Origin of the sequence: Streptomyces odontotermitis (genome assembly GCF_050510915.1) — a bacterium.
Classification (GTDB): domain Bacteria; phylum Actinomycetota; class Actinomycetes; order Streptomycetales; family Streptomycetaceae; genus Streptomyces.
In genome coordinates this window covers 1-109855 of the sequence record NZ_JBNJLS010000024.1, presented here as the reverse complement: position 1 = coordinate 109855, position 109855 = coordinate 1, and the positions used below count along the sequence as shown (strand labels likewise).

At 72.2% G+C, this 109855-nt stretch carries 108 protein-coding genes, 4 pseudogenes and 1 riboswitch (1 of these 113 cut by a window edge); of the genes and pseudogenes, 49 read left to right on the top strand and 63 right to left on the bottom strand.

What is annotated here, in order from left to right; all coding sequences use genetic code 11:
- Positions 1 to 72, top strand: a pseudogene (locus ACQB60_RS39670) (EamA family transporter); its annotated part reaches 285 nt to the left of the window's first position; the annotation flags it as partial.
- Positions 73 to 594: 522 nt separating this feature from the next.
- Here the strand turns inward: ACQB60_RS39670 and ACQB60_RS39665 are convergent.
- The gene (locus ACQB60_RS39665; RefSeq protein WP_496930948.1) at positions 595 to 1467 is read right to left on the bottom strand and encodes an alpha/beta fold hydrolase; all 873 of its coding nucleotides are present in this window, start codon (positions 1465 to 1467) and stop codon (positions 595 to 597) included.
- 99 nt (positions 1468 to 1566) lie between these two features.
- Complete coding sequence (locus ACQB60_RS39660) at positions 1567 to 2226, bottom strand: NADPH-dependent F420 reductase (protein ID WP_496930947.1); 660 nt, start codon at positions 2224 to 2226, stop codon at positions 1567 to 1569.
- A gap of 169 nt (positions 2227 to 2395) precedes the next feature.
- Between ACQB60_RS39660 and ACQB60_RS39655 the strand changes: the two genes are divergently transcribed.
- Complete coding sequence (locus ACQB60_RS39655) at positions 2396 to 3232, top strand: RNA polymerase sigma-70 factor (protein WP_496930986.1); 837 nt, start codon at positions 2396 to 2398, stop codon at positions 3230 to 3232.
- Positions 3233 to 3499: 267 nt separating this feature from the next.
- The gene (locus ACQB60_RS39650) at positions 3500 to 4261 is read left to right on the top strand and encodes a GntR family transcriptional regulator (RefSeq protein ID WP_496930946.1); all 762 of its coding nucleotides are present in this window, start codon (positions 3500 to 3502) and stop codon (positions 4259 to 4261) included.
- 75 nt (positions 4262 to 4336) lie between these two features.
- On the opposite strand, the gene ACQB60_RS39645 is transcribed toward ACQB60_RS39650, so the two are convergent.
- The 3 genes from ACQB60_RS39645 to ACQB60_RS39635 form a co-directional block, all read right to left on the bottom strand.
- Positions 4337 to 5494: an ROK family transcriptional regulator gene (locus ACQB60_RS39645; RefSeq protein ID WP_496930945.1), complete on the bottom strand. Its 1158-nt coding sequence runs from the start codon at positions 5492 to 5494 to the stop codon at positions 4337 to 4339.
- An 85-nt stretch (positions 5495 to 5579) separates the two neighbouring features.
- Positions 5580 to 6245 (bottom strand): response regulator transcription factor, encoded by a 666-nt coding sequence (locus tag ACQB60_RS39640; protein ID WP_496930944.1) that lies wholly within the window; start codon positions 6243 to 6245, stop codon positions 5580 to 5582.
- 88 nt (positions 6246 to 6333) lie between these two features.
- Positions 6334 to 7569 carry a sensor histidine kinase gene (locus ACQB60_RS39635; RefSeq protein WP_496930943.1) on the bottom strand — a complete coding sequence of 412 codons (1236 nt, stop codon included), beginning with the start codon at positions 7567 to 7569 and terminating at the stop codon, positions 6334 to 6336.
- Between the two features lie 108 nt (positions 7570 to 7677).
- On the opposite strand from ACQB60_RS39635, the gene ACQB60_RS39630 reads away from it, so the two are divergent.
- From ACQB60_RS39630 to ACQB60_RS39620, 3 genes are all read left to right on the top strand, one after another.
- On the top strand, positions 7678 to 8619 hold the full coding sequence (locus tag ACQB60_RS39630; protein WP_496930942.1) for an ATP-binding cassette domain-containing protein: 942 nt from the start codon (positions 7678 to 7680) through the stop codon (positions 8617 to 8619).
- Positions 8616 to 9353, top strand: a complete 738-nt coding sequence (locus tag ACQB60_RS39625; protein ID WP_496930941.1) for an ABC transporter permease — start codon at positions 8616 to 8618, stop codon at positions 9351 to 9353. Before ACQB60_RS39630 ends, ACQB60_RS39625 begins: the two co-directional genes overlap by 4 nt.
- 96 nt (positions 9354 to 9449) lie before the next feature.
- Complete coding sequence (locus ACQB60_RS39620; RefSeq protein WP_496930940.1) at positions 9450 to 9890, top strand: hypothetical protein; 441 nt, start codon at positions 9450 to 9452, stop codon at positions 9888 to 9890.
- A 29-nt stretch (positions 9891 to 9919) separates the two neighbouring features.
- On the opposite strand, the gene ACQB60_RS39615 is transcribed toward ACQB60_RS39620, so the two are convergent.
- From ACQB60_RS39615 to ACQB60_RS39585, 7 genes are all read right to left on the bottom strand, one after another.
- Positions 9920 to 11761, bottom strand: coding sequence for a WD40 repeat domain-containing protein (locus tag ACQB60_RS39615; protein WP_496930939.1), 1842 nt, complete (start codon positions 11759 to 11761; stop codon positions 9920 to 9922).
- 92 nt (positions 11762 to 11853) lie between these two features.
- Positions 11854 to 12942, bottom strand: a complete 1089-nt coding sequence (locus tag ACQB60_RS39610) for an enoyl-CoA hydratase/isomerase family protein (protein WP_496930938.1) — start codon at positions 12940 to 12942, stop codon at positions 11854 to 11856.
- 25 nt (positions 12943 to 12967) lie between these two features.
- Positions 12968 to 13969 (bottom strand): methylmalonyl Co-A mutase-associated GTPase MeaB, encoded by a 1002-nt coding sequence (meaB, locus tag ACQB60_RS39605; RefSeq protein WP_496930937.1) that lies wholly within the window; start codon positions 13967 to 13969, stop codon positions 12968 to 12970.
- Positions 13970 to 13998: 29 nt separating this feature from the next.
- Complete coding sequence (scpA, locus tag ACQB60_RS39600) at positions 13999 to 16212, bottom strand: methylmalonyl-CoA mutase (protein ID WP_496930936.1); 2214 nt, start codon at positions 16210 to 16212, stop codon at positions 13999 to 14001.
- A complete protein-coding gene (mutA, locus tag ACQB60_RS39595; RefSeq protein WP_496930935.1) occupies positions 16209 to 18062 on the bottom strand; it encodes a methylmalonyl-CoA mutase small subunit in 1854 nt (617 codons plus the stop codon). The genes scpA and mutA overlap by 4 nt, the downstream gene beginning before the upstream one ends.
- Positions 18063 to 18223: 161 nt before the next feature.
- On the bottom strand, positions 18224 to 18859 hold the full coding sequence (locus ACQB60_RS39590; RefSeq protein ID WP_496930934.1) for a response regulator transcription factor: 636 nt from the start codon (positions 18857 to 18859) through the stop codon (positions 18224 to 18226).
- Positions 18856 to 20001, bottom strand: a complete 1146-nt coding sequence (locus ACQB60_RS39585) for a sensor histidine kinase (RefSeq protein WP_496930933.1) — start codon at positions 19999 to 20001, stop codon at positions 18856 to 18858. Before ACQB60_RS39585 ends, ACQB60_RS39590 begins: the two co-directional genes overlap by 4 nt.
- Before the next feature lie 212 nt (positions 20002 to 20213).
- Between ACQB60_RS39585 and ACQB60_RS39580 the strand changes: the two genes are divergently transcribed.
- Positions 20214 to 20813: a DedA family protein gene (locus tag ACQB60_RS39580; protein ID WP_496930985.1), complete on the top strand. Its 600-nt coding sequence runs from the start codon at positions 20214 to 20216 to the stop codon at positions 20811 to 20813.
- Here the strand turns inward: ACQB60_RS39580 and purB are convergent.
- On the bottom strand, positions 20810 to 22252 hold the full coding sequence (gene purB / locus ACQB60_RS39575; RefSeq protein ID WP_496930932.1) for an adenylosuccinate lyase: 1443 nt from the start codon (positions 22250 to 22252) through the stop codon (positions 20810 to 20812). The two genes, ACQB60_RS39580 and purB, sit on opposite strands and share 4 nt — an antisense overlap.
- Before the next feature lie 79 nt (positions 22253 to 22331).
- Complete coding sequence (locus ACQB60_RS39570; protein WP_496930931.1) at positions 22332 to 23123, bottom strand: SGNH/GDSL hydrolase family protein; 792 nt, start codon at positions 23121 to 23123, stop codon at positions 22332 to 22334.
- A 125-nt stretch (positions 23124 to 23248) separates the two neighbouring features.
- Here ACQB60_RS39570 and ACQB60_RS39565 point away from each other — a divergent pair, with 125 nt between their 5' ends.
- Positions 23249 to 23494, top strand: coding sequence for a holin (locus ACQB60_RS39565; protein ID WP_496930930.1), 246 nt, complete (start codon positions 23249 to 23251; stop codon positions 23492 to 23494).
- 46 nt (positions 23495 to 23540) lie between these two features.
- Here the strand turns inward: ACQB60_RS39565 and ACQB60_RS39560 are convergent, their stop codons facing one another.
- The 6 genes from ACQB60_RS39560 to ACQB60_RS39535 all read right to left on the bottom strand — a co-directional run bounded on the left by ACQB60_RS39560 (position 23541) and on the right by ACQB60_RS39535 (position 30939).
- The gene (locus tag ACQB60_RS39560; RefSeq protein ID WP_496930929.1) at positions 23541 to 24554 is read right to left on the bottom strand and encodes a hemolysin family protein; all 1014 of its coding nucleotides are present in this window, start codon (positions 24552 to 24554) and stop codon (positions 23541 to 23543) included.
- Positions 24551 to 25897, bottom strand: a complete 1347-nt coding sequence (locus ACQB60_RS39555) for a hemolysin family protein (protein WP_496930928.1) — start codon at positions 25895 to 25897, stop codon at positions 24551 to 24553. The genes ACQB60_RS39560 and ACQB60_RS39555 overlap by 4 nt, the downstream gene beginning before the upstream one ends.
- A gap of 179 nt (positions 25898 to 26076) precedes the next feature.
- Positions 26077 to 26505 (bottom strand): GNAT family N-acetyltransferase, encoded by a 429-nt coding sequence (locus ACQB60_RS39550; protein WP_496930927.1) that lies wholly within the window; start codon positions 26503 to 26505, stop codon positions 26077 to 26079.
- A gap of 74 nt (positions 26506 to 26579) precedes the next feature.
- Positions 26580 to 27479 (bottom strand): TIGR03621 family F420-dependent LLM class oxidoreductase, encoded by a 900-nt coding sequence (locus ACQB60_RS39545; protein ID WP_496930926.1) that lies wholly within the window; start codon positions 27477 to 27479, stop codon positions 26580 to 26582.
- 50 nt (positions 27480 to 27529) lie between these two features.
- Positions 27530 to 30097, bottom strand: a complete 2568-nt coding sequence (locus ACQB60_RS39540; RefSeq protein WP_496930925.1) for an ABC transporter permease — start codon at positions 30095 to 30097, stop codon at positions 27530 to 27532.
- 14 nt (positions 30098 to 30111) lie between these two features.
- Positions 30112 to 30939 carry an ABC transporter ATP-binding protein gene (locus ACQB60_RS39535; RefSeq protein ID WP_496930924.1) on the bottom strand — a complete coding sequence of 276 codons (828 nt, stop codon included), beginning with the start codon at positions 30937 to 30939 and terminating at the stop codon, positions 30112 to 30114.
- A gap of 222 nt (positions 30940 to 31161) precedes the next feature.
- Between ACQB60_RS39535 and ACQB60_RS39530 the strand changes: the two genes are divergently transcribed.
- The 3 genes from ACQB60_RS39530 to ACQB60_RS39520 all read left to right on the top strand — a co-directional run bounded on the left by ACQB60_RS39530 (position 31162) and on the right by ACQB60_RS39520 (position 32289).
- Positions 31162 to 31389 (top strand): antitoxin, encoded by a 228-nt coding sequence (locus ACQB60_RS39530; RefSeq protein WP_384847756.1) that lies wholly within the window; start codon positions 31162 to 31164, stop codon positions 31387 to 31389.
- 37 nt (positions 31390 to 31426) lie between these two features.
- Complete coding sequence (locus ACQB60_RS39525) at positions 31427 to 31765, top strand: fic family toxin-antitoxin system, toxin component (RefSeq protein ID WP_384847753.1); 339 nt, start codon at positions 31427 to 31429, stop codon at positions 31763 to 31765.
- A 149-nt stretch (positions 31766 to 31914) separates the two neighbouring features.
- Positions 31915 to 32289, top strand: a complete 375-nt coding sequence (locus ACQB60_RS39520) for a VOC family protein (RefSeq protein ID WP_496930923.1) — start codon at positions 31915 to 31917, stop codon at positions 32287 to 32289.
- On the opposite strand, the gene ACQB60_RS39515 is transcribed toward ACQB60_RS39520, so the two are convergent.
- From ACQB60_RS39515 to bioB, 4 genes are all read right to left on the bottom strand, one after another.
- Positions 32261 to 32926, bottom strand: coding sequence for a class I SAM-dependent methyltransferase (locus ACQB60_RS39515; RefSeq protein ID WP_496930922.1), 666 nt, complete (start codon positions 32924 to 32926; stop codon positions 32261 to 32263). The genes ACQB60_RS39520 and ACQB60_RS39515 overlap by 29 nt on opposite strands.
- Positions 32927 to 33216: 290 nt before the next feature.
- Complete coding sequence (gene bioD, locus ACQB60_RS39510) at positions 33217 to 33936, bottom strand: dethiobiotin synthase (protein WP_496930921.1); 720 nt, start codon at positions 33934 to 33936, stop codon at positions 33217 to 33219.
- A 1-nt stretch (position 33937) separates the two neighbouring features.
- The gene (locus ACQB60_RS39505; RefSeq protein ID WP_496930920.1) at positions 33938 to 35257 is read right to left on the bottom strand and encodes an adenosylmethionine--8-amino-7-oxononanoate transaminase; all 1320 of its coding nucleotides are present in this window, start codon (positions 35255 to 35257) and stop codon (positions 33938 to 33940) included.
- Positions 35250 to 36443 (bottom strand): biotin synthase BioB, encoded by a 1194-nt coding sequence (gene bioB, locus ACQB60_RS39500; RefSeq protein WP_496930919.1) that lies wholly within the window; start codon positions 36441 to 36443, stop codon positions 35250 to 35252. Before bioB ends, ACQB60_RS39505 begins: the two co-directional genes overlap by 8 nt.
- A 225-nt stretch (positions 36444 to 36668) precedes the next feature.
- On the opposite strand from bioB, the gene ACQB60_RS39495 reads away from it, so the two are divergent.
- Positions 36669 to 37820 (top strand): 8-amino-7-oxononanoate synthase, encoded by a 1152-nt coding sequence (locus ACQB60_RS39495; RefSeq protein ID WP_496930984.1) that lies wholly within the window; start codon positions 36669 to 36671, stop codon positions 37818 to 37820.
- 66 nt (positions 37821 to 37886) lie between these two features.
- Here ACQB60_RS39495 and ACQB60_RS39490 read toward each other — a convergent pair whose 3' ends face one another.
- On the bottom strand, positions 37887 to 38111 hold the full coding sequence (locus ACQB60_RS39490; RefSeq protein ID WP_496930918.1) for a DUF397 domain-containing protein: 225 nt from the start codon (positions 38109 to 38111) through the stop codon (positions 37887 to 37889).
- A gap of 9 nt (positions 38112 to 38120) precedes the next feature.
- The gene (locus tag ACQB60_RS39485) at positions 38121 to 38981 is read right to left on the bottom strand and encodes a helix-turn-helix domain-containing protein (protein ID WP_496930917.1); all 861 of its coding nucleotides are present in this window, start codon (positions 38979 to 38981) and stop codon (positions 38121 to 38123) included.
- Positions 38982 to 39274: 293 nt separating this feature from the next.
- On the opposite strand from ACQB60_RS39485, the gene ACQB60_RS39480 reads away from it, so the two are divergent.
- The gene (locus ACQB60_RS39480) at positions 39275 to 39709 is read left to right on the top strand and encodes an ATP-binding protein (protein ID WP_496930916.1); all 435 of its coding nucleotides are present in this window, start codon (positions 39275 to 39277) and stop codon (positions 39707 to 39709) included.
- Positions 39710 to 39740: 31 nt separating this feature from the next.
- On the opposite strand, the gene ACQB60_RS39475 is transcribed toward ACQB60_RS39480, so the two are convergent.
- On the bottom strand, positions 39741 to 40646 hold the full coding sequence (locus ACQB60_RS39475; RefSeq protein WP_496930915.1) for a LysR family transcriptional regulator: 906 nt from the start codon (positions 40644 to 40646) through the stop codon (positions 39741 to 39743).
- 99 nt (positions 40647 to 40745) lie between these two features.
- Here ACQB60_RS39475 and ACQB60_RS39470 point away from each other — a divergent pair, with 99 nt between their 5' ends.
- Positions 40746 to 41381, top strand: coding sequence for a LysE family translocator (locus ACQB60_RS39470; protein ID WP_496930914.1), 636 nt, complete (start codon positions 40746 to 40748; stop codon positions 41379 to 41381).
- On the opposite strand, the gene ACQB60_RS39465 is transcribed toward ACQB60_RS39470, so the two are convergent.
- The 4 genes from ACQB60_RS39465 to ACQB60_RS39450 form a co-directional block, all read right to left on the bottom strand.
- Entirely contained in the window at positions 41320 to 41892 is a 573-nt protein-coding gene (locus tag ACQB60_RS39465) for a DUF6328 family protein (protein WP_496930913.1), read from the bottom strand. The genes ACQB60_RS39470 and ACQB60_RS39465 overlap by 62 nt on opposite strands.
- Positions 41893 to 41993: 101 nt before the next feature.
- On the bottom strand, positions 41994 to 42464 hold the full coding sequence (locus tag ACQB60_RS39460; protein ID WP_496930912.1) for a C40 family peptidase: 471 nt from the start codon (positions 42462 to 42464) through the stop codon (positions 41994 to 41996).
- A 3-nt stretch (positions 42465 to 42467) separates the two neighbouring features.
- A riboswitch (cyclic di-AMP (ydaO/yuaA leader) is annotated at positions 42468 to 42635 on the bottom strand.
- 382 nt (positions 42636 to 43017) lie between these two features.
- Positions 43018 to 43323 carry a hypothetical protein gene (locus ACQB60_RS39455; protein WP_496930911.1) on the bottom strand — a complete coding sequence of 102 codons (306 nt, stop codon included), beginning with the start codon at positions 43321 to 43323 and terminating at the stop codon, positions 43018 to 43020.
- A 7-nt stretch (positions 43324 to 43330) separates the two neighbouring features.
- Positions 43331 to 43978 (bottom strand): ATP-dependent Clp protease proteolytic subunit, encoded by a 648-nt coding sequence (locus ACQB60_RS39450; protein ID WP_496930910.1) that lies wholly within the window; start codon positions 43976 to 43978, stop codon positions 43331 to 43333.
- 69 nt (positions 43979 to 44047) lie between these two features.
- Here ACQB60_RS39450 and ACQB60_RS39445 point away from each other — a divergent pair, with 69 nt between their 5' ends.
- The gene (locus ACQB60_RS39445) at positions 44048 to 44335 is read left to right on the top strand and encodes a type II toxin-antitoxin system Phd/YefM family antitoxin (protein WP_496930909.1); all 288 of its coding nucleotides are present in this window, start codon (positions 44048 to 44050) and stop codon (positions 44333 to 44335) included.
- Between the two features lie 141 nt (positions 44336 to 44476).
- Here the strand turns inward: ACQB60_RS39445 and ACQB60_RS39440 are convergent, their stop codons facing one another.
- Entirely contained in the window at positions 44477 to 45493 is a 1017-nt protein-coding gene (locus ACQB60_RS39440; RefSeq protein ID WP_496930908.1) for an ABC transporter permease, read from the bottom strand.
- 178 nt (positions 45494 to 45671) lie between these two features.
- Between ACQB60_RS39440 and ACQB60_RS39435 the strand changes: the two genes are divergently transcribed.
- The 7 genes from ACQB60_RS39435 (at position 45672) to ACQB60_RS39405 (ending at position 51402) form a co-directional block, all read left to right on the top strand.
- Complete coding sequence (locus tag ACQB60_RS39435; RefSeq protein ID WP_496930907.1) at positions 45672 to 46295, top strand: TetR/AcrR family transcriptional regulator; 624 nt, start codon at positions 45672 to 45674, stop codon at positions 46293 to 46295.
- A 265-nt stretch (positions 46296 to 46560) separates the two neighbouring features.
- Positions 46561 to 46863: an urease subunit gamma gene (locus tag ACQB60_RS39430; RefSeq protein ID WP_384847564.1), complete on the top strand. Its 303-nt coding sequence runs from the start codon at positions 46561 to 46563 to the stop codon at positions 46861 to 46863.
- A gap of 14 nt (positions 46864 to 46877) precedes the next feature.
- Positions 46878 to 47285, top strand: coding sequence for an urease subunit beta (locus ACQB60_RS39425; protein WP_496930906.1), 408 nt, complete (start codon positions 46878 to 46880; stop codon positions 47283 to 47285).
- Positions 47278 to 48999, top strand: coding sequence for an urease subunit alpha (locus tag ACQB60_RS39420; protein WP_496930905.1), 1722 nt, complete (start codon positions 47278 to 47280; stop codon positions 48997 to 48999). The genes ACQB60_RS39425 and ACQB60_RS39420 overlap by 8 nt, the downstream gene beginning before the upstream one ends.
- Positions 49000 to 49024: 25 nt before the next feature.
- Entirely contained in the window at positions 49025 to 49699 is a 675-nt protein-coding gene (locus ACQB60_RS39415; RefSeq protein WP_496930904.1) for an urease accessory protein UreF, read from the top strand.
- A gap of 123 nt (positions 49700 to 49822) precedes the next feature.
- A complete protein-coding gene (ureG, locus tag ACQB60_RS39410) occupies positions 49823 to 50521 on the top strand; it encodes an urease accessory protein UreG (RefSeq protein WP_496930903.1) in 699 nt (232 codons plus the stop codon).
- 68 nt (positions 50522 to 50589) lie between these two features.
- Positions 50590 to 51402, top strand: a complete 813-nt coding sequence (locus ACQB60_RS39405; protein WP_496930902.1) for an urease accessory protein UreD — start codon at positions 50590 to 50592, stop codon at positions 51400 to 51402.
- A gap of 110 nt (positions 51403 to 51512) precedes the next feature.
- Here ACQB60_RS39405 and ACQB60_RS39400 read toward each other — a convergent pair whose 3' ends face one another.
- Positions 51513 to 51701, bottom strand: coding sequence for a hypothetical protein (locus tag ACQB60_RS39400; RefSeq protein WP_496930983.1), 189 nt, complete (start codon positions 51699 to 51701; stop codon positions 51513 to 51515).
- Positions 51702 to 51914: 213 nt separating this feature from the next.
- On the opposite strand from ACQB60_RS39400, the gene ACQB60_RS39395 reads away from it, so the two are divergent.
- Both ACQB60_RS39395 and ACQB60_RS39390 read left to right on the top strand, forming a co-directional pair.
- On the top strand, positions 51915 to 52808 hold the full coding sequence (locus ACQB60_RS39395; RefSeq protein WP_496930901.1) for a nuclease-related domain-containing protein: 894 nt from the start codon (positions 51915 to 51917) through the stop codon (positions 52806 to 52808).
- A gap of 392 nt (positions 52809 to 53200) precedes the next feature.
- Entirely contained in the window at positions 53201 to 54718 is a 1518-nt protein-coding gene (locus ACQB60_RS39390) for an alpha/beta hydrolase (RefSeq protein ID WP_496930982.1), read from the top strand.
- Between the two features lie 81 nt (positions 54719 to 54799).
- Here ACQB60_RS39390 and ACQB60_RS39385 read toward each other — a convergent pair whose 3' ends face one another.
- From ACQB60_RS39385 to ACQB60_RS39370, 4 genes are read right to left on the bottom strand one after another with little or no spacing between them, the layout of a single operon-like run.
- Positions 54800 to 55327, bottom strand: a complete 528-nt coding sequence (locus ACQB60_RS39385) for a YbaK/EbsC family protein (protein WP_496930900.1) — start codon at positions 55325 to 55327, stop codon at positions 54800 to 54802.
- Between the two features lie 35 nt (positions 55328 to 55362).
- Positions 55363 to 56097, bottom strand: a complete 735-nt coding sequence (locus ACQB60_RS39380; protein WP_496930899.1) for a lysophospholipid acyltransferase family protein — start codon at positions 56095 to 56097, stop codon at positions 55363 to 55365.
- A 51-nt stretch (positions 56098 to 56148) separates the two neighbouring features.
- Complete coding sequence (locus tag ACQB60_RS39375) at positions 56149 to 57051, bottom strand: cytochrome c oxidase assembly protein (RefSeq protein ID WP_496930898.1); 903 nt, start codon at positions 57049 to 57051, stop codon at positions 56149 to 56151.
- On the bottom strand, positions 57048 to 57560 hold the full coding sequence (locus ACQB60_RS39370) for a DUF2243 domain-containing protein (protein ID WP_496930897.1): 513 nt from the start codon (positions 57558 to 57560) through the stop codon (positions 57048 to 57050). The genes ACQB60_RS39375 and ACQB60_RS39370 overlap by 4 nt, the downstream gene beginning before the upstream one ends.
- A 101-nt stretch (positions 57561 to 57661) precedes the next feature.
- Between ACQB60_RS39370 and ACQB60_RS39365 the strand changes: the two genes are divergently transcribed.
- Entirely contained in the window at positions 57662 to 58231 is a 570-nt protein-coding gene (locus ACQB60_RS39365) for an SSI family serine proteinase inhibitor (RefSeq protein ID WP_496930896.1), read from the top strand.
- An 83-nt stretch (positions 58232 to 58314) separates the two neighbouring features.
- Here the strand turns inward: ACQB60_RS39365 and ACQB60_RS39360 are convergent, their stop codons facing one another.
- The 5 genes from ACQB60_RS39360 to ACQB60_RS39340 all read right to left on the bottom strand — a co-directional run bounded on the left by ACQB60_RS39360 (position 58315) and on the right by ACQB60_RS39340 (position 62978).
- The gene (locus ACQB60_RS39360) at positions 58315 to 58476 is read right to left on the bottom strand and encodes a hypothetical protein (RefSeq protein WP_384847603.1); all 162 of its coding nucleotides are present in this window, start codon (positions 58474 to 58476) and stop codon (positions 58315 to 58317) included.
- Positions 58477 to 58652: 176 nt separating this feature from the next.
- On the bottom strand, positions 58653 to 59621 hold the full coding sequence (locus ACQB60_RS39355; protein WP_496930895.1) for a cytochrome c oxidase assembly protein: 969 nt from the start codon (positions 59619 to 59621) through the stop codon (positions 58653 to 58655).
- Between the two features lie 136 nt (positions 59622 to 59757).
- Positions 59758 to 60783 carry a 6-phosphofructokinase gene (locus ACQB60_RS39350; RefSeq protein ID WP_496930894.1) on the bottom strand — a complete coding sequence of 342 codons (1026 nt, stop codon included), beginning with the start codon at positions 60781 to 60783 and terminating at the stop codon, positions 59758 to 59760.
- Positions 60784 to 60984: 201 nt separating this feature from the next.
- Positions 60985 to 61716 (bottom strand): type 1 glutamine amidotransferase, encoded by a 732-nt coding sequence (locus tag ACQB60_RS39345; RefSeq protein ID WP_496930893.1) that lies wholly within the window; start codon positions 61714 to 61716, stop codon positions 60985 to 60987.
- A gap of 23 nt (positions 61717 to 61739) precedes the next feature.
- On the bottom strand, positions 61740 to 62978 hold the full coding sequence (locus ACQB60_RS39340) for a MurT ligase domain-containing protein (RefSeq protein WP_496930892.1): 1239 nt from the start codon (positions 62976 to 62978) through the stop codon (positions 61740 to 61742).
- Positions 62979 to 63118: 140 nt separating this feature from the next.
- Between ACQB60_RS39340 and def the strand changes: the two genes are divergently transcribed.
- Entirely contained in the window at positions 63119 to 63658 is a 540-nt protein-coding gene (gene def / locus ACQB60_RS39335) for a peptide deformylase (protein WP_496930891.1), read from the top strand.
- A gap of 19 nt (positions 63659 to 63677) precedes the next feature.
- Here the strand turns inward: def and ACQB60_RS39330 are convergent, their stop codons facing one another.
- On the bottom strand, positions 63678 to 64322 hold the full coding sequence (locus ACQB60_RS39330) for a TetR/AcrR family transcriptional regulator (protein ID WP_496930890.1): 645 nt from the start codon (positions 64320 to 64322) through the stop codon (positions 63678 to 63680).
- Positions 64323 to 64493: 171 nt separating this feature from the next.
- Between ACQB60_RS39330 and ACQB60_RS39325 the strand changes: the two genes are divergently transcribed.
- From ACQB60_RS39325 to ACQB60_RS39310, 4 genes are all read left to right on the top strand, one after another.
- Positions 64494 to 65723 carry an acyl-CoA dehydrogenase family protein gene (locus ACQB60_RS39325; RefSeq protein ID WP_496930889.1) on the top strand — a complete coding sequence of 410 codons (1230 nt, stop codon included), beginning with the start codon at positions 64494 to 64496 and terminating at the stop codon, positions 65721 to 65723.
- A gap of 76 nt (positions 65724 to 65799) precedes the next feature.
- Positions 65800 to 66261: a MarR family winged helix-turn-helix transcriptional regulator gene (locus ACQB60_RS39320; protein WP_496930888.1), complete on the top strand. Its 462-nt coding sequence runs from the start codon at positions 65800 to 65802 to the stop codon at positions 66259 to 66261.
- Positions 66258 to 67694, top strand: coding sequence for an MFS transporter (locus ACQB60_RS39315; protein WP_496930887.1), 1437 nt, complete (start codon positions 66258 to 66260; stop codon positions 67692 to 67694). Before ACQB60_RS39320 ends, ACQB60_RS39315 begins: the two co-directional genes overlap by 4 nt.
- A 49-nt stretch (positions 67695 to 67743) precedes the next feature.
- On the top strand, positions 67744 to 68301 hold the full coding sequence (locus tag ACQB60_RS39310) for a hydrolase (RefSeq protein WP_496930886.1): 558 nt from the start codon (positions 67744 to 67746) through the stop codon (positions 68299 to 68301).
- A 21-nt stretch (positions 68302 to 68322) separates the two neighbouring features.
- On the opposite strand, the gene ACQB60_RS39305 is transcribed toward ACQB60_RS39310, so the two are convergent.
- Together ACQB60_RS39305 and fabG are read right to left on the bottom strand one after the other, a co-directional pair.
- Positions 68323 to 69111, bottom strand: a complete 789-nt coding sequence (locus ACQB60_RS39305; RefSeq protein WP_496930885.1) for a GNAT family N-acetyltransferase — start codon at positions 69109 to 69111, stop codon at positions 68323 to 68325.
- Between the two features lie 74 nt (positions 69112 to 69185).
- Positions 69186 to 69890: a 3-oxoacyl-ACP reductase FabG gene (gene fabG / locus ACQB60_RS39300; protein ID WP_496930884.1), complete on the bottom strand. Its 705-nt coding sequence runs from the start codon at positions 69888 to 69890 to the stop codon at positions 69186 to 69188.
- A 278-nt stretch (positions 69891 to 70168) separates the two neighbouring features.
- On the opposite strand from fabG, the gene ACQB60_RS39295 reads away from it, so the two are divergent.
- Both ACQB60_RS39295 and ACQB60_RS39290 read left to right on the top strand, forming a co-directional pair.
- Positions 70169 to 70996 carry an MmyB family transcriptional regulator gene (locus tag ACQB60_RS39295; protein WP_496930883.1) on the top strand — a complete coding sequence of 276 codons (828 nt, stop codon included), beginning with the start codon at positions 70169 to 70171 and terminating at the stop codon, positions 70994 to 70996.
- Between the two features lie 80 nt (positions 70997 to 71076).
- A complete protein-coding gene (locus tag ACQB60_RS39290) occupies positions 71077 to 72093 on the top strand; it encodes an MBL fold metallo-hydrolase (RefSeq protein ID WP_496930882.1) in 1017 nt (338 codons plus the stop codon).
- A 19-nt stretch (positions 72094 to 72112) separates the two neighbouring features.
- On the opposite strand, the gene ACQB60_RS39285 is transcribed toward ACQB60_RS39290, so the two are convergent.
- Together ACQB60_RS39285 and ACQB60_RS39280 are read right to left on the bottom strand one after the other, a co-directional pair.
- Positions 72113 to 73153 carry a PhlD gene (locus ACQB60_RS39285; RefSeq protein ID WP_496930881.1) on the bottom strand — a complete coding sequence of 347 codons (1041 nt, stop codon included), beginning with the start codon at positions 73151 to 73153 and terminating at the stop codon, positions 72113 to 72115.
- A gap of 114 nt (positions 73154 to 73267) precedes the next feature.
- A complete protein-coding gene (locus ACQB60_RS39280) occupies positions 73268 to 74086 on the bottom strand; it encodes an MmyB family transcriptional regulator (protein WP_496930880.1) in 819 nt (272 codons plus the stop codon).
- 983 nt (positions 74087 to 75069) lie between these two features.
- On the opposite strand from ACQB60_RS39280, the gene ACQB60_RS39275 reads away from it, so the two are divergent.
- The 4 genes from ACQB60_RS39275 to asnB all read left to right on the top strand — a co-directional run bounded on the left by ACQB60_RS39275 (position 75070) and on the right by asnB (position 79494).
- Positions 75070 to 76548 (top strand): MFS transporter, encoded by a 1479-nt coding sequence (locus ACQB60_RS39275; protein WP_496930879.1) that lies wholly within the window; start codon positions 75070 to 75072, stop codon positions 76546 to 76548.
- Positions 76549 to 76553: 5 nt separating this feature from the next.
- Positions 76554 to 77150, top strand: coding sequence for a TetR/AcrR family transcriptional regulator (locus ACQB60_RS39270; protein WP_496930878.1), 597 nt, complete (start codon positions 76554 to 76556; stop codon positions 77148 to 77150).
- A 31-nt stretch (positions 77151 to 77181) separates the two neighbouring features.
- Entirely contained in the window at positions 77182 to 77400 is a 219-nt protein-coding gene (locus ACQB60_RS39265; protein ID WP_496930877.1) for a hypothetical protein, read from the top strand.
- A gap of 252 nt (positions 77401 to 77652) precedes the next feature.
- A complete protein-coding gene (gene asnB, locus ACQB60_RS39260) occupies positions 77653 to 79494 on the top strand; it encodes an asparagine synthase (glutamine-hydrolyzing) (RefSeq protein WP_496930876.1) in 1842 nt (613 codons plus the stop codon).
- Here asnB and ACQB60_RS39255 read toward each other — a convergent pair.
- Positions 79467 to 79721, bottom strand: a complete 255-nt coding sequence (locus tag ACQB60_RS39255) for a hypothetical protein (protein WP_496930875.1) — start codon at positions 79719 to 79721, stop codon at positions 79467 to 79469. The genes asnB and ACQB60_RS39255 overlap by 28 nt on opposite strands.
- 388 nt (positions 79722 to 80109) lie before the next feature.
- Here ACQB60_RS39255 and ACQB60_RS39250 point away from each other — a divergent pair, with 388 nt between their 5' ends.
- Together ACQB60_RS39250 and ACQB60_RS39245 are read left to right on the top strand one after the other, a co-directional pair.
- Positions 80110 to 80880 (top strand): ABC transporter ATP-binding protein, encoded by a 771-nt coding sequence (locus ACQB60_RS39250; RefSeq protein ID WP_496930874.1) that lies wholly within the window; start codon positions 80110 to 80112, stop codon positions 80878 to 80880.
- A gap of 3 nt (positions 80881 to 80883) precedes the next feature.
- A complete protein-coding gene (locus ACQB60_RS39245; RefSeq protein ID WP_496930873.1) occupies positions 80884 to 82221 on the top strand; it encodes an ABC transporter permease in 1338 nt (445 codons plus the stop codon).
- A gap of 170 nt (positions 82222 to 82391) precedes the next feature.
- Here ACQB60_RS39245 and ACQB60_RS39240 read toward each other — a convergent pair whose 3' ends face one another.
- Positions 82392 to 83150, bottom strand: coding sequence for a sulfite exporter TauE/SafE family protein (locus tag ACQB60_RS39240; RefSeq protein ID WP_496930872.1), 759 nt, complete (start codon positions 83148 to 83150; stop codon positions 82392 to 82394).
- Between the two features lie 190 nt (positions 83151 to 83340).
- Between ACQB60_RS39240 and ACQB60_RS39235 the strand changes: the two genes are divergently transcribed.
- Entirely contained in the window at positions 83341 to 84321 is a 981-nt protein-coding gene (locus tag ACQB60_RS39235; RefSeq protein ID WP_496930871.1) for a LysR family transcriptional regulator, read from the top strand.
- Here the strand turns inward: ACQB60_RS39235 and ACQB60_RS39230 are convergent.
- The 3 genes and pseudogenes from ACQB60_RS39230 to ACQB60_RS39220 all read right to left on the bottom strand — a co-directional run.
- Positions 84266 to 84828 (bottom strand): annotated as a pseudogene (locus tag ACQB60_RS39230) (RNA polymerase sigma factor); the annotation flags it as partial. The gene ACQB60_RS39235 and the pseudogene ACQB60_RS39230 sit on opposite strands and share 56 nt — an antisense overlap.
- The gene (locus tag ACQB60_RS39225; protein WP_496930870.1) at positions 84822 to 85241 is read right to left on the bottom strand and encodes a YciI family protein; all 420 of its coding nucleotides are present in this window, start codon (positions 85239 to 85241) and stop codon (positions 84822 to 84824) included. The gene ACQB60_RS39225 and the pseudogene ACQB60_RS39230, both read right to left, overlap by 7 nt.
- Positions 85242 to 85373: 132 nt before the next feature.
- Positions 85374 to 86153, bottom strand: a complete 780-nt coding sequence (locus ACQB60_RS39220) for an IclR family transcriptional regulator (RefSeq protein WP_496930869.1) — start codon at positions 86151 to 86153, stop codon at positions 85374 to 85376.
- 177 nt (positions 86154 to 86330) lie between these two features.
- On the opposite strand from ACQB60_RS39220, the gene ACQB60_RS39215 reads away from it, so the two are divergent.
- Positions 86331 to 86891 (top strand): GNAT family N-acetyltransferase, encoded by a 561-nt coding sequence (locus ACQB60_RS39215; protein ID WP_496930868.1) that lies wholly within the window; start codon positions 86331 to 86333, stop codon positions 86889 to 86891.
- A gap of 31 nt (positions 86892 to 86922) precedes the next feature.
- On the opposite strand, the gene ACQB60_RS39210 is transcribed toward ACQB60_RS39215, so the two are convergent.
- The gene (locus ACQB60_RS39210) at positions 86923 to 87909 is read right to left on the bottom strand and encodes an alpha/beta fold hydrolase (protein ID WP_496930867.1); all 987 of its coding nucleotides are present in this window, start codon (positions 87907 to 87909) and stop codon (positions 86923 to 86925) included.
- 242 nt (positions 87910 to 88151) lie between these two features.
- Positions 88152 to 89051 (bottom strand): TIGR03619 family F420-dependent LLM class oxidoreductase, encoded by a 900-nt coding sequence (locus tag ACQB60_RS39205; protein WP_496930866.1) that lies wholly within the window; start codon positions 89049 to 89051, stop codon positions 88152 to 88154.
- A 243-nt stretch (positions 89052 to 89294) separates the two neighbouring features.
- Between ACQB60_RS39205 and ACQB60_RS39200 the strand changes: the two genes are divergently transcribed.
- On the top strand, positions 89295 to 90656 hold the full coding sequence (locus ACQB60_RS39200) for an ROK family transcriptional regulator (RefSeq protein WP_496930865.1): 1362 nt from the start codon (positions 89295 to 89297) through the stop codon (positions 90654 to 90656).
- A gap of 19 nt (positions 90657 to 90675) precedes the next feature.
- Here the strand turns inward: ACQB60_RS39200 and ACQB60_RS39195 are convergent, their stop codons facing one another.
- Both ACQB60_RS39195 and ACQB60_RS39190 read right to left on the bottom strand, forming a co-directional pair.
- Entirely contained in the window at positions 90676 to 91734 is a 1059-nt protein-coding gene (locus tag ACQB60_RS39195) for a LacI family DNA-binding transcriptional regulator (RefSeq protein ID WP_496930864.1), read from the bottom strand.
- Between the two features lie 78 nt (positions 91735 to 91812).
- Complete coding sequence (locus tag ACQB60_RS39190; RefSeq protein ID WP_496930863.1) at positions 91813 to 92385, bottom strand: putative Ig domain-containing protein; 573 nt, start codon at positions 92383 to 92385, stop codon at positions 91813 to 91815.
- 62 nt (positions 92386 to 92447) lie between these two features.
- Between ACQB60_RS39190 and ACQB60_RS39185 the strand changes: the two are divergent.
- The 3 genes and pseudogenes from ACQB60_RS39185 to ACQB60_RS39175 all read left to right on the top strand — a co-directional run.
- Positions 92448 to 92639: pseudogene (locus tag ACQB60_RS39185) on the top strand (helix-turn-helix domain-containing protein); the annotation flags it as partial.
- 9 nt (positions 92640 to 92648) lie between these two features.
- On the top strand, positions 92649 to 93269 hold the full coding sequence (locus ACQB60_RS39180) for an L-threonylcarbamoyladenylate synthase (protein WP_496930862.1): 621 nt from the start codon (positions 92649 to 92651) through the stop codon (positions 93267 to 93269).
- A 91-nt stretch (positions 93270 to 93360) separates the two neighbouring features.
- On the top strand, positions 93361 to 93942 hold the full coding sequence (locus ACQB60_RS39175) for a dihydrofolate reductase family protein (RefSeq protein WP_496930861.1): 582 nt from the start codon (positions 93361 to 93363) through the stop codon (positions 93940 to 93942).
- A 208-nt stretch (positions 93943 to 94150) separates the two neighbouring features.
- On the opposite strand, the gene ACQB60_RS39170 is transcribed toward ACQB60_RS39175, so the two are convergent.
- From ACQB60_RS39170 to ACQB60_RS39155, 4 genes are all read right to left on the bottom strand, one after another.
- Entirely contained in the window at positions 94151 to 97222 is a 3072-nt protein-coding gene (locus ACQB60_RS39170) for an AfsR/SARP family transcriptional regulator (protein WP_496930860.1), read from the bottom strand.
- A gap of 209 nt (positions 97223 to 97431) precedes the next feature.
- Positions 97432 to 98193 (bottom strand): uracil-DNA glycosylase, encoded by a 762-nt coding sequence (locus tag ACQB60_RS39165; RefSeq protein ID WP_496930859.1) that lies wholly within the window; start codon positions 98191 to 98193, stop codon positions 97432 to 97434.
- A 65-nt stretch (positions 98194 to 98258) separates the two neighbouring features.
- Entirely contained in the window at positions 98259 to 98918 is a 660-nt protein-coding gene (locus ACQB60_RS39160) for an ABC transporter ATP-binding protein (protein WP_496930981.1), read from the bottom strand.
- 70 nt (positions 98919 to 98988) lie between these two features.
- A complete protein-coding gene (locus tag ACQB60_RS39155; protein ID WP_496930858.1) occupies positions 98989 to 100425 on the bottom strand; it encodes an ABC transporter permease in 1437 nt (478 codons plus the stop codon).
- Between the two features lie 217 nt (positions 100426 to 100642).
- Between ACQB60_RS39155 and ACQB60_RS39150 the strand changes: the two genes are divergently transcribed.
- Positions 100643 to 101305, top strand: coding sequence for a response regulator transcription factor (locus tag ACQB60_RS39150; protein ID WP_496930857.1), 663 nt, complete (start codon positions 100643 to 100645; stop codon positions 101303 to 101305).
- The gene (locus tag ACQB60_RS39145; protein WP_496930856.1) at positions 101302 to 102594 is read left to right on the top strand and encodes a sensor histidine kinase; all 1293 of its coding nucleotides are present in this window, start codon (positions 101302 to 101304) and stop codon (positions 102592 to 102594) included. The genes ACQB60_RS39150 and ACQB60_RS39145 overlap by 4 nt, the downstream gene beginning before the upstream one ends.
- An 88-nt stretch (positions 102595 to 102682) precedes the next feature.
- On the opposite strand, the gene ACQB60_RS39140 is transcribed toward ACQB60_RS39145, so the two are convergent.
- Positions 102683 to 104071 carry an alkaline phosphatase gene (locus tag ACQB60_RS39140; protein WP_496930855.1) on the bottom strand — a complete coding sequence of 463 codons (1389 nt, stop codon included), beginning with the start codon at positions 104069 to 104071 and terminating at the stop codon, positions 102683 to 102685.
- 581 nt (positions 104072 to 104652) lie between these two features.
- Between ACQB60_RS39140 and ACQB60_RS39135 the strand changes: the two genes are divergently transcribed.
- Both ACQB60_RS39135 and ACQB60_RS39130 read left to right on the top strand, forming a co-directional pair.
- On the top strand, positions 104653 to 105936 hold the full coding sequence (locus ACQB60_RS39135; protein WP_496930980.1) for an ATP-grasp domain-containing protein: 1284 nt from the start codon (positions 104653 to 104655) through the stop codon (positions 105934 to 105936).
- A 50-nt stretch (positions 105937 to 105986) separates the two neighbouring features.
- Positions 105987 to 108023, top strand: coding sequence for a CocE/NonD family hydrolase (locus ACQB60_RS39130; RefSeq protein ID WP_496930854.1), 2037 nt, complete (start codon positions 105987 to 105989; stop codon positions 108021 to 108023).
- 267 nt (positions 108024 to 108290) lie between these two features.
- On the opposite strand, the gene ACQB60_RS39125 is transcribed toward ACQB60_RS39130, so the two are convergent.
- Positions 108291 to 108515, bottom strand: coding sequence for a hypothetical protein (locus tag ACQB60_RS39125; RefSeq protein ID WP_496930853.1), 225 nt, complete (start codon positions 108513 to 108515; stop codon positions 108291 to 108293).
- Between the two features lie 250 nt (positions 108516 to 108765).
- Positions 108766 to 109013, bottom strand: a pseudogene (locus ACQB60_RS39120) (NAD(P)-dependent dehydrogenase); the annotation flags it as partial.
- 230 nt (positions 109014 to 109243) lie between these two features.
- Here ACQB60_RS39120 and ACQB60_RS39115 point away from each other — a divergent pair.
- Entirely contained in the window at positions 109244 to 109804 is a 561-nt protein-coding gene (locus ACQB60_RS39115) for a hemerythrin domain-containing protein (RefSeq protein ID WP_496930852.1), read from the top strand.
- The last annotated feature ends 51 nt before the right edge of the window (positions 109805 to 109855 follow it).

The window sequence follows — 109855 nt, the reverse complement described above, 5'->3', positions numbered from 1 at the left end:
CCCGCCGTACCGGGTGTCTTCGTAGGATGCGCCCCCGTCGTCGTGGCCGTTGTCATGCCTCTCCTTGAGGGCCGGAAGCCGCGCCCCGCCGTGCTGTCGGGGGCGCTGCTCGTCGCCGCGGGGGCCTTCACCGTGCAGGGGTGGGGGCGCACCGACGGGCCCGGAATCGCCTTCTCCTTGTGCGCACTCGCCGGAGAGGTGGGCTTCGCGGTGCTCGCGGTGCCGGTGCTGCGGCCGCTCGGACCGAAGCTGCTGTCGGCGGCGGTGTGCGGGATCGCGGCCGTGGAGTCCGCCGTCGTCGGCCTGGTGGCGGACGGGCGGGGCGTGCTGCGGGTGCCGGACGGGGTGGAGGCGGGGGCGCTGCTGTGGCAGGCGGCGGTGGTCACCGTCGTCGGGTTCGTCTGCTGGTACAGCGGCATGCGGCGGATCGGGGCCGAGCGCGCGACGCTCTTCTCCGGCCTCATCCCGGTGGCCGCCGCCTGCACCGCGCCGCTGGTCGGCACGGGCGGCTACGGGCTGCCCCAGGCGGTCGGCAGCGGGCTGGTCGGCGCCGGTGTCGCCTGGGGCTCGGGGGTGCTGCGCGTACGGCGGTCGTCAGGCGCTGGTGTCGAGGATGACGCGGGCGACGGTCGCCGGATCGTCGTGCATGGGGACGTGCCCGCAGCCGGGCAGCCGCACCAGACGCGCGTCCGGAATCACGTGCTTGGCCCTGATGCCCTGGCGGCGCAGCAGGAGCCGGTCCCTGGTGCCCCAGGCGACGGTCACCGGGAGCCCGTTCACGGCGTCACGGAACAGGTCCTCGCGTCCCGCGGCGAGGGTCTGCCCGAAGCCCGTGGCGTCGCGCAGCGCGAGCGTCTCGGCGACGACCGCCTCCGGTGAACGGCGCCCGGGGTGGGCGTAGATGGCGCTGGTGAGCATGGTGCGCCCGGCCACCGAGCGGGACAGGCGCTCGATGAGGGGCAGCGGCAGCACCTTGGCGCCGCGACGCAGCGCGAGGAGCATCGTGAACGCGTACCGCCGCTCCGCCTCCGACCAGAACCCGGCGGGGGAGAGGGCGGTGACGGAGCGCACGAGCTTGTCCCGGCCCATGCCGAGGGCGAGCACCCCACCCAGCGAATTGCCCGCCACATGCGGCCGTTCAACCCCCAGGGCCTGGCACAGGGCGCCCAGGACGGGCAGCACGCTCTCCGGGTCGTACGCGAGTCCGTCCGGCAGCCCGGGCGACTCCCCGAAGCCGGGCAGGTCCACCGCGATGACGTCCCGCTCGGCCGCGAGGATGTCGAACACCGGGTCCCATGCCTGCCGGTGGTGTCCGATGCCGTGCAGGAGCAGCAGCGGCTCGCCGGTGCCCGCGCGCCGGTACCTGATGGTCACCGTGCGCGGGCCCGCGGCCGACTCGACGTCGAAGGACACCTCTGACACCTGGGAGGCCGGGGCCCCGGCCATCTCTGTCACCGTTGCGGCCATGTCGCTGCTCCTGTCCCCGCCGCCGGACGACGGTGTCTTAGACGCCTTGTCAGCAACAATTACCGCTCGGTAGCCTCCAGTTCAAGAGGTTCGGTGCTTTCAGGAAGAGGCCCGCTGGATCTGCCAGTTGAACTTCGCGTCTCCGTACTTGCGGAACAGCGTCAGCCACAGCGGCATCATCAGCTCCACGGCGCGCGCCGACTCGATCCCGCCGAGGTCGATGACGCGCTCCGCGGGCCAGCCGAAGTCGCCGAGCAGCTCCACCGCCTCCCGCTTCGCCGCCGCGTCGTCGCCGCACACGAAGACCTGGTGCTCACCGGGGACGAGCGCCGGGTCCGTCATCACCGACGCGTTGAGGGTGTTGAGCGTCTTCACCACCCGCGCCTCGGGGAACGCCCGCTGCAGCTGCGCGCCCACGCTGTCCTGCCCCTCCGGCACGACGAGGCGCGCGTCTCCGTCCGCCATCTCCAGGGGGTTGGACACATCGATGACCAGCTTGCCCGCGAGCCGCTCGGCGCCCGCCGCCTCCAGGGCCGCCCGCGCCACCTGCCCGCCGACCGCCTCGATCACGGCGTCCCCGAACTCCGCGGCCTCCGCGAAGGTGCCCGTGCTCGCCCGCGGGCCCGTCTCCCGCGCCCACTCCAGGGCCGCCGGGTTGTCCTTGCCGCGCGAGCCCATCATCACCTCGTGACCCAACTCCACGAGTTTTGCGCCGAGTTGGCGCCCCACCATGCCCGTACCCAGAACCGCGTACCGCACTGGATCCTCCCCAGGGTGCCGCCGACCCTCGGCGGCCACCGCGTCATTGTGCTCCGTACCGCACTCAATTCACCTGGACAGGGCGCGAACCGTCGGCTGGGATGGAGGGGTGACCACACAACCGGCGGCCGATGTGACCGACGTCTTCGAAGAGCACCGTTCCGTCCTGATGGGCGTCGCCTACCGCATGCTCGGCCGCGTGGCCGACGCGGAGGACGTCGTCCAGGAAGCCTGGCTGCGCTGGTCGGCCGCCGACCGCGAGCAGGTCCGCGAGCCGCGCGCCTACCTGGTGCGGGTCACCACCCGGCTGGCCATCGACCGGCTGCGGCACGTGCAGTCGCGCCGCGAGTCGTACGTGGGCCCGTGGCTGCCCGAGCCGCTCGTCACCGACTTCGACCAGACCGTCCCGGACACCGCCGAGCGGGCCGTGCTCGCCGACTCGGTCTCGCTCGCCGTCCTCGTCGTCCTGGAGTCGCTCTCGCCGCTGGAGCGCGCCGTGTTCGTGCTGCGCGAAGCCTTCGGGTTCCCCTTCGCGGAGATCGCCCAGACGCTCGACCGCAGCGAGGCGGCGGTGCGCCAGCTCGCCGGGCGGGCCCGCAAGCACGTCGACGAGCGCCGCCCGCGCTACGAGGTCGACCCGGCCCAGCGCCGCGACCTCACCGAGCGGTTCCTCGCCGCCGCGGTCGAAGGGGATCTGACCGGCCTGCTCTCGCTGCTCGCCCCCGACGTGCACCTGGTCGGCGACAGCGGCGGCAAGGCCAAGGCGCCGCTGCGGGTCATCGAGTCCGCCGACAAGGTGGGCCGCTTCATCGCGGGAGCCACCGCGAAGGGTCTGGCCGACGGCGAGATCGAGGCGCGTTTCGTCGAGTTCAACGGAGCCGAGTCGGTGCTCCTCCTGGTCGACGGCAAGCCCGACGCCGTCCTCCAGCTCGACGTCGCCGACGGGCGGATCCAGCGGGTCTACATCGTTCGCAATCCGGACAAGCTGCTCTCCCTCGCCTCCTAGTCGAGACCCCACTGAAGCCCCCGCCCCTCGGGTCGGGGGCTTCTTCATGTGCCCGCAGGGTTTCGGACACCCAGGCCACGCGCGTATGGCCGCGCACCAACAGTCCATGAATGCTCTGTGGCGCCGGTCCTGTGCGCGCTGTGACGGAATCAGGATTGGTCTTGACCAAGGGGGGGTGCGGCCCTATGGTCGCAGGGATAGTGCAGGAACCTTTAATAAACAAGGGCGCTAAAACGCCGTCGGCGCACGGTGATTGCGGAGGACAGGGTGGGGACCACGCAGTTGGAAACGGTGCCGGAACCGAAGTACTGGCACCTCAAGACCGTGCTCAGTGAGGCACTCGACTCCGAGTTCGCCGTGGGGGAGATCCTTCCGAACGAGCGTGATCTCGCGGCCAGGTTCGGCGTGGCCCGCGCCACGCTCCGCCAGGCCCTGGAGCAGCTGGAGCTGGAGGGCCGGCTGCAGCGCCGCCGCGGCGTCGGCACCACCGTCGCCCCGCCGCGCATGGGCGTCGCCGTCGAGTCCGACCGCGGCTCCTGGCCCGGAGCGGCCGGGGAAGCCTGGCAGGCCGTCGACTGCGAGCTGACCGCCGCGCCCGCCGAGGTGGCCCGCGTCCTGGAGCTCCCGGCCGACGAGCCGGTGCACACGATCCGCCGCAACCGCGTGTCGAACGGCCAGCCGGTCGCCGCCGAGCTCGTCTACGTCCCGGCGGCCTCCGTCCCCGAACTCACCGCGATCGACGCCCCGTCCGGACCGGCACGCGCGCGTGCCGTGCTGCGCGAGCTCGACCGGCTCAGCCTCGAAGGACAGGACCGCGCCGTCGAGTTGGGCTCGGCCCGCGCGGACGACGCGAAGTCGCTCGACCGGCTCCCCGGCGCCCCCGTCCTCGTCGTGACGACCCGCTTCTTCGCCGCGGGCCGCACCGCCGCGGTCTCGGTGGCGACGTACCGCGCCGACACCTGCCGCCTCACCTTCGGCGACGCGGGCGGCGTGGAGATCCACCACGGGCCGGGCCGGCAGGCTTCCTGAGCCCCTTCTCGTACGGAGCTTCCTGAGCCCCTTCTCGTACGGAACGGGAAGGAACGGGAACCGGACGGCTCGGCGTCAGCGCCGAGCCGTCACCGTGCCCTCCACGGCGAACAGCTCTTCCTCGACGTGGTCGAGCGCCAGGCGCAGCGCGCCCGTCGAGATCGCCGCCTCGCCGAGCGCCGAGAGCGCCACCCGGGGCGGGCGCAGACAGTAGCGGGCCAGCTCACGGTGGAGCGGCTCAAGCACGCCGTCCAGACCCGCAGCCCAGCCGCCCACGACCACCAGCTCGGGGTCGAGCGCCAGGACGAGCGCCGCCACGTCGTGCACCAGGCGCTGGATGAAGCGGTCCACGGCCTTGCGGGCCTGCTCGTCGCCCTCGCGCGCGTGCGCGAAGACCTCCGCCACGGCCTGCTCGTCGAGCGGGTGCAGCGGCTCGTCCGTGGTGGACAGGAGCGTCTCCGGAGTGACGTCGCGCCCCAGCAGGTGCAGCGCGCCGATCTCGCCCGCCGCGCCCCCGTACCCCCGGTGCAGCCGCCCGCCGATCAGCGAGCCCGCCCCGGGGCTGAGGCCCGCGAGGACGAACACCACGTCGTCGGACTCGGTGGCCGCGCCCTTCCAGTGCTCGGCGACGGCCGCCGTGTTGGCGTCGTTCTCCACCAGGACCGGGCACTTGAAGGACCGGCGCAGGCGCTCGCCCAGCTGCAGGCCCGTCCACTCCGGCAGGGCCGTGCCGAGGCGCACGGTGCCGTCGGCCTCGACGATGCCGGGGCTGCCGACGCCGACGGCCCGCAGCGAGCTGCGGGCGACGCCCGCACGGCGCAGCAGGTCCGCGACGACCGTGCGCAGCCGCTCCAGACGCTCATCGGCGGGCGCCGCCTCGTCGACGTCCTTCGCGGCCGTGCCGAGCTCCCGCCCGTCCAGGTCCGACAGGACGGCGGCCACCCGGTGCGGGCCGATCTCCAGGCCGAGCAGATGCCCGGCCTCCGCCCGGAAGCGGAACTTCCGCGCGGGCCGGCCCTGGCGCCGCGTGCCGCCCTCGTCGACGGTGGTCTCCACCACGAGCCCGGCCTCGATGAGCCCCTCCACGACCCCCTCGACGGTGGGCCGTGAGAGACCCGTCACCCGGGTGATCTCGGTGAGCGTCGCGAAGTCCGTGGCGCGCAGCGCGTGCAGCACCACCGCGGAATTGATCCGCCGCAGCAGAGAGGGGTCCCCGCCGGTCAGCCGCCCCAACGTCTGTCCTCCCAGCTCGTGCGCATGATGGGCGGATCGTACTCGCAGCGTGGGGTGGTGGTCATCCCGGAGTGACGAAGGACGTTCATCCGGGGGCGACGAACCCGGATTCATACGCGGCTATCACCGCCTGCGTCCGGTCCCGGGCCCCGAGCTTCATCAGCACCGCGCTCACATGAGATTTGACCGTCTCCGTGCCGACGACGAGCCGGCCGGCGATCTCCGCGTTCGACAGGCCCCGCGCCATCAACCGGAGCACCTCGCCCTCGCGCTCGGTCAGGGCCGCCCCCGCGAGGGCCGCGCGCGCCTCGGCGTTCCCGGCCGGCCCCTCGCCGTGGGCCGCGGCGAGACGGCGCACCGCCGCGGGGAACAGCAGCGACTCGCCCTCGGCCACGAGCCGGACCGCGTGCACGATCTCGGCCGGGCGGGCGCGCTTGAGGAGGAAGCCGTCGGCCCCGGCGCGCAGCGCCTCGTAGACGTAGTCGTCGTTCTCGAACGTCGTCACCACGAGGATCTTCGGCGGGTCCTGGACGGTGCGCAGCACCGCGCGCGTGGCCTCGATGCCGTCGAGCAGCGGCATGCGCACGTCCATCGCCACCACGTCGGGCCGCAGCTCCCGCACGAGCGGGATCACCGCCGCGCCGTCCGCCGCCTCACCGACGACCTCGATGTCGGCCTGCGCCTCCAGGACGGCGCGCAGACCCGCACGGACGAGGGGCTCGTCGTCGACGAGGAGAACGGTGATCGGCATCCGGCCAGCCTATGACCCGCCCCTCGGGGGCCACCGGACAGGCCCCGGTTCCCGGCTCCTGGCTCCCGGCTCGGCCTGCTCGCCACGGTCACCCCAGCGGCAGCTCGACGTGTACCCGCCAGTCGTCGCCGTGCGGGCCGGTGGTGGCCCGGCCGCCCAGGAGCGTGGCGCGCTCGCGGACGCCGCGCAGGCCGCTGCCGGCGCGCCCCGTCGCGGTCCGGCCCGGGGGCAGAGCGTTGCGCACGCTCAGGTCGAGCCGCGCGCCGTCGACGGTGATCCGGACCCGCACCGGCACCGGACCGGAGTGGCGCAGCACATTGGTCAGCGACTCCTGGAGCATGCGGTAGCCCTCCCGGGAGACCGGCCCCGGCACTCGCTCCACCGGGCCGCTCACCTCGACGTCGACCTCGGCCCCGGAGGCGCGCGCGGAGTCGAGGAGCCGTTCGGCGTCGGCGAGGGTGGGCGCGGCGCTCGCCTCCCGGTCCTCCTCGCGCAGCACCCGCAGGACCCGGTCGAGGTCCTCCAGAGCGGTGCGTCCGGTCTCTTCGATGGCCTCCAGGGCGCGGTCGGAGAACTCCGGGTCCTTGGCGGCACGGGCGGCGCCCGCCTGGACGACCGCGACGGTCAGGGCGTGGCCGATGGAGTCGTGCAGGTCCCGGGCGATGCGGTTGCGCTGGAGGAGCTGTTCCGTACGCGCCTCCAGGGCGGCGAGGCGCTCGGCGGGCGAGGGGCCGAGGAGCCGGCGCGCGGCCAGGGCCATCCCCTTCCCCGCGACCACGACGACACCGAGCAGCGCCAGCGCGGGCAGCGGCACGAGCAGCGCGTTGGCCCACCCCCGGCCCGTGGGCGGCAGCAACAGGCCCGACCGATCAGGGTCTCCGCCCGATGCCCCGATCAAGGCGAGGCTGGAGCCGAGCAGTTGGGTGGTCAGGAACCACATGGCGGAGCCCGCCTCCACCCGCAGCACCAGCCATACGGCGGTCCGGCCCCGGTCCCGCCAGGACGTGGCAGGCGCCGATGAGATCCCCGGGTCTTCGTAGGAGCCCTGCCCACGCACGCGCGCGTGGGCACCCGGAAAGAGCATCAGACGGGCCTGCAGCCCCTCCGCCCGGCGTACGGCGGGCACCATGGCCACCGCCACGAGCAGGGGCACGGGCACGACGAAGACCGTCAGGGCCCACTCGGCCGGAGAGGGCGAGTGGAGCCCCGTGAAGACGAACGCGCACACCACAGCGACGACCGCCCCCATGACGATGTGCAGCCACCGCGTATAGGTGACCGCGCGCGTGAGGGGCCTCAACCATGGCCTCAACAACCGGAGCATGGCGTCATCGTGCCAGCAGCCCCGAAGCGTCCGGCTCCCCCGTGCGGGGGAGACGATCTCCTCGCACGGGGGAGGCCAAGGCCCCGCCCCGCGACCGAGGCTTGCCCCATGACCAGCATCGACGTCCAAGAGCTCACCAAGGAGTACGGTGCGACCCGCGCGGTGGACGCCCTCACGTTCCGCGTCCGCCCCGGCCGGGTCACCGGATTCCTCGGCCCCAACGGCGCGGGCAAGTCCACCACCCTGCGCCTGGTCCTCGGCCTCGACCGGCCCACCTCGGGCACCGCCACCCTCGGCGGCCGCCCCTACGCGGAGCTCGGCACCCCGCTGCGCCACGTGGGCGCGCTGCTCGACGCACAGGCCGCGCACGGCTCGCGCACCGCCCGCGACCACCTGCTGGCCCTCGCGGTCAGCAACGGCATCGGGCGGCGCCGGGTCGGCGAGGTCCTGGAGGAGGCGGGCCTCGGCTCCGTGGCCGGGCGTCGCATCAAGACGTACTCCCTCGGCATGCGGCAGCGGCTCGGCATCGCGGCCGCCCTCCTCGGCGAACCGGACGTGGTCATCCTCGACGAGCCGTCCAACGGGCTCGACCCCGAAGGCATCATCTGGATCCGGGAGTTGATGACCGGCCTGGCCCGCGAGGGCCGCACCGTCCTGGTCTCCAGCCACCTCATGAACGAGACCGCGACGTTCGCCGACCACCTGGTGGTCCTCGGCCGCGGCCGGCTGCTCGCGGACACCTCCGCGCGGGAGTTCATCGCGGCCCACAGCGGCGCCCGCGCGCGGGTCCGCACCACCGACCCGGCCCGCCTCCGCGCCCTCCTGGCCCGCAGGGACCGCACCCTCACGGAGGCGGCGGACGGCCGCTGGACCGTCGACGGGATGGCCGCCGAGGAGGTCGGCGCGCTCGCCGCGGCCGAGGGCGTCCCGATCCTCGAACTCGCCGACGAGCACGCCTCGTTGGAGCAGGCGTACCTCTCCCTGACCGCGGGCGACACCCAGTTCGCCGCCGCGCGCACGAACTCCGACCGCCAGGAGGCAGACCGATGACCGCCACCGCCGTGCTCCACTCCGAGTGGATCAAGATCAGGTCGCTGCGCGGCAGCCTCGGCTCGCTGCTCGCGGTCTTCGTGGCGACCGTCGCCATCACGGTCCTCGCGATGGCATCGGTCGGCCAGTCCGAAGCCGACAACGGCGACAGCGACCTCCTCTTCGGTGCCTTCTACGCCCTCAACTTCGGCCAGATCGCGGCCATCGCCTTCGGCACGACGGCCGTGTCGAGCGAGTACGTGAACGGGGCGCTGCGCATCTCCCTGGCGGCCGTCCCGCGCCGCGGAGCCTTCTACGCCGCGAAGATGGCGGTGGTCGGCGGGCTCGCCCTCGTCGCCGGGCTCGCGACCACGTTCGTGTCCTTCGTGGCGGGCCAGGCGTTCATGGGCGAGTACGCCCTCGGCCTCGGGGACCCGGGCGCCGTGCGGGCCTGCGCGGGCGGCGGCATCTACCTCGCGCTCATGGCACTGTTCGCGGCGGGCCTCGCCACGGTGCTGCGCAGCGGCGTTGCCGTCCTGAGCCTGCTCATCCCGTTCATCCTGATCGTGTCGTTCGTGTTCGTCGACGTCGCGGGCAGCGTCGCGGACTTCCTGCCCGACCGGGCGGGCCAGCAGGTGCTGCACGCGAACCCCGAGGGAACGCTCGGCCCCTGGACGGGACTTGGCGTCTCGGCCCTCTGGACGGCGGCGGCGCTGCTGGCGGGCTGGTGGACGCTGCGGCGCAGGGACGCGTGAGGGCCGGTCCCGACGGGCGGGCGTCGGTCCCGACGGGCGGGCGTCGGCCCTGACGGGGCGGGCCAGTTGTCAGTGGCAGCCGCTTTACTGTTCGTCATGAGTACCGCACAGCACCTCGCCGAGATCGACCTGCTGCTCTCCCGGGCCTTCCCGGCGGAGGTCGGCAGGTCCGCGCGCGGCTTCGCGGGCCCCGGGTACCACGTGGCGGAGTTAGCGGAGAGCGACGGCTTCTGGGAGGACGACGGCAGCCGCTGGCTGGCGGCGGAGGAGCAGTTCGAGGCCGAGCGCGACGGCCTCTCCCAACTCCTCACCGCCCGCTGGGGCAAGCCGGACGAGTTCAGCCTCTACAGCCTCCTGCACCGCATGGTGGACGGCGGCGAGGAGATACCGGAGCCCTGGGCGGACCTGAGCTCCCACGTCCCGAACCTGCACCTGTGGCGGGTCGACGGCCGCTGGATAGCCCTCGGCGTCTCGCAGTGGGACAAGGAACTGCCGTTCCAGTTGCTGGCCGTGGTGACGGAGGTCGACCCTCCGTAGGCGTGGGCGAGGGACTCGCCCGTCGCGGCTCACGAGAGCCTCCACACCCGCGCCGTCCCGTCCGAGCTCCCGGTGGCGAGCCGTCGCCCGTCGGGGCTGAACGCCACGCTCATCACCATCTCGTCGTGCGTGAGGCCCGCGATCTCCCGTCCGCTGGAAGCATCGACGACAATCGCCGACTCCTCTCGGGCGATGGCGATGCGCGGCGGATCCGCCGGACTGAACGCGACGTTCCAGGCGCTCCCGGGCACCCGAAGGTCCTCGCGGCCACTCCGGCTGTGCCACACCACGGCGTTGTCCCCGGCCGTCACGATGTGGTGGCCGTCCCGGCTGAAGTCGACGCCGGTGGCGAAACCGGTGACGATCCTCAGCAGTTCCCGTCCGTCCAGACTGTCCCAGACGCGCGCCGTCCCGTCCTCTCCGACCGAGGCGATGCGCGCCCCGTCAGGGCTGAACGCCACATCCCAGACGTCTTTGTCGTGGGACATCTTCAGGAGCGCATGCCCGTCCCTGGCGTCCCACACCCGCACCGTGTGATCGCCCCCCGCGGTCACCAGGCGAGCCCCGTCCGGGCTGAACGTGACGCGGCGCACGAAACCGCGGGGCGTCATGTGGCGGACCGTCAGCAGTGCGCGGCCGTCACGGGGATCCCAGATGCGCCCCGTGTGGTCACCGCCCCCGGTGGCGAGCCGACGCCCGTTCACACCGAACGCGACGCTCCACACCACACCGAACTGGACGCCCAACCTCCTGTTGCTGCTGGAGTGGCGTACCCGGGAGACCTCGTGACCATCCGAACTGTCCAGGATGTACGCGGCGTTGCCGCTCGCGGCCGCGAGGCTTCGCCCGTCCGGGCTGAACGCCACGTCCTCCACGGACGCCAGGCCCCGCCAGGTGACTTCCTGGCCCCTGCGTGCCACCTGCACGGGCGCCCAGGTGACATGGGCATCCCGCACCGTGGAGAGGTCCACGCGCAGCTCGTACGCCGTCACCTCGGCGTCGGGCGCGAGCGTGAGGCAGAGCTGCCGGTACTCGTGCGCGGCGTGCACCATCCGGTGCAGCTCCATCAGCCGCCGCCCCGCGTCGGTCGTCGTCTCCGCCATCGCCACATGCGCGAGGAACGGACGCAACTCGTCTGCCCTTCCCTCACGTTCCGCACCGACCGCCTCCCAGATCCACAACCGCCGTTGTTCATTGGCGGCAGCGGCGCCCCATGCGCCGCTCAGCATGCGTGCCACGTGAACGAAGCCCTCGGAGGGGACCACGGGTGCGGCGTGCTCGGGCATGAAGTCGTCCGGCGGCGTACTGCTGGGCACCTGGCCCTGTTCGTACTTCTCGCGCAGCCAGCGATCCGTGCCCGCCGAGTCCTCCTTGCGTGACCTGTCCACCAGCTCCCAGAAGTTCCCCTCCGTCGCGGACTTGAGCACGGCGGCCCGCGAGTTCAGCGCCTTCACTGTGCCGGGCACCGCGGCGGCCACGGCCTCCGTCTGGGCCCGGTAGCCCTTCAGGACCCAGTACCGGGCGTCCTGGTCCTGCCCCAACAGGCGGTAGACGAGTGCGAGATCGATGCAGATCGTGGCCCGGCGAGGCGTCGGGCCGGGCTCCAGGCTGGCCGCCTCGTCGAGGGCGTCACATGCTGCCTTCAGGCGCTCGCGCCGCAGCGCGGCAGATTGTGTGTGAGCGGCTTCCTCGACCTTTGTCTGCGCCCTGAGCCAGGGCCCGCCCAGCAACTTCCGCACATCCTGGTGGATCTCCCTCAGCGCCTCCAACTGCTTCTCCTGCACGCCCACGAGCTCACGCAGCAAGGACAGCGTCACCCCCTGCGCGGTCTGCGAGCCGATGGCGACGATGACGCCTTCGAGCAGAGGCATGACGGCTCCCTGAGGGTGCTGAGTACTTCTTCAGCCCGAGCCTGGACGAGGCACCGTCACGACAGCGACACAGCGCGTTCAGCGACTACGCGTCACGCGTCATCCGCTGCGAGCCCCAACTCCCGCTCACCCAACGGCGCGAAGAACCGCTCCACCTCCGCCGCCGACACCTCCGCGAGGGTCGCCGGCGACCACCGCGGGTTCCGGTCCTTGTCGACGACCTGCGCGCGCACGCCTTCGGCGAAGTCCGGCGCCGCGAGCGCCGCGCACGACACCCTGAACTCCTGGTTCAGGACCGCCTCCAGGGACGGGAGGGCGCGGGCCCTGCGCACCGCCGCGAGGGTCACCTTCAGGGACGTGGGGGACTTGGACAGGATCGTCTGGGCCGCTTCCTTGGCCGCGCGCTCGCCGTGGTCGCTCAGCCGCTGGACGATCTCCTCCACGGAGTCGGCGGCGTAGCAGGCGTCGATCCAGGCCCGCTCGCCCGCCAGTTCACCCTCCGGGGCGGGCTGCGCGTACTCCCGTACGACATCGGAGACCTCGCCCCAGGTCCCCCCGGCCAGCGCCGCCGTGAAGTCGTCAAGCCGCGCCGACGGCACGAAGTGGTCGGCGAGGCCGCACAGCACCGCGTCCCCCGCGCCGACCGCGGAGCCCGTCAGCGCCAGGTGCGTGCCCAGCTCGCCCGGTGCGCGCGACAGCAAGTAGGTCCCGCCGACGTCCGGCACGAAGCCGATGCCCGTCTCGGGCATCGCCACCCGCGAGCGTTCGGTCACCACGCGCACGTCGCCGTGCGCGGAGACGCCGACGCCGCCGCCCATCGTGATGCCGTCCATCACGACGACGTACGGCTTCGGGAAGCGGGCGATGCGGGCGTTCATCAGGTACTCGGCGCGCCAGAACGCCGCCGCCTCCTCCGGGCGTCCGGCCAGCACGTCCTCGCGCACCGCCCGGACGTCGCCCCCGGCGCACAGGCCCCGCTCGCCCGCGCCGGTGACCACCACGGCCCGCACCGCGTCGTCGCGCTCCCAGTCCCTGAGCGCCGCGTCGATCAGGTCGACCATCTCGCGGTTGAGGGCGTTGATGGCGCGGGGACGGTTCAGGACGAGGTGTCCCAGCCGTCCTTCGGTGCGGACGAGGACGGGGGCTTCGGCGGGGGCCGAGGCGGGGGTTGCGCTGTTCATGAGTTCCTTGCGTACCTTTCGAAGATCACTGGCCGGGCGGCGACTGCCCCTGGAACGCCTCCAGGATGTGCTCGGCCGCACTCGTCGCCGTCAACGTCCCCTCCCGCACCCGTTGTTCCAGGCCCGGCGCCAGGTCCCGCACCGCCGGGTGGCCGTGCAGCCGCTCCAGGAGAGTGTCGTGGACCATCGCCCAGGCCCAGTCGACCTGCTGGCCCCGGCGTTTCGCCGCGAGCCGCCCGGTCGAGTCGAGGAGCGTGCGGTGCTGCTCCAGGCGGTCCCAGAGCGTGTCGAGGCCGCTGGACTCGCGGGCGCTGCAGCTCAGGACCGGTGGGGTCCAGGCCGAGTCCGCCGGGTGCATCAGGCGCAACGCGCCCGCCAGTTCGCGCGCCGCCGACTTCGCGTCCCGCTCGTGCGGGCCGTCCGCCTTGTTCACGGCGATGACGTCCGCGAGCTCCAGGACGCCCTTCTTGATGCCCTGGAGCTGGTCGCCGGTGCGGGCGAGGGTGAGGAGCAGGAAGGTGTCGACCATGTTCGCCACCGCCGTCTCCGACTGGCCGACGCCGACCGTCTCCACCAGGACCACGTCGTACCCGGCGGCCTCCATGACGACCATGGACTCGCGCGTCGCCTTCGCCACGCCGCCCAGCGTCCCGGCCGAGGGGGAGGGCCGCACAAAGGCGTTCGGGTCCACCGCGAGCCGCTCCATCCGCGTCTTGTCGCCGAGGATGGAGCCGCCCGTACGCCCCGACGAGGGGTCGACGGCGAGCACCGCGACGCGGTGCCCGAGGCCGGTGAGCATCGTGCCGAGCGCGTCGATGAACGTGGACTTGCCCACGCCCGGCACCCCGCTGATGCCGATGCGCCGGGCGGCGCCCGCGTGCGGAAGCAGTTCCGTCAGCAACTCCTGTGCGAGCGCCCGGTGTTGTGGACGGGTCGACTCGACGAGGGTGATCGCGCGCGCGATCTGCGCGCGCTTCCCGCCGAGTACGCCCTTCACATAGCTGTCGATGTCGATCGTCGGAGGCATGTGTTCAGCAGACTCACAGACTCGCGGACCTACAGCTCGTGGCCGAGGTCGGCGGCTAGGCGGGTCACCAGGTCGTACGCGGCGTCCGGGATCACCGTGCCGGGCGGGAACACCGCGGTGGCGCCCGCCTCGTGCAGGGCCTCGACGTCCTGCGGGGGGATCACCCCGCCGACGACGATCATGATGTCCTCGCGCCCCTCGGCGGCCAGCTCCGCGCGGAGCGCCGGTACGAGGGTGAGGTGCCCGGCCGCCAGCGAGGAGACGCCCACGATGTGCACGTCCGCCTCGACGGCCTGGCGGGCGACCTCCGCCGGGGTCTGGAAGAGCGGGCCGACGTCGACGTCGAAGCCCAGGTCGGCGAAGGCGGTGGCGATGACCTTCTGGCCGCGGTCGTGGCCGTCCTGGCCCATCTTGGCGACCAGGATGCGCGGGCGGCGCCCCTCCGCCTCGTCGAAGGCGTCCACGAGGGTGCGGGTCCGCTCGACGGACGGCGACTGGCCTGCTTCGGTGCGGTACACACCGGAGATCGTACGGATCTGACCGGCGTGCCGTCCGTACGCGCTCTCCAATGCGTCGGAGATCTCACCGACGGTGGCCTTCGCGCGGGCCGCGTCCACCGCGAGGGCGAGCAGGTTGCCCTCCAGGCCCGAGCCGCCCGAGCCCGAGCTGCCGCGCTCGGCGGACGCCGTGAGGGCCCGAAGGGCGTCCTGGCAGGCCGCCTCGTCGCGCTCCGCGCGCAGCCGCTCCAGCTTGGCGATCTGCTGGGCGCGCACCGAGGAGTTGTCGACCTTGAGGACCTCGATCTGCTCGTCGCTGTCCACCCGGTACTTGTTGACGCCGATGACCGGCTGGCGGCCGGAGTCGATGCGGGCCTGGGTGCGGGCCGCGGCCTCCTCCACGCGCAGCTTCGGGATGCCGGCGTCGATGGCCTGCGCCATGCCGCCCGCCGCCTCGACCTCCTCGATGTGCTGCCAGGCACGCCGCGCCAGGTCGTAGGTGAGCTTCTCCACGTACGCGCTGCCGCCCCACGGGTCGATGGAGCGCGTGGTGCCCGACTCCTGCTGGATGAGGAGCTGGGTGTTGCGGGCGATGCGCGCCGAGAAGTCGGAGGGCAGCGCGAGGGCCTCGTCCAGGGCGTTGGTGTGCAGCGACTGGGTGTGGCCCTGCGTCGCCGCCATCGCCTCCACGCACGTGCGCGTCACGTTGTTGAACACGTCCTGCGCGGTCAGGGACCAGCCCGAGGTCTGCGAATGGGTGCGCAGCGAGAGGGACTTGGCGTTCTTCGGGTCGAACTGCTTGACCAGCTTCGCCCACAGCAGGCGCGCCGCGCGCAGCTTGGCGACCTCCATGAAGAAGTTCATGCCGATCGCCCAGAAGAACGACAGCCGCGGCGCGAACGCGTCCACGTCCAGGCCCGCGCCCTGCCCCGCCCGCAGATACTCCACGCCGTCCGCGAGGGTGTACGCCAGCTCCAAGTCGGCCGTCGCGCCCGCCTCTTGGATGTGGTAGCCGGAGATGGAGATGGAGTTGTAGCGCGGCATCTTCTGCGAGGTGTACGCGAAGATGTCGGAGATGATCCGCATCGAGGGCTTCGGCGGATAGATGTAGGTGTTGCGGACCATGAACTCCTTGAGGATGTCGTTCTGGATGGTCCCGGCCAACTTCTCGGGCGGTACGCCCTGTTCCTCGGCCGCCACGATGTAGAGCGCGAGGACGGGCAGCACGGCGCCGTTCATCGTCATCGACACGGTCATCTTGTCCAGCGGGATGCCGTCGAAGAGCTGCCGCATGTCGTAGATCGAGTCGATGGCGACGCCCGCCATGCCGACGTCACCGGTCACGCGCGGGTGGTCGCTGTCGTAGCCGCGGTGCGTGGGCAGGTCGAAGGCGACCGACAGGCCCTTCTGCCCGGCCGCGAGGTTGCGCCGGTAGAAGGCGTTGGACTCCTCGGCGGTGGAGAAGCCCGCGTACTGCCGGATCGTCCACGGCTGGTTGACGTACATCGTCGGGTACGGGCCGCGCAGATACGGGGCGACGCCCGGGTACGTGCCGAGGAAGTCGAGGCCCTCCACGTCGGCGCCCGTGTACAGCGGCTTGACCGCGATGCCCTCGGGGGTCTCCCACAGCAGGTCCGCCTCGGCCTTGCCCGCGGACTCCTTCACGGCGGCGCGCCACTGCTCGTCCGAGCCCGACGGCCCGCCGCCCGGCCCCAGTTCGATGTCGGAGAAGTCGGGGATCGTCATGACGCCACTCCCATGAGGTCGAGGGTGGAGGTGAGCACCGCGACCGCGTCGCAGCCCGCGTACACGTACGCGTCGATGTCGGCGTACTCCCCGCGCCCGGCGAGGAACACGCGTCGCGCGCCCGCCGACTTGAGGGCCTTCGCGACCTCGTCCGCCTGCTCGGCGTAGAGCGCGTCGCTGGAGCACACACACGCGACCGAGGCACCGCTGGCCGCGAACGCCTCAGCGGCCGAGTTCGCGTCCACCGACACCGGGTCGTGCACGGGCTCGACGCCGCCCGCCATGAACAGGTTGGCCGCGAAGGTGGCGCGCGCGGTGTGCGCGGCGGCCGGGCCGAGCGCGGCGAGGAACACCTTGGGGCGGGCGCCGGTCGCGTCGAGGTGGGCGTCCGAGCGGGCGCGCAGCTCCTCGTACGCCTCGTCGCGGCGCACCCGGGGCAGCCCGCCGGCGGGGGTCGCGGGCGCGGGCTCGCGCTCCACGGCGCGCTCCGCGAGCAGCGGGAACTCGCTGACGCCGGTGATGGGTTCGCGCCGCTTCGCCAGCTTCTTGCCGCGCTCGGCCCAGGTCGCGGCGAGCCGGTCGCCGACCAGGCCGGAGCGCAGGGCGCTCGCCTGACCGCCCGCGCGCTCGATCTCCTGGAAGAACTCCCAGGCGGCGTGGGCGAGTTCGTCGGTCAGGCGCTCCACGTACCAGGAGCCGCCCGCCGGGTCGATGACCCGCGCCAGGTGCGACTCCTCCAGAAGGATCGTCGAGGTGTTGCGGGCGATGCGGCGCGCGAACGCGTCCGGCAGGCCCAGCGAGTGGTCGAACGGCAGGACCGTGACGGCGTCCGCGCCGCCGACGCCCGCGCCCAGGCACGCCACCGTCGTGCGCAGCATGTTCACCCACGGGTCGCGCCGCGTCATCATCACCGGCGACGTCACCGCGTGCTGCCGCTGCGCGCCGGCGGCGGGCGCCCCCGCGACCTCGGCGACGCGCGCCCAAAGACGCCTGGCGGCACGGAACTTGGCGATGGTCAGGAACTGGTCGGCGGTGGCCGCGAACCGGAACTCCAGCTGGGCGCACGCCTCTTCGACGCCGAGCCCGGCTCCGGTGAGGTCGCGCAGATAGGCGACGCCGGTGGCGAGGGCCGCGCCGAGCTCCTGCGCGGCCGAGCCGCCCGCCTCGTGGTAGGGCAGCGCGTCCACGGTCAGGGCGCGCAGGCCCGGGTGGCGCTCGCCGCACCGCCGGGCCAGCTCCACGGCGGCCGCCGCGAGGTCGACCGCCGTACCGGTACGGGCCTCATGGCCGAGCGGGTCCACGCCGAGGGTGCCGCGTGCCGCGTCGTCGGCGACGCCCGCGGCCTCGTACAGGCGCAGCAACTCCCGTGCGGCGGGCGCGGCCTGGTCGCCCGCGTCGAGCGCGACCGGCGCCAGGTCGAGATACACGCCCGCGAGCGCCTGCTCCAGGTCGTCGACCGGGAGCCCGCCGGGGCCCACGGCCAGCCAGAGCGACGTGACGCCGTTCTCCAGGTCGGCGAGGACCGCCTCGTTGGTGCGCGCGGGATCGGCGCTCGCGTGCCGCTGCCGTACGTCCCAGCCGCCCGGGGCGTTCCCCTCGGGGGCGGCGCCCCGGACGAACGGGGCGAAGCCGGGGAAGCCGGCGTCGGGCGCGGCGTCGCGCGCGGTGTACAGGGGGCGGGTGGTGAGCCCGTCCTCGAGGGCGGTGGACAGCGCTTCCTCGGCGGCCGCGCCCGATACGTCCTTACCCGACTTGCGCAGCACGCCTTCCACCAGGCGCTGCCACTGCTCATGGGTCGCATCAGGGAACTCGGCGGCCAGGGAAAGCCCGTCGTCAGGCAGGACCGTCATGCCCCAGATGCTAGGGCGGAATTGCTGGCACGGGGTGCCATCAAGGGCTGTGACCTTGCCCTCTTCTGAGCGCCCTTGATCTCTAAAGGGCGGTGCCGTATTCAGAAGCGGGTGGCACGAGCGTGTGTCGCGAGGCCACGTCGCGAGGTCACGTCCCGAGGTCACGTCCCGAGGTAGCGCAGCACGGCGAGGACCCGTCGGCTGTACCCCGTGGTGCCGCTCAGTTCGAGCTTGTCGAAGATCGCGTTGATGTACTTCTCGACGGCGCTCTGCGAGACGTGCAGCTGCGCCGCGATCGCCGCGTTCGTGTGGCCCTGCGCCATCTTGCCGAGCACCTCGCCCTCGCGCGGGGTGAGGCGCTGCAGCGGGTCGGCGTGGCGCGAGCGGGCGAGGAGCTGGCGCACCACCTCCGGGTCGAAGGCGGTCTGCCCCGCGCCGACCCGGCCGAGCGCGTCGAGGAACTCGTCGACCTGCACGACCCGGTCCTTCAGCAGATACCCGACGCCCTCGGTCTCCGTGGTCAACAGCTCGGTGGCGTACCGCCGTTCCACGTACTGCGACAGGACGAGCGCCCCCGTCCCCGGCCAGCGCTCCCGGATCTCCAGGGCGGCGCGCAGCCCCTCGTCGGTGTGCGTGGGCGGCATCCGGACGTCGATCACGGCGACGTCCGGCGGTTCGGCGGCCACCGCGTCGAGCAGCGCCCGCGCGTCGCCCACCGCGGCGGTGACGGTGTGCCCCTCGTCCGCGAGCAGCCGGACGAGGCCCTCCCGCAGCAGGGTCGAATCCTCGGCGATCATGACGCGCACGGCAGCTCCGCGGTGATGACGGTGGGACCTCCGGCCGGGCTGGACACGGAGAGGGTGCCGTCCAGCGCGGCCACGCGCCGGGACAGGCCGAGCAGCCCGCCGCCCCCGGGGTCGGCCCCGCCCCGGCCGTCGTCCTCGACGCACAGCCGCAGCGCGTCGGCGCGCCGCTCCACGAGGACGGAGACCCGGGTGGCGCCGGAGTGCTTGACCGCGTTGGTGACGGCCTCGGCGGCCACGAAGTAGGCCACGGACTGCGCGGCCGGCGGCGGCGTGTCCCGCAGCGCGCACTCCAGGCGTACGGGGATCCCGGCGCGTTCCGCGACGGTCTCCAGGGCGGCGGCGAGCCCGCCCTCGTCCAGCGCCGCCGGGTAGACGCGCCAGGCCACGTCGCGCAGTTCACCGAGGGCCCGCTGCGCCTCCTCGTGGGCCTGGCGGAGCAGCAGGGCGGACTTGTCCGGGTCGGGGGCGCGGCGGGCCCGGCCGAGCAGCATGCCGAGGGCGACCAGGCGCTGCTGCACCCCGTCGTGGAGGTCGCGCTCGATGCGGCGCCGCTCGTCGTGCACGGCCTCGACGACCCCGGCGCGGCTCGCGGCCAGCTCGCCGATCCGGCGCTCCATGCGCGCGCGGTCGTTCGGCCCGAGGAAGTGCCGGGCCAGCCGCTCCTCCATCAGCGCGACGGCGTACACCCCCTGCGCGCACAGGAAGAGCAGGAAGAGCCCGCCGAACGAGGAGGCGACCACGGTGAACGACCACCGGTCGAGGTCGATCACGAACCAGCCCCACAGCAGCAGCGAGCCGTACGCGGCGCCGATGGCCCCGCACAGCAGCACCAGCCCGCCGAGCAGCCCCGTCCCGCAGCGTGCGGCGACATAGGCGAGGGCGGGGCGGCCCGGGTCCACGGGACCGGGGTCGGTGCCGTACCAGCGGGCCATGCGGCGCCGCTCGGCCCGCGCCAACAGGGCGGCGCCGCGCAGGACTTGGGCCTCTCCCGTGCGCCGGTCCCGGCCGCGCCCGGGCGCCACGAGCAGCCACAAGCCCGCCACGGCCGAAAAGGCGAGCCCGGGGACGGCGGTGAGCGCCCCGGCCAGGACGCCCCCGGCACGGCGCAGCCAGCTGTGGAGGTGGGTACGCATGATCGGCCACGCTAGCCGAGCGCTCCTCCCGGCGGACTGCGGAAAACCGCACCCTTGCGCTGCGGCCGCCCGCACCCGCACTCTGCGGCGCCCCGCATACCGCTGTGACCTGCAGGTTTCCTAGCCTTGACGGCATGATCCCCAACAACGCGTACGAGCTTGCCGCCTACGAAGCCCCGGCGGGCGGCATCGCAGGCTGGGCCGCCGGACTCATGGAATCCCTGGGCGCGGCCGGTGCCGGGGCCGCCATCGCCCTGGAGAACCTCTTCCCGCCGCTGCCCAGCGAGGTGATTCTGCCGCTCGCCGGATTCGCCGCGAGCCAGGGGGAGTTGAGCCTGCTCGCCGTCCTGGTGTGGACGACGGCCGGCTCGGTCGTCGGGGCGCTCGCGCTCTACGCGGTGGGCGCGCTGCTCGGCCGGGACCGGACCGTGGCGATCGCGGCGCGGCTGCCCCTGGTGAAGGCCGCGGACATCGAGAAGACGGAGCGCTGGTTCGCCCGGCACGGCACCAAGGCGGTCTTCTTCGGCCGGATGGTGCCGATCTTCCGCAGCATGATCTCGGTCCCGGCGGGCGTCGAACGCATGGGCCTGCCCGTCTTCCTGGCCCTGACCACGGCGGGCAGCCTCATCTGGAACACGGTCTTCGTGCTCATCGGCCATGCCCTGGGCGCCCGTTGGCACGAGGTGACGGACCTGGTCGGCCTGTACTCCAAGGCCGTGCTCGTCGTCGTGGCCCTGGCGGTGCTCGCCTTCGTCGCCCTGCGGGTGCGCAGGGCGGGCAAGGGCGAGCACCGCATGGCGAAGCGCGGTTAGAGGATCGCGCCCGGCGCGTACGCCGCCGCGGCCGGGTACTGCTTGGCGAGCGCCTCGATCTGCCTGACCACCGAGGCGACCTGGTCGCTCGCGGCACCCGTGAACGACAGCTTGTCGGCCATGAGTGCGTCGAGCTGCGACCGGTCCAGCGGGATGCGGGAGTCCGCGGCCAGCTTGTCCAGGAGCTCATTGCGCTCGGCGCCCTGCTCGCGCATCGCGAGGGCCGAGGCGACCGCGTTCTCCTTGATCGCCTCGTGGGCCTCCTCGCGCCCGACGCCCGCGCGCACCGACGCCATCAGCACCTTCGTCGTCGCGAGGAACGGCAGGTAGCGGTCCAGCTCACGCGCGACGACGGCCGGGAAGGCCCCGAACTCGTCGAGCACCGTCAGGAAGGTCTCCAGGAGCCCGTCGAGCGCGAAGAACGCGTCGGGCAGCGCGACCCGGCGCACCACCGAGCAGGAGACGTCGCCCTCGTTCCACTGGTCGCCCGCGAGCTCACCGGTCATGGAGGCGTAGCCGCGCAGGATCACGGTGAGGCCGTTGACGCGCTCGCAGGAGCGGGTGTTCATCTTGTGCGGCATCGCCGACGAGCCGACCTGGCCCGGCTTGAAGCCCTCGGTGACCAGCTCGTGCCCGGCCATCAGCCGGATCGTCTTGGCGATCGACGAGGGCGCCGCGGCGAGCTGCACCAGGGCGGTGACGACGTCGTAGTCGAGGGAGCGCGGGTAGACCTGGCCGACCGAGGTGAAGGCCGACTCGAAGCCGAGGTGGGAGGCGATGCGCTGTTCCAGCTCCGCCAGCTTCTGGGCGTCGCCGCCGAGCAGGTCGAGCATGTCCTGGGCGGTGCCGACGGGACCCTTGATGCCGCGCAGCGGGTAGCGGGCGATCAGCTCGTCCACCCGGCGGAAGGCGACGAGCAGCTCGTCGGCGCCGGTCGCGAACCGCTTGCCGAGCGTCGTGGCCTGCGCGGCGACGTTGTGCGAGCGGCCCGCCATGACGAGCTCGCCGTACTCCGCGGCGAGCTTTCCGAGCCGGGCGAGCACCGCGACGGCGCGGCCGCGCACCAGCTCCAGGGAGAGCCGGATCTGCAGCTGCTCCACGTTCTCGGTGAGGTCGCGGGAGGTCATGCCCTTGTGGACGTGCTCGTGCCCGGCGAGGGCGTTGAACTCCTCGATGCGGGCCTTCACGTCGTGGCGCGTGACCTTCTCGCGCTCGGCGATCGAGGCCAGGTCCACCTGGTCGACGACGCGCTCGTAGTCGGCGATGGCGGCGTCCGGCACCTCGATCCCGAGGTCCTTCTGCGCGCGCAGCACGGCGAGCCAGAGCTGGCGCTCCAGCTTCACCTTCTGCTCGGGCGACCAGAGGGTGGCGAGCTCGGCGGAGGCATAACGTCCGGCGAGGACGTTCGGGATACGGGGCTTTGCAGGCGCAGCAGTCACGTGTACGGATTCTACTGGGCGTTCGTGCAGGCCAGCGCCGCGGGCCGGTTCGTCGGAAGCTACGAGAGCGGCGAGCGGCTCAGCGCTGCGGACTCTCGTGCGCACCCTCGTACGGCAGCAGCTCGGGGCGCTTGGGCGGGCGGCCGTCGCCCGAGGAGCGGCCGGTGAGACGGCGGCCGATCCACGGCACCAGGTGCTGCCTGGCGAAGCGGACGTCGCCGACCCGGCGCGTGGCCCAGTTCGGCGGCGTCGCGGGCGGCAGCGGGGCGCGCCAGTCCGACTCCGGTTCGTAGCCGAGGGTCTGCCACACGGCCTCGGCGACCCGGCGGTGGCCCTCGGCGGTGAGGTGCAGCCGGTCCACGTCCCACATCCGCTGGTCGCCGAGGACGGGGGCGCCGTAGAGGTCCACGACGAGGGCGCCGTGCTTGTCCGCGAGCTCCTCGACGTACGAGAAGAGCTCCTCCATGCGCGGGCGGAACCGCTGCTGCACCGGGCCGCTGCGGCCGGGGCTGCGCATCAGGACCAGCTGCTCGCAGGCGGGTGCGAGACGCTCGACGGCCTCGCCGAGCAGGGCGCGGACCCGGCCCATGTCGACCTTGGGGCGCAGGGTGTCGTTGAGCCCGCCCACCAGCGTGATCACGTCGGCGCCCATGGCGGCCGCCGCGTCCACCTGCTCGTCGACGATCTGCCCGATGAGCTTGCCGCGCACGGCGAGGTTGGCGTACCGGAAGCCGGGGGTGTGCGCCGCCATCCGCCCGGCGAGCACGTCGGCCCAGCCGCGGTAGCTGCCGTCGGGCAGGAGGTCGGACATGCCCTCGGTGAAGGAGTCGCCGACCGCGACGAGACTGGTGTAGTTGGCAATTTTCTCCATGGCGGGCCGATCGTAACCCGGCGCCCTGGTGACGGGGCCTGACAGGTGGGGGAGGCGGCGGTATGCCAGGAGGGGAAACCCGTACGCCTTCTCCGCCCCAGCCCCCTCACGAGAGCGAGCCCGCCATGTGGACCGCAGCCTTCTGGAAGGCCACCGCCGAACGCGCCATCCGTACGTTCGCGCAGGCGCTCGCCGCCGTGCTGGTCGCCGGGGCGACGAACCTGCTCGACGTGGAGTGGAAGGCGGCGTTCGCCACGGCCGGGTTCGCGGCCCTGCTCGCCGTGCTCACGGCCGTCGGCGCGGAGAACGTCGGCGGCCGCGGGCCCGGCATCACGGAGCGGCCCCGGCAGGCGGGCGAGCCGGTCCTCTGACCGGCCCGCCCGCTCGTACGGCCGCCGAGCGGTCCGCCCGCAGGCGTCAAGCGGTCTGCCCGAACAGCTCCCGCAGCACGTCCTCCATGGTGACCATGCCCGCGAGGCGGCCGTCCGAGCCGAGCACGGCGGCGACGTGCGTGCGGCTGCCGCGCATCGCGGTCAGCACGTCGTCCAGCGGCGTGGACTCCCGTACGCGGGCGATGGCGCGCATGTCCGGGACGCGGAACGGCAGATCGCGCGGCGCCGCGTCCAGGGCGTCCTTGACGTGCAGATAGCCGACGATCCTGCGGCCCTCGTCGACCACGGGGAAGCGGGAGAAGCCGGACTCGGCGGAGAGCCGCTCCAGCTGCTCGGGCGTGACGCCCACGCGCGCGTAGACGACGCGCTCCAGCGGAAGCACCACGTCCCTGACCGGGCGGCGGCCCAGCTCCAGGGCGTCGTGCAGGCGCTCCTGCGCGCGGTCGTCGATCAGGCCCGCGTCGCTGGAGTCCTTGACCAGCCGGGCGAGTTCGTCGTCCGAGAAGGTCGCGGACACCTCGTCCTTGGCCTCCACCCGCAGCAGCTTCAGCAGGAAGCTGGCGAAGGCGTTGATCGCGAAGATCACCGGGCGCAGCGCCTTGGCGAGGGCGACCAGGGGCGGGCCGAGCAGCAGCGCGCTGCGCACCGGCTCCGCGAGCGCGATGTTCTTCGGGATCATCTCGCCGAGCAGCATGTGCAGATACGTCGCCACGGCCAGCGCGATCACGAACGAGATCGGGTGGACCAGGCCGTGCGGCACCCCGACCGCGTCGAAGACCGGCTCCAGCAGGTGCGCGATCGCGGGCTCGGCGACGACACCGAGGACCAGCGTGCACAGCGTGATGCCGAGCTGTGCCGCCGCCATCAGGGCGGAGACGTGCTTGAGGCCCCACAGCACGCTGGTCGCGCGCCGGTCGCCCTCCTCGGCATGCGGTTCGATCTGGCTGCGGCGCACCGAGATGAGCGCGAACTCGGCGCCCACGAAGAAGGCGTTGACGACGAGGGTCGCCAGGCCGATCAGCAGCTGGACGGCGGTCATCGGTCCTCCTCCTCGTCCTCGGCGGGCCCGGCGTCCGCGCCGGTGGGCGCGTGCAGCAGGACGCGGGCGGCCCGGCGCCCGGTGGCGTCCACGACGTCGAGCCGCCACCCGGCGACCTCGATGTGGTCCCCGACCGCGGGGATGCGGCCGAGCTCGGTGGCCAGCAGGCCCGCGAGCGTCTCGTACGGTCCGTCGGGCACCCGCAGGCCGACGCGCAGCAACTGGTCGGTGCGGGCGGCGCCGTCCGCCGAGTAGAGCGTGCGGCCCTCCGGGTCGGTCCCGGCGGCGGCCAGGTCGGGGGTCTCGTGCGGGTCGTGCTCGTCGCGGACCTCGCCGACGACCTCCTCGACGATGTCCTCCAGGGTGGCGACGCCCGCGGTGCCGCCGTACTCGTCGATGACCACGGCCATCGTGCGCTTCCCGGAGAGCCGGTCCAGGAGCCGGTCGACGGTCAGCGTCTCCGGGACGAGCAGCGGCTCGCGCATCAGCTCGGCCACGGGCCGCCGGGAGCGCAGCTCGGCCGGGACGGCCAGGACGTCCTTGATGTGGACGACCCCGACGACCGTGTCGAGGTTGCCCCGGTAGACGGGGAAGCGGGAGAGCCCGGTGGCGCGGGTCGCGTTGGCGACGTCCTCGCAGGTGGCGTGGGCGTCGAGGGCGACGACCTGGACGCGCGGCGTCATCACGTTCTCCGCGTCGAGGTCGGCGAGGTTCAGGGTGCGCACGAACAGCTCGGCGGTGTCCGCCTCCAGGGCGCCCTCCTTGGCGGAGTGGCGGGCCAGGGCCGCCAGCTCCTGGGGGCCGCGCGCGGAGGCGAGCTCCTCGGCGGGCTCGATGCCGAAGCGACGCACGGCGCGGTTCGCGGTGTTGTTGAGGTGCGTGATGAAGGGCCGGAACACGGCGCTGAACAGGCGCTGCGGGGTGGCGACGCGCTTGCTGACGGCGAGCGGCGAGGAGATCGCCCAGTTCTTGGGCACCAGTTCGCCGACGACCATCAGGAACACCGTCGACAGGGCCGTGCCGATGACGAGCGCCACCGACGAGGACGCCCCTTCGGGCACGCCGAGGGAGCGCAGCGGGCCCGCGATGAGCTTGGCGATGGACGGCTCGGAGAGCATGCCGACCACCAGGTTGGTGACGGTGATGCCGAGCTGCGCGCCGGAGAGCTGGAAGGTGAGGTGCCGCACGGCCTTGAGGGCCCCGGCGGCCCCGCGCTCGCCCCGCTCGACGGCCCGCTCCAGGTCGCTGCGCTCGACCGTGGTGAGCGAGAACTCCGCCGCGACGAAGACGCCGCAGGCCAGCGAGAGCAGCACCGCCACGAGGAGCAGGAGCACTTCGGTCATCGGGTCACCTCCGTCCCATGGTCGGCCAGGGCACTGGGGAACGCGCGATGTCGAGGGGTACTGGGAGGCTCGCCCATGGGCGGACGCTCACACCTTTCGGTCGATGGGGGTGGGGGTGGGCCTCACCCATGGTAAAGGAGCAGCAAAGAAGACTCGGCCGACCTGCGTCGATGCCTCGGTCACGCCTCCGTGAACGGCTTCACCCAGCGGCTCCACTGCGGCTGCGGCGCATAGCCCGCCGCGCGCCAGGCGTGGTGGGCCAGTTCATTGTCGTCCAGGACCATCGCGTCGCCCCGGCGGCCGCCGAGCGCCACGAAGCGCTCCTCGGCGGCGTCGAGCAGGGCGCCGCCCACGCCCCGCCTCCGCTGGTCCGGGTGCACGGCAAGACGGTAGAGCGAGGCCCGCCAGCCGTCCCAGCCGGCGATGACGGTGCCCGCGAGCTCCCCGTCCCGCTCGGCGAGCAGCAGCGCCTCGGGGTCGCGCGCGACGAGCCGCTCCACGCCCGCGCGGTCGTCGGTGATGCTGGTCCCCTCGGCGGCGACCTTCCAGAAGGCGAGCACGGCGTCCAGGTCGGCGGGGGTGGCGTGGCGTATGTGCAGTTCACTCATGAGGTCATCTCAGCAGGAGGGCGGGCGAGTCCGCCCGGCCTTTCACGATCCGGACGCCCCGCGCGGGCTCGGCCTCAGCTCCCGCTGAGCTCCTCGATCACGGGGGCGAGCGCCTCCATCGCCGGTTCGAGCACGGAAATGTACGAGAACCCGTACCGCTCCCGCTGGGCGCGCAGTTGCTCCGCCTGCTGCGCGACCGTCCCGATGAGGAGGATCGGCAGGTCGAGGATCTCGTCCTCGGTGAGGTAGGGGATCCTGTCGAGGGCGGTGCGGGCTGCTGCCCTGCGGTCGCCGGTGGGCACGACCATCTGGAGCAGCAGGTTCAGCTCGGCGGGTGCCGCTGTCGAACGGCGCTCCGCCGCGAACCGCCGGTACGCCGCGACCCGCTCCGCCACCTGTGCCGCCGGGAGCGCGATGAGCTTGCCGCCCGGGTCGGCGGGGTCGGTGCGGGTGCCGTGGAACGCGGCGATGTCCGCGTGTGCGGCGGTCAGCCTCAGCATGCGGTCGCCGTGGCCGCCGATCAGATACGGGGGGCGGGGCCGCTGCGGCGACGGCGGCCGGAGCTCGGGGTCGGTGAGGATCCGGTCCAACTCCTCGACGGTGCGCCGCAGATGGGTCACGCGCTCGCCGGGCGTCCCGAACGGCAGCCCGGCCGCGTCGTGTTCGGCCTTCACATAGCCGGTGCCGAGGCCGAGCTCCAGCCGGCCGCCGGTGAGGGCATCGGTCGTGGCCACCTCGCGGGCGAGCAGCGTCGGGTTCCAGAACCCGGCGTTGAGCACGAACGTGCCGACCCGGGGCCGTTCGGTCGCCTCGGCCGCGGCGACGACCGCAGGAAAGGGCGCGGGCAGGCCGAGGTGGTCCGGGACCAGGATGACGTCGTAGCCGAGGTCCTCGGCCCTGCGGCACTTCCTGCGCCACTCCTCGCCCCCGGTGGGGGTCATCATGGTGACGCCGAAGCGGAACGGACGGCTCATGAACTCACCTCGGGAAAACGGAAGTTGAGCATGTCGAGGCCGTCAGTCCATCACTCGTGCGCGATCGCCGCCAGTACATTCATGCGGGATGCACGCAGTGCGGGCAGCAGCGCCGCCACGATCCCCACCACGACCGAGCCGAGGACCACCGCGACGAGCGTCGTCCAGGGCACCGCGAACTCCTTCATGCCCTGCAGCGCCAGCACCTGGCTCACCGCGACGCCCCACACCAGGCCGAGCGCGAGCCCGAGGACCGCGCCGAACACGGCGATCACCACCGACTCCAGGCGGATCATGCGGCGCAGCTGACGCCGTGCGAGACCGATGGCGCGCAGCAGCCCGATCTCCCGGGTGCGCTCGACCACCGACAGGGCAAGGGTGTTGACCACGCCGAGGACCGCGATGACGATCGCGAGGCCGAGCAGCGCGTACACGAGGTAGAGCAGCACCGCGATCTGCTGCCGGATCAGCTCCTTGTAGTCGGCCTGGTCGAGGACGCGCACCTGCGGATACGGGTCGAGGGCGCGCTCCAGGTTCTGGCGCAGCGTGTCGGGGTCGGTGCCCGCGGCGGCGTTGACCATGAGCGCGACGTCCTGGCCGCCCGGCACGTACTGCGTCATCGTCCCGTAGCCGACGAAGAGGCCGCCCTTCATGCCGGGGCCCTCGGCCTGGTCCTGGTCGGTGAGGGCGCCCACCGTCAGGCGCGCGGTGCGTTTGCCGGGGAACTCCACCGGGATGACGGAGCCGACCCGCACCCCGTGGTCGGCGGCGAAGTCCTTGTCCATGCCGATGTGTTCGGGGGCGAGCGCCGCGGCGCTGTCGCCCTGTGCGTACGTGAGGTGCACGACGTCGTCGAGGCGCGGACCGTAGCCCGCGGCCGCCGACGTGACGTGCTTGCCGTCCGGCAGCGTCACCTCGACCGTCGCGAAGCGCTGCCGCACGACGAGCCCGGCGCCCTTGGTGGCGTTCACCTTCCGGCCGACCTCGTCGGCGAACGGCGCGAAGGTGGTGGCGTTCTGCACCACGAAGTCGGCGCCCAGCGTCTTGTCGATCTGCCGGTCGAAGGACTTCGTCATCGACGCGCTGGCCACCGAGAGGCCGCCGACCAGGGCGAGCCCGATCATCAGGGCCGCCGCCGTGGCACCCGTGCGGCGGGGGTTGCGCAGCGCGTTGCGCTGGCTCATCCGGCCGACCGAGCCGAACAGGGCGGGGAACGCAGCGCCCAGGACCCGGATCACCGGGCGCACCAGGAGCGGCCCCGCGACCACGGTGGCGACGAGCGTCAGGGCGATGCCGGCGCCGAGCAGCGAGGCCGCGGACGCGGTCCGGTCGGCCGCCGCGCAGCCCGCGAGCGCCGCGAGCCCCGCCGCGCCCACGACCGCCCCGGCGATCGCCCGCGTCCGCAACGGCCGCCCCACACCGGTGACTTCGGCGTCCGCGAGCGCCGCCATCGGGGACACCTGGGCGGCCCGGCGCGCGGGCAGATAGGCCGCGACGAAGGTGACACCGACCCCCACCACATACGCGGCGACGGGCGTCGCCACCCCGATGACCATCTCCGTCGACTTCAGGTTCATCCCGAACACGCCCATCAGCTCGATGAGCCCCACCGCCAGGCCGATGCCCGCGGCCAGCCCGAGCGTGGAGCCCACCACGCCGAGGAGCACCGCCTCGATCAGCACGGAGCGGCGCACCTGGCGGTGGTCGGCGCCGAGCGCGCGCAGCAGCCCGAGCTCACGGGTGCGCTGCGCGATGAGCATCGAGAACGTGTTGACGATCAGGAAGATCCCGACCAGCACGGCGACCCCGGCGAAGCCGAGCATCACGTACTTGATGACGTCCAGGAACCCGCCCAGCTGGGCCGCGTCCGACTCGGCCTGCTCGGCGGCGGTCCTGAGCTCGTAGCCGGATCCCAGTTCGGCGGCGACGCGGCGCTTGAGGTCCCGGTCGCTGACGCCCGGCGCCGCGTCCAGGGAGATGCCCGTGGCGGCCTTGGTGTCACCGAGGAGGTGGCGCTGGGCGGTGGGGGTGTCGACGAACAGGAGCGCGGCTCCGGGGTTGGTCGTGGTGAAGGTGGCGATGCCGACGATCTCCACCTTGAACGAGCCGGGCCGGGCGAGGACGGTGAGGGTGTCGCCGATCTCCAGGTCCTTCTTGTCGGCGGTGTCGGCGTCGAGCATCGCCTGGCCCGCGCCGTGCGGGGCGTGGCCCGAGGTGAGCTTCACGGGGCTGCGGTCGGAGGCGTACCAGTTGGTGGCGATGGTGGGGGCGCCGGTGGTCGGGCCGACGGACTTGTTCTTCTTGTCGACGACCGTGACGTTCTCGACGGCGGCGTCGACGCGGGCGTCCGCGACCCCGTCCACCTTCGCCAGCCGCCCGGCGAGGCTCGCGGGCACCGTCGCCGTCTGGCCCGAGGGCAGCGTCTCGTCGGGGCCCTCCTTGGGGCTCACGGTGACATCGGCCGAGGTGGAGGCGAAGAGCCGGTCGAAGGTGCGGCTCACGGTGTCCGAGAAGATCAGGCTGCCCGCGACGAACGCCACGGACAGCACGACGGCCAGCGCGGAGAGCGCGAGCCGCCCCTTGTGCGCGAGGAAGCTGCGCAGGGTCGCCTTGAGCATGCGCCGGCCGCCCTTCAGCCCTGCTCGCCCGGACGCGGCGACCGCTCCTGCGCTTCCCGCCCGTCCGGCGGCGCACCGTCCTGGGCCGCCGCCACCGCGTGCACCACGTCGAACCGCTTCATCCGCTCCAGGACCGCCTCCGCGCTCGGCCGCGCCATCTCGTCGACGATCCTGCCGTCCGCGAGGAAGAGCACCAGATCGGCGTGGGCGGCGGCGCCCGGGTCATGGGTCACCATCACCACGGTCTGGCCCAGCTCGTCGACCGCGCCGCGCAGGAAGCCGAGGACTTCGAGGCCCGCCCGCGAGTCCAGGTTGCCGGTCGGCTCGTCCGCGAAGATCAGCTCGGGCCGCGAGGCGAGGGCCCGCGCGCAGGCCACGCGCTGCTGCTGCCCGCCGGAGAGTTCGGCGGGCCGGTGCGTGAGGCGATCGCGCAGGCCAAGGGTGTCGATCACATGCTCGAGCCACTTCGGGTCGGGGCGTCGGCCCGCGATGTCCATCGGCAGCGTGATGTTCTCCAGGGCGCTGAGCGTCGGGATGAGGTTGAAGGACTGGAACATGAAGCCGATCCGGTCCCGCCGCAGCCGGGTCAGCTCCCGCTCCCGCAGCCCCGTGATCTCGGTGTCGCCGAGCCACACCTGCCCCGCCGAGACGCTGTCGAGCCCGGCCAGACAGTGCATGAGCGTGGACTTCCCGGACCCGGAGGGCCCCATGACCGCGGTGAAGCGCCCGCGCCCGATCTCCACGTCGACCGCGTCGAGGGCGAGCACGGTGGTCTCACCGGAGCCGTACGCCTTGGTCAGCCCGCGGGCTCGGGACGCGGCGCGGGAATCTGATGTGGACAAGGCGTCCTCCCGGGGCGAGATCGCGCCAACTCCCGTACTCTGGAAGGGAGTCGGCCAGGGTACGCAGAGGGTACGGGGCGCAGCGGGGGACCGGTATCCGTCCGAGGTCGGGCGTCGAGGCGTATGTAAGGGCCACGATCCCGCCGAGAGAGGCAGCGCATGTCATCGTGCGCCGTCCGGGCGCCCTTGCCGGTGCTAGCGTCCCGGCGCTAGCTTGAAAAGATGGCGAAGACTCAGCTGAACGTACGGGTGGACGAGGACACGGCCCGGACAGCCCGCGAGCGCGCGCTGTCGAGGGGCATGAGCGTCAATCGCTACATCGAGGAACTGGTGAAGCAGGACGCGGGCGAGATGGGGCATACGTTCGTGGACGCGGCCGCCGACTTCATGAAGCAGTACGAGTCGGTGTTCGCGGAAGAGTTCGGCACCGGGCGCGAAGGTCGTCGTTGAGCCGTTGAACCTCAGAATCGATCTTGCCTGGCTCTTGATGATCGCCGAACACAAGACCCCCGGCGACCCGCAGGTCACCGACTGGGGCGCGCTCGTCGCCGCCGTCAGCAGGCACGACGCGGAGATCTTCGGCATGCCCGTCTACGAGACCCCGCACGACCGCGCCGCCGCCCTCCTCCAACTCCTCCTGCACGTCCCGGCACTTGAGCGCTCGAACGCCCTGTTCGCCACGTCCGTCGCCTACGCGTACCTGGTCGCGAGCGGCCTCAAGGTGGTCACGTCACCGGAGCAGGTGCGCGACCTCGCGCGCGTGGTGAAGGAAGAGGACGTGAGCGTGCACGACATAGCGGAACAACTGCGCCAGTGGAGCCTGTGAATCCACGAGCTCTCCGAGCCCTCCGAGCTCCCCGTCCCCTCCGGCGCCTTCCGTCTCCATCACCGATGAGTTCCGGGCCGGGCCCCAGTCCTCCTTCATGACCCGTACCGAGCCCGCACGGGGCTCACGGACCAGGAGGAGTGGATCCCTTGCCCGCAGCCATCCAGTCGATCATCTTGACCCCGGACCTGGACCGACTCGCTGCCTTCTACCGCGCCCTGCTCGGCGCCGAGGAGACCAACCGGGTGCCCCCGGAGGGCCCGACGTTCTTCGTCGAACTGCGCATCGGAGAAGGTGAGTTGGGTCTGGTGTCGAACGAGAAGGTGGGGATCGGCACGGACCAGCGGCTCCTGATCAGCGTGACGGTCGAGGACGTGGACGCCCTCCTCGACCGGGTCGAGCGGCTGGGCGGCCAGGTGCTCGGCCCGCCGAACGACATGCCGTGGGGCCAGCGGGTCGCCCACATCAAGGACCCGGACGGCAACCGCGTGAACCTCAGCCAGCCTCTGGAGCAGGCTCCATAGGCCGCCGGGCAACGCCCCGCACGCAGTACGAGGTGGGCGCGCGGGGCCCCTTGGGCGGAACCAACGCCCTTTCATACGAGCCCAGTTCGAAACTCGCTCCCTCAAGGGCCCCCAAAATGTCCCGCCCCGAGTGACAGCCGCCGAAAAGGAGCGGCCACACGGTCGCGTCCAGGGCGCGCTGGGCGAGAACCATCGAACCACCGGGGGCCCGCCCGTGCTCGAAGAACCGCAGCTCACCCCCGGGCCGCAGCACCCGCCGCAGTTCGGCGAGCGCCCGGGGCAGATCCCGCACGCTGCACAGCACGAGCGAGGCGACGGCGGCGTCGTACGCCTCGCTCTTGAGAGGCAGGGCCTCGGCGATGCCCGGCACCACGTCCACCGGGACCTCGGCGCGCCGCCCCGCCTCGGCCGCCAACGTCCTCAGGTGACGCTCGGGTTCGATGGCGACGACCTCGCTGACCGAGGCCGGATAGTGGGCGAAGTTCAGCCCGTTGCCCGCGCCGACCTCGATGATCCGCCCGGACAGACCGGACAGGAGCGCACGGCGGTGCGGCCCGACGACGGCTTCGGCGCGCGGGCTGAAGCGGGCGTAGAGACGGGCGAAGACAGGGTGGTGGACGGGTTCGCGTGGTGCCATGGGAACTCCTCGGCGGACCGTCGCCCCAACTCCCGGACAGACCGGAGGGGCCGGAAAGGGCCGAGGGGCGGTTGCAGGTCCCTTCCCCCGACAACGGCAACCTCGAAACCGTACGGCCTACAGAGCCCCCACCGGCCTGCAGACGGGCAACCGGCCGGTGGGGTGGGGACGCGGCGGTATGTCCGCCCGCAGTACAGCACCCCACCCACGCCAGTACTCATGACCCCCTGGGGCGCCCCCGGCTTTTCGAGGACGGACATACCGCCGCGTCCCCACCCCACCACCCCCCACTAGCGTCCGTCGGGGCCCGGCAACCCCTCGGCCCGCCACACCCCACCCAGCTCCGGCCCCACCCAACTCCCGGCCCGCGCACGGAAGTCGGCGGCACCCAGCGCCCCCGCTCCCTCCGGCACGGCACCCAGGAGCGGCGCTCCCGCGGCCACCGGCAGGTCCGCCACGTTGCAGCGGGACGCCAGGTCGGGCGACGCGGGCCAGCTGCCCACGACCACGCCGAGCTGGCGCAGCCCGCGGGCGCGCAGGGCTTCCCCCGTGAGAGTCGTGGTGTTCAAGGTCCCGAGCCCCGCGGAGGCCACCACAAGGACCGGGGCACCAAGAAGAGAAGCAGCGTCAGCCAACGTCGAGCCACACTCGTCGAAGCGGACGAGCAGCCCTCCCGCACCTTCGACCAGGACCAGGTCGTGCTCCGCGGCCAGCTTCTCCGCGGCCTCGGCGATCTGCGGCGGCCGTACAAAAGCAGCCCCGGCCCGCGCGGCCGCCCGCTCGGGAGCCAACGGCTCGGGGAACCGCGCCAGTTCGGCCGTCGTGAGGCCGCCACCCACCAGCCGTACGACCTCGGCGGTGTCACCCGGCTCACCCGGCGCCACACCGGTCTGCGCGGGCTTCAGCACCGCGACACTGCGCCCCGCGCCGAGCGCCACCGCGGCCACCGCGGCAGTGACCACCGTCTTGCCCACCTCGGTGCCCGTCCCGGACACGATCACGATCGCCACGTCACGCCTCCCGCGCCACGGCGCACACCGCGCGCCCGATCCGCGCCACGTCGTCGTCGGAGGTGACGAACGGCGGCATCGTGTAGATCAGGTCCCGGAACGGCCGCAGCCACACGCCCTCGCGCACCGCCGTCCGCGTCGCCGCGGCCATCGCCGCCGCGTCCAGGGGCTGGTGGAGCTGGACCACGCCGATGGCCCCGAGCACCCGTACGTCCCGGACGCGCGGCAACTCGGCGGCCTCGGCGAGGGTTTCGCCCAGGCCCGTCTCGATGCGCTTGACCTCGGCCTGCCAGTCCTGCCCGAGGAGCAGGTCGAGCGAGGCACCCGCGACGGCCGTGGCGAGGGGGTTGCCCATGAAGGTGGGCCCGTGGGCCAGGACGGGCACCTCGCCCTGCGAGATGCCGTCCGCGACCCTGGCCGTGCACAGCGTCGCGGCCAGGGTGAGATACCCGCCGGTCAGCGCCTTGCCCACGCACATCACATCCGGCGTGACGGCCGCGTGCTCGGCGGCGAACAGCGCCCCGGTGCGGCCGAAGCCCGTCGCGATCTCGTCGAAGACGAGCAGCACGTCATGGGCGTCGCACGCCTCCCGCAGGACCCGTAGATACGCGGGGGAGTGGAACCGCATCCCGCCCGCACCCTGCACCACGGGCTCGACGATCACGGCGGCCAGCTCGTCGGCGTGCCGGGCGATCAGCTCACGCAGATGGTCCGCGTACGCCGCGTCGAAGTCGGCGTCGAAGCCGGCCGGCGGGGCGTCGGCGAAGATCTGCCGCGGCAGCACGCCCTGCCACAGCTCGTGCATCCCGCCGTCCGGGTCGCACACGGCCATCGGCTGCCAGGTGTCGCCGTGGTAGCCGCCCCGCCAGGTCAGCAGGCGCCGCTTCGCGGGGCGGCCGAGGGAACGCCAGTGCTGCAGGCACATCTTGACGGCGACCTCGACGGAGACCGAGCCGGAGTCCGCGAGGAACACATGCTCAAGTCCCTCTGGGGACATGTCGACAAGGCGCTTCGCCAGCCGGACGGCGGGCTCATGGGTGAGCCCGCCGAACATGACGTGGCTCATCCGGTCCAGCTGGCCGCGCGCCGCCTCGTTGAGCACCGGGTGGTTGTAGCCGTGGATCGCCGACCACCAGGACGACATCCCGTCGATCAGCTCGTACGTGCCGCCGCTGCCGTCCGCGACGCGCAGCCGCACCCCGCTCGCCGACTCGACGACCAGCGGGTCCTGCCTGCCGGGCATGGGCCCGTACGGATGCCACACATGACGGCGGTCGAGGTCGAGGATCTCGGTGACGGAGCCGGGAGTGACGTCAGGCATTGGGAGCCAGATCCGTCCCCGCACCACGCCGACGCACCGCCACCAGGTCCGTGCGCGCCCCGGGCACCTCGACGGTTTCCTGGGCCTCCTGGGCCTCCTGGGCCTCAGCGGGCTCGGTGGCGGAACCGCACGGCCCGCAGGAGCCACTCTCGTGCGAACCGCACCCCGCCCCGACCGCGTCCGCACGGTGCTTCGGCAGCGTCACCTGGTCCGCGCCCTCGACCTCGAACCCGGCGTCCGCGATCATCTCCAGGTCGGCCTTGCCCGCCTGGCCCTCGCTGGTCAGGTAGTCGCCCAGGAAGATCGAGTTGGCGAGGTGCAGGGCCAGCGGCTGCATCGTGCGCAGATGCACCTCGCGGCCGCCCGCGATGCGCACCTCGACGTCCGGGCAGACGAAGCGGACCATCGCGAGGATCCGCAGGCAGCGCTGCGGGGTGAGGTTCCACTCCTTGGCGAGCGGCGTGCCCTCGAAGGGGATCAGGAAGTTGACCGGCACCGAGTCCGGGTCGAGTGCGCGGAGCGAGTAGACGACGTCGACCAGGTCCTCGTCGCTCTCGCCCATGCCCGCGATCAGGCCCGAGCAGGCGGAGAGCCCGGCCGCGTGCGCCTTCTGCACGGTGTCGACCCGGTCGGCGTACGTGTGTGTCTTGGTGATCCGGCCGTACGTGGCCTCGGACGTGTTGAGGTTGTGGTTGTAGGCGTCCGCGCCCGCCCCGCGCAGCCGCTCGGCCTGGCCGTCGGAGAGCAGGCCGAGACAGGCGCAGACCTCCACGCCCTCGTTCTGGTCCTTGATCGCCTTGATGGTCTCGGAGACCCGGTCCACGTCCCGGTCCGTGGGGCCGCGCCCGCTCGCCACCAGGCAGACCCGCTTGGCGCCGCCCGCGAGCCCGGCGGCCGCGGCCTCGGACGCCTCGTCGGGCTTCAGCCACGTGTACTTGAGGATCTCGGCCTTGGACCCGAGCCGCTGCGAGCAGTAGGAGCAGTCCTCCGGGCACAGGCCGGACTTGAGATTGACGAGGTAGTTGAGCTTCACCCGCCGCCCGAACCAGTGCCGCCGCACCTTGCCCGCGGCGGTGACCACGTCGAGCAGATCGTCGTCGGAGGTGGCCAGCACGGCCAGCGCCTCGTCCCGGGTCGGCAGTTCGCGCCGGAGACCCTTGTCCACCAGTGTGTTCAGGAGATCCATGGCGCTGATCCTTACGCACCCGCGGGCCCCTTGGCCATGGAGACTTCACACAAGAGCCGCGCTCTGGCGTGTGGCTCTTGCCACACCCTGGCCAGGGGAAATCGCGGCTATGGTCTGTGCACTGTCTACAAACACGGTTGCCTGTAAACATGCACGGCCCCCGTGTGCACACGGCTCCGCCCCGGCCCGGCGGGCGACGACCCGGAGGCACCGGTGACGAGACCGATGGACGTGCAGGCCCCCGCCCACGCCCCCTTCGACTGGATAGACACCCAGGCCCGGCAGCGCGAACAGGCCGGACTGGTCCGTACCCTGCGCCCGCGCCCCGCGCAGTCACCGCTCCTCGACCTCGCGAGCAACGACTACCTGGGCCTGGCCCGCCACCCCGAGGTGACCGAGGGCGCGGCCGCGGCGGCCCGGCGCTGGGGCGGCGGCGCGACCGGCTCCCGCCTGGTGACGGGCTCGACCGAGCTGCACGCCCAACTGGAGCAAGAACTCGCCGAGTTCTGCGGCTTCGAGTCGGCCCTGGTGCTCTCCTCCGGGTACGCGGCGAACCTCGCCGCCGTCACGGCGCTCGCCCCGCACGGCTCCCTGATCGTGTCGGACGCGGACAACCACGCCTCGCTCATCGACGGCTGCCGGCTCGCCCGGGGCGCCACCCAGGTCGTACCGCACGCGGACCCGGACGCGGCCCGCAAGGCGCTCGGCACCCACGCGGGCCCGGCCGTCGTCGTCTCCGACTCGGTGTTCTCCGTCGACGGCGACGCGGCCCCGCTCGCCCAACTGGCCGCCGCCTGCCGGGAGTTCGGCGCCGGACTGATCGTCGACGACGCACACGGCCTCGGGGTGCTCGGCGAGGGCGGGCGCGGCGCGGTGCAGGCGGCGGGGCTCGCCGGGGCGGCCGACACGGTCGCCACCGTCACCCTGTCGAAGTCCTTCGGCAGCCAGGGCGGCGCGGTCCTCGGCCCCGCGAAGGTCATCGACCACCTGGTCAACGCGGCCCGCACGTTCATCTTCGACACGGGTCTCGCCCCGGCGGCGGCGGGCGCCGCGCTCGCCGCCCTGCGCCTGCTGCGCCGGGAGCCCGAACGCGCCGCGCGGGCCCGCGCGGTCGCCGCCGAGCTGCATCAACGGCTCACGGGCGAGGGGCTGTTGGCGGTGCGACCGGACGCCGCCGTCGTGTCCGTACGGGCGCCGTCGCCGGAGGCGGCCGTGCGCTGGGCGGCGGAGTGCCGGGCCCAGGGGCTCGCCGTGGGGTGCTTCCGGCCCCCGTCGGTGCCGGACGGCATCTCGCGACTGCGGCTGACCGCCCGCGCCGACCTCGACGAGACGCAGATCGCCGACGCCGTACGGGTGATCAGCCGCAGTGCACCCTGAAGTACCTGTTCGACAAGTACCTTTTCAACAGGTACCTGTTCAACAAGTATCTGATCAACCACCCCCCTACCCAAGGGAGTTGACGAACTCCTCCCAGCTGGCGGCGGGGAACAGCAGGGCGGGCCCCGCCGTGTCCTTCGAGTCGCGCACGGCGACCTGGCCCGTCAGCGCACCGGTGGTGAGCTGGGTGGTCTCGACACAGTTGTTCATGCCATTGCTGTGGCTGCTGCGCCGCCACAGCGCACCCCGGAGCGCCGTGCTGGAACGTACGTGCCGAGGCAGTGCGGTCATGGTGCCTCCTTACGCGCCGTCGCCTATCCCGGCGATGAAATCCGTTGATTCCTCGGGCGAAAGTGCTTGAGCGGTCACCGAGTTGAAGGCATCGGTGTATGCCTGGAGGTCTTCTTTCCGCTCGAGATAGAGGCTACTCGTCAAATGGTCGAGAACAACCACATCCAGATCAGCAATGTTCGGAAATGAGAAAATAACGAAAGGCCCGATGAGCCCACCGTGCTCTCCGGCGGCGAACGGAAGGACCTGAATCCGTACATGCGGCATTTCGGCCGCTTCCAGTAACCGCCTCAACTGCCCGTTGCGCACCCGCTCCCCACCGACCATCCGGCGCAGCACCGCCTCGTCCAGGACGACGCTCAGCCGCAGCGGCACCGGCGCGCTCAGCACGTCCTGGCGCGCCATGCGCACCTCCACCAGGGCGTCCACCTGCGCGTCCGGCAGTCCGTCGAGCGCCGCCCGGGTCACCGCGCGGGCGTAGTCCTCGGTCTGCAGCAGCCCCGGCACCACCGAGGTCTCCAGCGTCCGCACCCAACTCGCCTGTGACTCAAGGCTGATGAAGTCCCGGTACGCGGGCGGCAGCAGCCCCCGGTAGGCGTGCCACCAGTGGTGGCGCCCGCCCTCGTCACCGGTGCCCGCGAGCGCCACGAGCAGCTCGCGCAGGTTCGGGTCCTTCACCTCGTACGCCTCGAGGAGCAGGCGCATGTCGTCCGGCTTCACGCCGCTGCGCCCGGTCTCGATGCGGCTCACCTTCGACTGGTGCCAGCCGACGCGGGTGGCGGCCTCGCCGCTGGTGAGCCCCGCTTCCTGGCGCAGCGCGCGCAGCTCGGCACCGAGCTTGCGGCGGCGCACCGCGGGTCCGTACTGCATGGCCGTCTCCTTCCGGCTCCATCCGGCTCATCATGGCTCCATTTCGGCCCGGACCGGCGGTACGGTCGAGTGTTCCCGGCGACCGTGGAGGAAGCGCCAGTCTGGTGCCCAAATACGGTCGGCCGTAGCAGAGTTCACCGCTTTGAGCGACAGATATATGCACATCTCGGTGGATCGCCACGCGTGAACGGCACGAGAGTGGCAGGCTGGCCGAAGCACCAGTCCGGGGCCGTCCTCGAAGCCATCCGTCATGCGTCGGCGTCCGGGCCCGGTGGGAAAGGGACAGCGACGCCATGGCAGACCATCAAGAAGCAACCGTCACTCTGCCGAGCGATCCTGCCTCGGTCTCCGCGGCCCGCAAACATGTCTCAAACGTTCTGACCGACTGGGGGCTGCCGAGCGACGGCGAGACCGCGGACACGGTCCGCCTCATCGTCTCCGAGCTCGCGACCAACGCCGTGCAGCACACCTTCGGCCAGTCACCCACCTTCACCGTCGACCTCGAACTCGACCGCGACGAGCGACTGCGCATCGGCGTCACCGACAGCCACCCCCGCTACCCCAAGCGGCTGCCCGCCGCCGTCCAGCAGGACAACGGCCGCGGCATGGTCATCATCCGCTGGCTCACCGCCGAGTGCGGCGGCAAGCTCACCGTCCAGCCCACGTCCGAGGGCGGCAAGACGGTCTGGATCAGCCTCCCTTGGACCCCGGCCACGGTCCAGAGCTGAGCGCGCAGTCGACCATCGCCATCGCCCCTTTTCAGGGGCGCCCGAACGCGCTGCGCAGCAGGGCCCGGAACGTGTCCGTCGCGGGGCTCGGCTCGTCGGCGCGGTACACCACCGAGATGACGCGGCGCAGATCGCCCGGCTCGAGGGCCCGCACCCCGACCGGCGCGGGCGCCGTCCGCGCCACCATCTCCGGTACGACGGCGACGCCGAGCCCCGCACTCACCAGGGCGCTCACCAGCGCGTACCCGGGCGTCTCGACGCGGACGGAGGGCGTGGCGCCCGCGCGGGCGAGCGCCGACTCCACCACCGTCCGGTACGGGTGCGAGGGCGCCATGCTGATCAGCGGCTGCCCGGCGAGCTCGGCCAGCGGCAGCCGCGCGGACCCGCTCGACAGCACGTGCCCCGGCGCGGTCACCAGGACCAACTCCTCGACCAGGACGGTCTCTTGGCCCAGCGAGGCGGGCAACTGCGGTGGCTCCGCCGGCTGGTAGAAGTGGGTGAGGGCGAGGTCCACCGCACCCTCCGCCACCGCCGCGATGCCGAGCGGCGGTTCATAGCCCGTGACGGTCAGCTCCACGTCCGGGTGGGCGCGCCGGAACGCGGTCAGGGCGGGCGGCAGCAGATGGATGCCCGCGGTCGTGAACGTGCCGAGCCGGAGCCGCCCGCCGGAGAGCCCCGCCACCTGCGCCAGTTCGTGCCGCGCCCGCTCCATCTCGTCGAGCACCCGCCGGGCCCGCGCGAGAAGGAGCTCGCCCGCACCGGTCAGCCGCGCCCCGCGGTGGTGGCGCACCAACAGGGCGGCGCCCGCCTCCCGCTCGAGCTTGGCGAGCTGCTGGGAGAGCGCGGGCACGGTGTAGCCGAGGCGCTCGGCGGCCCGGGTGATCGAACCGGCCTCGGAGACGGCGACGAGGGCGGCGAGGCGCGTCGGGTCGTACACGGGACTCTCCTCGGCCGTGCTGAGCCTAAACGTCTGCTTAAGCCAGACCCAGGATATTCCACATACCTGCTGAAGACCCGGTCCAGGCACGCTGGGCCCATGGACGCTCAACTGCTCGCCTTCACCGGCCTCGCCGCCGCGCTCGTCGCCATGCCGGGCGCCGACTTCGCCGTCGTGGTGCGGCACGCCCTCGTCTCCCGCCGCGCCGGCGCCGTCTGCGCGCTCGGCATCGCGGCCGGGCTGCTCGTGCACACGGCACTCGCGGTCGCGGGGGTCGCGGCGGTCCTCGCGTCCGTACCGGCGCTGTTCCGCGCGCTCCAACTGGTGGGCGGCGCCTATGTGCTGTACCTGGGGGTGCGGGCGCTCGAAGGGTGGGTGCGGACGCGCGGGACGACGCGGGCAGAGGCTCCGGACGCCGTGGCGGTGGCGGACGTGCGGGGCGGGCTGCGCGAGGGCTTCCTCACCAACGCCCTGAACCCGAAGGCGTCGCTCACCTTCCTCAGCGTGCTGCCGCAGTTCGTGCCCGACGGCAGCCCGGCGATGCCCCGCACCCTGCTCCTCGCGGCGATCGTGGTGGCACTCGCCGTGCTGTGGTTCCAGGTGGTGGCCCTCCTCGTGGACCGGCTCGGGACCTGGCTGCGGCGGCCGCGCACCGCCCGCGCCATCGAGGGCCTCACCGGCACCGCGCTCGCCGCCCTCGGTCTGGCCCTGCTGTGTGAACCGCTCCTCGGCTGAGGCGCACCGATCCCTGGCGGACCGGCCGCGACGAGCGGCCCGCGCGCCGCACCAGACGCGGCAGCACGCCCCACAGCGCGCCGCACACCAGGAGCGTCCCCGCGCCCGCGCCCACCCCGGCCGCCCGGCCCGCCGTCACGTCGACCACGAGCAGCACCGCCCCGCCGAGGGCGAGCACGAGCACGCCCATGCCGACCCCGGCGAGCCGGGAGGAGACCCGTACCACCAGCGGCTTGGCACCCTGCCGGAACAGGGCGCGGTGCAGGGCGGCGGGCGCCGTGAAGAGGGCGGCGGCCAGCACCGCGAGCAGCAGCGTGGCGACGTACGTGCCGCGCTGCACGGTGTCGAGCGACGGGAAGCGCGGAGTGAACGCGAGCGACAGCAGGAACGCGAAGAGGATCTGGACGCCGGTCTGGGTGACCCTCAACTCCTGGAGCAGCTCGGAGAAATTGCGGTCGGCCCGCTGAAGAGGCGTCTCGTTGCGGTCCGTACAGAGGTGGCGGGCGGGCATGGCACACGAGTAGCCGCGCCCGCCCGCCTCAACCGTGGCAGGGGAACCGCAGATCCAGGGATCTGCGGTTCCGCAGGGCCGAAGGGCCGGGAGGCCGGGGGTCAGCGCACCCTGCCGTACCAGACGCTCTTGGTCCAGATCTTCTGCTTCCGCACCACGTCACCCGTCTTCGGCGAGTGCCAGATCTTGCCGCCGCCGGCGTAGATCCCGACGTGGTAGACGCTCCGGCCCGAGTGGAAGAACACGAGGTCGCCGGGGGCCCGCCGGGACTTCGAGATGTGGCGGGTCTTGTTGTACTGCTGCGCGGCGGTGCGCGGCAGCTTCTTGCCGGCCTTCTTGAACGAGTACAGCGTCAGGCCCGAGCAGTCGAACCGGTGCGGTCCGACCGCTCCATAGCGGTACGGAGAGCCCTTCTTGGAGGCCGCTACCTTGAGCGCTTTCGATGCGTGCGTAGCCGCTTGTGCGTCGCTTGCGAGGCCGGGAGCCACGATGGTCCCGCCCACCGCCGCGAGCGTCAGTGCCGACGCGGCGCCGGCCCTGGTGAGCAACGGAACACGATTCAGCGCAGTCATGCGCAACCCTTCGTCAACCGCCTGTGAAGGATGACCTGTCGGATTCGGGCTGGCGAAGTTGCCCGGCCGCGGTGTGCGGCTTCACCCCAAGGGCCGTCCGGATCAAGCCCGGTGGCCCGTCGTGCCTGGGTCCTCCACTCCTGCCGATGCATTCTTCGTCGACCGGTCATCCGGGCAGCGGCAGGACTCGGCGTCCGCCCGGACCGCCCCGCCGCGGTGGCGGGGGCTTGTCGTCGAAAGGGATCTTGACCCGTCAACCCCGAGAATTCCGAGCCGAATCGGCAGTTTGTGAGGCTCCTCACGACTGACCTGTTCGGGTGGACAGCGGTGAATGGGGGAAATCGGCGCGACGGCAGAGCATCGCTCGACCAGCACCGGAATCACGTATTCCGGTGCGCGCGTACAAACCTTGCGCAACTCTGGACCGCGTCCGGACCGAGGCCCGCCTACGCTGATCGGGGGACCACGTCTGGTCCGTTTCACGCCGCGACCGGACGGTGCGGCGCGGCGCGCGCGGCGCTCGATGGGCCGCGCGCCGGCCGCCGGCGGGCCCTCAACCCCCGGACTGTGGCGGAACGGTGACGCGCTGTGACCGCCGTTCGCCGTCCAGCACCCGCAGGGCCTGGGCGAGCGTCGTGGCGTGCACCTCGCTCTCGCCGCGCTGGTGCATCAGGGCCAGCGCGTCCCGCAGTTGGGTCGCCTTGCTGACCAGCGCCTGGGCGGCGCGGAGTCCGCCGTACGTGGTGGTGGAGCGGGCCGGGTTGATGCGGCCGAGGAGGTCCACGGCCTCCAGGTAGCGGTCGATCAACTCGCCCTCGGCGCGCGTCAGGGCGGGCAGCGGCGGCAGTTCGGGGAGCATGCGCGGCTCACCTCGCGCCCGGCGCGGAGTCCTGCGCGCCCCGGCGGCCCGGTACGACCCGGTCCACGAGCCCGTACGCGACGGCCTCGTGCGCGTCGAGGATCTTGTCCCGCTCGATGTCGGCGGCGACCCGCTCGGGGCTCTGACCGGTGTGCCGGACCAGCAGCTCCTCCAAGAGGGCGCGGGTGCGCAGCAGTTCGTCGGCCTGGATCACCAGGTCCGAGGTCTGCCCCTGGATCGGCTCGGTGACCGTCGGCTGGTGGATCAGGACCCGGGAGCCGGGCAGCAGGGACCGCTTGCCCGGCGTGCCCGCCGCCAGCAGGACAGCGGCGGTACCGGCGGCCTGGCCCAGGCAGACGGTCTCCACGTCGCAGGAGACGTACTGGAGCGTGTCGTAGATCGCGGTCATCGCGCTGAACGAGCCGCCGGGGGAGTTGATGTAGAGCGAGATGTCCCGGTCCGGCGTCTGGTGCTCCAGATACATGAACTGCGCCATCACGTCGTTGGCCGAGGTGTCGTCGACGGGTGTCCCGAGGAAGACGATCCGCTCCTCGAGGAGCTTGGAGTACGGGTCCTGCGTGCGTACGCCCGAGCTGGTGCGCTCGGTGAGCTCGGGCAGGACGTAGCGGGCGGTGGGGCGGCGTGCGGCGGTCATGACGTCCTCGTCTCCTGGGCGGCCATCTGTAAAAAATGTACAGGACGTACGTGACGTTATGATGGGGGCATGGCCTACGAGATTCCGGTGACGCAAGCCCGAGCAGAGCTCGCCGACCTGATCAACCGCGTCGTCTACGGCGGGGAGCGGGTCGTCGTCACCCGGCACGGCAAGCCGCTCGTCGCCCTGGTATCGGCCGCTGACCTGCGGCGACTCGAAGAGCTCGGCGAGGCCCCGGAGCCCGCCGAGGAGCCCGTGATCAGCTCCGTGTCGACGGTGGGCACCTCGACGTCGGCCCGCCGCGAACAGCAGCGCTTCGGCATCGCCGCGGAGCACCGGGGGCCGAACGCGTCCTAGCGCGAACGAAGACGGGCGAGAACGAAAACAGGCACGAACGAAGACGGGCGAGAACGAAAAAGGGCCGTACGCCCCCGTCCGCTACAGCGGGGGCGTACGGCCGTATCGAGGGGCCGGTGCCGTAGGCGAAGGGCCGGGCGATCAGCCGACCGGAGCCGCCTCCCGCGCCCCGGCGACGGCGGACTCGGCCCCCGCCGCACCGCGCCGCCCGCGCAGCGCGCCCAGCAGCACGGCCAGCAGGCCGAGTCCGGCCCACGCCGCGAGGGTGAGCGCCGGGGCCGTGGCCCGCGCACCGTCGAAGTAGGAGACCGAGCGCAGCAGCGAGCCGCCCGCTCCCGGAGGCAGCAACTGGCCCAGGAATCCGACGGGTTGAGGCAGCAGTTCGGGAGCGGAGGTCGCCCCCGAGAAGGGGTTGCCGAGCAGCACCATCAGGAAGGCGCCGACGCCGATCCCGGGCGGCCCGAGCAGCGCCGCGCACCCGGCGACGGCGGCGCCCACCGCGAGCGTGGAGAGTCCCAGCACCCCGGCTTCCGCCCACCAGTTGCCGGTCAGCACGCCGAGCCAGCTGTGGGTGAGCGCCGCGCCGACCGCGCCGACCCCGGCGGCGGCCAGGACGAGGGCGAGGGCGGCGCGCGGGCCGCGCAGCTTCAGCAGCGTCGCGAGAACTCCGGAGGCGACCCCCGCGATCGCCAGCGGCAGCACGCTCGCACCGAGCACGGAGCCGCGCGGGTCGGCCGCCGGCGCGGGCACCACATCCGTAACGGGCACCTCGGCCCCCTTCGGTGCCTGCCCGGCCACCGCGTGCTGGAGCAGCTGGGCGGCGACGGGACTCGCGGCGGACGCGGTGAGGAGCTTCGGTCCCTCTGCGGTGACGACGACCGCCCCGTATACGGTCCGGTCCTCGATGGCGTCGCGGGCCGCGGCCTCGTCGGCGTAGCGATGGACCTCGAACGCCCCGTCCTGCGCCTGGAGTTGGCGCTGCACGGGGGCGGTCGCGGCGGCGGGCCCCGCGAGCCCGAGCGGCAGGTCGCGCGGGGCGATCCGGGCGCCGGGCCAGGCGAAGGCCCAGAGGGCGAGGGCGGCAAGCACCGGCGCGAGGAGGGCCACCGCCACGATGCGGCGGGCCGGTGGGGGCGCGGCGGCGGGGGGCGTGGACATGGGTGTCTCCGGGAGGGAGTAGGAGGCGGCGGACAAGGAGGGGCGCTCCCAACAGGCTCAGGGAGCCGGGGAGTTGGCCCCGAAATTCAAAGAGAAGGATCGTTCGTTTTAGGTGGCTCACTGTGCGGGCGGCGAGCGTCGCTTGTCAAGAAGGAATGTTCGTTTTACGTTGAGCGCCATGGCCCGCGTATCCCAGGAACACCTCGACGCACGCCGCCGCCAGATCCTGGACGGCGCCGCCCGCTGCTTCGCCCACAACGGCTTCCACGCCACGTCGATGCAGGACGTCCTGAAGGAGGTCGGGCTCTCGGCGGGCGCCGTCTACCGCTACTTCGCGGGCAAGGACGAGCTGATCGAGGCCGTCGTGGCCGAGGTGCTCGAGGTCATACGGGGCATCTTCGAGGAGGCCGCCGGGCAGACCCCGCCCCCGCCGCCCGACGTCCTGGTGGGGGCGGGGTTCCGGGACGTGCTCGGTGGCGGTGCCTACCGCGTGGCGGACGAACCGTCGTTCCTGCCGCGCCTGATGGTGCAGGTGTGGACGGAGACGCTGCGCAACGGCGGGCTCTCGGCGCTCCTGCGCGACGGGTATGCGCGCGTGTCCACGGCCTGGATCAAGATCGTCGAGGGCTATCAGGCGGCGGGCATGATGCGGGCCGACATCCCGGCCGAGCACGTCGCGCGGACCATGATCGCGACGGCGCAGGGATTCGCCGCCCAATTGGCGCTTTTTGGCGAAGAAGTCACTGTTGAGGCACTGCAGGACGGACTGCGCGGGTTGATGAGCATGGCGGCGCCCCGCTGACGGTCATGAGGCGCCGGGGATCATGAGCCGGTGATGATCGGTGGTGGGTATGGCGGAGACCTGCTGCTGGTCATGGGCCGGTCAAGGGATGGTTAACCTCCCTGAAACTCCTTCCAACTACCCTCCCATCCCACGCCACCTGGGGTTTTTGTAGCCGGGGTGCGCATGATCGCGCGCAATTCTTGTGTGTTACATCTATACCTGTCGCGGTGGCGCGGCGACCGGACCCCGCACGGTTCGGAGTGAGAGCTGTGAGGTGGGATACGTGCAACTGACCCCGCACGAACAGGAGAGGCTGCTCATCCATGTGGCCGCCGACGTGGCCGAGAAACGAAGGGCGCGGGGACTGCTGCTCAACCATCCCGAGGCCATCGCCCTGATCACCTCCCACATCCTCGAAGGCGCCCGCGACGGCCGGACGGTGGCGGAACTGATGTCGTCGGGGCGGAAGCTGCTCACCCGTGACGACGTCATGGAGGGCATCCCCGAGATGATCCACGACGTCCAGGTCGAGGCCACCTTCCCGGACGGCACCAAGCTCGTCACCGTCCACGACCCCATCGTCTGACGGGAGTTCCCGCCATGCATCCCGTCACGCCCACCACCCTGCACGGCCTCGTCCCCGGCGAGATCCTCTTCGCCGACGAGCCCGTCGCCTTCAACGAGGGCCGCGAGGTCACCCGCCTCACCGTCCTCAACGCCGCCGACCGCCCCGTCCAGGTCGGCTCCCACTACCACTTCGCCGAGGCCAACCCGGGCCTCGACTTCGACCGCGGGGCCGCGCACGGCAAGCGGCTCAACATCGCCGCGGGCACCGCCGTGCGCTTCGAGCCCGGCATCCCCGTCGACGTCGAACTCGTCCCGCTGGGCGGGGCGCGCATCGTCCCGGGCCTGCGCGGCGAGACGGCCGGAGCCCTCGACGGGACCGCAGGGGCCCGCAAGCAGACCGGAGTCGCCCTCCACGAGACCGGAGGAGCCTCCGATGCCTGAGCTGTCCCGCGCCGCGTACGCCGATCTGTTCGGCCCCACCACCGGCGACCGGATCCGGCTCGCCGACACCGATCTGCTGATCGAGATCGAGGAGGACCGCTCCGGCGGCCCCGGGCGCTCCGGCGACGAGTCCGTCTTCGGCGGCGGCAAGGTCATCCGCGAGTCGATGGGCCAGTCCCGCACGACGCGCGCCGAGGGCGCCCCCGACACCGTCATCACGGGCGCCGTGATCGTCGACCACTGGGGGATCGTCAAGGCCGACATCGGCATCCGCGACGGCCGCATCACCGGCATCGGCAAGTCCGGCAACCCCGACACGATGGACGGCGTCCACCCGGACCTGGTCATCGGCCCCGAGACCGAAGTCATCGCGGGCAACGGCAAGATCGTGACCGCGGGCGGCATCGACACCCACATCCACTTCATCTCGCCGACCATCGTCGACGAGGCGCTCGCCTCCGGCGTCACCACCCTCATCGGCGGCGGCACCGGCCCGGCCGAGGGCAGCAAGGCGACCACGATCACGCCCGGTTCCTGGCACCTGGCCCGCATGTTCGCGGCCCTGGAGAACAGCCCCGTCAACATCGGCTTCCTCGGCAAGGGCAACACCATGTCGAAGGACTCCATGCGCGACCAGCTGCGCGCCGGCGTCCTCGGCTTCAAGATCCACGAGGACTGGGGCGCCACCCCCGCCGTGATCTCCGCCTGTCTGGACATCTGCGAGGAGTCCGGCGGCCAACTCGCCGTCCACACCGACACGTTGAACGAGGCGGGCTTCGTCCAGGACACCTTCGACGCCGTCGCCGGACGCACCCTGCACGCCTTCCACGTCGAGGGCGCGGGCGGCGGCCACGCCCCCGACATGATCACGGCGGTGTCCCTGCCGAACATGCTCCCTGCGTCCACCAACCCGACCCGGCCGCACACCGTCAACACCGTCGAGGAGCACCTCGACATGCTGATGGTCTGTCACCACCTCAACCCGGCGGTGCCCGAGGACCTGGCCTTCGCCGAGTCCCGCATCCGCCCCACCACGATCGCGGCCGAGGACATCCTCCACGACCTCGGCGCCATCTCGATCATGTCGTCCGACTCCCAGGCGATGGGCCGCATCGGCGAGGTGGTGATGCGCACCTGGCAGACCGCGCACGTGATGAAGCGCCGCCGCGGCTTCCTCCCGGGGGATGTGCGCGCCGACAACCGCCGTGCCCGTCGCTACGTCGCCAAGTACACGATCAACGCGGCGGTCGCGCAGGGCGTGGAGCATGAGATCGGCTCGGTGGAACACGGCAAACTGGCCGACTTGGTGGTGTGGGACCCGAGATTCTTCGGCGTAAAGCCTCAAGTGGTCCTGAAGGGCGGCCAGATCGCCTACGCGCAGATGGGCGACGCGAACGCGTCCATCCCCACCCCCCAGCCGATCCTCCCGCGCCCCATGTTCGGCGGCCACGGCAAGGCCCCGGCCCGGAACTCGTACGCCTTCGTGACCGAGACGGCACTGGCCGACGGCCTGCCCGAACGGCTCGGCCTGGAGCGGGAGTTGCTCCCCATCCGCTCGACCCGCGGCCGCACCAAGGCGGACATGCGCGAGAACGACGCACTGCCGCGCGTGGAGGTGGCCCCCGACAGCTTCGCGGTGACGATCGACGGCGAGCTGGTCGAGCCGTCACCGGCGGCGGAACTCCCGCTGGCGCAACGCTACTTCCTCTTCTGACGTCAGTAGGGACGAGGAATTCACCATGTCCAGAGCCGCACTCCTGGTCCTGGCCGACGGCCGTTTCCCCGCCGGTGGGCACGCCCACTCCGGCGGGGCGGAGGCCGCGGTCAAGGCGGGCCGCATCACCGGGGCGGCGGACCTCGAGGAGTTCTGCCGTGGCCGTCTGCACACCACCGGCCTGGTGTCCGCGGCTCTGGCCGCGGCCGCCGCGAGCGGCGCCGACCCCCTGACCCTCGACGAGGCCGCCGACGCCCGCACCCCGTCCCCGGCCCTGCGCACAGCGGCACGCCGCCTCGGCCGCCAGCTGCTGCGCGCCGCCCGCTCCACCTGGCCGACCCCCGAACTCGACGCCCTGTCCCGCCAGTTCCCCAAGGGCACCCACCAGCCGATCGTCCTCGGCCTCACGGCGAGAGCGGCGGGCCTCACCCCCGAGGACGCCGCGTACTGCTCCGCGTACGAGAACATCAGCGGCCCCGCGACGGCGACGGTACGGCTGCTGAGCCTGGACCCGTTCGAGGCGACGGGGGTGCTGGCGCGACTGGCACCGGAGATGGACGCGGTGGCGGCGCGGGCGGGGGAGGCGGGGTGCCGTGCGACGGCGTTCGGCGTGGACGAACTCCCCGCCGGGTCGGCGCCGTTGCTGGAGATCGGGGCGGAGGCGCATGCGGGGTGGCCGGTGCGCTTGTTCGCGTCGTAGGGACCTAGGGACTTAGGAACCTAGGGACTTAGAGACTTAGGGGCCCAGGGACCTAGGGGCCCTACGGGGGACTGGCGCCCCCCACACGTAAACGCATACACGTATACATACGGAGCACTCACGATGCACCTCGACCACACCCACAACCCCGCCAACGAGATCAGCGCGGACGCGCACCGTGCGAACGGCACCCGCCGTGCCCTCCGCATAGGGCTGGGCGGCCCCGTGGGCTCCGGCAAGACGGCCACCGTCGCGGCCCTCTGCCACGCCCTCCGCGAAGAACTCTCGCTCGCAGTCGTCACGAACGACATCTACACGCGCGAGGACGCCGAGTTCCTGCTGCGCGAGGCGGTCCTGCCCCCCGAGCGGATCACCGCCGTCGAGACGGGCGCCTGCCCGCACACGGCGATCCGCGACGACATCTCCGCGAACCTGGAGGCGGTCGAGGACCTGGAGGACGAGGTCGGCCCGCTCGACCTGATCCTCGTGGAGTCCGGCGGCGACAACCTCACGGCCACCTTCTCCAAGGGGCTGATCGACGCGCAGATCTTCGTGATCGACGTGGCGGGCGGCGACGACATCCCGCGCAAGGGCGGCCCCGGCGTCACCACCGCGGACCTGCTGGTGGTCAACAAGACCGACCTCGCCCCGTACGTCGGCTCGGACCTGGCCAGGATGGCGGCAGACGCCAAGGCGGCACGCGCCGAACTGCCGGTCATCTTCCAGTCCTTGAGGTCGGACGAGGGCGTGGCTCCGGTGGCGGAGTGGGTCCGCGCGCAGTACAGGTCCTGGACCACGGAACACAGGCACGCGTCGGCATGAGCACGAGCACGGTACAGAGCCCAACGAGCCCGCCGACTCCACAGACTCCACTGACTCCGCCGGGCAACGTGAGCGCGAAGACGCCCCCGTACTCTCGCACCCCCTCGTCCCCCTCAACTCCCCCCGCCGGGGTGCAGGCAAGGGCCCGCATCATCGCCCGCCCCGACGCCCACGGCGGCACCACACTCCCCGTACTGGACGGGCAGGCCCCGCTGGCCCTGCGCCGCACCCGCTCGCACGGCCAGGGAGCCCGGGTCACCCTGGTGGGAGCGATGAGCGGCCCGCTGGGCGGCGACCACCTCACGGTGGAGGCGGAGGCAGCGGACGGCGCCCACCTGTCGGTGGACTCGGCGGCGGCGACGATAGCCCTGCCGGGCCAGGGAACCGACAGGCAGCCGGCCCGCTACGACGTACGCCTCAGGGTGGGCGAAGGAGCGGAACTCCGCTGGCTCCCAGAGCAGTTGATCTCAGTACGGGACAGCGACCTGCGGGTGACGACGCGCGCCGACCTGGCCCCCGGCGCGCGCCTGATCCTGCGAGAGGAACAAGTACTGGGTAGGGCATCGGAGACCCCCGGCCGCCTCACGAGCCGCCTGACGGTACGCCACGCCGGCCGCCTCCTGCTCGACCAGGAACTCTCCTGCGGCCCCGGCGCCCCCGCCGGCTGGGACGGCCCCGCGGTACTGTCCGGCCACAGAGCAGTGGGCCAACTCATCGTGGTGTCCCCGGACTTCGAGCAGACCCAGCCATCCCCCGAACTCCTGGGCGAGTGGGCCGCGGCAACACCCCTGGCGGGCCCCGCGGTACTGGTCACGGCGGTGGCTCCGGACGCCCAACAGGTACGCCGTGTCTTGGACGAGGCACTCAGGAAGTGGACCTGAGCGCCCCAGCCGTGGGATCGCGTGGAGCGAGGTTCGTCCAGGGCCCTCAGCTCGGGCAGCTCGGATGTCCTGGCAGCTACCCACCGCTGACCTCTGGTGAGGGGAGGGCTCTACCTCTTGAGCGCCCGGTAGCGCTTCAAGAGTGCCGTGATCTTGTCAGGGTCGGCCCCGCCGTTCAGTTCTGCGAGGAGATCGTCAGGACACAGTTCATAGAGGTCGCCCCACCACCGACGCGCCTTGTTGTTCCAGATTCTGTACCCACCGGGCACCCCTCGTGCAACGTAGCGCCTCTTGCTCATCATCCCCCACCCCTACGTGCCGCTCCTCACGGGAACGGTAACGCAGCGTCGCCGGCGTGGTTCACCATGGAACCGCCCGTAAGGACCCTGTCCGCGTAGGGCGTTGAGATCGCACACGACATGCGATGCCCTCACTCCGGCTGATCGGCACCTTGTGACGCCGACGAGCTGCTGATGCCATGTCAGCGAAGCGGCTTCGGCACGGGGGTGGGCGTGAGCGATCTGAAGGTCGTCGCATGGAAGCGGTACGGACAGGACCGGCTCTACGTGAACCTGCCGGACGGCACGTCGGTCGCATGGGCCGACCGGCGCACGGGCAAGGTCACGATCCTTGTGGAGCAGTACCGACACGAGGCGCTCGACCTGCTCCGCCCCCAGCTCACCAAAGACGCAGGCCCGACACCCATTGCGCCCCCGGCACGGCCCCCTCGAAAGCAAGGGGCCGTCACACCACCCCAGTTGCCCCCGCTGCCCCAGTTGCCCCCGCTGACCCCGCAAGACGATCTCGCGTCGAACCGCCCAGGAGCGGCGTTACGAGAGCTCCTCGACACGGAAGGCCCCACCCCGGGACAGCGCATCCTCAACTGGCTGCTGCGACGACAGACGAAGTGGGACTCCTATCGCAAGGGACTGGCTGGCGAACTCCGGGTCGGCGCCGAACTGGAGAGGCTCACGCGCCGTGGCTGGCGCGTCCTGCATTCCATAGAGCTGCCCCGGAAGGTGGACATCGACCACCTGCTCATCGGCCCCGGCGGCGTCTTCTGCATCAACACCAAGCACCACCTGGGCAAGGCGGTCTGGATCGGCGACGAGATGGTGCGCATCAACCACGGCAAGCCGCAGCCGTACGGACGTAAGAGCAAGGCGGAGGCCCGCCGCGTAAGGGATGTGCTCGAGCACCACCTCGGTACTCCGGTCCCAGTGGAGCCGGTGCTCGTGTTCGTCGGCGTCACCCGCCTCGACAAGGTCGCGACGCAGCTCGCCGTACGCGTGTACCGCGAACGGGAGGTCTCCGCGCTCGGCCCGCTCTCAGGCGTACTCGATCCCGAGCAGATCGATGCCGTCTACGCCGTGGCCCGGCATCGACGCGCATGGCTGACGGCCTGACCTCGTCGGCATGCAGGTGGATGTGACCGGAAGCAGACCGTAAGTAGATCCGTCCCGTGTCCAGACCGGAGCAACCGCCATGGCGAGATCTCCGTCCCTCAGATAGACACACGCAGACAGATCCCGAGGCCCGAGCCCTTGGAGGGCCGGCCTCTGACTCGGGTGATCCGCTGACCGGTCAGAGCGACACCGTTTATCGGATTGGCAAAGAACGCACGTCACGTCTGTTGTCAGAGGGCCGACAGACGGAAAGATCCCCGTACTGCGTACTGATCGAAACGATGTGCGGGAGGCCCCACTTGAGACGGACCCAGAGGACACTTCGGAACCGGCGGACGGTGACGCTCGGTTCTGCCGGGGCGCTCGTCACGGCGACGCTGATAGCGGGTGCGATGGCGGCGCCCTCGGCCAGCGCCGACGCCCATGCGCGGGCCGGCAAGGACCGGGAGGCGCGGGGCGCCTCGATCGCCGCCGCCCGTGCGGCGAAGGCCGGGATCGACTGGAAGGACTGTCCCGCCGACTGGGGCATCGCCAAGCCCATCCAGTGCGGCTACGTGAGCGTGCCGCTCGACTACGCCAAGCCGTACGGCAAGCAGATCAAGCTCGCCGTCGACCGCATCGGCAGCACGGGGAGCAAGAAGGAGCGGCAGGGCGCCCTCGTCTACAACCCCGGCGGCCCCGGCGGCTCCGGCATGCGCTTCCCGACCCGCGTCACCAGCAAGAACCCGCTCTGGACGAAGGCATCGAAGGCGTACGACTTCGTCGGCTTCGACCCGCGCGGCGTCGGGCATTCGACGCCGATCTCCTGCGTCGACCCGCAGGAGTACGTGAAGGCGCCGAAGGCCGACCCGGTCCCGGACTCCGAGGCCGACAAGAGCGCGCAGCGCAAGCTCGCCAAGGAGTACGCGGACGGCTGCGCCGAGCGCAGCGGCGAGATGCTTCCGCACATGACCACACCGAACACCGCGCGCGACCTCGACGTCATCCGCGCCGCCCTCGGCGAGAAGAAGCTCAACTACTTGGGTGTCTCGTACGGGACGTATCTCGGTGCCGTCTACGGGACCCTCTTTCCGGGGCACGTCCGGCGCATGATCGTCGACAGCGTCGTCAACCCCTCGCGCGAGAAGGTCTGGTACCAGGCCAACCTCGACCAGGACGTCGCCTTCGAGGGGCGCTGGAAGGACTGGACGGCGTGGGTCGCGAAGAACGACGCGACGTTCCACCTCGGTGACAGCCAGGCCAAGGTGCAGCAGCAGTGGGAGAAGCTGCGGGCGAGCGCGAAGAAGAGCCCGATCGGTGGTCTCGTCGGGCCCGCCGAGCTGACCTCCTTCTTCCAGAACGCCCCGTACTACGACTCCTCGTGGGTGCCGACCGCCCAGACCTGGAGCAAGTACGTCGCCGGTGACACCAAGGCCCTGGTCGACGCGGCCGCCCCGGACATGTCCGACACCAAGGGCAACATCGCGTCCGAGAACGGCAACGCCGTCTACACCGCGGTCGAGTGCGCCGACGCCAAGTGGCCCACCAGCTGGAAGAAGTGGGACCGGGACAACACCCGGCTGCACAAGGACTATCCGTTCATGACCTGGGCCAACGCCTGGATGAACCTGCCCTGTGCCACCTGGTCGACCAAGCAGCAGACCCCGCTGAACGTGAAGAGCGGCAAGGGTCTGCCGTCCGTGCTCATCGTGCAGTCCGAGCGCGACGCGGCCACGCCGTACGAAGGCGCCGTCGAGCTGCACAAGCGCTTCAAGGGCTCTCGCCTCATCACCGAGAAGGACGCGGGCTCGCACGGCGTCACCGGGCTCACCAACCCGTGCGTCAACGACCGCGTCGACACCTACCTGCTCACCGGCAAGACCGGCGCCAAGGACGTGACGTGCGCCCCGCACGCCACGCCCAAGCCGTAGCCCTAGTAGCAGTAGCAGTAGCAGTAGCAGTAGCAGTAGCAGCAGTAGATGTAGCCATCGACGGTGGTTGATGATGGGGGGCTACTGGGAGATCGCTTCGGTCCTCGGACCGGCGATCTCCCGGTAGTCCGCCGTGCGCAGCGCCAGCGAGCGGTCCAGGCGCGCCGCGTTGAAGAAGATCTCCTCCTGCTCCAACAGGGCGGGATCCACGACCAGTTCTAGCTCCGGGTCGAAGGAGAACGGCAGGATCGTGCCGCTCACGCTCCCCGCGAGCCGCTCCGCGACCTCCTGTGTCGCGAACCCGACGTACGTGCCCGCGTGCAGCGCCTTCACCGCGTTGAGGTCGACCCGCCGGTCGCCGGGCACCACCGCGAGGACGTACCGCTTCGACTTCTTGCCCGTCTTCACCATCACCACGATGCACTTGGCGGCCTGCGCGAGCGTGTTGCCGCGCAGCGCGCTCACCTCTTCCGTGGCGCCCTGCGGTGCGTGCTCGATGACCCGATAGGTGGCGCCGTGCTCATCGAGCAGCCCGATCAGCTTGGTGTAGTGGGTGTGGCGGGTGTGGCGGGTGTGGTGGGTGTGGTGGTCGTCGTGCTCCTCGGTCATGTTCCCTCTCGGTCCTCTCCCGCAGCGTCGGTCGGTCAACTCAGTGGCATACGAGGGAACTTGCGCGTCGCCGCGGCCTTGTCGCCCTCCTGCGCGGCTTCCTCCGCCTTCACGACGGCCGCGTACTTGTCCACGTACTCCTGTCCGGACAGGCCCAGGATCGCGTACATGATCTCGTCCGTGACCGCGCGCAGGACGGCCTTCTCGTGGTCCATGCCCACGTAGCGGGAGAAGTCGAGCGGGGCGCCGAAGCGGATCGTGACGCGCCGGAAGTTCGGCACCACCTGGCCCGGCGGCTGCGCCTCGAACGTGCCGATCATCGCGCACGGAATCACCGGCACCTGCGCCCGCAGCGCCATCGCCGCGACCCCCACCTTGCCCTTGTAGAGCCGCCCGTCGTGCGAGCGCGTCCCCTCCGGGTAGATGCCGAGCAGCTCGCCCCTGCTCAGCACCCCGAGTCCCTCCCGGATCGCGGCCTGTCCCGCCTCCTTGCCGGAGCGCTCCACCGGGATCTGCCCGGCGCTGCGGAAGAACCCCGCGGTCAGGCGGCCCTTGATGCCGGGGCCGGTGAAGTACTCGGCCTTCGCGAGGAAGGTGATGCGGCGCTTGATGATGGCGGGCATCAAGAAGTGGTCCGAGAACGACAGATGGTTGCCCGCGATGATCGCCGCGCCGGACTCCGGAATGTGTTCGAGCCCCTCGATGCGGGGCCGGAACATGAGGCGCAGCAGCGGTCCCAGGATCACGTACTTGAGCACGTAGTAGAACAAGGGGGCGCTCCTCCCTCGGGGCGGATGGCTCCACCGCAGCGTTCTAGCAGGTCAACCGGCCTGATGTGGGGGGCCAGTGTAAGTGCCCGCGCGGCTGCCCGGAACCGTGTCCGATCGGATTGGTGCGGTCCTTTCGAGTCGCCGCTCCCGGGCGCGGTACCACTGGTGCGCCACCACCAGCGCCAGCGCGATCTCCACCATGTCCCCGCCGTAGTACATGACGCGCCCGGCCAGGTGCAGATCGCCTGTCGCGTACGAGGTTCCGGGCGGACCCGCCGCGTACAACTGCTTGGCGAGGACGGCGTGGGCCGTCGCGGCGCCGAGCAGTGCGGCGGTGCGCAGGGGGAGGGCCGCCCGGTGCCGGAGCGGGTCCAGGGCGAGCACGGAGAACGTGAACAGGGTTCCGGCCGCGAAGAGATGGACGGAGAGGAGCGGGGTGTGGTGGATGCCCGGCGGCAGGGGAGCGCGGTAGAGGAGCCACAGCCCGCCGATGTCGACCGCCGCCGCGACCGGTGGGAACAGGAGGGCGGTGAGCGGCCAGGAACGCGCCACCGCCAGGAGCCGGCGTCGCGGCGCCACCGGCAGGGCCCGCAGGGTCAGCGTCACCGGGCGGGCGAGCGCGAACAGCAGCGGGGCCACCATGCCCGCTGCCACATGAGCCGTCATGTGGGCGGTGAACGGCGGCAGTTGGGCGCCCCACGGGAGGGCCGCCGCACCGATGCGCTCCGCACCGATCCGCTCCGCACCGATCTGTTCCGCAGCAGTCCGATCCGCTCCCGTCGGCTCAGCACTCATCGGCATCGCGCCGCCGATCAGTACCGCCCCGATCAGCGCCGCCCCGGCCAGGAAAGCCGCCGCCTCCCGCCGCCACGGCCAGCGGTCGCCGCGCCGCCGCAGCCGCCGGGCGGCCAGCGCGTACAGCCCGCAGCAGGCGAGGACCGCGACGACCGTCATTCGCGGGGAGCGCTCCGCGCGGCCGGGCGGCGGGCGGAGCGCAGCCGGAGGAGGCGGGGGCGACGGACGTAGGGGTGGCGGACGCGGGGGCGGCGGGCGCGCAGCCACAGCAGCACCCCGGCCGCCAGAAAGCACACGGCGATCAGATTCCAGACCCAGTCGTACGGGGCGGAATCGACGCCGTAGCGGATCTGGTGGATGCGGAGCAACTTGTGCTGGAACGTTCCGTCGTACAGCTGGAAGCCACCGGCCCCCAGGAACGTCCCCGACCACCACGCGGCCCGCACCGGACCGCCCCGGCGCCGCAGTTCGGCGTACAGGACAAGGCCCGTCACGATCGCCAGCCAGCCCCCGGCGTGGAAGAGCCCGTCCGAGACGAGCCCGACGCCCGGCGTCGACCTGTCGTAGAAGTGGTGCCAGTGCAACAGCTGGTGGAAGACGGTCTCGTCGACGAAGGCCGCGAAGCCGACCCCCACGAGCAGACCGCTGATCAGTGAGCGCCTCTCCATGCGTCCCGAGTGCCCCGGGCGGGCGCGCCGAAGCACACGCATGGGCGACCTGTCGGCGAGCCCCCTTGGGGAACGGGGGCCAGAAGGGTGGCCTGGCCCGCATGACACTCCGCACCCCGCGCGCCGGACTCGGCACGCCGCCCGGCGCACTCCGCCCCCGCACCGGCCTCCGTGCCTCACGCAGCACCGCACCCCGTGCCTCACGCAGCACGCTCCGCCCGGCCGCCGCCGTCGCACTCCTCGCCCTGACCGCCGCCACCGCGGCCGTCTCTCCCGCGACTGCGGCCGTTGCACCCGCCGCTCCGGACGTCTCGACCGCCTCGCTCGCCCCCGCCCCCGACCCCGCCCCCGGGGCCGTCCCCACCCCGCCCCGCGGTGTCTTCCTCACCGTCTCCGGCGACGAGAACACCTGGATCCGCGGGGTTCTGCTGCGCTGCGCGCCCGAGCCCTCGGGCCATCATCCGCGCGCCGCCGCGGCCTGTGCCGCGCTCGACGAGGTGCACGGCGACTTCGACGCGCTGCGGGGCGAGCCGCGGATGTGCACCAAGGAGTTCGACCCGGTCACGGTGAGCGCCACGGGCACCCACCGCGGGCGGATGACGGGCTGGCACAAGACGTATCCCAACGCCTGTGTGCTGCTTGCGCAGACGGGCCCCGTCTTCGACTTCTGAGACTCCTCAGGCTCCTCAGGCTCCTCAGGTTCTCAGGCTCGTCGGCCGTCTTGGCTGTCTTGGCCGTCTTGGCCTTCTCCGCCTCACGGGTTGCCGCGCGACACCACCATCCCCAGCGTCAGCATCAGCAGCACGACCCAGCCGAACCACAGCCACCCACTGCTGCCGAGCGCGGTGGAGTAGGCCGTCACCACCACCAGACCCCCGATGGTGAGCACGCCCATCGTCTTCGTAGATCCAGGCACAGCAATGCCTCCTCCCGGGAGCCCGAGCGCATGGAGTGCGCCAGGGCCGAGGTCCGAAGAACATCGTGGACCGGGAGGAGGCATTGTCGCTAGAGCCTGATCGTCGGTTGACCGGCGATGACCGTTGCGATGACCGTACGGGGTACGGGGTACGGGATACGGGGCCGAATGCGGGGCTAGCGGCCGCGCGACGCCAGCGAGGCCAGATACGCGTTGTACGCCTCCAGCTCCTTGTCGCCGTCCCGGTCCGCGGCGCGGTCCTTGCGGCGGGCCTCGCGGTCCTCGGACTTGCGCCACTGGAAGAGCAGCGCGACCAGGACCACCACGGACGGGATCTCGCTGAAGGCCCAGGCGATGCCGCCCGCGGCCTCCTGGTCGGAGAGCGGGTCGATGCCGAGCGAGGCGGGCGGGTGCATATAGGTGCCGATCATCGGCTGGGTCGCCATCATCAGCGCGATGCCGAAGAACGCGTGGAACGGCATGCCCGCGAACAGCTCCAGCATCCGCATGACATAGCCGGGCCGGTGCGGGCCCGGGTCGACGCCCATGATCGGCCAGAAGAAGACCAGGCCGACCGCGAGGAAGTGCACCATCATCGCGATGTGGCCGGTCTTGGACTCCATCAGGGTGTCGAAGAGCGGCGTGAAGTAGAGCGCGTACAGGCTCGCGATGAACAGCGGGATGGTGAACGCGGGGTGCGTGATGATCCGCATGTAGCGGCTGTGCAGCAGCCAGAGCAGCCACTCGCGCGGCCCCTTGCGGCCCTTGCCCGCGACCGGCAGCGCCCGCAGGGCCAGCGTGATCGGGGCGCCGAGCAGCAGCAGGATCGGCGACAGCATGCTGATGATCATGTGCTGGATCATGTGCACGCTGAACATGACCATGCCGTAGTCGTTGAGCTTGGTGCACATCACCAGGAGCACGGTCAGGATGCCGAGCACGAAGGAGATGGTGCGCCCCACCGGCCACTTGTCGCCGCGCCGCACCAGCCGCACGACGCCCCAGCCGTAGAGGCCGAGGGCAGCGAGGCAGCCGATGAGGAAGAAGGGGTCGGCCGAGAGTTCGAGGCCCCGGCTCAGCGTGAACGGCGGCAGATCCATGTTCATGCCGTGCATGCCCTGCATGCCGTGCCCGCCGTGATCCATCCGCTGGCTCCTGATTCGTGCCGGTTGTGCGTGGTTGTGCGTGCACCAGAGTAGAACCGCCCCCGGTCGTGGCCACGACCGGGGGCGGTTGCTTGAGCCGAGAACTACATCCGGGCTCGCGCGTGCACAGCGCGGCTCACAGCACGCACTCCGCCTCCGCGTACCGCTCCTCGGGCACCGTCTTCAGCGTCTCCACCGCCTCGGCGAGCGGGACCATCACGATGTCCGTGCCGCGCAGCGCCGTCATCTGCCCGAACTCCCCGCGGTGCACGGCCTCCACGGCGTGCCAGCCGAAGCGGGTGGCGAGCACGCGGTCGTACGCGGTGGGGGTGCCGCCGCGCTGGACGTGGCCGAGGATCACCGGGCGTGCCTCCTTGCCGAGGCGCGCCTCCAGTTCGAGGGAGAGCTGGCGTGCGATGCCCGCGAACCGCTCGTGGCCGTAGACGTCCTTGCCGCCCTCGTCGAACTCCATGGAGCCCGCGCGCGGCTTGGCGCCCTCGGCGGCGACGACGATCGCGAACTTCTTGCCCGCGGAGAAACGCTCGCCGACCTTGCGGGCCAGCTCGTCGATGTCGAAGGGGCGCTCCGGCACGACGATCGCGTGCGCGCCCGCGGCCATGCCCGAGTGCAGCGCGATCCAGCCGGTGTGGCGGCCCATGACCTCGACGATCAGCACGCGCTGGTGGGACTCGGCGGTGGTCTTGAGCCGGTCGAGGGCCTCGGTGGCGACGCCGACCGCCGTGTCGAAGCCGAACGTCACGTCGGTGACGGCGATGTCGTTGTCGATGGTCTTCGGGACGCCGACGATCGGCAGGCCGCCGTCGGAAAGGAGCCGGGCCGCCTTGAGCGTGCCCTCACCGCCGATCGGGATGATCGCGTCGAGGCCGAGCTCGGCGACATGGCCCTTGGCGCGCTCCACGCCGTCCCGCAGATGCGCGGGCTGCACCCGGGAGGAGCCGAGGATGGTGCCGCCGCGGGCGAGGATGCCGCCCACCGCGTCCAGGTCGAGCTTGCGGTAGTCGCACTCCAGCAGGCCCTTCCACCCGTCGTGGAAACCGATGACCTCGTCGCCGTGGTCGGCGACGGCACGGTGCACGACGGATCGGATGACGGCGTTCAGGCCGGGGCAGTCGCCGCCGGAGGTCAGGACACCAATGCGCATAGCCCGGAATACCTTTGCAACGTGGGCCGAGGACCGGACCACGTCGTCCGGTTTGATCCCCGCCACCCTACCGGCGGCAGGGGGCGGGGCCACAGGGTGTTCGACAGCTGGACGTCGCCGCTCAGATGTGCGGGCGGGGCGTCAAGCGGGCCGTCCCGCAAGGGAGTTGACCGGCGGGCGGCGTCTGACGGTGCCGGACGACTACGCGGGCTGCTGCTGGGCGGCGGCCATGCGCTCGGCGCGCAGCGCCTCGTACCAGCGGTCGTCCGTCGGCGGCAGCGCGTTCACATCGAGGGCCAGCTTCAGGAGCAGGTCCGCGATGAGGGGGTTGCGGGCGAGGACCGGGCCGTGCATGTAGGTGCCGAACACCGTGCCGTTGTACGCGCCTTCGGTGCCGTCACCCGTGCCGTTGCCCCGGCCGAGGCGGACCCGGGCGAAGGGGCGGGAGCCCGGACCGACGTGCGTGATGCCCTGGTGGTTCTCGAAGCCGGTCAGCTCGGGCAGGCCCAGCTGCGGGTCGATGTCGCCGAGGACGTCACCGACGCAGCGGTCGCCCTCGCCGCGCGTGGAGACCACGTCGAGCAGGCCGAGGCCGGGCTCGCGCTGGCCGAGGTCGTTGATGAACTCGTTGCCGAGGATCTGGTAGCCGGCGCAGACGGAGAAGATGATCGCGCCGTTGCCGGCCGCGCGCTGCAGGCCGCCGTCCCGGCGCAGGCGCTCGGCCGCGAGCCGCTGCGGGCGGTCCTCGCCGCCGCCGATCAGATAGATGTCGCCGGAGGTGGGCACCGGCTGGTCGCTGCGGACGTCGTACCGCTCGACGTTGAGGCCGCGCTGGCGGGCGCGGCGCTCCACGACGAGGGCGTTGCCCTGGTCTCCGTACGTGGACAGCAGGTCGGGGTAGACCCACACCAGGCGCAGGCTGTTGTCGCTCATGCTCAATTCGTCCTTACGCGGGGTCAGTTGCCGACGCGGCGGCGCAGGTCCTGGAACGCGGTGTAGTTCGCGATGGTCTCGATGCGGCCGGGCGGCGCCAGCTGGGCCGCCTCGTCGAGGGTCTCGCAGACGCGGAAGTCGAGGCCCGCGACCTCGAGGCGGACGGCGAGGTCCAGCTTGCGGTCGCCGAGCACGAAGATCGGGTGACCGGCGAGGCGGGTGTAGTCGACGTCCCAGAGCCAGGAGGTGTCGGTGCCGTCGGCCCCGCGGGCGTTCACCGAAAGCACCACCGGGGTCGGCGGCGGGTCGATCAGCGAAAACGTTTCGAGCCAGCCCGCCGGGTTCTTCGCGAGCAGCAGGCGGAAGTCGCGGCCCTGGAACTGCACCACGTCGTACCGGCCCGCGACCGCCTGGACCTGGTACATGCGCTCCAGGGCGACCTGCGGGGGCACTCCGAAGACGGCGGCCACGGCGGCCGACGTCGCGGCGTTGGCCTTGTTGGCGCGGCCCGGGAGCTGGAGGTGGATCGGCCAGGCCGAGCCGTGCGGGTCCAGGACGTGGTCGCCGGAGAGCACCCAGCTGGGCGCGGGGCGGCGGAAGCCGCACTCGCCGCAGAACCAGTCGTCCCCGGGGCGCTGCATGACGCCGCCGCAGGAGGGGCACGACCAGGCGTCGTCCTTCCACTCCTGGCCCGCGGCCACCCACACCACGTTCGGCGAGGAGGAGGCGGCCCAGACGACCAGCGGGTCGTCCGCGTTGGCGATGACGACGGCCTTCGAACCGGCCAGTCCCTCGCGCCACTTCTCGGCGAGCATGCGGGTCTCGGCCGCGCGGTCGAGCTGGTCGCGCGAGAGGTTGAGCAGCGCGATCGCCTTCGGGTCCACGTCACGGGCGACGCCCGCGAGGTACTTCTCGTCGACCTCGATGACGCCGAAGCGGGCGTCCGAGCCGCCGGCGAGGGCCGAGGTGATGCCGGCGGGCATGTTCGCCCCGAGGGCGTTCGACACGACCGGGCCGCTGGCCCGGAGCGCCTCCGCGATCAGGCGGGTGGTGGTCGTCTTGCCGTTCGTGGCCGAGACGAGGACCACGTCCAGGTGCGTGGCCAGCCGTCCGAGCAGCTCGGGGTCGAGCCTGAGCGCGACCTTGCCGCCGATCACCGATCCGCTGCCGCGGCCCGCGGCCCGCGACACCGCCGCGGCCGCCTTGCCCGCCGTCACGGCCAGCTTGGCCCGCGGCGACAGCGGGTCCGTGTTGCCTGCCATCTGTCTGGATCCTCCTTGCGTACGGCGCCGCGCCTGCCCCCGGCATCGTTTCGACCTCAGCCTATCGAGATCCTCTGACAAGCCCGAACCGCGGCACCCGCCCCCACGCGGGGACGCTGCTCGACCGTACCCTTGCCGCCATGCGACACGGCTCGATCCCGGGCGCCTCAGGGCGCGTACGACCCCTGACCCTGCTCGGCGATCCGGTGCTGCACACCGCCTGCGCCGACGTCACCGACTTCGGCCCTGAACTGGCCCGACTCGTCGAGGACATGTTCGCCACGATGTACGCGGCACGGGGCGTGGGCCTCGCCGCGAACCAGATCGGAGTGGACCGACGGGTCTTCGTGTACGACTGCCCCGACGATGACGAGGTCCGCCATCTCGGGTACGTGGTCAACCCGAGGCTCGTCGAGGCGGACGGGGAGACGGTGCGCGGGCCCGAGGGCTGTCTGTCGCTGCCGGGCCTGGAAGCGGGCACGCCGCGGTTCGACCACGCGGTCGTGGAGGGCGTCGACCTGCTGGGGGAGCCGGTGACGGTGCACGGGACGGGCTGGTTCGCGCGCTGCCTGCAGCACGAGTGCGACCACCTGGACGGCACGGTCTACACGGACCGGGTCACGGGCTGGCGGCGGCGCAAGGTGCTGCGGGAGGCGGCGAGGGCGGAGTGGGCCCGCTGAGCCGGACCCACCGGCCGCGTCAGAACCCGGGGCCGTCCACCCGGTTGCCCGCGGCGGCGAGGCGGCCCCACAGCAGGTCCGCGAGGCTGCGCACCAACTGCGCGCGCGGGACGGGCCGTTCGCCGAGCCACCAGTCACCGGCGGCGTGCATCATGCCGACGATCCCGTGGCCCCACACGCGCGCGAGCTCGGCGCTCTCCGGGCCGAGGTCGACGCGCTCCTCGATGACCTCGGCGAGCTCCTCGCCGAGCCGCCGCAGCAGCGGGGCGGAGTGCAGGCCCACGTCGAAGCCGCCCTCGCCCGCGGTGCCGGTCTCGGCCGGGTGCATGAGGAAGCGGTAGACCTGGGGGCGGGCCTCGATGGCCGAGAGGTAGGTGTCGAGGGTCGCCTCGACCCGCTCCCTGCGCTCGGCGGGGGCGTCAAGCGCGGCGCGCAGCGCCTCCAGGAGGGCGTCGGTGTGCCGCTTGGCGAGCGCGGCGTAGAGGCCGCCCTTGTCGCCGAAGTGCCGGTAGAGGATGGGCTTGGTGATGCCCGCCTCGGCCGCGATGGCGTTCATGGAGGCGCCCGGGCCGTCGCGCAGCACGACCCGGTCGGCCGCCTCCAGCAGCTCCCGCCGCCGCTGCTCCGCGGACCGCTGTTGATCGGTCCGCTGCGTGGTCTCCATAAGCGTGTCTCTTCTCCCCGCCCGTGCCGATTGCTTGACGCACGCGCAACGTAACACCCACAGTGCGGTGCGCATCGAACGGGCTGCCGGGAGTTGACAGGCGCTACTGGCGAGTAACAGACTGCGGTTACCGCAAGTAACGCAGGCAATGTACGCAGTCCTGGAGGGGTCATGGCCGAGTTCACCATGGAGCTCAACGACGAGCAGAAGGAGGTCCGGGACTGGCTCCACGGTTTCGCCGCTGATGTGATCCGTCCGGCGGCCGCCGAGTGGGACGAGCGCGAAGAGACCCCGTGGCCGGTGATCCAGGAGGCGGCGAAGGTCGGGATCTACTCCCTCGACTTCTACGCCCAGCAGTTCTTCGACCCGACCGGGCTCGGCATCCCGATGACCATGGAGGAGCTCTTCTGGGGCGACGCGGGCATCGCGCTCTCCATCGTCGGCACGGGCCTCGCCGCCGTGGGTGTCATCGCCAACGGCACCGAGGAGCAGATCGGCACCTGGATCCCGCAGATGTACGGCGACGCCAATGACGTGAAGGTCGCCGCCTTCTGCTCCTCCGAGCCGGACGCGGGCTCCGACGTGGCCTCCATGCGCACGCGTGCCGTCTACGACGAGGCCAAGGACGAGTGGGTCCTCAACGGCACGAAGACCTGGGCGACCAACGGCGGCATAGCCAACGTCCACGTGGTCGTGGCCGTCGTCGACGCGGAGCTCGGCTCCAAGGGGCACGCCTCCTTCATCGTCCCGGCGGGCACCCCGGGCCTCGCCCAGGGCCAGAAGTTCAAGAAGCACGGCATCCGCGCCTCGCACACCGCCGAGGTCGTCCTCGACAACGTCCGCGTCCCCGGCTCCTGCCTCCTCGGCGGCAAGGAGAAGCTGGACGAGCGCCTCGCCCGCGCGCGGGAGCGCGCCAAGGCCGGTGGCGGCGAGCGCGTGAAGAACGCCGCGATGGCCACCTTCGAGGCGTCCCGGCCGGCCGTCGGCGCCATGGCCGTCGGCACGGCGCGCGCCGCCTACGAAGAGGCCCTCGAATACGCCAAGACGCGTACGCAGTTCGGTCGCCCGATCATCGACAACCAGGGCATCGCCTTCCAGCTGGCCGACATGCGTACGCAGATCGACGCGGCCCGTCTGCTCGTGTGGCGTGCCTCCTGGATGGCGACCACGGGCAAGAAGTTCGAGTCCGCCGAGGGCTCGATGTCGAAGCTCTTCGCGAGCGAGACCGCCAAGAAGGTCACCGCCCAGGCGATCCAGATCCTCGGCGGCAACGGCTTCACGCGGGAGTACCCCGTGGAGCGCATGCACCGTGACGCCGCGATCTACACGATCTTCGAGGGCACCAGCGAGATCCAGCGCCTGGTGATCGCGCGCACGCTGTCGGGGCTGCCGATCCGCTGAGGCGTCGGGAGTCCGGTCCGTACGAGATAGACAGGCAAACTTGCAAGGCTTCCTGTCTATCTCGTACGGTTGAGGCATGCCCGAAAAGACCGGTGAACCCGGTGCACCCCGCGAACCCGCTCCCGAGCAGCTCGCGGACGACCTCGCCACCGCGGTCCGGCTCGTCGTGCGGCGGCTGCGTTCCGCCGCGCCCGACGCGGGGCTCAGCCCCTCGCAGCGCTCCGTCCTGTCCCGGCTCGACGCCGACGGGCCGGCCACCACGGCGGCCCTGGCCCGCGCCGAGCTGGTGCGTCCGCAGTCGATGCGCCTGACCGTCGGCGCGCTGGAGGAGCTCGGCCTGGTCGAGCGCGCCCCCGACCCCGACGACGGGCGGCAGTCCGTCGTCTCGCTGACCGCGCGGGGCCGCGGCACCCTCACCGACGGCCGGGCCGCCCGGCGCAGCTGGCTGGCGGCCGCCCTCGCCGAGGAGTACGACGCGGACGAGCGCCGCCGACTGGCCGACGCCGTCGCGCTGTTGGAGCGGCTGGTGCGGCCGTGACCGCCGTATCCGCCGCGCGCTCCACCGCGCCGGTGGACGGCGGCCGGCCGGGCTTCGGGGCCCGGCTGACCGCGCCCCTGCTGCTCGGCTCCCTGCTCAACCCGCTCAACACCACGATGATCTCGACGGGCCTCGTGGCCATCGGGCACGACCTCGGTGTCGGCGCCGCCGACACCGCCTGGCTCGTCTCCGTCCTCTACCTCGCCAGCGCCGTCGCCCAGCCCGTGCTCGGCAGGCTCGCCGACAGCGTCGGGCCGCGCCGGGTCTTCCTCGGCGGACTCGTGGTCGTCGCCGCCTCCGGCCTGGTCGGCGCGTGCGCGCCCGGCTTCGGCTGGCTCCTCGTCTCCCGGCTGCTGCTCGGCGTCGGCACGTCCGCCGCGTACCCGGCGGCGATGGCGGTCCTGCGCGACGAGTCCCGCAGGCTCGGCACCCCGACCCCGCGCACCGTCCTCGGGAGGCTCTCCTTCGCTGCGCTCGGCAGCGCCGCGATCGGCCCCACCCTGGGCGGGCTGCTCGTCGCGACGGCGGGCTGGCGGGGGATCTTCGCGGTCAACGTGCCGGTCGCTGCGGTGGCGTTCGCGAGCGCGCTGCTGTGGATACCCGCCGACCGCCCCCGTGGGCCGACCGCGGAGGGCGCAGCCGCACCCGCACCCGCCTCAGAGCGGGCCGAGCGGGCCCCCGCGCTCGACTCCCTCGGCATCCTCCTCTTCACCGGCGCCCTGACCTGCCTCGTCGTGTTCCTGCTCGACCTGAGCCACCCGATGTGGTGGCTGCTCGCCCCCGCAGCCGTGCTCACGGCCGCGCTCACCCGGTGGCAGCTGCGCCACCCGCACCCCTTCATCGACCTGCGCATGCTCGGCCGCAACCGCGCGCTGGCCCGCACCTATCTGCGGCACGGCCTCAGCTACCTCGTCGTGTACGTCGTCATGTACGGCTTCACACAGTGGCTGGAGGAGGCGCGGGGCTACACCTCGCTGCACACCGGGCTCGTGATGCTCCCCATGTCCGTGGCCGCCCTGGCGTGTTCGCTGCTCGGCGCCCGTACGAAGGGAATCCGCGCCCCGCTGACCCTGGCGGCCGGGCTGCTCGCGGTCGGCGGCGGGCTGCTGTGCTTCGCCTCGGGCGGCACCCCGCTCGGCGTCCTGCTCGTGACCGGCGCCTGCTTCGGCATCCCGCAGGGGCTCATCGGCACCGGCAACCAGGCCGCCGTGCAGCAGTTCGCGCCCGCCGACGGCATCGGCGCGGCCGCCGGGCTGCAACGCACCGCCCAGTACCTCGGGGCGATCACCGCGTCGGGACTGATCGGCCTCGCCTACGGGCAGCGGGCGGACGACGGCGGACTGCACCTGATGGCGGCCGTGGCGCTCGTCCTCGCGCTGGCCCTGGTCGCCCTCACGGTGACCGACCGGGCCCTGCGCGCCACCCGTGACTGACCTGATTCCTCAGCCCTCTTGGGCTCCGCACCACAGAAAGCAGGCCCCCATGACCGCCACCGCACTCGACCCGAAGACCGCCCTCGTCGTCATCGACCTCCAGAAGGGCATCACTGCCCTGCCCACCGTCCACCCGGCCGCCGAGGTCGTCGAGCGCACCGGGCGGCTCGCCGCGGCCTTCCGCGAGCGCGGCCTGCCCGTGGTCCTGGTGCGGGTGACCGGCGGTGCCCCCGGCCGCACCGACGCGCCCGCGCGCGGCGGCGAACTGCCCGCCGACTGGGCCGAGTTGGAAGCCGGGCTCGGCCGCGCGGACGGCGACGTCGTCGTCACCAAGCAGCAGTGGGGCGCCTTCTACGGCACCGACCTCGACCTTCAGCTGCGCCGCCGCGGCGTCACCCAGGTCGTGCTCGCCGGGATCGCGACGAGCATCGGCGTGGAGTCGACGGCGCGCGCGGCGCACGAGCACGGCTACCACGTGACCGTGGCCGTCGACGCCGTGACCGACATGAACGCCGAGGCTCACCGCAACAGCGTGGAGCGGATCTTCCCGCGGCTCGGCGAGACGGACACGACGGAGGCGATCCTGAAGCTGGTGGAGAGCGCGTGACAGCCGCACGCCACAGGCGGCTCAGGGCGTGTACACGTACGGCGTGGTGACGCTGAGCGCGGCGAAGCCGAGGCGCTGCAGGATCGGGCGGCTGTCCTCGGTGGCGTCGACCTGGAGGTAGCGGATGCCGCGCTCGGCGGCGATGCGGGCGCGGTGGGCGACCAGGGCCCGGTAGATGCCCTTGCCGCGCCACTCGGGGGCGGTGCCGCCGCCCCACAGCCCCGCGAAGGCGGTGCCCGGCACGACCTCCATCCGGGCCGAGCTGACCGCCTGGCCACCGGCCATGGCGACGACCGCGACGACGTCGTCCGGCGCCCCGGTGAGCCGGGCGAGGACCTGGCGGCCGATCCGCTCGCCGCGCGCGGCCTGCTCGGCGCCGAACGCCTTCTCGTGCGCCTCGACCATGAGGCGCACCCCGTCCTCGTCCGTGACCGGGAGCAGGTGGACGCCGTCGGGCAGCACCGGCTCGGCGGATTGCCCCGCGACCTCGGCGACCAGCAGGGTCTCCGCCGGTTCGGCCGTGAACCCGGCGGCGAGCAGCCGCGCCCCCAGGTCCGCAGGACGGTCGTGCGAGTACGCCTTCCACTCGAACTCCCGGCCGAGCGACCCGAAGTGCCGCACCTGCTCGGCGATCACGGCGTCCGCCGACTCCCCGTCGAGGCCGGACCAGAGCACGCCGTGCCAGTCGTGCTCGGCCCCGTCCTGCCGCACGACGGCCCCGTCGCTCCCGATCCGGGCGGTGGGGCTGTCGGGGCGGGCGCCGCGGCGGACGGTGAGGTCGTACTCGGCGAGGACTGCTTGATGATCCATGCGGTCACTTCAGCAGCATTGGCGAGAAAGTGCCACGGGATTTGTCCGGGGCAGTGGCCGATTCGGTGGCTGCGTCAGTGGCCTAGGCCCGCACCTCCGCTGACGGGAAGAACGGCGCCATTGATGTAGGCCGCCTCGGGAGAGGCCAGGAAGTGCACCGCCGCCGCGATTTCGTGCGGCTGAGCCATGCGGCGGGCGGGGATCTGCGCGATCATGGCCTCCCTTTGCTCCTCGGTGAGTTGCTGGACCATATCGGTGTCGGTCAATCCGGGGGACACGACATTGAACGTGATGTTCCTGCTCGCCAGTTCCTGTGTCATGGAGCGGGCGAATCCGATCAGTCCGGCCTTCGATGCCGCGTAGTTCGCCTGTCCCGCCTCTCCGCGCAGCGCGACGGCCGATGCGATGAATATCACCCGGCCATTCCGGGCCCGCAGCATCGCGCGGCTGGCGCGCTTGGCGACGCGGAAGGCGCCGGTGAGGTTGGTGTCGAGCACGGCGTAGAAGTCGTCCTCGGCCAGGCGGATCAGCAGCTGGTCCCGGGTGATGCCCGCATTGGCGACGAGCACTTCAACGGGGCCGTGCTTCTCCTCTATTTGGCTGAAAGCAGCATCGACATCCTCGCTGCTGGTGATATCGCAGCGCACGCCGAAGTGGTCCGTCGGTGCCTGACCGGAACGGTAGGTGACCGCCACACGGTCCCCGTTCGCGGCGAACCGGTCGGCAATGGCGAGGCCGATCCCGCGGCTGCCTCCGGTCACCAGGACGGAACGGCTCATTTCTTTCTCCTTGACGGGCCGTTCGGTTGTGCCCTGCCGTCCCCTGTTCCGCAGGGAACACCCGAACGGCCCGCTGTTGATGGGCAGTTGAAACCCTTGGATCGATGAATCCACGGGCGAGTGACCACGTCGGCACATAGTGTGTGGTCACGGCTCTCGATCATGCTGGATGGTCCCGCCGGGGTCTAGGGGAAAGTTCTTGCACGTAACTCCGAAGCCCGCGGCGGCGTTTCCGTCTCGCCCGGGAGCCGAGTCACGTCGTCCGGTGAGGAGGTCCGATGCAGCCCCGAGCACTGCAACAGATGCTGAAGTCCAGACGGGCCCGGCTGGACCGCGAGGAGATCCGTCGCGCCAACCCCGAAGCGGGGCTCGAACCGCGGATAGCGGGGCGCCCCGGCCGGCCGGTGCAAGGGCTCTCCCAGGGGGACTTGGACCGGCTCCTGTACTGCGCGCACGGCGACTACGGGCGGTTCGAGCGCAGCGCGCGCACGTTCAAGGACGACTTCCTGTACGCCGTCGGCGATGCCCTGCGCCTCGGCGAAGAGGAGTTCGCGGTGATGTGGGCCTTCGCGCGGGGTGGGCAGCCGCCGCATCCGTTGCACTCGCAGGTCGGGCTGAGCAACCCCGCCGGGTGGCAGCGCATGCTGGACGGGCAGCGGGAGATCATGTACGTCACCGACTTCGCCTGGAACCTGTGGCTGTACAACGAGCCGTTCACGCAGGTCTTCGAGCACGGCGTGCCGAAGAACACGCTCGAGTGGATGCTCTTCGCCGAAGAGGCGCGGCACGTCCTGCTGGACTGGGGCGAGGTCTGGGCGCCGAGCGTCATTGCGCAGATGGAGGGGGCGTTCGCCCAGCACCCCGAGCACCCCACGCTGTCACGCATACGCCGGGACGTGATGGCCGACGAGCGGACGGGGCCGATCCTGGCGAACCTCAGTCAGGGAGCGCTGCACCCCGACGGCGCCCGGCGGCGCATCATGCACCCGAAGTACGGGCCCGGCGACGCGACCATGATTGCCGCGATGCCGTACAGCACGCCGCAAGGGCGCTGCATCACGGTGCTCTACGATGCCGACTCGTCCCACCCGAAGGGTACGAACTAGACGTTGCCGTGGCGTAGTTGGGTCGTACATGTGGCGATCTTCATAGGGTGCCACGGCTGAGCAGCCATCAGAATGCGCGTATGCGCATACCTACTGAACTGACCGAGGCGGCGGCGGGCCTGCACCTGTGGCTGCCGGAGGCCGTCGGTCTGTGGGGTCTGGCCAACTGTGCGGTCATCTCCTCGGAGGACCAGGCACTGTTGGTGGACACCCCCTACACCACCGCTCTGACGGCGACGCTGGCCGAGGCGGCGGGGCGTGTGCTGCCGTCGGGTGCGGCCATCACCCGGATCGTCAACACGCACCCCAACGGCGACCACACCTTCGGCAACGCGTACTTCACCGGTGCCGAGATCATCAGCACGGACACCAACCTCGAGCGGCTGTGCAGCGAACCGACGCCGCGGCAGACGCACGCGCTGGTGCGCGACAGCTCTCCCGACGAGCCGGTGGGCTGGTACGCGCGCAAGCACTTCGGGCGCTACGACTACACGGGACTCGACGTGGTCGCGCCCACCACGACGTTCAGCGGGACACACACACTGCGGGTCGGTGCCACCGAGGTGCGGCTGATCGAGGTCGGCCCCGCCCACACCGCCGGCGACCTGATCGTCCACCTGCCGCAGCAGCGGGTCGTGCTGGCCGGCGACGTGCTCTTCGTGGACGACCACCCGGTGCACTGGCAGGGCCCGCTCGGCGGGGTGATCCGTGCAAGCGAGCAGATCCTCGCCCTGGAGCCCGAGGTGGTGGTCCCCGGTCACGGACCCGTGGTCGGACCCGCCCAAGTGCGTTCCTACATCGGGTATCTCCGAGAGCTCGAAGGCATGGTGCACGAGCGGTACGCCAAGGGGATGGAGGCGTACGAGGCCGCGTCGGAGATCCTGGCCGCAGACTTCCATCCGCATCTCGGGATCCCCGAGCGGATCGTGATTCTCACGGCGATCGAGTACCGGCACCTCGATGGCGGCGGTGGCTCTGTGCCCGACACCATCGGGTTGCTGGGTGGGGCGGCACGGTGGGCTTTCGAACAGGAAGCGCTGCTGGTTCCGCGGCCGCCGGAGGGAGCTGTCGACGCCGTCGCCCGGTCGAGGAGTTGAGGGCGCGGGCTGCCGAGTATTACGCGCGCCAGTGGCAGTTCAGCGCCGCGGTGGCGAAGCCGGGGCCGTAGGCGACCATGGCGCCCCGGGTGCCGTCCTCGGGTGGCTCGGCGTGGGTGCGCTCAAGGATGCGCAGGACGCTGACGCCGCCGAGGTTGCCTTCGTCGGCGAGCGTGGTGGTGGAGTGGCGGACGTCGTGGTCGTCGAGCCCCAGGGCGCGGGCGCTGTCCGAGATGATGCGTGGGCTGCCAGGGTGGACGACACCGAAGTCGAGGGACCCGGGCCCGAGCCAGTCGACGACGGCGGGCAGCACGTCGTCGGCGGCGGCCAGGGCCTTCTTGGTGGAGTTGAAGTGGAACCCGTCGAGGGCCATCCGGCCGCGGTAGCGGTCGAGGCTGTCCGGCAGGACGTACTCGAAGCTGTCGTCGATGGCCAGCCCCTGCCCCAGCGGAGTGCTGGTGACGACCGTGGCGGCGGCGGAGTCCCCGAACAGCGCCTTGTAGATCATGGACTCGATGCTGGTGTCGCTGTGGTGGTAGACGCTGGAGATGACCTCCGCGGCCACCACGAGCACCTTGCTGCCGGGCCGTGCGGCCACGATGTCGGCCGCACGGATGAGGGCTTGGACCCCGCCGGCGCAGGCGTAGGTGGTGAGCGCGATGTGCCGGGTCGTGGGGCGCAGCCCGAGCCGCTCCACGAGGCCGATGTCCAGGCTGGGCACGGCCCAGCCGGTGCAGTGGGCGGTGACGATCGCGTCGATGTCCGCGAGGGCCAGGCCCGCCGCGTCCAGTGCCGCGATCGAGGCGCGCTCGGCCATGGCCAGCGAGTCCTCGAACGCGACGGTGGCACGCTCGACGAGCTCCGCTCGCCCCGAGACCGTGGGGGCGGCGACGGGGCGGGTGAAGTAGCGGGTGACGACTCCACAGTTGCCGACGGCGCGCACGATCGCGCCGAGCCGGGGATGGTCCGCGTGGTGGAGGCGTATGTCGTCCGTGATCTCGGCGGTGGTGACCTTGTGGTCGCCGAAGACTGTTTGCGGTCTCGACACATAGGCAGGCACGACGTGACTCCCACGAGGGTCGGGGCGGATGTTCAGGGTGCGGCAAACGTACTTCACCGCGCTGAACGAGTCTCCTCCGGATCATGAGTCTCGTGGGAGTGGTACGTGCCTTGCTCAGTGCGCGCGCAGCATGGGCGCACGGAGATGGGCGCGCTGGGTGCCGGGGTGGAACACGAGAATGATCAGCCGGGCTCCGGGTGCCGTCATGGGCTGTGCGGCGCACATCGTGACCCAGCCGGGGCCCATCTCGGCATGGAGCAGCGGGCGTTCGTCGCCGTCGGGGTGCGGGAAGGAGTCGTGGCCCGCCTGATAGATCGGGGCGGCATCGGGATCGGCGAGGATCTCCTTCTCGATCTGACGCAGGACGTCGTCCTCCGGGCGTGCGGCGAGTGCGGCGCGCAGTTGCGGCATGACCAGGGGGGCCCAGGCGGTGTGCCAGTCGGTCAGCACCCCGCGTCCGTCGAGCAGCATCCAGCGCATGGTGTTGCTCGGGACGGCCCTGTCAGGGAAGAGCGCGGCGAAGGGCTCGTTATAGGCGAGGAGATCCCAGGACGCGTCGGAGACGTACGCGATGTGCCGTATGCCCGCCACTGCCTCCTGCCACACACCCGGGATCTCCTTCCCCGATGTCGGATGCAGCGGCCCCGGCGGATCCTGCAGCAGCGCGTACCGGCACAGCGACACCCACTCCTGCTCATTGAGTCCGAACAGGCGGGCCACGTCACGAAGGAGACCGGTGGGCGGGTTGGGGTAGTTGCCGGATTCCAGGCGGTGGTATGTGCCGAGTGCCCGGTGCAGGAGCTGGTCGACCTGGTGCTGCGACAGACCCCGGGCACGCCTGCCCTGACCGGTGGGGCGGGTGAAGCCGTGTGACTCGGGGGCGATGAGGGCACGTCGTTCGCGGAGCAGAGCGCGGAGCGCCGACTTGTTCATGGTGAGTAATCCCTCGTGGTGCATGCCGAGTTGAGCATCAGCAGTCTAAATAGTCGCATCCTCTTTGGTAGTAAACATTGCCCGAAGAAAATGATCAGGCGCTGCGGCATGATGGAGAGCGCGGGGCCGTCGACCTGCGAGGTTGCTCGTCGGCGGGCTCGTGGGTACAGCAGTGGGGCATCTTGTTCGAGGAGCCGCAATTTGGCTGAAATTCCTCGACATCGGATACCCCCCAGGCCCAATGGGCCGTAGTGGGAAGAGTGCGGGACCACGGGAACGCATTCCGGTCGACGAGACCGGGGCGTCGCTGGTCGGTTCTGCACGGCTCTTCTTCCTGGAGCGGTTCTAGGGTCCACTGGATGCGGCCGGTGCCGTCACTCGCCATTACGTAGCGGCCACGGTACCGGCCGCCCGTGGTTCTTCCCCATGGGCGGTTCTTCCCCAGGCGGTCATATGCCGCCGGATTGCCTGCCGCGCATGCCTCCTGGGCCCGTCGGGCCGACACCCGCTCTCCGCACCGCGTTGCCCGTGGCGGGCGACGTGAGCGCGCAGTTGGCTGGTTCCTGACGGCGGTACCGGGACCTTCGGATCGATGCCGCCGAGCCCCGCGCCGGTTCGCGTGCGGGACGCCCGCAACCGGGCCCGCGGACTCCTCTTGCCGTGGTCCGTGACGGTCCCCGTGGGGGGCCGTGCGCCTCCTGAGCCACCGTCGAACACCGTATGGCTGTGCCTTGTGCCGCAGAGGCGGGTGGCAACGCCGCACCCGCGCCCGCCCGTTCGGGCACGCTGCCTTCGCATTCCTGTCAGGGCGAGCCGAGCGGCCGGAGTAGGTACAGGCCAGCTCCGACAAGGGGTGCCGACCGGTCGACGCGTCTCGGCCGGAGGCCCTGGAACAGTTAGCAAATCCTCAACTCCTCGGTGTTGAATGCCCATTCACCCGCTATGGTGAATTCCAATTCACTCCACATAGGCGGGGGACGCCGATGAAGCCCGTGCCGATATCCGCCGGTGCGCACGGTGTACGCCCGGCGCTGCGCGAGCGGCTGACCGTTCCGGCGCTCGCCTTCGGTGGGATCCTCATGGCCGTCATGCAGACGGTCGTCGTGCCGCTGCTGCCCGATTTGCCCCGGCTGACCGGGAGTTCACCGGCGGCCGTCTCTTGGCTTGTTACCGCGACTCTGCTCGCGGGCGCCGTGCTCACGCCCGTGCTCGGGCGCGCCGGGGACATGTACGGGAAGCGGCGGGTGCTGCTCGGTGCGCTCGGGCTGATGACGGCCGGTTCGGTGCTCTGCGCGCTGACGTCGGACATCCGCGTGCTGATCGCGGCCCGCGCGCTGCAGGGGGCCGCCGCCGCGGTGGTGCCGCTGTCCATCAGCATCCTGCGCGACGAGCTGCCGCCCGAGCGCACCGGTTCCGCGGTCGCGCTGATGAGCTCCACCGTGGGGGTGGGGGCGGCGCTCGGGCTGCCGCTCGCCGCGCTCGTCGTGCAGTACGCGAACTGGCACGTCATGTTCTGGGCCACCGCCGCGCTCGGCGGTTTCGGGCTCGCGTTCGCGTGGTGGGCGGTGCGGGAGTCGCCGGTGCGGTCGCCGGGGCGGTTCGACGTCGGGGGTGCGGTGGGGCTCGCGGCCGGGCTCGTCTGTCTGCTGCTCGCCGTGTCGCAGGGCGGGCAGTGGGGGTGGGGGAGCGGCCTCGTGCTCGGGCTCTTCGCCGGGGCCGTGGTCATCCTGGGCGTGTGGTGGCGGGCCGAACTGCGGTCCCGCCGGCCCCTGGTGGACCTGCGGCTCGCGGTGGGGCGGCGGGTGGCGCTGCCCCATCTGGCGGCGCTGCTCGCCGGGTTCGCGTTCTACGCCAACTCGCTGGTGACCGCCCAGCTGGTGCAGGCGCCGGTCAGCAGCGGTTACGGGCTCGGGCTCTCCATCGTCGCGACGGGGCTCTGTCTGCTGCCCAACGGCATGATCATGCTGTTCCTGTCGCCGGTCTCGGCCCGGGTCTCGGCCGCGCGCGGGGCCCGGGTGACGCTCGCCGTCGGGGGCCTGCTGATGGCGCTCGGCTATGTCATCCGCATCGTCGACAGCCGCGACCTGTGGGTCATCATCGTGGGCGCCGCGGTGGTGTCGACCGGGACCACCTTCGCGTACTCGGCGCTTCCGACCCTGATCCTGCGGGCGGTGCCGGTGACCCAGACGGCGTCCGCGAACGGCGTGAACGTGCTGATGCGCACCATCGGCCAGAGCGTGAGCAGTGCCGCCGTCGCCGCCGTCCTCGTCCACCACACCGCGGCCGGCGGGCCGCCCGTGCCGAGCCTGCTCGGCTACCAGCTCGCCTTCGCCCTCGCGGGATCTGTCGCCCTCGTCGCCTGCGCGGTGGCGCTCGCCATACCCTCGGACGAGGCGGACGGCGCGGGCCCGCGTACCCGGCGCACCGGTCCCGCCCAGGAGACGGCTCTGGAAGGAACCTGACGCCCATGACCACCTCCCTCCCCGAGCCGGGCCCCACCGTGCCCTGCGGGGGGCCGGGTCGCCGTGACGCCGAGGCCACCAAGGCCGCGATCATCCGGGCCTGCCGCCATCTGCTCGCCCGGCACGCGCACGCCGACATCACGCTGAAGGCCGTGGCCGAACGGGCCGGGGTGAGCCCGCCGTTGATCCTGAAGTACTTCGGCAACAAGGACGCACTCTTCGCCACGGTCATGTCCTTCGAGGCGGACGCGGACGCGTTCCTGGACGCTCCCTTGGACGAGCTCGGCCGCCACATGGTCCGCCACCTGCTGACCGGCCAGGCCGAGCACGGCGCCGATCCCATCCTGCGTATCGTCTTCGCCCCGCTGCACGGCGCGCAGGGCGACATCCTGCGCGCCAACTTCCGTACGCAGGTGGCCGACCGCCTCGCCCACCGGCTCAGCGGGCCGGACGCGGGCCTGCGCGCGGAGCTCGCCGTGAGCATGCTGCTCGGGCTCGGCGTGATGTACGGCATCGCGCGCGGGCCGCGGCTGCGGGCGGCGGACATCGGGGACGTCACCGAGCGCTACGGGCCTTCGGTGCAGGCGCTGCTGATGCCGTGACGGGCGGTGCGGGGCGGCGGGCCTCGCCCCGGTGCACCACCACGACCGCCGCGAGCCCGAGAGCCAGGCCCAGTCCGGTCCTGACCCCGAAGGGCTCACCGAACATCAGGCTCCCCACAGGGCGGTCACGGGTGCCATGATGCTCGGCCTCTTCACCGACCTCGCCCGCGCACTGCTGCCCCGCGCGCCCCGCCGCGCCCGGCGCCTGGCCGAGGCCGAGGAGAAGTGCGTGACCCCTGCAGAGAGTTGAGGAACTCTTTGCCGCTGGCCGGAATGTTTCGTTCCGGTGAGCGGGGCGGCGCGCGGGAGGCGAGGTGGGGGGCGTCGGTCCCGCGCGTGCGTCGCGCTGACCTGCGTCGGGGGCGGCCGAAAGTGGAGGGTCGGGGGTGGCTGCCGCGTCGGGGGTGCGTTGACCGTATGCGATGCCGGGGTGACGATGGCCATGTAGATGCTAGATACAACTACTTCGGTCGACGGGGGAGCCGAAGGCAGGAGGAAGCGCATGTGTGGCATCACCGGCTGGGTCTCGTTCGACCGTGATCTGCGGACCGCCTCCGCCGCCGTGGACGCGATGACGCAGACCATGTCGTGCCGCGGCCCCGACGACCACGGCACCTGGATCAGCGGCCCCGCCGCCCTCGGGCACCGCCGCCTCGCCATCATCGACCTGCCCGGCGGGCGCCAGCCGATGACCGTGGAGACCCCGCAGGGCACCGTCGCCCTCGTCTACTCCGGCGAGACGTACAACTACACCGAGCTGCGCCGTGAACTCACCGCGCGCGGGCACCGGTTCACTACGAAGTCCGACACCGAGGTCGTGCTGCACGCCTATCTGGAGTGGGGCGCCGCGGCCGCCGAGCGGCTCAACGGGATGTACGCGTTCGCCGTGTGGGACGGGCGGCACGACAAGCTCGTCATGATCCGGGACCGCATGGGCATCAAGCCGTTCTACTGCTACCCGACCCCGGACGGCGTCCTGTTCGGGTCCGAGCCCAAGGCCATCCTGGCCAACCCGCTGGCACGCGCGCGCGTGGGCATCGACGGGCTCAGGGAGATGTTCAGCACGGTCAAGACCCCCGGTCACGCGGTGTGGGACGGGATGCGCGAGGTCGAGCCCGGCACCGTCGTCACCGTCGACCGGAACGGACTGCGGCGGCACGTGTACTGGGCGCTGGAGACGAAGGCGCACACCGACGGGCGCGAGGAGAGCGTGGCCCATGTGCGGGAGCTCCTCGAGGACATCGTGCGCCGCCAGCTCGTCTCCGACGTGCCGCGCTGCACCCTGCTCTCCGGCGGCCTCGACTCCTCCGCCATGACCGCGCTCGCGGCCCGGCAGCTGGCCGAGTCCGGCGAGACCGTGCGCAGCTTCGCCGTCGACTTCGTCGGCCAGACCGACAACTTCGTCGCCGACAGCCTGCGCGCGACGCCCGACACCCCCTACGTCCACGACGTCGCCAAGTCCGCGGGCACCGACCACCGCGACATCGTCCTCGACGCGCAGGCGCTCGCCGACCCCGAGGTGCGCTCCCGCGTCATCCGGGCCCGCGACATCCCGGTGGGCTTCGGCGACATGGACGCCTCCCTGTACCTCCTCTTCCGGTCCATCAGGGAGCACTCCACGGTCGCCCTCTCCGGCGAGTCCGCGGACGAAGTCTTCGGCGGGTACAAGCAGTTCTTCGACGAGGACGCGCGGCGGGCGCGGACCTTCCCCTGGCTGGTGCGGTTCGCCGAGCACTTCGGCGACGACGGCGACGTCCTGCGCGAGGACCTCCAGCAGGTCCTCGATCTCCCCTCGTACGTCCAGGACGGCTATGACACGGCGGTCGCCGGGGTCCAACGGCTGGACGGCGAGAGCGACTTCGAGTTCCGCATGCGCACCATCTCCCACCTCCACCTGACCCGCTTCGTGCGCGTCCTGCTCGACCGCAAGGACCGGGCGAGCATGGCCGTGGGGCTCGAGGTGCGCGTCCCGTTCTGCGACCACCGGCTCGTCGAGTACGTCTACAACGCCCCTTGGTCGCTGAAGTCCTTCGACGGCCGGGAGAAGAGCCTGTTGCGCGAGGCCACCGCCGACGTCCTGCCGCGCTCCGTGTACGACCGGGTCAAGAGCCCGTACCCCTCCACACAGGACCCCAAGTACGCCATGGCCCTCCAGGAGCACGCGAAGGACCTGCTGACCCGGCCGGGCCACCCCGTCTTCGACCTCGTCGACCGGGACCGGGTCGACCGCGCGGCCCGGCGCGACGTCCCGCAGATCACCCAGGCGTCGCGGCGCGGGCTCGAGCGCACCCTCGACCTCGCGCTCTGGTTCGACCTCTACTCGCCGGAGATCTCGCTGTCCTGACCCCCGAGGGTGTCGAGAAAGCGCTGCAGGGCCGGGGCGCCGTCGCCGCCCAGGCCCCGCTGGACCGGGGGGACGGCCGCGCACTTGCGGGGCTCGTCCCCTTCCGTGTCCGCGCCGGAACCCTCGGGGTGGACGGTCACCGCGCGGCGGATGTACTCGTCGAGGGGGACCCCGAGGCGGTCCGCGTGCCGCAGGACCGCGGCGTACTCGTCAGACGTGAACAACACCTGTACACGCTTGGCACCGTCCATGAATCGCATGATGCCGCCAAGGCCCGTCCCACGCGGTGCGGTTGGCATATTCGCCCTCGAAGGCGTGAAACGGCCCGCGAAGACCTGAAAAGGTGCGGGCGGCCGGGGAAGGGGGCGAGGCCCGGTCGCGACGGGGGAATCACTACCGGGCCTCTGCACTGTTAAACGATAAACAAGTGCGGTGCGTTCCCTCTCCCCGCCGACGGCCGGTGTGAGCTGCGTTACCTCGCAGGCGCACCCCGGGGTGCACTCAACACCACCCCGGGCTCGGGCCGTACGCCCAATGTGCCCGCCCCTCGCTCTCCGTAGCTTCGTAACCGAGGCACAGGGCGTGCCGCGGGGAACCACGAAGGGACGGCAGGCCATGTTGCGTCTGGTCAAGGTCACCAAGGTGTACGGGGATCCGCGCGACCCCGAGAACGCGGCGAGCGCCGTGACCGCGCTCGACGGCGTGACGCTCAGCCTCCCGGCCGGGAGCTTCACCGCCGTCATGGGCCCCTCGGGCTCCGGCAAGTCCACGCTGCTGCAGTGCGCGGCCGGGCTCGACCGGCCCGACAGCGGGATCGTGATGGTCGACGGCGAGGAGCTGACCGGCGGGACCGAGGCCGAGCTGACGAAGTTCCGCAGGCGGCACATCGGCTTCGTGTTCCAGCAGTACAACCTCCTGGACACCCTCACCGTCGCGCAGAACACCACGCTGCCCCTGAAGCTCGCGGGCCGCCGCGTCGACCGGCGCCGGGCCCGCGAGATCCTCACCCGGGTCGGCCTCGGGGACCGCCTCGGCCACCGGCCCGACCAGCTCTCCGGCGGCCAGCGCCAGCGCGTCGCCATCGCCCGCGCCCTGGTCGCCGAGCCCCGGGTGATCTTCGCGGACGAGCCCACCGGCGCCCTCGACACCCGCAGCGCCCGCGAGGTGCTGCGGCTGCTCCAGGACGCGGTGCGGGTGCACGGCAGGACCGTCGTGATGGTGACGCACGACCCGGTCGCCGCCTCCTACGCCGACTCCGTGCTCTTCCTCGCCGACGGGCGCCTGGCCGGGGAGCTGCGCGCGCCCACCGTCGACGCCGTCGCCGAGCGCCTCGCGCACCTGGGCGACGACCGGGACGACCGCCACGCCGCGTACGCGGGGGTGTGAGCGATGTTCACCCTCGCCCTGCGGTCCCTCAGGCAGCGCCCAGGACGGTCCGTGGCCACCCTGCTCGCCGCCCTCCTCGGCGCCGCGATCATCATGACCTTCAACTCGATGCACGACACGGCGGGCGCCCGGGGCGTGGACAGCGTCAGCGCCGACTCGCTCACCACCGCGGCGGGCGTCGTCGGCGGCTACGGCACGCTCCTGGTGTTCTTCGCGGTCGCCTCCACCCTGACGGTCAACGTCCGCCAGCGGGAACGGGAGATCGGTCTGCTGCGCGCCACCGGGGCCACCCCCGCGCAGATCAAGCGCATGGTCGTCGGCGAGGCCGCGGTGCTCGCCCTCATCGGCTCGGCCCTGGCCGTCGGACCCGCGATGCTGGGCGGCCGTGCGCTCCTCGGCGCCTTCCAGGACAGCGGCCAGGTCGCCGACGGCGTCGCCTACCACTTCGGGCCGATCGCCCTCCTGTCCGGCATCGACGTGACGCTGCTCGCCTCGGTGGGCGCGGCGTTCCTCGCCGTGCGCCGGGCCGAGCGGGCGGCGGCGGGCGTGCGCCGACCGCAGTCCCGGGTACGGGAGTTCGCGGGATACGGGGCCCTTGCCGCCGGGGCGCTCGGGGTCTGCGCGACCTTCGCCTTCGACGCGACGGACGCCGCCCTGATGGCCGCTCCCGCGTACGGCGCGATCCTGCTCTCGGTCGGTTTCGCGGTGTTCTCGCCGCGGCTGCTGCGCGCTGTCCTGGGCGCAGTCGAGCGGCCGCTCGGAGCGGTCGCCGGGGCGTCCGGCTACCTGGCGGTACGTCAGATGCGGCACCGTGCCGGACAGTTGACCGGAATCCTGATGCCGCTGATCCTCTTCACCGGCATGGCGACGGCCACGCTGTGCATGCAGTCCGTCGAGAACGACGCGCTCAAGGCGTCCGGGCTCACCAGGTCCGTCGAGGACAAGAACCTGGAGACGCTGAACCTGGTGGTCGTCGGCGTCATCGTCGTCTTCGCCTGCGTCATGCTCGTCAACAGCCTGTACGCCGCCACGGCTTACTGGGGACGCGAGTTCGGGCAGCAGCGCCTCGCCGGGGCGACCCCGCGCCAGGTGCTTGCGGGGGTCGGTGTCGAGGGCGTGCTCCTGACGGCGACCGGGGTGTTCTTCGGCACGGTCGCCGCGCTCGCCGGGATCCTGCCGTTCACGCTGGTCCGCACGGACTCGGTGCTGCCGGAGCGCGGGCTGGGGATCTGGCTCGGCGTGGTCGCGGTCGCGGCGGTGACGACGCTGGTCACCAGCGTGTCGACGGCGCGCAGAACGCTGCGGAGGCCGGCGGTGGAGGCGGTGGCGCTGGCGGCCTGACGGCTCGTCAAGAGCCGTTCGGTGAAGACCATTACGGGGGTATGGCGAAAGGGCGGCCGCGCGTGCAGCGGCCGCCCCTTCGCGTGCGGCAGCACTCCGCAGCACTCCGCAGCACTCCGCAGCACCCCGCATCAGCCCGCATCATCCGGACGGGCCCGGCGGGGGAGGGCTCACGTCGCGATCATGACCGCCGACGCCGTCACGCCGACCACCACGATGAAGCCGCGCAGCACCAGCGGCGGCAGCTTCCGGCCGAGCCGGGCGCCGAGGAGGCCGCCCACGGTCGAACCGGCCGCGATCACCGCGGCCGCCGTCCAGTCGACGTGCGTGACCGAGATGAACACGATCGCCGCGACGCCGTTCACGATCGCGGCCAGGACGTTCTTCGCGGCGTTGAGGCGCTGCAGGTCGTCCAGGAGAAAGGCCCCGAACAGGCCCATGAGCAGCACCCCTTGGGCCGCCCCGAAGTACCCGCCGTACACGCCCGTGGCCAGCACCCCCAGCCACAGCGGCACCCCGCCGTCCACCCGCCGCGACGTGGACTCGTGCCCCCGGAGCCAGCGGTTGAGGCGCGGCTGGAGCAGCACCAGGACGCAGGCGGTCAGGATCAGGGCGGGCACCACGGCCTGGAACGCGTCGGCGGGCAGGAGCAGCAGGAGCACCGCACCGGTCAGGCCGCCGACGAGCGAGGCCGCGCCGAACCGCACCAGGCGCCGCGCCTGCCCCTTCATCTCGCGCCGGTAGCCGTACGCGGCGCTGAGCACGCCCGGCACCAGGCCGACGTTGTTGGACACGTTGGCGAGCACCGGCGGGAAGCCGAAGGCGAGCAGGGTGGGGAAGGTGATGAGGGTCCCGGACCCGACCACCGCGTTGATGCCGCCCGCGGCGATGCCCGCGGCGCCCACGGCCGCGATCTCCAGTGGATCCACAACTCACCTTTCCCTGCCGTGCATGGGGCCGGCGGGTCGGCACCCGCCGGGAGTTCACGAGGTTCCGGACCCGCGCGAACCCCCGGAGCGGGTTGCCGCCCTTGGGCCCGTACGAGATCTTGGTCCCGTCCCAGACCCAAGTCAATCCTCGGGTTTTCTTGCAGCCACCCAAGCGATACCTTCAGCCCTTGTGACTCTCGACGACCTCCGTGTGTTCATAGCCGTGTGCCGGGCGGGCAGCCTCAGCGCCGTCGCCCGCGACCTGTCCTGTACGCAGTCGGCCGTGAGCCAGCACGTCAAACGCCTGGAGCGGGAACTCGACGTCAGCCTCGTGGAGCGGCATCCGCGCGGCGTCGTGCCCACGTCCGCGGGGCGGATCCTCCAGGAGGCGGCCGCCGACGGGATCGGCGGGATCGACCTGGCGCTGCGGCGCCTGCGCGACCTGGTCGCGGGGGACGGCGGGCAGCTGCGCATCACCACCGGAGCCACCACCGTGCGGCACTTCATGTCCGGCGCGATCGTCGACTTCAAGCGGCGCCACCCCCAAGTGAGCCTGGAATTCCAGACGGTGAGCTCCAGCCGCAGCTGCTTCGACGCGCTCGCCGCCGACGACATCGACCTCGCCTGGATCACCGTCGGGCCCGCCGTGCGCGGCATCGAGCAGCGGCCCGTCGTCGAGCTGCCCTGGGTCCTCGCCGTCGCGGCCGGCGCCCCGCTCGCCGCCCGCACCCGCGCCGAGCCGGCCGACCTCGCCGCCGCCCGGCTCATCCGGCCGCCGCAGCGCTCCACCTCACGGGTCCAACTCGACCGCGCACTCGGAGAGTTGGGCATCACGCCCACCCCTGACGCGAGCGAGGCCGACTGGGACACCGCGATCCTGCTGGCCGAACTCGGCCTGGGCGAGGCCGTGGTGCCCGCCCTGCCCGGCTGGGACGCGGCCGCCCTGCCCGGCCTGCGCCTGCTCCCCATTCCCGCGCTGCCCACCCTGTCGGTGGGCTGGGCGGTGCGGCGCTGGGACGCGCTGGGCCCGCTGGCCCACGCGTTCGCCGACACGGTGGCGCGCGCCTCGCGCGAGGGCGGCCTCGGCGGGACGGCCGCCGGAGGAGTGGCCGGGGCTACCGGCGCAGGCGCGCCGCCCGCATCTGCAGATAGCGGACCTCGGGGAGGCTGAGCGTGCGGCTCGCCGTCAACTGATAGGCCGCGCGGGCGCCTTCGCTGTGACCCGCCCGCTCCAGGAGGTGCCCGCGCACCGGGTCCAGGCGGTGGTGTCCCGCCAACGGGCCCTCCAGCGCGTCGAGTTCGGCGAGCCCCGCCGTCGGGCCGTGCGCCGTCGCGACGGCCACGACCCGGCCGAGCCGGGCCATCGGCTCCGGTGCCCGCTCCAGCAGCACGTCGTACAGGGCGGGGCCCGGCGTCGCCGTGTACCCCTCGTTGAAGATCAGGTACAGGACCTGGAGGACGGCCGTGAGCCGCTGGTCCCGGTCCTCGGGGCCGGGCTGCCGGAACGCCACGCCCTTCACCTTCTGCTTGGCCCGGCTCACCCGCCCCCACTGCCTCAAGGGCGTGGGGGACCCCCGGCCATCGTTGCCTCGGGCACCAGATGGGCGCGGGCGATCTCGGCCGTGGTCAGAACCCCGACGGCGCGCAGGGTCAGGGCGACCTGCGCGGAACTCAACAACCGGCTCCGTCGGGGGCGCTCTGGAGGGGCCGGATCACCACCGGGAAGACCGGGGCGCCCTCGGGCCCGGGGCACTCCAGGATGCGCTCGGCGATCTCCGTGACCCGCTCCAGGCTCGCGCAGTCGAGGACCCAGTAGCCGGCGAGGACCTCCTTGGTCTCGCCGTAGGGGCCGTCGGTGACGACCGGCCGCCCGTCCGGGCCCCGGCCGACCGTGCGGGTCTGCGCGGGCTCGGTCAGGCCCTGCCCGTCGACGAACTCCCCGGTCTCGGCGAGATCGTCGTTCAGGGAGCTCATGAAGGAGAACATCGCCTGGATCTCCTTCTCGCTCCACGCCGGGCTGGCCGCCGAGCCCTTGCCGTTCATGGCCTCGTAGTCGGCCTGGGTGCCCTGGATCATCACCAGATACTTCATGGTCTCGCTCCTCGGGTGCGATGCCGCCCCTGGTGGGCGGCCTTCACGGGAGACGTCGGAGCCGACGACGCGTTCTCGGCACAGGGCGGCGACGCGTTCTCGGCGCATACGGACGACACCATCTTCCGGCCGTCAGCCCCAGACCGTGAACCCCAGCGTCGTCAGGGTGGACTCCGTGCGCCGCTGTAAGCGCCGGGCGAGCGGCAGCAGCTCGTCGGCGCGCCCGGTGGGCAGCGAGAAGGCGATGGTGGACGGCACCCTGCCGACCGTGATGGGCACGGCGGCACACACGGTGCCCGGCAGATACTGCTGGTGTTCGTGCAGCGGCGCCCCCCGGTCCAGGCGCGCCAGCTTCCGCAGCAGCGCCCGGTCGTCGCTGACCGTGTACGGGGTGAGCTGCTCGACGGGGTGCCGGGACACATGGTCGCGCCGTCCGTCCTCGTCGAGCTGGGCGAGCAGACACTGGCCGAGGGCGTGCGCGTGTGCGGTGCGCCGGAAGTCGGCCCACTCCTCGACGCCCGGGTGCGCGGGGCTCACGGCCTGCGAGACGACGTTGACCTCGCCGTCCTCGTAGAAGGCGTAGTACACGGCGCCCCCGAGCTCGTCGCGCAACGCCCCCAGCCAGTGGGCGAGTTCGGCCCGCAGCTCGCCGCGCCCGACGGGCCCGCTGAGCCGCCCGGCGGCGGGCCCCACCAGATACAGCCCCTGCTCCCGGCGGAGATACCCGTCGTGGGCGAGGGTGCGCAGCAGGTGGTACGTCGTCGCCATTGGCAGCCCCACCTGCCGGGCCAACTGCTTGGCGGTGGCCCCGCCGTCGTGGTCCGCGACGGCCTCGAGCAGGCGCAGGGCCCGCCGGACCGAGCCGATGAGCGTGGGGCCGGTGCCGCCCCGGTCGGCCGTGGTGTCGGACATGAAGAGGTCTCCCCCGATACGGAATGGTCAATTCCTCGGAGATTGTGAACCACGGAACGGTGACGGGTGGGACTTCTCCTGAAACCAGCCGAGCGGGGTGGTAGGGGAACTAGTGTGTGCTTTTTGCCTATGCCAGCTGCATGTGCCCCGGGCCGGGGAGAGGGCGGAGGGACGGGAATGTTCACAAGACCGCTGGGCGACGACGGGGCCGAACTGCGGCCGCTGGAGCCGTGGCAGGCCGAGGAGTTCCTCGCCCACATCGACCGCGGCCGGGACTTCATCGGCCGCTACGTGGGACTGCCCGACCTCGTCACCGACCTGGAGTCGGCGCGCGGCTGGCTGCAGAGATACGCGGACAAGGCCGCCGCCGACTCCGGCCGCCTGTACGGGATCTGGCTGGACGGGCTCCTCGTCGGCGGCGTCCTCTTCCGGGTCTTCGACGCGGAGCAGGGCACGTGCGAGGCGGGCTGCTGGCTGGAGCCCGCGGCGGCCGGACGCGGTCTCGTCACCCGCGCGGTCCGGGTCCTCATCGACTGGGCGGTGGACGAGCGCGGCATCCACCGCGTGGAGTGGGTGCTCTCCTCCGGGAACACCCCGAGCGCCAACGTCGCCAAGCGCCTCGGCATGACCCGCGACGGCGTCCTGCGCGACAGGTTCGTCTTCCGGGGCCAGCGCTACAGCGACGAGGTGTGGTCGGTGCTGGCCCCTGAGTGGCGAGCGGCACGCGAGAACGGCTGACCGTGGGAGAGCGCGGGACGGACGCGAGCGGCTAACCGGCCGCGCCGAGCCACTCCACCAGCAGCCGGCTGACCTCGTCGGCCCGCTCCTGCTGCACCCAGTGGCCGCACCCGTCGAGGAGGTGCGCGGCGTGCAGCCCCGGCAGGGTGTCGGGGAACGCCTTGATGGCGTCGGCGAGCCAGGTGGTGGAGGCGTCCCGGGTGCCACCGATGAACAGGGAGGGCTGGGTGAGCGGGGTGCCCGCGTGCGCGCCGAGCTCCTCCCAGTCCCGGTCCATGTTCCGGTACCGCGCCAGCGCCCCGGAGAGCCCGGTCCGCTCGAACTCCCCCGCATAGACGTCGAGTTGCTCCTCGCTCAGCCAGCCGGGCAGCGGCCCCCCGACGGGGAACCGCTCGCGCAGCGTGCCCCCGCCACGGCTCAGGAAGTGCGGATCGGGGGCATCGGGCCCCGGCATGGTGTCCCCGGAGAACGCGGCGTAGAAGCCCGCGAGCCACCCGCGCACGTCCGGCTCGATCTCGCGCTCGGCCCGCCCCGGCTCCTGGAAGTACGAGACGTAGAACTCCTCCGCGTCCCCGCCCATCGTCGCGAACACGTCGCTGGGCCGCGGCCCGCCGGGCGGCGTGTAGGGCACGCTCAGAAGGCCGACCGCACGGAACACGTCGGGCCGCAGGAGGGCGGAGTGCGCGGCGATGTTCGCACCCCAGTCGTGCCCCACGACCACGGCCTGCTCCTCGCCGAGGGCGCGCACGACGGCGACGCCGTCCTCGACGAGCTCGCTCATCCGGTACGCGGCCACGTCGTCCGGCCGCGAAGAGCGCCCGTACCCGCGTACGTCCACCGCCGCGGCCCGGTACCCCGCGGCGGCAAGGGCGGGCAACTGGTGCCGCCACGAGGACCAGGACTCCGGAAACCCGTGCACGAGCAGGACCAGCGGCCCGCTGCCCTGCTCGACGAGGTGGGTGCGGCCGGCGGGGGAGAGGACGAGGCGGTGACGGAGGGAGGGAGGGGTGGTAGCCATGGCCCGATCGTGGGCCGTGCATCCGCAGGACCGCGACATTTGTTGCTGTGTCGGCAAACGAGAGAGGGGCCCTCCAGCCCGTCCGGCGTTTGAGGACGAGGCCGTTCAGGCCGATGGGGGGCAAGGGGCGAAGCCCCAAAAGAGGGTGCCCCAGGGCGACGGAGTCGCCGTACCGGGAAGGGGCGCCCGCGCGCGGAGCGCGCTGAAGGATGCAGCGGGGAGAGGCCCCGCAGGGCCCCCGCTCACCCCCTCCGCACCCGCTCCAGCACCTTCACCCCCACCTCCAACGCCTCCCCCGGCTCCCGCACGGCCAACTGCAGGTCGATGAAGAAGCTGTCACTCCCCACCCCCGAGTCCCGCACCCCGGCCAGCGCCCCGGCGATGTCCGCGTCGGTCGCCCCCGGCTTCGGGTTCAGCCGAAGGTGCTGCCGCAGCGCCCCCGGATCCCGCCCGGCCTCCTCCGCGGCCCGCACCGCCGCACCCCACAGCCCGGCATGCGCCTCCGCGGGCAGCACCATCCCCATCCACCCGTCGGCCCGCCGCCCGATGCGCCGCATCGCCGCGGGCGTGAACCCGCCCAAGTACACGGGCGGCACCGGCTGTTGGGCGGGCCGCAGTCCGACGTACGAGCGCGGAATGGTCCACTGCGGCCCGTCGTGCTCGAACTCCTCCTGGCTCCAGTAGCCGTGCAGGATGTCGAGGATCTCGTCGAGGTGTGCCCCGCGCCGCGTGAAGTCGGCGTTGACGGCGGTGTACTCGTCCCGCATCCACCCGATGCCGAGCCCGGCGTCGAGGCGGCCGCCGCTGATCTGGTCCAGGGAGGTCAGGCTCCGGGCGAGCAACAGGGGCGGATACCAGGGGGCGTTGATGGTGCTGCTCCCGAGGCGCACCCGCGTCGTCGCGGTGGCCGCGACGGTCAGCACGGTCAGCGGGTCGAGGAGGGTCTTGAACTCGGGCGGGTACGGGTGCTCGGCCGAGTACTCGGGGCCCGGGTAGATGTCGCTCGGTGCGACGGGGGTCAGGGAGCGGTCCCCGACCCACAGCGAGTCGAACCCGGCGTCCTCCGCGTCCCGTGCGAACGAGGCGATCGCCTCGGGCCTGGCGTGCGTGCCGTACTGGGGGAGAGCTATTCCTAGGCGCATGCCCGCATTCTGGGTCGGGCGGTGACACGAGGGACCGGCGCGGCGCACGTGATGCGTGTCACCCCGCCGATTCAGGCTGTGAGTTAAGCCGTGGGGGAAGCGGCTCGGGGCGAGGGTGCCCAGGGTATGTTGCGGGACAGGGCACGAGGCCGCGGGGTCGTGGGGCCGGGCGCGAAGCTGCGGGACGGCGCGCAGGCCGAGGGCCACGGGATATGGGCCAGGGGGACAAGGGGGAGAGGCCGCATGACCGGTCGGAGCAGGCGCACGGTGAACGACCTGCGGCGGGACAACCGCGCCGCGGTGCTGCGGCAGTTGTACTTCGAGGGCCCGATGAGCCGCCACTCGCTCGGCCCGGCCACCGGACTCAGCTCCGGCTCCATCAGCAACGTCGCCGCCGAACTGGCCGCCGAGGGCCTGGTGGAGGAGGCGGGCAGCGTCGACTCCGCGGGCGGGCGCCCGCGCACCCTGCTGCGCGTCGCGCCCACGGCCGGACACATGATCGGCGTGGACGTGGGGGAGACCCGTGTCCGCATCGAGCTCTTCGACCTGGCGCTCACCGAACTGGCCCGCACCGAGCGCCCGTTGGAGCCGGTCGGCCACGACGCCGGGTCCTGCCGCTATGACGTCGACGCCATCGTCGGGCACATCGGCGACGGCGTCCGCGAGGTCCTGGACGCGGCGGACATCGCCCCGGAGCGGCTGCTGGGCGTGGGCGTCGGTGTCCCCGGCATCGTCGCCCGCACCGCCGAGCAGGGCGCCGTGGTGCACGGCCAGACCATCGGCTGGGACGCGGTCCCGCTGGAGTCGCTGCTGCGCGCCACCGGCCAACTGCCGGACGGCGTCCCGTACTTCATCGACAACGGCGCCCGCACCCTCGGCCAGGCCGAGCTGTGGTTCGGCGCGGGCCGCGGCGCCCGCAGCGCCGCCGTCATCCTCTTCGGCTCCGGCGTGGGCGCCTGCCTGGTCACCGACGTCATGGAGCACGGCAGGGCGCTGGAGTGGGGCCATCTCACCGTACGGGTGCGGGGGCGCAGATGCCGGTGCGGGGCGCTCGGCTGCCTGGAGGCGTACGCGGGGGCCGAGGCGCTCCTGGAGCGCTGGCGGGAGGCGGGCGGCCGCCCGCCCGAGGGCGTCGACGAGGAGACCGCGCTCGCCGCGATGCTCGCGGCGGCGTACCCGGCCGACACCCCCGAGGCCGCCGGACCGGACGTCGCCGCTCCGGCCATGGCTACGGCCACTGCCCCTGACCCGCTGGCCCGCGCCGTGCTCGACGAGACCGCCGAGTACCTGGGCGCCGGGCTCTCCGACCTGATCAACCTCTTCCAGCCCGAGCGCGTCCTCATCGGCGGCTGGGCCGGTCTCCAGCTCGGCGCCCGCTTCCTGCCCGCGGTCCGCGCGCACGCCACCGCGTACTCCCTGGCCTACCCGGCGCGGCGCGTCACCATCGAGATGGGCGAACTGGGCCCGGACGCGGTCACGGTGGGCGCCGCGACCCTCCCGCTCGCGGACTTCTTCGCCCGGGGAGGGCGCCGCGAGGACGGTGCGCGCGAGCGTGAACTCCCGCCCTGGCACGCCGCGTTGGCGGAGCGGGCGCCGACCTCCTGACCCCTGCCCGGCAGAGACGTCAGGCGGACTCCCGTACCACCAGCTCCGGTTCGAAGATCACCGACGTCGGCCCGGTGCGCTCCCCTTCGATGTGCTCCCGCAGCAGCCGCACCATCGTCGCCGCCATCTCCTCCACCGGCTGGCGCACCGTGGTGAGCGGCGGGCGGCAGGCGCGCGCGGCGGACGAGTCGTCGAAGCCGACCACCGCCACGTCGTCCGGGACGCGCCTGCCCGACTCGCGCAGCACCTGGCACGCGCCCTGCGCCATCAGGTCGTTGGCCGCGAACACCCCGTCCAGGTCCGGGTGTTCGGCGAGCAGTCGCGCCATCGCCTCGGCGCCGCTCTGCTGGGTGAAGCCGCCTTCGGCGACGGGTGCGTACGGGTGCCCGTGCCGCGCCAGCGCGTCCCGGAACCCGGCGAGCCGCTCCTGCCCCGCGGGCACGTCCAACGGCCCCGATACCGTGGCCACTCGGCGGCAGCCGCGGGCCAGCAGATGCTCCGCCGCGAGGCGGGCCCCGTCCTGATGGGCGAGGTCGACGTAGCTGAGCGGGGCGGCGAGGGCCGGGCGGGCGAACAGGACCGCGGGCAGGCCCGCCGCGGCGAGCCGCTCCGGCAGCTTGTCCTCGGCGTGCGTGGAGACGACCAGGGCGCCGTCCGCGCTGCCCTGCCGCAGATAGGCCACGATCTGCTCGCAGGCCGCCTCCGAGTCCGCGAACATCAGCACCGGGTGCATCGACCGCGGCCGCAGCGCACCCACGACGCCGCTGACCACCCGGCCGAAGAACGGATCCGCGAACACCCGTGCGGCAAAGGAGTCCTGGGCGTCTTGCGCGTCCTGGATGTCCTCCGTCTCGTCGCCCGCCCCCGCGACGACCAGCGCGACCGTCTCGGCCCGCCGCGTCACCAGGGAACGCGCGGCGCTGTTCGGGGTGTAGCCGGTGCGCTCGACGGCCTGCCGGACGGTCTCCTGGATCACCGGATCCACGTTCCTGATGCCGTTGATGACCCGGGACACCGTCGCGCGGGAGACCCCCGCCTCCCGCGCGACATCTTCAAGTGTGGGCAGCCGCCTGCTCATTCCCGCACCCTACCCCGGGGTGTGCGGGCCGGGGAGAGCGCTTTCCGCATGACGGTGCCCGTTGCCGCGGTGGCCGCGTCAGTGGAAGACGTACCAGGTGACGTTCGCCGACGCGGTGCGCCCCGCCGAGTCCGTCACCGTGATCCGGCTGGTCCGCGTGCCCCACTGGGTGGGCGTGCCCGCGACGGTCCCGGTGATGCGGTCGAGGGTGAGGCCCGCGGGCAGTCCGGTCGCGCTCCAGGTGTACGGGGCCGTGCCGCCCTGCGCGCTGTTCCTCACCTCGACCGGTCTGCCGACCGCGGACTGCTGGTCGGCGACGGTGGCCACGGCGAGCTCACCGGGCTGCGCGCCCTCGGTGGCCAGCGCCAACTGCCGCTTCTGCAGGGCCTCGTCGACCGGCTGGAAGATCGTGAACGTCTCACCGCTGCTGCCGCACGTATTGCTGCCGCCGCCGGAGTGCAGCCCGACCGCCTTGCCGCCGCTCGCCGTGACGTACGAGCCCCCGGAGTCGCCGCCCGCCGAGCAGGCGTCGGTGTAGGAGAGGCCGTCGATGACGACGTTTCCGTAGTCCACGCTCTGGTCGACCTTGGTGATCCCGCCGCAGTGCGAGCCGCTGGTCTGCCCCGAGCGGCACACGGACTGGCCCACCACGCCCTCGGCCGCCTCGACGCCACCGCGACCCGCGCCGACACCCCCCCCACCAACTCACCGAAGCGGAACGGAAGGTGGCCGCCCTGGTGGCCACCGGCATGACCAACCAGGAGGCCGCGGACCAGCTCTGCCTCTCGGTGAAGACCGTGGAAGCCACCCTCAGCCGGGTCTACCGGAAACCGGGCATCCGCTCGCGGGCCCCACTGCCGCGGGCGCGGGGAATGTCGTCGGGGGAACGTACCCTCAGGGATTAGGCTCGCCGGATGGCGAAGTACTTCGACGTGCACCCCGACAATCCTCAGCGGCGCGTGATCGGCAACGTGGTCGACGGCATCCGCTCCGGCGATCTCATCGCCTATCCGACGGACTCCTGTTTCGCGCTCGGCTGCCAGCCCGGCAACCGGGAGGGAATGGCCCGCATCCGCGCCATCCGCCGGCTCGACGAGCGGCACCACTTCACCCTCGTCTGCCGGGACTTCGCGCAGCTCGGCCAGCTCGTCCACGTCGACAACGACGTGTTCCGGGCGATCAAGTCCGCCACCCCCGGCAGCTACACCTTCATCCTGCCGGCCACGAAAGAGGTCCCGCGCCAGCTCCTGCACCCCCGCAAGAAGACCGTCGGGGTGCGCATCCCCGACCACACCGTCACCCAGGCCCTGCTCGCCGAGCTCGACGAGCCGCTGCTCTCCAGCACCCTGCTCCTGCCCGACGAGGAGGAGCCCCTGACCCAGGGCTGGGAGATCAAGGAGCGGCTCGACCACGTGGTGGACGCCGTCGTCGACTCGGGCGACTGCGGCACCGAGCCGACGACGGTCATCGACTTCTCCGACGGCGACGTCGAGATCGTGCGCCGCGGGGCGGGCGACACCGCGCTGTTCGAATAGATTCTCCCCCTGGCCGGGCGCTGATCGATGAGTTTCACCGCACCCAACGGTCACTACCGGCAACAACCTACGAAACACCGGGAGCCTTGAGATGCGTACCTTGATCAGCACTGCCTTCGTCTCGCTCGACGGCGTCGTGGAGGCCCCGGGCGGCGAGCCGGGCTACCGGAACGCGGGGTGGACCTTCAAGGACATCGAGTTCCTCCCCGAGGCGTTCGAGATCAAGGGGCGGGAGCAGCAGGAGGCCGCCGCGATGATGATGGGCCGGGTCAGCTACGAGGCGTTCAGCCCGGTCTGGCCCGGCATGGCGGACTTCGCCGACTACAAGGTGATGCCCAAGTACGTCGTCTCCACCAGCCTCACCGAGGACGCCCTCGTGTCGGACTGGGGCGAGACCACGATCCTGCGCTCCCTCGACGACGTCGCCGCCCTGAAGGAGACCGAGGGCGGCCCGATCATCATCCACGGCAGCGCCACCCTCAACCGCGGCCTCTCGGACGCGGGCCTCATCGACCGCTACCACCTGCTCGTCTTCCCGCTCCTGCTCGGCGCGGGCAAGCGCCTGTTCAGCGACGCCGACAAGGACACGCAGCACCTGAAGCTGGTCGAGCACGCGACGTACGCCAACGGCCTGCAGAAGAACGTCTTCGACGTCGTCCACCGACCGCGTTGATCGGACGTTGATCCGGGTGCGGCAGAGTGCCGTGCGTACGTGGAGAGCGCGCCCGTCGACCGGCCGCCGGGGCATGTGGGGGCATGCCTCCGGCGCAGGGCAGGCACAGGGAAGTCAGGGACGGTGCCGAGCGGCGCCCGGGTCCGGGTCGCGCCCACGTCGATCCCGGCGTGGGCTTGGGGGCCCACGCCGGGTCTTTCCTTCCCCGTCAGGCCCCGCCCGCACCACTGCCTTGGACCTCAGGTGCGATGGCCGTCAGGAGCTGGTGCACCTCGTCGGCCTCCACCGCCTGATGGCGTACGAACAGCTCGTGCGCCGTGCGGAGGTGCTCCCCGGCCTCGGCGGGGCGGTCCCGGTCCAGCAGGGAGCGGCCGAGCGCCGCGTGGGCGAGGGCCTGGCAGCGCGCCGAGTCATAGGCGATGCCCTCGGCCAGGGCCGCCTCGGCGTAGCCGGCCGCCCGCTCGGGCAGGCCCCGCGCGAGGGCGCACTCGGCGAGCCGGCCCCGGGTGAGCGCGGCCCACACCCGCCGCCCGGCCCGCTCGAACCCGTCGAGGGCGAGCAGGAGTTGGGGCTCGGCCGCCTCCGGGTCGCCGGTGCTCGTCAGGATGTGGCCGAACTGGTAGTGCGCGTAGGCCGTGCCGTAGACGCTGCCTGAGGGGGCGGCGAGGGCGACGCCCTGCTCCGCGGCGGACCGGGCTGCGGCCGCGTCGCCGAGCGCGAGGCGCGCCCGGGCGATGTTCACGCAGCAGCGGCCCGCGCGGGCCGTGTCGCCGAGAGCGAAGAAGCCGTCCCTGGCCCGCGCGAAGTGGCTCACCGCCTGCGCGGGGCGGCCGCTGGTGAGCAGGACGGAGCCCAACTGGTTGGCGCCGCGGGCGAGTCCGAGCGGATCCTCCGCCTCCCGCGCCAGGCGCAGCGCGGCCGACAGATCCCGCTCGCTCGCCTCCGGCACCCGCGTCCAGTAGAAGGAGGTCCGCCCGCGCACATAGCGGGCCCGGCCCTGGCCCCAGAGCTCGCCGAGGCGCTCCGCCGCCTCGATGACCGGGGTGAGGACGGCCACGAGGTCGTGCTGGCGTGCCGGGGTCGGCACCAGGAAGAACCAGAGGCAGGCCAGGTCGCCCGCCGCCCGCAGCGCCTCGCGGGTCGCCGTCGCCTCGGCAGCCGCCTGCGCGATGGTGCGGGTGACCAGGTCGGCCTCGGCGGCGACCCAGCGGCGGGCCGCGTCCGTGTCGGCCAGGGGGGTGCCGGGGCGGTCGGGGGTGCGGCAGTGGCGGGGCAGGATGTCGTGCGGCTCCAGCCGGGCGTAGGCACCCCGGACCGTGGCCAGCACGTGGTCGATCAGGCGCAGCGCGGCCGCCCTGGGCACGTCGGCGGACTCCAGGCGCTCGCACTGGCGGCGCGCGGAGAGCCGTACGAGATCGTGGAAGCCGTACCGGTCCGGGCCGCACTCCTCCAACAGGCCCGCGTCGACGAGCTGTTCGGCCTGGTCGCGGGCCGTCTCCTCGTCGGTGTCGAGCAGCGCCGCCGCGGCCGCAAGGGGCAGTTCGGGCGCGTCGGCGACGGAGAGCAGCCGGAAGGCGCGCGCCGCTTCGGGGGTCAGGCTCTGCTGGCCGAGCCGGAAGGCGGCCGCCACGTCCAGGTCGCCGGCCTGCAGTTCGTCCAGGCGCCGCCGCTCGTCGGCGAGCCGCTCCAGGAGGGCGGCCAGGGACCAGCCGGGGCGTCCGGCGAGCCGCGCCCCCACGATCCGCAGCGCGAGCGGCAGCCGTCCGCAGGCCGCCACCAGGGCGCGGGCCGCTTCGGGTTCGGCCGCGGTCCGCCGCTCTCCCACGATGGCGGCGAGGAGGGCGACCGCCTCGTCCTCGGCCATGGCGTCCAGGGCGACCGGCCGGCAGCCGGGCAGCACCAGGGAGCGGTTGCGGGCCGTGACGAGGGCGGCGCTCGCGCCGGTGCCGGGCAGCAGCGGGGCGACCTGCGCGCCGTCGTGCGCGTTGTTGAGCACCACCAGGACGCGGCGCTCGGACAGCAGGGAGCGGTAGAGGGCGGCGCGCTGCTCGGGCTGTTCGGGCACCGCTTCCCGCTCGACGCCGAGCGCTTCCAGGAACGCGCCGAGGACGGTGCCGCTGTCGCTGGGGCCCGCCTCGTGCAGCAGGCCGGGCTCGGCTTCGTGCGGGGCTGCGCTCCCCGCCCCTGGCCGGTCCGTGCGGCGGGCCCCGGGCCGCCCGGACAGGCCGCGCAGTTCGGCGTAGAGCGTGCCGTCCGGGAAATGGTCCCGCACCAGGTGCCCGACGTGCAGGGCGAGCGCCGTCTTGCCGACCCCCGCGATGCCGGTGATCACGGCGCAGGCCGGGGCCGGCGGCTGTCCGCTCCCGGCCCGCAGGAGGGTGCGCCGCAGCTCCTCGCGGTCGGCGGCGCGTCCGGTGAAGTCCGGCACGCTGAGCGGCAGTTGGCGTGGCCGGACGGCCGGCGGGGGCTCCGCCGCCGTGGGGCGCGGCGGGTCGAGGCCGGGGTCGGCGGCGAGGACGCGGGCATGGGTCGCCGTGAGCTCGGGGCCGGGGGCGACGCCGAGCTCGTCGGCAAGCACCCGGCGGGCCTCGGCGTACGCGGTGAGCGCCTCGGACTGCCGCCCGCTGCGGTACAGGGCGATCATCTGCAGCACCCGCAGGCGTTCGCGCAGCGGGTGCGCGCCCACCAGTTCGCCGAGCACGGGGGCGGCCGCGGCGTGCCGCCCGAGGTCCAGCGCACACCCGTACAACTCCTCGAGGGCACTGACCCGCAGCTCCCCGAGCCGCCCGCGCTCCCGCTCCACGAACGGCCCGCGCAGCCCGGCGAGCGCACTGCCGCGCCACAGGCCGAGCCCCTGGGACAGCAGGGCGTGCGCCCGCCCGGTGTCCCCGTCCGCCCGCGCCGCCGCGGCCTGCGCCACCAGCCCCTCGAACCGGATGGCGTCGACGGCCTCGACGGCTTCGACGGCCTCGGTGGCTTCGGTGGGTATGGCGGCTTCGGTGGCAGCTGCGGGCAGACGCAGCGCGTAGCCGTCCCCGGCAGACACCAGGACGGTGGCGGGCGCGCGCGGTGGCCGTGCCGGTTCGAGGAGCTTGCGCAGCCGCGAGACATACGTCCGTACGGTGCCGAGGGCGCGCGGCGGCGGTGCCTCGCCCCAGAGGGCCCCGATGAGTTCGCCCGCGCCGATGGCGCGCCCCCTGCGCAGCGCGAGCAGGGCGAGGACCGCCTGCTGCTGGGGCGGGCCGAGGGGCAGTTCACGCCCGTCCCGGAGGGCCCGCACCGGGCCGAGCAACTGGATCGCGAGGGCGTGCTCCGCCTCGCGGGTGACCGCTGTCCGGCCCGTTCTGCCTGTACTGATCGCTCTGCCCTTCGTCCGCGACCGAGGCTAACGGGCGGGTGGGACGGCCCGGTTGGGGGGTGGGCGTCGGAGCAGCTGGTCAGGGCGGCTGGTCAGGGCAGCTGGTCAGGGCAAGTCAGCGCGGCAGAGGGTCACGGCAGGGGGAGATCCGCGGCGCGGGCCGCGTCCGCGAGCACCTCGCGCAGCATCGCGGGGGTGAGCCGGCCGGTGAAGGAGTTCCGCTGGCTCGGGTGGTAGCTGCCGAAGAGCCGCAGTTCGTGCCGCTGCCGCCCGTCGACGGGCGGCAGCACCGCGGTGGCCCCGTGCCCGAAGGCGGGCCGGGGACGGGGCACCTCCCACCCCGCACGGGCCAGCGCGGGCAGCGTCGTCTGCCAGGAGAACGCCCCCAGCAGCACCACCGACCGCAGCGTCGGCGCCAGCAACTCCAGCTCCCGCACCAGCCAGCTGCGGCAGGTGTCGCGCTCCGCGGTCGTGGGCTTGTTGTCCGGCGGGGCACAGTGCACGGGCGCGGTGAAGCGCGTCCCGTGCAGGGTGAGCCCGTCGTCGGCCCGCTCCGAGGTGGGGATGCCCGCGAGGCCCACGGAGTGCATGCACGCGACGAGGACGTCGCCGGTGCGGTCGCCGGTGAACATGCGGCCGGTCCGGTTGCCGCCGTGCGCGGCCGGGGCGAGGCCGACGATCAGCAGCCGGGCGTCCGGCGGCCCGAAGCCGGGCACGGGCCTGCCCCAGTACGTCCAGTCGGCGAAGGAGCGGCGCTTGGTCCGCGCGACCTCCTCGCGCCACTCCACCAGGCGCGGGCAGGCCCGGCACTCCACGAGCCGTGCGTCGAGGCCCCGGACGGAGCGCGCCGCGGCCGCCGCCTTCTCCGGGTCGTGCACCTGCTCCGCGTCCATGGCCGGGGCCTCCCGCCTCGTTTCGTCCTGTCTCGTCCTGTCTCGTCTCCGGCCGGTCGTCCGGCCTACGCCGTCAGCTTGCCCCGCTTGAGGTGCAGTACCTCGTCCGACGCGGCGGCGACCTCCTTGGAGTGGGTCACGACGATCACGCACTTGCCGTCGTCGTGGGCGAGCCCCCGGAACACCTCGATGATGCCGTCGGCCGTCTCGTGGTCGAGGCTCCCGGTGGGCTCGTCCGCGAAGAGGACGTCGACCTCGCAGGCCAGGGCCCGGGCGATGGCCACGCGCTGCTGCTGTCCGCCGGAGAGCTGCAGGGTGCGGCGGTGGTGTTCGGTGGGCTCGACGCCGAGCAGCGTGAGGAGTTCGACGGCGCGCTGCTTGCGGCGGCCGCCCTTGACGCCGGTGATCTCCATGGCGGAGGTGATGTTCTGCACCGCGGTCATGTACGTGAGGAGGTTCAGGGACTGGAAGACGGTCGCCACGTGCTGGTTGCGGTACCGGCCGAGGCCGAGCCGGGAGATGTCCCGGCCCCGGAAGCTCACCGTGCCGGAGCTCGGCGCGTCCAGGCCGCTGGCCAGGGACAGGAGCGTGGTCTTGCCGGACCCCGAGGGGCCGACGACGGCGTACATCCGGCCTGCTTCGAAGCGGTAGTTGACGCCCTTGAGGACCGCGCGGCGGCGGTTGCCGCTCTGGTAGGTGCGGGTCACGTCGGCCAGTTCGAGCAGGGCGGGAGCGGTGGGGGCGGTAGGAGCTGTGGGGGAGGTGGGGGAGGTGTGGGAGGTGTGGGAGGTCACGTCAGTCGCCCTTCGTGAGGATGTCGCGCGGGTTCAGGCGCAGGACGCGGGAGCCGGGGACGAGGGTGGCCAGGGCGGCGATGCCCAGACCGGTGGCGCCGACCTTGCCGATGTCGGCCGGGCCGAGACGGATGTCCATGGAGCTGATCGGCTCGACCTCCGGCTGGTCCTTGCCGCCGCCGCTGCCCAGGGAGTTGGTGTAGTCCGGCTCCTGGGGCTTGTTCGCGGTGTCCTCCTTGGCCGAGGACACCTCGCCGGCCAGGAGCTTGTCGCCGATGCCCTGGGACAGGAACTGGCTGCAAGCCCCGGCCAGGCCGACGGCGACGACCGCGCAGGCGACGACCTCGACCAGGTGCTGGCCGAGCAGCCGCGGCTTCTTCTCGCCCAGGGAGAGCAGGATGCCGAGCTCCTTGCGGCGCTCGCGCAGCGACGAGGCGACGATCAGCGCGAGGATCACGGTGCCGGCGAGGGCGACCAGCCAGACGGTGACGGAGGCGAAGTCCGCGGTCTTGTTGATGGGCCCGACGAGCGTCTTGTACTGCTTGTCGTTGACGGTGATCGGGAAGATCCGCAGATCGGCGCCCGCGGCCTCGGCGTCCTTCTTGAGCCGGCCGAGGTCGTCGGGGTCCTTCAGCGTGAAGGTGGCGTTCTTCAGGACGGTGTCCTTGGCGCCCTTGCCCTCCAGCTTGGAGCCGCCGCCCGGGGTGACGTACACGCGGTTGGCGGGGTCCATCATCGCGGGGACGTACTGGCCGCTGTCGGGCGTGCTGCTCTTGTAGACGCCGACGACCTTGAAGGAGTACTCGCGCTTGTCGCGCTCCTGCCCGGCGCCCGGCAGGACGCCGACCATGAGCTTCATGCGGTCGCCGACCTTCAGGTGGTTGTCCTTGGCGACGCGCTCCTCGACGACGATCTCGTCGCTCCTGCTGTCCGGGGTGATGCCGCGCCCGGCGATCAGCTTGGAGTCGCCGTTACGGAATTCCTTGACCTCGTCGAGATTCAGGATTCCGGAGGCGCTGAACAGGTCGGTGCCGAGTGTGTCCTGGCCCTTAGGAGGCGGCACGGGCTGGTGCAGCTTGGTGGATTTCGTGGGAAAAGCGCCGCCGTCGGTGGCGTAATTGCACTTCGCCACCGCGGACGACGTGCAGATCTTGTCGACGAGGCTCGCGTGCAGATCGCCCTCGGCGCCGATCGTGCCGCCCTGAGGCCCGTCCGGCTTGTCCATCTTCCCGGAGTTGATCAGGCCGTTCACGTCCAGCTGCATGGTGGCCACCGCGCCCACCCGCTGCTTGGCGGCGTCCGCGGCACGGGCGGCCGCGGACTGGATGAGGAATCCGGAGAGCACCAGGGTGCAGATCACGAAGAAGAGACCGATCAGCATCAGCGTCTTCCCCAGGTGGCCCGTCAGCCGCCACCAGGCCCGTTTGAAGAGGTTCATGGCATGGGACGCTAGGCAGCCGCTGTTTTCAACCGTGTTTGGCCGCGGCGGTGCGGCCGCGGTCCTCATACACGGTTCAAAGGCGAGATCTGGTAAATGTGGGCGAGGCAGGGGCGAATTACCGGAATCGGTACTCCGCCATTTCATGGAATTCTCAGACGGTACGGACGGTCACGACCGTCGAGAACGTACAGACGGTGCGGACGGGGCAGACGGCGTGCGGGTGCTGGTGGTCGAGGACGAGCAGTACATGGCGCGCGTCATCGAGATGGGGCTGCGCCGCGAGTCCATGGCGGTGGACGTGGTGCACGACGGCGAGGCCGCCCTGGAGAAGGCGGCGGTGTACGACTACGACGCGGTGGTCCTCGACCGCGACCTGCCCGGCGTCCACGGCGACGAGGTCTGCCGCCGCATCGTCGCCCAGGGCCTGGACTGCCGCATCCTCATGCTCACGGCCGCGGGCCGCCTCGGCGACAAGGTCGAGGGCCTCGGCCTCGGCGCCGACGACTACCTGGCCAAGCCCTTCGACTTCCCCGAGCTGGTGGCCCGCCTGCGCGCCCTGTACCGGCGCAGCCCGCAGGCCCACGCCCCCGTGCTCACCTTCGCCGACCTCACCTTCGACACGCACCGGCGCCGGGTGACCCGGGCGGGCCACGAGGTCCGTCTCACGCCCAAGGAGCTGGCGGTCCTGGAACTCCTGCTGCGCGCCGACGGCGGGGTGCTGAGCGCCGAGTACCTCCTGGACAAGGCGTGGGACGCGCACGCCGATCCGCTGACCAACGCGGTCCGCCTCGTCGTGCACACGCTGCGCAAGAAGCTGGGCGAGCCGCAGCTCGTGCACACCGCCATCAGCGCGGGCTACTACCTGGGCACCGCATGAGGCTGCCCCGCCTGCCCCGCCTGCCCCGCCCGTCCCGCCTGCCCCGCCCGTCCCGCGGGGCCGGGCGCCCCCGCACGCTCAGCATCCACGTGCGCCTCTTCCTGGGCTTCGGTGGCGCCCTGGTCGCCTGCTCGGCCCTGATGGTCGCGGTGATCTACGTCGGGATCCGCTTCGTCCCCACGTACGACTTCGCGTCCACCATCGAAGTGAGCCCCCAGCCGACGGTGTCGGCCACCGCGCCGCAGTGGGTCGAACCGCACACGCCGGGCCCCCGGACGCCGGGCCCGACCACGACCCCCGAACCCGGACGGCGAGTCGACTCGTCGGGGCTGATCCGCGACAAGGAGGACGTCTGGTCGTCGGTGCTCGCCATCTCCGTCGGCGGCCTCCTCGTGGTGACCGCCGTGGGGCTCGCCGCGGGCTGGGTCATCTCGCGCCGCCTGCTCGCACCGCTGCAGACCATCAACCGCGCGGCGGCCCAGGCGGGGGAGGGCGATCTCGCATACCGCATCAACGCGCAGGGCCCGCGCGACGAGCTGGGGCAGCTCGCGGACACCTTCGACACCACCCTGGCGCGCCTGGAGGAGTCCTTCGCGGCGCACCAGCGCTTCGCCGCGAACGCCTCCCACGAGCTGCTCACCCCGCTGGCCACCACCCGCGCCGCACTCCAGCTCGCGGCCGCCGACGGCTCGGGGGAGTCCCTGCGCGAGCTGCTGCCGATGCTCACGGAGACCAACGAGCGCAACATCCGGGTCGTGCAGGAGCTCCTGGCGCTCGCCGCCGCGGACCAAGTCCCGTGCGACACCGAGCCGGTGGACCTGACGGCTCTCGTACGCGAGGTCGTCGCGGAGGCCGCCCCGCCCGCGGACGGCCCCGCCCTCTCCGTCCACGCCGACGCCGCCGCCCGCCAAGTCCGGGGCAGCGCCACGCTGTTGAGGCAGCTGGTGCGGAACCTCGTCGAGAACGCCGTCGCGCACAACACCGGGGCGCCCGACGCCTTCGTGAGCGTGACGGTGGGCGACGGCACCAAGGACGAGGGCGAGGGGGAAGGCGAGGCGGCCGTCGTGCTGGAGGTCGCCAACTCCGGCCCGCGGATCGCCCCGGAGACCACCGACCGCCTCTTCGAGCCGTTCTACCGGGCGACGCCTCGCGTCGGCAGCGAGCGCGGCCACGGCCTGGGTCTCGCCCTGGTGCGCTCGGTGGCCCGCGCCCACGGCGGCACGGCCACGGCGACGGCCCGCCCTGAGGGGGGCCTGGTCGTCCGGGTCGTGCTGCCGTGGCTCGGCTGACCGACGGCTCGGCTGACCGACGGCTCGGCTGACCGACGGCTCGGCTGGCCGGCGGTTCAACTCACCGGCGGCTCAACCGGCCGCAGGATCAGCGCAGTCGGAGCGCCTCGCGGACCGTCGTGAACAGGTCGGTCTGGTTGGTGACGCCGAGCACGCGGTACGCCTGCGGGCCCTGGGCGGCGATGCGGACCTGGGTGCCGGTGTGCTCCTGGGACTGGCCCGGGGTGTTGGTCGAGTAGTTGACCTTCAGCTGCTGGCCCTCGTCGGTGACCAGGGTCGAGGAGAGGCCGGGCGGCTGCGCCTCCAGCGGCACGATCTGGCTGGTGTGGGCGTGGTCGGCGGTGGTGACGACCATGGTGTCGGGGTGCTTGGCGGCGTAGTCGCGGGCGACCTTCACGGCCCGGTCGAAGGCCGCGGTCTCCCCGATCTGGCCGCACGGGTCGGCGGCGTGGTCCTGCTTGTCGATCGAGGCGCCCTCGATCTGCAGGAAGAAGCCCTGCCCGTTCTTGCCGCCCTTGCGGCTCTTCTGCTTGGCCTCGAGGAGCTTGATGGCCTTGCTCGCCTGGTCCTCGAGGGCGGGGGTGCCCGCGGGCCGGTTCGGGTTGGAGGTGGTGCAGCGCTGCGGGTCGGTGCCGCCCTTGGCCGCGGCCTTGCCGGTCCACTCGACGGGGACGTTGCCGGGGGCGAACAGGCCGAGGACGGGCTTGCCGCCCTTGACGGACGTGACCTTCGCCAACTCCCCGTCATTGGTGACCACTTGGTACCCGAGCTTCTTGGCCTGCTCGGTCACGGTCAGGCCCTTGTACGTGCCGTCGGTGACCTTCTGGTCGAAGCGCTGCCTGCCGCCGCCGAGGAGGACGTCGACCTTGTGGTTCACGCTCTGCTCGGCGATCGAGCCGGGGCCGCCCTTGGCGATCGTGTCCGCCGGGCACTTGGCCATGTCGGCCGGGCCCTGGCAGCTGCGGTCGGTGGCGTGCGAGGCGAGCACCGCCGGGGTGGCGTCGGTCAGTTCGGCGGTGGTCACCGAACCCGTCGCGTAGCCGCGCTTCTGCGCCAGCTCCAGGATCGTCGGCACCGCCTTGTCGGTGCCCGGCGTCTTGGAGATCCGCCCGTTGACGGTCTTCACACCGGTCGCCCAGCCGCTGCCGCTGGCCGCCGAGTCGGTGACGTAGTCGGGGGTGCCGTCGGCGTGCACCGCGTACGTCGTGTACGCCCCGGTCAGCGGGAACTTGTCCATGTTCAGGCGCCCGTTCGCGCCGACCGTGTAGTCACGGGCCAGGGTGATCTCCGAGTCACCCATGCCGTCACCGATCAGCAGGATGACGTTCTTCGCCTTCCCGCCCTTGATCGCCTGCGCGGCCTGGTCCTTGGTCCCGGAGGCCCCCGCCGTGGCGGTCACGGCCACGGCCGTGGTGGCGGCGACCACGGACACGGCGGCGGCTATGAGGGTACGGCGCGAACGGCGCGCTCTGGACATACACAACTCCTCGGCTGAATGCTGCGGATCCTGGACTTCGGGATCTGTCGAGCACCTCACCAGCGCCGTGTGAACCGGGGGAGTCGCCCCGTCGGCGTCCCGGTGACGCCGGGGCGGCGCGAAGCCGCGACGCGATGGTGGTGTGTTGCGCCGTGGCCGTCTGCCGGGGCTCGTACGTCGCGGGCCGTCTGAACTTCGAGGCGGTCGAGTGGGTGCTGTTCATGTGGGTGGTCACCGCCGTCCTGATCGCCGTGGCACCACTCGCCGCGTTGCTGGTCCGGCCGGTCGAGTCGGCGTCGGGACTCGTGGGCGGCCGGCCGGCCGTGGTGCGGCACCACGAGGTCTCCTTCTGGAGTTCCGCCTCTCCCGCCCCCTACGGCGGGAGCGGGAAGCCCCGAACAGTCCGGAGCTCACCTCCAGGGAACTCTCCTGGCTCCCACGCATACGCACGACGTCCCCTGGGCACCCGGTGCCCGGCCCGTTCGGGCGGCAGCTCCACGTCCGGCCCGCGTCCGAACCGCGTCGAGATTCCTGTCAGCCCCGAAGGAGCCCAAGTGAGCGAGGACATCTTCGTCATCGGCATGGACGAGGCGAATCTGCCGACGCTGCGTGCGGCCGGCGCCGGGCACGACTGCCGGTTCCACGGCGTTCTGGCCATCGAGGAACTGCAGGACGGAGAGGTCTCGGTGCCGGACCTGCTCGCCCGGGCCCGCCGCGAGCTCGACGCCTTCGACGGCACGGTCGACGCGATCACGGGTTACTGGGACTTCCCGGTGTCCACCATGGTGCCGATCCTCGCCCGCGAGTACGGCACCCGCGCCACCGATCTGGCCTCGGTCGTCAAGTGCGAGCACAAGTACTGGAGCCGCCTGGAGCAGCGCGCGGCGGCTCCGGAGGCGGTGCCCGCGTTCGGCCGGGTGGTTCTCGAGGCCGACGAGCCCCGGCTCCCCGACGGCGTCTCCTACCCGCTGTGGCTCAAGCCCGCCCTCTCGTACTCTTCCGAGCTGGCCTTCGGGGTGGAGGACCAGGACGGCTTCCGCGCCGCGGTACGGGAGATCCGAGCGGGCATCGGCCGAGTCGGCCGCCCCTTCGAGTTCGTCATGGAACGGCTGGAACTGCCGCCCGACATGGCGGACGTCGGAAGCCTCGTCTGCCTCGCCGAGGAGCGTCTCACCGGAATCCAGGTGGCCGTGGAGGGCTACGTGCACCAGGGCGAGGTGACCGTCTACGGCGTCCTCGACTCCATCAACTACCCGGACAGCTCCTCGTTCCTGCGTCACCAGTACCCCTCGATGCTCCCGCAGCCGGTGATCCGCCAACTGCACGACGTGTCCGAGCGGGTGATGCGCCGCATCGGCATGGAGGGCGCCACGTTCTCGATCGAGTTCTTCTACGACCCGGGCACGGAGGCCGTCCGCATCCTGGAGATCAACCCGCGCCACTCCCAGTCGCACGCCGAGCTGTTCCACTTCGTCGACGGCGTGCCCAACCACCACTGCATGCTCGCCCTGGCGCGTGGCGAGGACCCGCGCATGCCGCACGGCGAGGGCCGCTACGCGATGGCCGCCAAGTGGTACCACCGCTGGTTCACCGACGGCGTGGTGCGCGACGTGCCCGGCCGCGACGAGCTGGACCGGATCGAACGCGAGATTCCCGGTGTCCGCGTCGACGTGGCTCCCAGGGAACGGCAGCGCCTGTCCGACCTGTCGCAGCAGGACAGCTACAGCTACGAACTGGCGCACATCTTCACGGGCGGCGACAGCGAGAAGGAACTGCGCGCCAAGTACGACCGCTGCGTGGCCGCTCTCGGCCTCTCCTTCGAGGACACCGCGCCGACCCGCGACCGACAGTCCGACCCGGCCTGAGCGCCCGCGCCTGTCGGCCCCGACCCGACGAAAGGAGCACGACCCCCTCCATGCGCACTGTGACCGACCTCCCTCACAAGATCCGCGAGGAAGCCCACGTACGCATCCCGATGTCCGACGGAGTGCGCCTGTCCGCTCACATCTGGCGTCCTGCCTCCAGCGACGGAGAACCCGTACCGGCGATCCTGGAGTACATCCCCTACCGCAAACGCGACCTGTCCTCGGTGCGCGACTCCCTCCACCACCCCTACCTCTCCGGACACGGATACGCGTGTGTCCGAGTCGATCTGCGCGGCACCGGCGACTCCGAGGGCGTCCTCACCGACGAGTACCTGGAACGCGAACAGCAGGACGCCGAAGAGGTCCTCGCCTGGCTCGCGCGGCGCCCCTGGTGCGACGGCGGCACGGGCATGATGGGCATCTCCTGGGGAGCGTTCGCCGCGCTCCAGGTCGCCGCGCGCCGCCCGGCGTCGCTCAAAGCGATCGCCATCGCCTCCTTCACCGACGACCGCTACGCCGACGACATGCACTACATGGGCGGGGCGCTCCTCTCGGACAGCCTGGCCGAGGCGGGCACCATGTTCGCGTACGCCACCTGCCCGCCCGACCCCGAGGTGGTCGGGGACCGGTGGCGCGACATGTGGCACGAGCGCCTGGAGAGCGCCGGCCCCTGGGTACTGGAGTGGCTGCGCCACCAGCGCCGTGACGACTACTGGCGGCACGCCTCGGTCTGCGAGGACTACGCGGCCGTCCGGTGTCCGGTGCTGGCTTCCAGCGGATGGGCCGACGGCTACTCCAACGCGGTCACGCGCCTGCTCGCCCACCTCGACGTGCCCCGCAAGGGGCTGATCGGCCCGTGGTCGCACAAGTTCCCGCACCTGGGCGAACCGGGTCCCGCCATCGGGTACTTGCAGGAACTCGTCCGCTGGTGGGACCACTGGCTCAAGGGCGCCGACAACGGGGTGATGGACGGGCCCATGCTGCGTACCTGGATGCAGGAGAGCGTGCCCCCCTCCACCTCCTACGCCGAGAGGCCGGGACGCTGGGTGGCCGAACCGTCGTGGCCCTCGCCCCATGTGCGGGAACGCGTCCACCCGCTCACGCGGCACCGCATCGGCTGGCCGGAGTCCGGCGAAGGCGCCGGGCACGGTGTGCTGACGGTGCAGTCGCCGCTGTCCGTGGGCCAGTTCGCCGGCAAGTGGGCTTCCTACAACGCCCCGCCGGACCTGCCCTACGACCAGCGCGAGGAGGACGGCGGCTCCCTGGTCTTCGAGACGGACGCGCTGACCGAGCCGCTGGAGATCCTCGGGGCGCCGCGGGCGGACCTCGAGGTGTCGGTCGACGAACCGGTCGCCATGGTCGCGGCCCGCCTCTCCGACGTGGCTCCCGACGGACGCGCGACACGCATCACGTACGGGCTGCTGAACCTGACCCGGCGCGACGGCGGTGACGAGCCCGAGGCGCTGCAGCCGGGCAGCCGGTACCGCGCCAGTGTGCACCTCAACAGCGTCGCCCAGACATTCCCGGCGGGCCATCGGATCCGCCTGTCCCTGTCCACCTCCTACTGGCCACTGGCCTGGCCGCCGCCGCGACCGGTCCTGCTCGGCGTTCATGAGGGCAGCAGCACCCTGGCCCTGCCGGTGCGTCCGCCTCGGCCGTTCGACGACACGGAGCCGGGAGCGAATCCCTTCGGTCCGCCCGAGGGGGCTCCCGCGCTCCCCACCACTCAGCTCACACCCCCGGAGCAGAGGTGGGAGGTGCGCCGCGAACTGGTCACGTACGCCTCCGCCCTGGAAATCGTCAAGGACACCGGGACGGTCCGCTTCGACGGCATCGACCTGGACGTGGGGCGTCGGGCGGTCGAACGGTACGGCGCCGTGGCCGACGACTTCACGTCGGTGACCGGCGAGTCCACGTGGACGATGCGGTTCCGTCGGGAGGACTGGGACACGGAGGTCGTCACGCGCACGGAACTCACCTGCGACGAGCGGGAGTTCCACGTGGCGGCGACGCTGGACGCGTTCGAGGGGCGGCGGCGCGTCTTCGCCGGGACGTGGAACGAGTCCGTACCACGCGACCACCTCTGAACGGCCATGGACGGGAAGGAGAGCCACGACGAACCGGCCCGAGCCCGAGGTGCGACCCGAGACTCCCGGCAAGCGTCCCCCCCGTTGTGCCACGCGATCTTCCCGACCGGCCCGTGCCGCACGGACCGTCGGCCTGAACGGGGCGGTCCCGGCGGCCGGGCGATTCGGTTGCTCAGCGCCCCACCGCACGGGCCGGCTGCGCCTTGTTCATCGACGAACGTCCCTCGACGTCTGACGTCCAGCCGTCTGACGTCCAGCCCGGCGCCGTCAGGCGTCGTCGCCTTGCGCGTCCTCCTGCGCGGAACGGTTCGGGGTGAGGGTGTCTGCGGCCTCGCCGGTGTGGTCCTCGCGCCGGCCGCGTCGCTCGGGATCGGCCTTGAGCGCGGCCTGTTCCAGTTCGTCGAGGACCTCTTCGCGCGCGGTCCGCGCCGGGGCGTCGCCGCGCTCTTCGCGCTCTTCGGGTTCCGTGTCCGTGCCGTGCTCCTTTGCCACTGTTGCCTCCTCAGGTCTGTTGGTGCCTCGCACTGCTGGCTCTCCTTTCGGGGGAGAGGCGTACTCCGCGGGCGCCGCGGCTCACGGAAGGGGGGTGCCGCCGGTGGCGTTGAGGATCTCCGCTGTGATGAAACTGGCCTGGTCCGAGGCGAGATACGAGATAGACGTAAGCCGGAGCCATTTCGGCCGGCTGCGCAGGGCGCCCCAGAGGAGCTTGTTCGCCGTCGTTCACCAGCATCCGGGCCAGGCCGTGGGTGAAGAGGACGTCGGCTCCCTCACGGGCAAAGGCGAGCGCCACCGCGCGACCGATTCCCGAATCGCCGCCGGTCAGCACCGTCTTGCGGCCGGTGAGCCGGGCCGCGCCCTTGTACGAGTCCTCCCCGTGGTCAGGCGGCGGGTCCATGGGGCCGCTCCAGCCCGGTGGCTGCTGGTCCTGCCGGGGAAGTCGGGGCGCGGATGCGCGGTGGCCGGGTCCTGAGGGCTGTCCGCGTTGGCCATGGGGGCTCCTCCGTGCGTGTCTGGTGCGGATTCCCGCGTCCTGCGGCGCGACGTCCATGCGGTCGTCGCGAGGCTCTCCCGGGTACCCGGTTCGCGCTCTTCAACCGGGCGAGGCTCCGTGGGTTCTGCCGATGCCGGCCACGGGTGTCGTGCCGCAGCGGCTGGGCACCCGGCGCGGGCGCACGAACAAGGATTGAGCGGGCGCACGGACAAGATGGAGGAGGAGCGCCATGGCAGGAGGCCGGAACAACGTCATCACCGAACTCGTCACCGACCACCGAGAGGTGGAGGAGATGTTCACCCGGTTCGACAAGGCCGTCCCTGGCAGCGAGGACCGAAAGCAGATCGCGCACGAGTTCACCATCGAGCTGGTGCGGCATTCGGTGGCGGAGGAGGAGCACCTCTACCCGGCTGTGCGTCGCCACGTACCGGGAGGCGACGCGCTGGCGGACAAGGAGCTCAAGGACCACGCCGGAGTGGAGAAGCTCCTCAAGCAGGTGGAGCAACTCCCGCCGGGCGCGGCGACATTCGACGAACTGGTCGCCACTCTGCAGGCCGAGGTGGCCGCGCACGTGCGGGACGAGGAGAACAACCTGTTCCCCCGCCTGCGCGAGGCGTGCACCGACGAGGAACTGCTCGACCTCGGCGACAAGATCCGCTCGGCGAAGAAGACCGCGCCCACGCGTCCGCACCCGCATGCCCCCAACACGCCGCCGGGCAACAAGCTGCTCGCCCCCGGCACGGGTCTGGTGGACCGGGTGCGCGACTACCTCACGGGCCGCGGCCGGTGAGCTCAGCGAGAAGTTGTCGGCCGCCCGGCCGACTGCGCGACGATGCCGGCC

Coding starts and splice junctions, on each gene's coding strand:
- ACQB60_RS39365 (WP_496930896.1), top strand. CDS start 57,662: ATGACACTCCGCACCCCGCGCGCCGGACTCGGCACGCCGCCCGGCGCA.
- def (WP_496930891.1), top strand. CDS start 63,119: ATGCGACACGGCTCGATCCCGGGCGCCTCAGGGCGCGTACGACCCCTG.
- ACQB60_RS39665 (WP_496930948.1), bottom strand. CDS start 1,467: ATGGCCGCAACGGTGACAGAGATGGCCGGGGCCCCGGCCTCCCAGGTG.
- ACQB60_RS39640 (WP_496930944.1), bottom strand. CDS start 6,245: ATGCCGATCACCGTTCTCCTCGTCGACGACGAGCCCCTCGTCCGTGCG.
- ACQB60_RS39635 (WP_496930943.1), bottom strand. CDS start 7,569: ATGCTCCGGTTGTTGAGGCCATGGTTGAGGCCCCTCACGCGCGCGGTC.
- ACQB60_RS39485 (WP_496930917.1), bottom strand. CDS start 38,981: ATGCAGTACGGACCCGCGGTGCGCCGCCGCAAGCTCGGTGCCGAGCTG.
- ACQB60_RS39370 (WP_496930897.1), bottom strand. CDS start 57,560: ATGGAGAGGCGCTCACTGATCAGCGGTCTGCTCGTGGGGGTCGGCTTC.
- ACQB60_RS39655 (WP_496930986.1), top strand. CDS start 2,396: ATGGGCGTCGCCTACCGCATGCTCGGCCGCGTGGCCGACGCGGAGGAC.
- meaB (WP_496930937.1), bottom strand. CDS start 13,969: ATGCCTCCGACGATCGACATCGACAGCTATGTGAAGGGCGTACTCGGC.
- ACQB60_RS39545 (WP_496930926.1), bottom strand. CDS start 27,479: ATGAGCCGTCCGTTCCGCTTCGGCGTCACCATGATGACCCCCACCGGG.
- ACQB60_RS39130 (WP_496930854.1), top strand. CDS start 105,987: ATGCGCACTGTGACCGACCTCCCTCACAAGATCCGCGAGGAAGCCCAC.
- ACQB60_RS39320 (WP_496930888.1), top strand. CDS start 65,800: ATGCCCGAAAAGACCGGTGAACCCGGTGCACCCCGCGAACCCGCTCCC.
- ACQB60_RS39155 (WP_496930858.1), bottom strand. CDS start 100,425: ATGAACCTCTTCAAACGGGCCTGGTGGCGGCTGACGGGCCACCTGGGG.
- ACQB60_RS39630 (WP_496930942.1), top strand. CDS start 7,678: ATGACCAGCATCGACGTCCAAGAGCTCACCAAGGAGTACGGTGCGACC.
- asnB (WP_496930876.1), top strand. CDS start 77,653: ATGTGTGGCATCACCGGCTGGGTCTCGTTCGACCGTGATCTGCGGACC.
- ACQB60_RS39555 (WP_496930928.1), bottom strand. CDS start 25,897: ATGACCGAAGTGCTCCTGCTCCTCGTGGCGGTGCTGCTCTCGCTGGCC.
- ACQB60_RS39585 (WP_496930933.1), bottom strand. CDS start 20,001: ATGCGTACCCACCTCCACAGCTGGCTGCGCCGTGCCGGGGGCGTCCTG.
- ACQB60_RS39440 (WP_496930908.1), bottom strand. CDS start 45,493: ATGTCCACGCCCCCCGCCGCCGCGCCCCCACCGGCCCGCCGCATCGTG.
- ACQB60_RS39435 (WP_496930907.1), top strand. CDS start 45,672: ATGGCCCGCGTATCCCAGGAACACCTCGACGCACGCCGCCGCCAGATC.
- ACQB60_RS39450 (WP_496930910.1), bottom strand. CDS start 43,978: ATGACCGCCGCACGCCGCCCCACCGCCCGCTACGTCCTGCCCGAGCTC.
- ACQB60_RS39245 (WP_496930873.1), top strand. CDS start 80,884: ATGTTCACCCTCGCCCTGCGGTCCCTCAGGCAGCGCCCAGGACGGTCC.
- ACQB60_RS39350 (WP_496930894.1), bottom strand. CDS start 60,783: ATGCGCATTGGTGTCCTGACCTCCGGCGGCGACTGCCCCGGCCTGAAC.
- ACQB60_RS39565 (WP_496930930.1), top strand. CDS start 23,249: ATGTGGACCGCAGCCTTCTGGAAGGCCACCGCCGAACGCGCCATCCGT.
- ACQB60_RS39225 (WP_496930870.1), bottom strand. CDS start 85,241: ATGAAGTATCTGGTGATGATCCAGGGCACCCAGGCCGACTACGAGGCC.
- ACQB60_RS39480 (WP_496930916.1), top strand. CDS start 39,275: ATGGCAGACCATCAAGAAGCAACCGTCACTCTGCCGAGCGATCCTGCC.
- mutA (WP_496930935.1), bottom strand. CDS start 18,062: ATGACGGTCCTGCCTGACGACGGGCTTTCCCTGGCCGCCGAGTTCCCT.
- ACQB60_RS39455 (WP_496930911.1), bottom strand. CDS start 43,323: ATGCTCCCCGAACTGCCGCCGCTGCCCGCCCTGACGCGCGCCGAGGGC.
- ACQB60_RS39610 (WP_496930938.1), bottom strand. CDS start 12,942: ATGAACAGCGCAACCCCCGCCTCGGCCCCCGCCGAAGCCCCCGTCCTC.
- ACQB60_RS39280 (WP_496930880.1), bottom strand. CDS start 74,086: ATGAACAAGTCGGCGCTCCGCGCTCTGCTCCGCGAACGACGTGCCCTC.
- ACQB60_RS39305 (WP_496930885.1), bottom strand. CDS start 69,111: ATGGATCATCAAGCAGTCCTCGCCGAGTACGACCTCACCGTCCGCCGC.
- ureG (WP_496930903.1), top strand. CDS start 49,823: ATGCACCTCGACCACACCCACAACCCCGCCAACGAGATCAGCGCGGAC.
- ACQB60_RS39470 (WP_496930914.1), top strand. CDS start 40,746: ATGGACGCTCAACTGCTCGCCTTCACCGGCCTCGCCGCCGCGCTCGTC.
- scpA (WP_496930936.1), bottom strand. CDS start 16,212: ATGACGATCCCCGACTTCTCCGACATCGAACTGGGGCCGGGCGGCGGG.
- ACQB60_RS39195 (WP_496930864.1), bottom strand. CDS start 91,734: ATGAGCAGGCGGCTGCCCACACTTGAAGATGTCGCGCGGGAGGCGGGG.
- ACQB60_RS39250 (WP_496930874.1), top strand. CDS start 80,110: ATGTTGCGTCTGGTCAAGGTCACCAAGGTGTACGGGGATCCGCGCGAC.
- ACQB60_RS39165 (WP_496930859.1), bottom strand. CDS start 98,193: ATGGACGCGGAGCAGGTGCACGACCCGGAGAAGGCGGCGGCCGCGGCG.
- ACQB60_RS39290 (WP_496930882.1), top strand. CDS start 71,077: ATGCGCATACCTACTGAACTGACCGAGGCGGCGGCGGGCCTGCACCTG.
- ACQB60_RS39310 (WP_496930886.1), top strand. CDS start 67,744: ATGACCGCCACCGCACTCGACCCGAAGACCGCCCTCGTCGTCATCGAC.
- ACQB60_RS39330 (WP_496930890.1), bottom strand. CDS start 64,322: ATGGAGACCACGCAGCGGACCGATCAACAGCGGTCCGCGGAGCAGCGG.
- ACQB60_RS39465 (WP_496930913.1), bottom strand. CDS start 41,892: ATGCCCGCCCGCCACCTCTGTACGGACCGCAACGAGACGCCTCTTCAG.
- ACQB60_RS39200 (WP_496930865.1), top strand. CDS start 89,295: ATGACCGGTCGGAGCAGGCGCACGGTGAACGACCTGCGGCGGGACAAC.
- ACQB60_RS39180 (WP_496930862.1), top strand. CDS start 92,649: ATGGCGAAGTACTTCGACGTGCACCCCGACAATCCTCAGCGGCGCGTG.
- ACQB60_RS39355 (WP_496930895.1), bottom strand. CDS start 59,621: ATGGATCACGGCGGGCACGGCATGCAGGGCATGCACGGCATGAACATG.
- ACQB60_RS39390 (WP_496930982.1), top strand. CDS start 53,201: ATGGCGGCGCCCTCGGCCAGCGCCGACGCCCATGCGCGGGCCGGCAAG.
- ACQB60_RS39270 (WP_496930878.1), top strand. CDS start 76,554: ATGACCACCTCCCTCCCCGAGCCGGGCCCCACCGTGCCCTGCGGGGGG.
- ACQB60_RS39490 (WP_496930918.1), bottom strand. CDS start 38,111: ATGACCGCACTGCCTCGGCACGTACGTTCCAGCACGGCGCTCCGGGGT.
- ACQB60_RS39175 (WP_496930861.1), top strand. CDS start 93,361: ATGCGTACCTTGATCAGCACTGCCTTCGTCTCGCTCGACGGCGTCGTG.
- ACQB60_RS39550 (WP_496930927.1), bottom strand. CDS start 26,505: ATGAGTGAACTGCACATACGCCACGCCACCCCCGCCGACCTGGACGCC.
- ACQB60_RS39420 (WP_496930905.1), top strand. CDS start 47,278: ATGCCTGAGCTGTCCCGCGCCGCGTACGCCGATCTGTTCGGCCCCACC.
- ACQB60_RS39275 (WP_496930879.1), top strand. CDS start 75,070: ATGAAGCCCGTGCCGATATCCGCCGGTGCGCACGGTGTACGCCCGGCG.
- ACQB60_RS39560 (WP_496930929.1), bottom strand. CDS start 24,554: ATGACCGCCGTCCAGCTGCTGATCGGCCTGGCGACCCTCGTCGTCAAC.
- ACQB60_RS39570 (WP_496930931.1), bottom strand. CDS start 23,123: ATGGAGAAAATTGCCAACTACACCAGTCTCGTCGCGGTCGGCGACTCC.
- ACQB60_RS39400 (WP_496930983.1), bottom strand. CDS start 51,701: ATGAGCAAGAGGCGCTACGTTGCACGAGGGGTGCCCGGTGGGTACAGA.
- ACQB60_RS39140 (WP_496930855.1), bottom strand. CDS start 104,071: ATGTCCAGAGCGCGCCGTTCGCGCCGTACCCTCATAGCCGCCGCCGTG.
- ACQB60_RS39340 (WP_496930892.1), bottom strand. CDS start 62,978: ATGGCAGGCAACACGGACCCGCTGTCGCCGCGGGCCAAGCTGGCCGTG.
- ACQB60_RS39385 (WP_496930900.1), bottom strand. CDS start 55,327: ATGACCGAGGAGCACGACGACCACCACACCCACCACACCCGCCACACC.
- ACQB60_RS39540 (WP_496930925.1), bottom strand. CDS start 30,097: ATGCTCAAGGCGACCCTGCGCAGCTTCCTCGCGCACAAGGGGCGGCTC.
- ACQB60_RS39425 (WP_496930906.1), top strand. CDS start 46,878: ATGCATCCCGTCACGCCCACCACCCTGCACGGCCTCGTCCCCGGCGAG.
- bioB (WP_496930919.1), bottom strand. CDS start 36,443: ATGGATCTCCTGAACACACTGGTGGACAAGGGTCTCCGGCGCGAACTG.
- ACQB60_RS39460 (WP_496930912.1), bottom strand. CDS start 42,464: ATGACTGCGCTGAATCGTGTTCCGTTGCTCACCAGGGCCGGCGCCGCG.
- ACQB60_RS39115 (WP_496930852.1), top strand. CDS start 109,244: ATGGCAGGAGGCCGGAACAACGTCATCACCGAACTCGTCACCGACCAC.
- ACQB60_RS39210 (WP_496930867.1), bottom strand. CDS start 87,909: ATGGCTACCACCCCTCCCTCCCTCCGTCACCGCCTCGTCCTCTCCCCC.
- fabG (WP_496930884.1), bottom strand. CDS start 69,890: ATGAGCCGTTCCGTCCTGGTGACCGGAGGCAGCCGCGGGATCGGCCTC.
- ACQB60_RS39415 (WP_496930904.1), top strand. CDS start 49,025: ATGTCCAGAGCCGCACTCCTGGTCCTGGCCGACGGCCGTTTCCCCGCC.
- ACQB60_RS39615 (WP_496930939.1), bottom strand. CDS start 11,761: ATGCCTCTGCTCGAAGGCGTCATCGTCGCCATCGGCTCGCAGACCGCG.
- ACQB60_RS39295 (WP_496930883.1), top strand. CDS start 70,169: ATGCAGCCCCGAGCACTGCAACAGATGCTGAAGTCCAGACGGGCCCGG.
- ACQB60_RS39505 (WP_496930920.1), bottom strand. CDS start 35,257: ATGCCTGACGTCACTCCCGGCTCCGTCACCGAGATCCTCGACCTCGAC.
- ACQB60_RS39580 (WP_496930985.1), top strand. CDS start 20,214: ATGGAATCCCTGGGCGCGGCCGGTGCCGGGGCCGCCATCGCCCTGGAG.
- ACQB60_RS39220 (WP_496930869.1), bottom strand. CDS start 86,153: ATGTCCGACACCACGGCCGACCGGGGCGGCACCGGCCCCACGCTCATC.
- ACQB60_RS39345 (WP_496930893.1), bottom strand. CDS start 61,716: ATGAGCGACAACAGCCTGCGCCTGGTGTGGGTCTACCCCGACCTGCTG.
- ACQB60_RS39525 (WP_384847753.1), top strand. CDS start 31,427: ATGATCGCCGAACACAAGACCCCCGGCGACCCGCAGGTCACCGACTGG.
- ACQB60_RS39145 (WP_496930856.1), top strand. CDS start 101,302: ATGAGGCTGCCCCGCCTGCCCCGCCTGCCCCGCCCGTCCCGCCTGCCC.
- ACQB60_RS39205 (WP_496930866.1), bottom strand. CDS start 89,051: ATGCGCCTAGGAATAGCTCTCCCCCAGTACGGCACGCACGCCAGGCCC.
- ACQB60_RS39495 (WP_496930984.1), top strand. CDS start 36,669: ATGGACGTGCAGGCCCCCGCCCACGCCCCCTTCGACTGGATAGACACC.
- ACQB60_RS39375 (WP_496930898.1), bottom strand. CDS start 57,051: ATGACGGTCGTCGCGGTCCTCGCCTGCTGCGGGCTGTACGCGCTGGCC.
- ACQB60_RS39530 (WP_384847756.1), top strand. CDS start 31,162: ATGGCGAAGACTCAGCTGAACGTACGGGTGGACGAGGACACGGCCCGG.
- ACQB60_RS39620 (WP_496930940.1), top strand. CDS start 9,450: ATGAGTACCGCACAGCACCTCGCCGAGATCGACCTGCTGCTCTCCCGG.
- ACQB60_RS39325 (WP_496930889.1), top strand. CDS start 64,494: ATGGCCGAGTTCACCATGGAGCTCAACGACGAGCAGAAGGAGGTCCGG.
- ACQB60_RS39515 (WP_496930922.1), bottom strand. CDS start 32,926: ATGGCACCACGCGAACCCGTCCACCACCCTGTCTTCGCCCGTCTCTAC.
- ACQB60_RS39590 (WP_496930934.1), bottom strand. CDS start 18,859: ATGATCGCCGAGGATTCGACCCTGCTGCGGGAGGGCCTCGTCCGGCTG.
- ACQB60_RS39215 (WP_496930868.1), top strand. CDS start 86,331: ATGTTCACAAGACCGCTGGGCGACGACGGGGCCGAACTGCGGCCGCTG.
- ACQB60_RS39445 (WP_496930909.1), top strand. CDS start 44,048: ATGGCCTACGAGATTCCGGTGACGCAAGCCCGAGCAGAGCTCGCCGAC.
- ACQB60_RS39625 (WP_496930941.1), top strand. CDS start 8,616: ATGACCGCCACCGCCGTGCTCCACTCCGAGTGGATCAAGATCAGGTCG.
- ACQB60_RS39135 (WP_496930980.1), top strand. CDS start 104,653: ATGGACGAGGCGAATCTGCCGACGCTGCGTGCGGCCGGCGCCGGGCAC.